The organism is Paenibacillus sp. FSL R5-192 (assembly GCF_000517845.1).
Lineage (GTDB): Bacteria > Bacillota > Bacilli > Paenibacillales > Paenibacillaceae > Paenibacillus > Paenibacillus amylolyticus.
The window spans coordinates 288358-383535 of sequence record NZ_ASPR01000049.1 but is presented as its reverse complement, the minus strand read 5'-3'; the positions used below and the strand labels follow the sequence as shown (position 1 = coordinate 383535).

The 95178-nt window shown below is 42.0% G+C and carries 91 protein-coding genes, 5 pseudogenes and 1 riboswitch (1 of these 97 only partly in view); of the genes and pseudogenes, 83 read left to right on the top strand and 13 right to left on the bottom strand.

Annotation, left to right across the window (positions count from 1 at the left end; genetic code table 11):
- The 16 genes and pseudogenes from C161_RS32625 to C161_RS26905 all read left to right on the top strand — a co-directional run.
- Positions 1–2401, top strand: a pseudogene (locus C161_RS32625) (transglycosylase); the annotation flags it as partial.
- Entirely contained in the window at positions 2401–2958 is a 558-nt protein-coding gene (locus C161_RS26970) for a phage tail domain-containing protein (RefSeq protein WP_036673924.1), read from the top strand. The pseudogene C161_RS32625 and the gene C161_RS26970, both read left to right, overlap by 1 nt.
- A gap of 4 nt (positions 2959–2962) precedes the next feature.
- Positions 2963–3403 carry a phage tail fiber protein gene (locus C161_RS26965; protein WP_036673923.1) on the top strand — a complete coding sequence of 147 codons (441 nt, stop codon included), beginning with the start codon at positions 2963–2965 and terminating at the stop codon, positions 3401–3403.
- 12 nt (positions 3404–3415) lie between these two features.
- Positions 3416–4735 carry a tail fiber protein gene (locus tag C161_RS31745; RefSeq protein ID WP_051449971.1) on the top strand — a complete coding sequence of 440 codons (1320 nt, stop codon included), beginning with the start codon at positions 3416–3418 and terminating at the stop codon, positions 4733–4735.
- A gap of 12 nt (positions 4736–4747) precedes the next feature.
- Positions 4748–5041 (top strand): hypothetical protein, encoded by a 294-nt coding sequence (locus C161_RS26955; RefSeq protein ID WP_036673921.1) that lies wholly within the window; start codon positions 4748–4750, stop codon positions 5039–5041.
- Positions 5041–5190, top strand: coding sequence for a hypothetical protein (locus C161_RS32835; RefSeq protein ID WP_200869438.1), 150 nt, complete (start codon positions 5041–5043; stop codon positions 5188–5190). The genes C161_RS26955 and C161_RS32835 overlap by 1 nt, the downstream gene beginning before the upstream one ends.
- A 108-nt stretch (positions 5191–5298) precedes the next feature.
- Positions 5299–6294, top strand: coding sequence for a tail fiber protein (locus C161_RS26950; protein ID WP_036673920.1), 996 nt, complete (start codon positions 5299–5301; stop codon positions 6292–6294).
- An 85-nt stretch (positions 6295–6379) separates the two neighbouring features.
- On the top strand, positions 6380–6901 hold the full coding sequence (locus C161_RS26945) for a phage distal tail protein (protein ID WP_036673918.1): 522 nt from the start codon (positions 6380–6382) through the stop codon (positions 6899–6901).
- A 12-nt stretch (positions 6902–6913) separates the two neighbouring features.
- Positions 6914–9115, top strand: a complete 2202-nt coding sequence (locus tag C161_RS26940) for a phage tail spike protein (RefSeq protein ID WP_036673916.1) — start codon at positions 6914–6916, stop codon at positions 9113–9115.
- 39 nt (positions 9116–9154) lie between these two features.
- The gene (locus C161_RS26935; RefSeq protein ID WP_036673914.1) at positions 9155–9724 is read left to right on the top strand and encodes a hypothetical protein; all 570 of its coding nucleotides are present in this window, start codon (positions 9155–9157) and stop codon (positions 9722–9724) included.
- A 65-nt stretch (positions 9725–9789) separates the two neighbouring features.
- Entirely contained in the window at positions 9790–11415 is a 1626-nt protein-coding gene (locus C161_RS26930) for a DUF4209 domain-containing protein (RefSeq protein ID WP_036673912.1), read from the top strand.
- A 140-nt stretch (positions 11416–11555) separates the two neighbouring features.
- Positions 11556–11759 (top strand): hypothetical protein, encoded by a 204-nt coding sequence (locus C161_RS26925; RefSeq protein ID WP_235193952.1) that lies wholly within the window; start codon positions 11556–11558, stop codon positions 11757–11759.
- A 29-nt stretch (positions 11760–11788) separates the two neighbouring features.
- Positions 11789–12259: a phage holin family protein gene (locus C161_RS26920; protein ID WP_036673908.1), complete on the top strand. Its 471-nt coding sequence runs from the start codon at positions 11789–11791 to the stop codon at positions 12257–12259.
- Complete coding sequence (locus tag C161_RS32830; RefSeq protein WP_051449969.1) at positions 12246–12941, top strand: lysozyme; 696 nt, start codon at positions 12246–12248, stop codon at positions 12939–12941. Before C161_RS26920 ends, C161_RS32830 begins: the two co-directional genes overlap by 14 nt.
- A gap of 92 nt (positions 12942–13033) precedes the next feature.
- Positions 13034–13564 carry a DUF6932 family protein gene (locus C161_RS31735; protein ID WP_051449968.1) on the top strand — a complete coding sequence of 177 codons (531 nt, stop codon included), beginning with the start codon at positions 13034–13036 and terminating at the stop codon, positions 13562–13564.
- Entirely contained in the window at positions 13561–14643 is a 1083-nt protein-coding gene (locus C161_RS26905; RefSeq protein WP_036673906.1) for a hypothetical protein, read from the top strand. The genes C161_RS31735 and C161_RS26905 overlap by 4 nt, the downstream gene beginning before the upstream one ends.
- Positions 14644–14727: 84 nt before the next feature.
- Here C161_RS26905 and C161_RS26900 read toward each other — a convergent pair whose 3' ends face one another.
- Positions 14728–15279 (bottom strand): hypothetical protein, encoded by a 552-nt coding sequence (locus tag C161_RS26900; protein ID WP_156946173.1) that lies wholly within the window; start codon positions 15277–15279, stop codon positions 14728–14730.
- A 26-nt stretch (positions 15280–15305) separates the two neighbouring features.
- The gene (locus tag C161_RS26895; protein WP_036673902.1) at positions 15306–15938 is read right to left on the bottom strand and encodes a hypothetical protein; all 633 of its coding nucleotides are present in this window, start codon (positions 15936–15938) and stop codon (positions 15306–15308) included.
- Between the two features lie 405 nt (positions 15939–16343).
- Here C161_RS26895 and C161_RS26890 point away from each other — a divergent pair, with 405 nt between their 5' ends.
- From C161_RS26890 to C161_RS26880, 3 genes and pseudogenes are all read left to right on the top strand, one after another.
- Positions 16344–18863, top strand: a complete 2520-nt coding sequence (locus C161_RS26890) for a DEAD/DEAH box helicase family protein (RefSeq protein WP_036673901.1) — start codon at positions 16344–16346, stop codon at positions 18861–18863.
- Positions 18864–19005: 142 nt separating this feature from the next.
- Positions 19006–19098: pseudogene (locus C161_RS33520) on the top strand (galactose oxidase); the annotation flags it as partial.
- A gap of 174 nt (positions 19099–19272) precedes the next feature.
- A complete protein-coding gene (locus tag C161_RS26880) occupies positions 19273–19479 on the top strand; it encodes a hypothetical protein (protein ID WP_036673898.1) in 207 nt (68 codons plus the stop codon).
- Positions 19480–19988: 509 nt separating this feature from the next.
- On the opposite strand, the gene C161_RS26875 is transcribed toward C161_RS26880, so the two are convergent.
- The gene (locus tag C161_RS26875) at positions 19989–20660 is read right to left on the bottom strand and encodes an SOS response-associated peptidase (protein ID WP_036673896.1); all 672 of its coding nucleotides are present in this window, start codon (positions 20658–20660) and stop codon (positions 19989–19991) included.
- Positions 20661–20869: 209 nt separating this feature from the next.
- On the opposite strand from C161_RS26875, the gene C161_RS26870 reads away from it, so the two are divergent.
- The 3 genes from C161_RS26870 to C161_RS26855 all read left to right on the top strand — a co-directional run bounded on the left by C161_RS26870 (position 20870) and on the right by C161_RS26855 (position 23849).
- Positions 20870–21910: a fibronectin type III domain-containing protein gene (locus tag C161_RS26870; protein ID WP_036673893.1), complete on the top strand. Its 1041-nt coding sequence runs from the start codon at positions 20870–20872 to the stop codon at positions 21908–21910.
- Between the two features lie 248 nt (positions 21911–22158).
- A complete protein-coding gene (locus C161_RS26865; protein WP_036673891.1) occupies positions 22159–22827 on the top strand; it encodes a hypothetical protein in 669 nt (222 codons plus the stop codon).
- A 365-nt stretch (positions 22828–23192) separates the two neighbouring features.
- The gene (locus C161_RS26855; RefSeq protein WP_036673888.1) at positions 23193–23849 is read left to right on the top strand and encodes a stalk domain-containing protein; all 657 of its coding nucleotides are present in this window, start codon (positions 23193–23195) and stop codon (positions 23847–23849) included.
- A 104-nt stretch (positions 23850–23953) separates the two neighbouring features.
- On the opposite strand, the gene C161_RS26850 is transcribed toward C161_RS26855, so the two are convergent.
- Entirely contained in the window at positions 23954–24580 is a 627-nt protein-coding gene (locus C161_RS26850) for a hypothetical protein (RefSeq protein WP_036673887.1), read from the bottom strand.
- Positions 24581–24983: 403 nt separating this feature from the next.
- Here C161_RS26850 and C161_RS26845 point away from each other — a divergent pair, with 403 nt between their 5' ends.
- The 3 genes from C161_RS26845 to C161_RS26835 are packed head-to-tail and all read left to right on the top strand — an operon-like array spanning position 24984 to position 25814.
- Positions 24984–25187, top strand: a complete 204-nt coding sequence (locus C161_RS26845) for a hypothetical protein (RefSeq protein WP_036673886.1) — start codon at positions 24984–24986, stop codon at positions 25185–25187.
- Entirely contained in the window at positions 25151–25474 is a 324-nt protein-coding gene (locus C161_RS26840; RefSeq protein WP_235193945.1) for a hypothetical protein, read from the top strand. The genes C161_RS26845 and C161_RS26840 overlap by 37 nt, the downstream gene beginning before the upstream one ends.
- A 10-nt stretch (positions 25475–25484) precedes the next feature.
- Positions 25485–25814 carry a YolD-like family protein gene (locus C161_RS26835; protein WP_036673884.1) on the top strand — a complete coding sequence of 110 codons (330 nt, stop codon included), beginning with the start codon at positions 25485–25487 and terminating at the stop codon, positions 25812–25814.
- A 416-nt stretch (positions 25815–26230) separates the two neighbouring features.
- On the opposite strand, the pseudogene C161_RS32165 reads toward C161_RS26835, so the two are convergent.
- Positions 26231–27416 (bottom strand): annotated as a pseudogene (locus C161_RS32165) (tyrosine-type recombinase/integrase).
- A 926-nt stretch (positions 27417–28342) separates the two neighbouring features.
- Here C161_RS32165 and C161_RS33370 point away from each other — a divergent pair.
- The 7 genes and pseudogenes from C161_RS33370 to C161_RS32150 all read left to right on the top strand — a co-directional run bounded on the left by C161_RS33370 (position 28343) and on the right by C161_RS32150 (position 33780).
- Positions 28343–28465 carry a hypothetical protein gene (locus C161_RS33370; RefSeq protein ID WP_268745234.1) on the top strand — a complete coding sequence of 41 codons (123 nt, stop codon included), beginning with the start codon at positions 28343–28345 and terminating at the stop codon, positions 28463–28465.
- 301 nt (positions 28466–28766) lie between these two features.
- Positions 28767–29786, top strand: coding sequence for a phosphotransferase enzyme family protein (locus C161_RS26815; protein ID WP_036673879.1), 1020 nt, complete (start codon positions 28767–28769; stop codon positions 29784–29786).
- Positions 29787–30568: 782 nt separating this feature from the next.
- Positions 30569–30757 (top strand): annotated as a pseudogene (locus tag C161_RS33515) (peptidase G2 autoproteolytic cleavage domain-containing protein); the annotation flags it as partial.
- Between the two features lie 638 nt (positions 30758–31395).
- The gene (locus C161_RS26810) at positions 31396–31599 is read left to right on the top strand and encodes a hypothetical protein (protein ID WP_017688028.1); all 204 of its coding nucleotides are present in this window, start codon (positions 31396–31398) and stop codon (positions 31597–31599) included.
- Between the two features lie 63 nt (positions 31600–31662).
- Positions 31663–31893 carry a hypothetical protein gene (locus tag C161_RS33220; protein ID WP_036673877.1) on the top strand — a complete coding sequence of 77 codons (231 nt, stop codon included), beginning with the start codon at positions 31663–31665 and terminating at the stop codon, positions 31891–31893.
- A 19-nt stretch (positions 31894–31912) separates the two neighbouring features.
- Entirely contained in the window at positions 31913–32332 is a 420-nt protein-coding gene (locus C161_RS33215) for a hypothetical protein (protein WP_036673876.1), read from the top strand.
- A gap of 147 nt (positions 32333–32479) precedes the next feature.
- Positions 32480–33780 (top strand): annotated as a pseudogene (locus C161_RS32150) (IS3 family transposase).
- Positions 33781–33884: 104 nt separating this feature from the next.
- Here the strand turns inward: C161_RS32150 and C161_RS26790 are convergent.
- Positions 33885–34196: a hypothetical protein gene (locus tag C161_RS26790; RefSeq protein WP_036673874.1), complete on the bottom strand. Its 312-nt coding sequence runs from the start codon at positions 34194–34196 to the stop codon at positions 33885–33887.
- A 731-nt stretch (positions 34197–34927) separates the two neighbouring features.
- Here C161_RS26790 and C161_RS26785 point away from each other — a divergent pair.
- Positions 34928–36229: an aldehyde dehydrogenase gene (locus C161_RS26785; protein WP_036673872.1), complete on the top strand. Its 1302-nt coding sequence runs from the start codon at positions 34928–34930 to the stop codon at positions 36227–36229.
- A 104-nt stretch (positions 36230–36333) separates the two neighbouring features.
- Here the strand turns inward: C161_RS26785 and lexA are convergent, their stop codons facing one another.
- The gene (gene lexA / locus C161_RS26780) at positions 36334–36960 is read right to left on the bottom strand and encodes a transcriptional repressor LexA (protein WP_017688034.1); all 627 of its coding nucleotides are present in this window, start codon (positions 36958–36960) and stop codon (positions 36334–36336) included.
- Positions 36961–37257: 297 nt separating this feature from the next.
- Here lexA and C161_RS26775 point away from each other — a divergent pair, with 297 nt between their 5' ends.
- From C161_RS26775 to C161_RS26740, 8 genes are all read left to right on the top strand, one after another.
- Complete coding sequence (locus tag C161_RS26775) at positions 37258–37635, top strand: LysM peptidoglycan-binding domain-containing protein (RefSeq protein WP_036673870.1); 378 nt, start codon at positions 37258–37260, stop codon at positions 37633–37635.
- Positions 37636–37730: 95 nt separating this feature from the next.
- Positions 37731–37940 (top strand): DUF896 domain-containing protein, encoded by a 210-nt coding sequence (locus C161_RS26770; protein WP_017688036.1) that lies wholly within the window; start codon positions 37731–37733, stop codon positions 37938–37940.
- A gap of 125 nt (positions 37941–38065) precedes the next feature.
- The gene (locus C161_RS26765) at positions 38066–38575 is read left to right on the top strand and encodes a hypothetical protein (protein ID WP_017688037.1); all 510 of its coding nucleotides are present in this window, start codon (positions 38066–38068) and stop codon (positions 38573–38575) included.
- Between the two features lie 28 nt (positions 38576–38603).
- Positions 38604–39395 carry an HAD family hydrolase gene (locus C161_RS26760; protein WP_036673868.1) on the top strand — a complete coding sequence of 264 codons (792 nt, stop codon included), beginning with the start codon at positions 38604–38606 and terminating at the stop codon, positions 39393–39395.
- A 589-nt stretch (positions 39396–39984) separates the two neighbouring features.
- Positions 39985–40914: an ABC transporter permease gene (locus tag C161_RS26755; RefSeq protein WP_339177159.1), complete on the top strand. Its 930-nt coding sequence runs from the start codon at positions 39985–39987 to the stop codon at positions 40912–40914.
- 12 nt (positions 40915–40926) lie between these two features.
- Positions 40927–41799, top strand: a complete 873-nt coding sequence (locus tag C161_RS26750) for a carbohydrate ABC transporter permease (RefSeq protein ID WP_036613592.1) — start codon at positions 40927–40929, stop codon at positions 41797–41799.
- Positions 41800–42046: 247 nt separating this feature from the next.
- The gene (locus C161_RS26745) at positions 42047–43681 is read left to right on the top strand and encodes an ABC transporter substrate-binding protein (RefSeq protein WP_036673867.1); all 1635 of its coding nucleotides are present in this window, start codon (positions 42047–42049) and stop codon (positions 43679–43681) included.
- A 102-nt stretch (positions 43682–43783) separates the two neighbouring features.
- A complete protein-coding gene (locus C161_RS26740) occupies positions 43784–44458 on the top strand; it encodes a GntR family transcriptional regulator (protein ID WP_036673866.1) in 675 nt (224 codons plus the stop codon).
- A gap of 96 nt (positions 44459–44554) precedes the next feature.
- On the opposite strand, the gene C161_RS26735 is transcribed toward C161_RS26740, so the two are convergent.
- The gene (locus tag C161_RS26735; RefSeq protein WP_036673865.1) at positions 44555–45100 is read right to left on the bottom strand and encodes a cupin domain-containing protein; all 546 of its coding nucleotides are present in this window, start codon (positions 45098–45100) and stop codon (positions 44555–44557) included.
- A 179-nt stretch (positions 45101–45279) separates the two neighbouring features.
- On the opposite strand from C161_RS26735, the gene metH reads away from it, so the two are divergent.
- The 26 genes from metH to C161_RS26605 all read left to right on the top strand — a co-directional run bounded on the left by metH (position 45280) and on the right by C161_RS26605 (position 72601).
- Positions 45280–48720, top strand: a complete 3441-nt coding sequence (gene metH / locus C161_RS26730) for a methionine synthase (protein ID WP_036673863.1) — start codon at positions 45280–45282, stop codon at positions 48718–48720.
- Between the two features lie 77 nt (positions 48721–48797).
- The gene (gene rnz, locus C161_RS26725) at positions 48798–49736 is read left to right on the top strand and encodes a ribonuclease Z (RefSeq protein ID WP_017688042.1); all 939 of its coding nucleotides are present in this window, start codon (positions 48798–48800) and stop codon (positions 49734–49736) included.
- A 356-nt stretch (positions 49737–50092) separates the two neighbouring features.
- Positions 50093–50902, top strand: coding sequence for a TIGR01457 family HAD-type hydrolase (locus C161_RS26720; RefSeq protein WP_051449967.1), 810 nt, complete (start codon positions 50093–50095; stop codon positions 50900–50902).
- A gap of 6 nt (positions 50903–50908) precedes the next feature.
- On the top strand, positions 50909–51730 hold the full coding sequence (locus C161_RS26715) for an Fpg/Nei family DNA glycosylase (RefSeq protein ID WP_036673861.1): 822 nt from the start codon (positions 50909–50911) through the stop codon (positions 51728–51730).
- Positions 51720–52568: a deoxyribonuclease IV gene (locus C161_RS26710; RefSeq protein ID WP_036673859.1), complete on the top strand. Its 849-nt coding sequence runs from the start codon at positions 51720–51722 to the stop codon at positions 52566–52568. The genes C161_RS26715 and C161_RS26710 overlap by 11 nt, the downstream gene beginning before the upstream one ends.
- A 19-nt stretch (positions 52569–52587) precedes the next feature.
- Positions 52588–52926, top strand: coding sequence for a cyclic-phosphate processing receiver domain-containing protein (locus tag C161_RS26705; protein WP_017688046.1), 339 nt, complete (start codon positions 52588–52590; stop codon positions 52924–52926).
- Positions 52926–53243: a thioredoxin family protein gene (locus C161_RS26700; protein WP_036673857.1), complete on the top strand. Its 318-nt coding sequence runs from the start codon at positions 52926–52928 to the stop codon at positions 53241–53243. Before C161_RS26705 ends, C161_RS26700 begins: the two co-directional genes overlap by 1 nt.
- 2 nt (positions 53244–53245) lie before the next feature.
- Positions 53246–54019 carry an ABC transporter ATP-binding protein gene (locus C161_RS26695; RefSeq protein ID WP_036674009.1) on the top strand — a complete coding sequence of 258 codons (774 nt, stop codon included), beginning with the start codon at positions 53246–53248 and terminating at the stop codon, positions 54017–54019.
- A gap of 6 nt (positions 54020–54025) precedes the next feature.
- Positions 54026–55075 carry an SAM-dependent methyltransferase gene (locus tag C161_RS26690; RefSeq protein ID WP_036673854.1) on the top strand — a complete coding sequence of 350 codons (1050 nt, stop codon included), beginning with the start codon at positions 54026–54028 and terminating at the stop codon, positions 55073–55075.
- Positions 55076–55301: 226 nt separating this feature from the next.
- Positions 55302–56780, top strand: a complete 1479-nt coding sequence (locus C161_RS26685) for a serine/threonine protein kinase (RefSeq protein ID WP_036673853.1) — start codon at positions 55302–55304, stop codon at positions 56778–56780.
- Positions 56781–56804: 24 nt separating this feature from the next.
- Positions 56805–57824 (top strand): SAF domain-containing protein, encoded by a 1020-nt coding sequence (locus C161_RS26680; RefSeq protein WP_036673852.1) that lies wholly within the window; start codon positions 56805–56807, stop codon positions 57822–57824.
- A 75-nt stretch (positions 57825–57899) separates the two neighbouring features.
- Entirely contained in the window at positions 57900–58613 is a 714-nt protein-coding gene (locus C161_RS26675; protein ID WP_017688052.1) for a hypothetical protein, read from the top strand.
- Positions 58610–59440 carry a hypothetical protein gene (locus tag C161_RS26670; protein WP_036673851.1) on the top strand — a complete coding sequence of 277 codons (831 nt, stop codon included), beginning with the start codon at positions 58610–58612 and terminating at the stop codon, positions 59438–59440. Before C161_RS26675 ends, C161_RS26670 begins: the two co-directional genes overlap by 4 nt.
- A gap of 7 nt (positions 59441–59447) precedes the next feature.
- On the top strand, positions 59448–61274 hold the full coding sequence (locus tag C161_RS26665) for an ATPase, T2SS/T4P/T4SS family (RefSeq protein WP_036673849.1): 1827 nt from the start codon (positions 59448–59450) through the stop codon (positions 61272–61274).
- Positions 61264–63330: a hypothetical protein gene (locus C161_RS26660; protein WP_036673847.1), complete on the top strand. Its 2067-nt coding sequence runs from the start codon at positions 61264–61266 to the stop codon at positions 63328–63330. Before C161_RS26665 ends, C161_RS26660 begins: the two co-directional genes overlap by 11 nt.
- Positions 63331–63392: 62 nt before the next feature.
- A complete protein-coding gene (locus tag C161_RS26655) occupies positions 63393–63878 on the top strand; it encodes a hypothetical protein (protein WP_036673846.1) in 486 nt (161 codons plus the stop codon).
- Between the two features lie 16 nt (positions 63879–63894).
- Positions 63895–64293 (top strand): hypothetical protein, encoded by a 399-nt coding sequence (locus C161_RS26650; RefSeq protein WP_036673845.1) that lies wholly within the window; start codon positions 63895–63897, stop codon positions 64291–64293.
- The gene (locus tag C161_RS26645; RefSeq protein ID WP_036673844.1) at positions 64290–64841 is read left to right on the top strand and encodes a hypothetical protein; all 552 of its coding nucleotides are present in this window, start codon (positions 64290–64292) and stop codon (positions 64839–64841) included. Before C161_RS26650 ends, C161_RS26645 begins: the two co-directional genes overlap by 4 nt.
- Entirely contained in the window at positions 64828–65811 is a 984-nt protein-coding gene (locus tag C161_RS26640; RefSeq protein WP_036673843.1) for a hypothetical protein, read from the top strand. Before C161_RS26645 ends, C161_RS26640 begins: the two co-directional genes overlap by 14 nt.
- A 138-nt stretch (positions 65812–65949) precedes the next feature.
- Positions 65950–67500, top strand: a complete 1551-nt coding sequence (locus tag C161_RS26635; protein WP_036673842.1) for an ABC-F family ATP-binding cassette domain-containing protein — start codon at positions 65950–65952, stop codon at positions 67498–67500.
- Between the two features lie 75 nt (positions 67501–67575).
- Positions 67576–67685, top strand: a riboswitch (TPP riboswitch).
- A 226-nt stretch (positions 67686–67911) separates the two neighbouring features.
- Positions 67912–68577, top strand: coding sequence for a thiamine phosphate synthase (locus C161_RS26630; RefSeq protein ID WP_156946172.1), 666 nt, complete (start codon positions 67912–67914; stop codon positions 68575–68577).
- Between the two features lie 17 nt (positions 68578–68594).
- Positions 68595–69761, top strand: coding sequence for a glycine oxidase ThiO (gene thiO / locus C161_RS26625; RefSeq protein ID WP_036673840.1), 1167 nt, complete (start codon positions 68595–68597; stop codon positions 69759–69761).
- Positions 69758–69961, top strand: a complete 204-nt coding sequence (thiS, locus tag C161_RS26620) for a sulfur carrier protein ThiS (protein WP_036613636.1) — start codon at positions 69758–69760, stop codon at positions 69959–69961. The genes thiO and thiS overlap by 4 nt, the downstream gene beginning before the upstream one ends.
- 2 nt (positions 69962–69963) lie before the next feature.
- A complete protein-coding gene (locus tag C161_RS26615; RefSeq protein WP_036674004.1) occupies positions 69964–70731 on the top strand; it encodes a thiazole synthase in 768 nt (255 codons plus the stop codon).
- On the top strand, positions 70728–71777 hold the full coding sequence (locus C161_RS26610; RefSeq protein WP_036673838.1) for a ThiF family adenylyltransferase: 1050 nt from the start codon (positions 70728–70730) through the stop codon (positions 71775–71777). The genes C161_RS26615 and C161_RS26610 overlap by 4 nt, the downstream gene beginning before the upstream one ends.
- Before the next feature lie 119 nt (positions 71778–71896).
- Positions 71897–72601: a response regulator transcription factor gene (locus C161_RS26605; RefSeq protein WP_051449965.1), complete on the top strand. Its 705-nt coding sequence runs from the start codon at positions 71897–71899 to the stop codon at positions 72599–72601.
- A gap of 109 nt (positions 72602–72710) precedes the next feature.
- On the opposite strand, the gene C161_RS26600 is transcribed toward C161_RS26605, so the two are convergent.
- Together C161_RS26600 and C161_RS26595 are read right to left on the bottom strand one after the other, a co-directional pair.
- Positions 72711–73211, bottom strand: a complete 501-nt coding sequence (locus tag C161_RS26600) for a C40 family peptidase (RefSeq protein ID WP_036613641.1) — start codon at positions 73209–73211, stop codon at positions 72711–72713.
- Positions 73212–73507: 296 nt separating this feature from the next.
- Positions 73508–74149: a thiamine diphosphokinase gene (locus C161_RS26595; protein WP_036673836.1), complete on the bottom strand. Its 642-nt coding sequence runs from the start codon at positions 74147–74149 to the stop codon at positions 73508–73510.
- A gap of 182 nt (positions 74150–74331) precedes the next feature.
- On the opposite strand from C161_RS26595, the gene C161_RS26590 reads away from it, so the two are divergent.
- Positions 74332–75033 (top strand): trimeric intracellular cation channel family protein, encoded by a 702-nt coding sequence (locus C161_RS26590; protein ID WP_036673834.1) that lies wholly within the window; start codon positions 74332–74334, stop codon positions 75031–75033.
- 1 nt (position 75034) lies between these two features.
- The gene (locus C161_RS26585; protein ID WP_036673832.1) at positions 75035–75505 is read left to right on the top strand and encodes a low molecular weight protein-tyrosine-phosphatase; all 471 of its coding nucleotides are present in this window, start codon (positions 75035–75037) and stop codon (positions 75503–75505) included.
- Between the two features lie 165 nt (positions 75506–75670).
- On the opposite strand, the gene C161_RS26580 is transcribed toward C161_RS26585, so the two are convergent.
- On the bottom strand, positions 75671–76405 hold the full coding sequence (locus tag C161_RS26580; RefSeq protein WP_036673831.1) for an alpha/beta hydrolase: 735 nt from the start codon (positions 76403–76405) through the stop codon (positions 75671–75673).
- Positions 76406–76661: 256 nt separating this feature from the next.
- Here C161_RS26580 and pdhA point away from each other — a divergent pair, with 256 nt between their 5' ends.
- From pdhA to C161_RS26535, 9 genes are all read left to right on the top strand, one after another.
- Complete coding sequence (pdhA, locus tag C161_RS26575; RefSeq protein WP_017688072.1) at positions 76662–77729, top strand: pyruvate dehydrogenase (acetyl-transferring) E1 component subunit alpha; 1068 nt, start codon at positions 76662–76664, stop codon at positions 77727–77729.
- A 101-nt stretch (positions 77730–77830) separates the two neighbouring features.
- A complete protein-coding gene (locus C161_RS26570; protein ID WP_036613653.1) occupies positions 77831–78808 on the top strand; it encodes an alpha-ketoacid dehydrogenase subunit beta in 978 nt (325 codons plus the stop codon).
- A 176-nt stretch (positions 78809–78984) separates the two neighbouring features.
- A complete protein-coding gene (locus C161_RS26565; protein ID WP_036673829.1) occupies positions 78985–80304 on the top strand; it encodes a dihydrolipoamide acetyltransferase family protein in 1320 nt (439 codons plus the stop codon).
- A 3-nt stretch (positions 80305–80307) separates the two neighbouring features.
- Positions 80308–81723: a dihydrolipoyl dehydrogenase gene (gene lpdA / locus C161_RS26560; RefSeq protein WP_036673827.1), complete on the top strand. Its 1416-nt coding sequence runs from the start codon at positions 80308–80310 to the stop codon at positions 81721–81723.
- Positions 81724–82002: 279 nt separating this feature from the next.
- On the top strand, positions 82003–82797 hold the full coding sequence (gene thyA / locus C161_RS26555; RefSeq protein ID WP_036613661.1) for a thymidylate synthase: 795 nt from the start codon (positions 82003–82005) through the stop codon (positions 82795–82797).
- A 50-nt stretch (positions 82798–82847) separates the two neighbouring features.
- Positions 82848–83336, top strand: coding sequence for a dihydrofolate reductase (locus C161_RS26550; protein ID WP_036613663.1), 489 nt, complete (start codon positions 82848–82850; stop codon positions 83334–83336).
- Positions 83337–83953: 617 nt separating this feature from the next.
- Positions 83954–85441 carry a glutamate synthase subunit beta gene (locus C161_RS26545; RefSeq protein ID WP_036673826.1) on the top strand — a complete coding sequence of 496 codons (1488 nt, stop codon included), beginning with the start codon at positions 83954–83956 and terminating at the stop codon, positions 85439–85441.
- A gap of 230 nt (positions 85442–85671) precedes the next feature.
- On the top strand, positions 85672–86163 hold the full coding sequence (gene fur, locus C161_RS26540) for a ferric iron uptake transcriptional regulator (RefSeq protein WP_036613667.1): 492 nt from the start codon (positions 85672–85674) through the stop codon (positions 86161–86163).
- A gap of 125 nt (positions 86164–86288) precedes the next feature.
- Entirely contained in the window at positions 86289–88628 is a 2340-nt protein-coding gene (locus tag C161_RS26535; protein WP_036673825.1) for a type IA DNA topoisomerase, read from the top strand.
- A 35-nt stretch (positions 88629–88663) separates the two neighbouring features.
- Here the strand turns inward: C161_RS26535 and C161_RS26530 are convergent, their stop codons facing one another.
- Complete coding sequence (locus C161_RS26530; RefSeq protein WP_036673824.1) at positions 88664–89428, bottom strand: HAD family hydrolase; 765 nt, start codon at positions 89426–89428, stop codon at positions 88664–88666.
- A 49-nt stretch (positions 89429–89477) separates the two neighbouring features.
- The gene (locus C161_RS26525) at positions 89478–90398 is read right to left on the bottom strand and encodes an ArsR/SmtB family transcription factor (RefSeq protein WP_036673823.1); all 921 of its coding nucleotides are present in this window, start codon (positions 90396–90398) and stop codon (positions 89478–89480) included.
- 391 nt (positions 90399–90789) lie between these two features.
- On the opposite strand from C161_RS26525, the gene C161_RS26520 reads away from it, so the two are divergent.
- The 5 genes from C161_RS26520 to C161_RS26500 form a co-directional block, all read left to right on the top strand.
- Positions 90790–91980 carry an MFS transporter gene (locus C161_RS26520; RefSeq protein WP_051449964.1) on the top strand — a complete coding sequence of 397 codons (1191 nt, stop codon included), beginning with the start codon at positions 90790–90792 and terminating at the stop codon, positions 91978–91980.
- A gap of 83 nt (positions 91981–92063) precedes the next feature.
- Positions 92064–92789, top strand: coding sequence for a phosphonate ABC transporter ATP-binding protein (locus C161_RS26515; RefSeq protein ID WP_036613671.1), 726 nt, complete (start codon positions 92064–92066; stop codon positions 92787–92789).
- A 127-nt stretch (positions 92790–92916) separates the two neighbouring features.
- Positions 92917–94131 carry a hypothetical protein gene (locus C161_RS26510; RefSeq protein WP_143780983.1) on the top strand — a complete coding sequence of 405 codons (1215 nt, stop codon included), beginning with the start codon at positions 92917–92919 and terminating at the stop codon, positions 94129–94131.
- Positions 94124–94822, top strand: coding sequence for a response regulator transcription factor (locus C161_RS26505; RefSeq protein WP_017688086.1), 699 nt, complete (start codon positions 94124–94126; stop codon positions 94820–94822). Before C161_RS26510 ends, C161_RS26505 begins: the two co-directional genes overlap by 8 nt.
- Positions 94819–95178, top strand: the beginning of a protein-coding gene (locus C161_RS26500; protein ID WP_036673821.1) for a sensor histidine kinase. It continues 1149 nt past the right edge of the window; the window shows 360 of its 1509 coding nt (coding positions 1–360); it begins with the start codon at positions 94819–94821; the stop codon falls past the right edge of the window. Before C161_RS26505 ends, C161_RS26500 begins: the two co-directional genes overlap by 4 nt.

The window sequence follows — 95178 nt, the reverse complement described above, 5'->3', positions numbered from 1 at the left end:
TTACTCTGCTAAGTATGACAAAGTTTATGCTGGTGACGGATACGGAGATGTAGGGTATGTAGATAAAGTATTGGCTGATTATTCTCCACAAAAGTCCAGTACAACACAACCTACACAGAAGCAATTGAAGGATGCAAAAAATACCGCTGATAGCGAACTGCTTCGGATTAGTGATGAACTTTATAATATTGATGTTTCAGAACTGGAGAGTAAACTCGGAATCAAAGATATGAAAATCTCTGACAAAGAGTTGTCTTTAAAACAATCCGAAGCACGGCAGAAGAACATGAAGAAAGACTCCCAAGAGTACAAAGCCGAATATGAGCTTCAATTAAAACTTAAAACAGAAATACAGAAACTGATGCAGGAGCAGCGTCAGATGATCGAACAATCCGGGCTGAAATCAGATGAGTTGACTAATAAGCGGCGAAGCCTGACTGAGAAAATCGGGGATGTGCAGTCCGAGAAAGAAGACATGAAGGATCAGTATGCCAGCGACCAATTTGATACCGCACAGGCCAATATGGAAGTTCGTGTTGAACGGATGCGTCAGCAGGGACGTTCTGATATGGAAATGACCAAGACGCAGCTTCAGTTTTATCAGGGACAACTCAAAAATACTGCCTTAACTGAGGAACAGCGCGTTGAATCTGCTAAACAAGTGTATGACCTGACGAACAAGGTTACGGATCTTAAATTTAAAAATTCGACTAGCTGGATTGAGAAGCAGACGGACGAAATGGAGCGACAAGGTAAATCCCAAGTCGAGATTAACCAAATGCAAGCTGAAGCTTACAATCGTATGCGCAATGATACGACATTAAAGGCAGAACAACGAGCAGAAGCGGAGAAGATGTATCAAGACACTTCAAAAAAACTGATTTCGTCTAGGTACGAGTATTCGGAAAAGTGGATTACCAAAGAAGCTACGAAGATGGAAATGTCCGGTGCTCAAAAAGTAGACATCATGAAGTGGGAGCTTCAAGAGTTTCTGAAGATGCAAGCTGATAAGACTATGTCCTCTGAACAGATCTGGGATCTAGAACAGAAAATATATAAGCAACGTAATGATCTGGATAAGGAGTACTATTCTGCTGCTGAGAAACGAATTAATCACTTGAAGGCGATCGGTGAAATGACTACCGAACAAGAACTTGCCGAGTATATGAAACTTCAAGCTTCTTACCTGGTAGGAAGCGATCAACGGATGGATGCCGATGAAAAGGTCTATGATCTAAAGAAAAAACTCATGGATGAAATGACCAAAGCCGTATCCGAATCGGTAACCAAGCAGAAAAAGCTACTGGACAATGCGAGAGATGAGGAGATTAAACGTATCCAGGCAGAGAAGGATGCTTTCACCTCGGCTCAAGAGGCCAAAATCAAAGCCATTGATGATCTGATTCAAGCCATGGAGCGAAGTAACGATCAGGATGACTATGAGAGATTGCGTGCGGAGAAAGTAGCACGTCTGGAAAAACTTCAGTCTGCTGTTGGACCAGAAGGTATTGAAGAGCGGAAACAGGTTCAGAAGGATATCGAGGATATGGATCGTGAACACGGACGCAAGCTTGCGAAACAAGCGCTTGAGGATCAGAAAACGGCATTGCAAGAGGAAAAAACAACTCGCGAAAAAGATTTTGACGATAAAATCCAAGATGCTAAATCACATTACGATAATCTGTCAGCAGCCTTTGATGAATTTTCTTCAAATACTGAACTATCTGCTGAAAACCTGAAAAATATTCAGGTACTGAAGGAGAGCGAGAAGAACGAAACGATCCTCGGAATGCTTGATGCATTTGTTTTGGAGTACCAGAGCCGTCTTGATCAGATTGCTGCGGCAAGTGCTTCACTTGGAGTTACTGATGTCTCTGGGGGAGCTTTGGCTCCAGGAACCGCTTCGAAGGACTCTTCATATCAAAAGGAAATTGATCTGTACACATATAACGCTAACAAGGATGCTTGGGGTGCAGCTAAAGCTCGTGGCGATGCTGAAACCATGCGACTCCTTCAAGAACAAAACGATGCCATTCGTAAGAAATATGGAATCGATAAAGATACAGGTAAACTCCAGCATTTTAGTGAAGGGGGAGTAGTCAAAGGTCCTCGCGGTGCGGCTGTACCAGTTATTGCGCACGCTGGAGAGGCTATCCTTAATGACCGCCAACAGGACTCATTGTTCAATCTCTTGAATCTACGAATGCACAGACTAGACTTCACAATGCCTGAATTCTCAGTTCCTCAAGCTTCAAATGGAGTAAATCCGGAGAGAACCAGCAATCAATTCGTAATTAAATCAGGAGATACTTATATCGCGGACGAATCGGCTGCGAAAGTCTTCTGGAGTGAACGTGATAATTTGATGCGGAGGATGCAGGCAAGGGGAGGTAAAGGCTGATGATTGATGCAACAGCGGATGGAAAGTCTTTCCGATCAATCGGGCTTGGGTTGAAGAAACATAACATACCAGTGTTGCCGCCAACGAGGGACTACAGTGTTGAGATTGCAGGGCGTGACGGAGAAATCGACTTTGGAAGCACCTACGGTCCGAGAGTAATTAATTTGGAGTGTATCGTCATGGCTGATGATCCCACCTTTGACTACCATAGAAGAGTCGCCCAAGTGGCGGCTCTTTTTAATGCTAAAAAAGGGGATATCGTATTTACATTCGACGATTTACCAGGCAGAAGATACATCGGAAGATATGCCGGTACTCTTGATATTGAAAAGATTCTATTCGATGGGGAACTGACAATTCCAATCAAAATGGGCGAACATCCTTTTCCGGAAAGCGATGAAAACATGCTGGAAGAAACTATTACTCATTCTCCAGAAAAGATCAAAGTAATTTCTTTGGGTGATGAACGCGCAAGTCCAGTGATTGTTTTAACCAACACAGGTTCCACAACAATTCAAAAGTTCAAGATTCAGAATGAATATTTATTAGAGGGGTGATCTGATGAATATCAGTAAGTTTTTAGCGACCAAACAACTTAATGTATCAGCAAGAGGTGAGAAATTCACATTCCCAGACAGGCTATATGTCGCTCTTTATAATTCCGATCCAACCTGGAACGATACGGGACAAGAAGTGTCCGGTGGAGGTTACGCCAGACAAGTACTTACCTTTGCTGATCCGACTCAGATTACTGTCCAAGAGTTTCACCCAGTTACGGGTGTAGTCATAAGTAATATGCAAAAGATGGCCATTAAATCTGCAGCAGATATAGCTTTTGCAGTAGCGACAGCCAATTGGGGCACAGTTACACACTTTGGACTGCGGGACGCTGTTACAGGCGGTAACCTTTATTATTTCGGGACGCTCGAAACACCACGGAGTATTTTGAACAATGACATTTTTAAATTTTTAACTGGGCAAGTGGAGATCCGGTTGAACTAAGGAGGTATAACGATGCTAGAAACCATGTATCCGGCTGCGGTCAACAGCAGGCAGACCGAGTTGGCTGAAGCCATTGACGATACTCAAACAAGCTTCACGGTACTTGATGGTTCTGTTTTACCTCCTGCGCCGAACCTACTAACGCTGGGAACGGATGAATCAGCCGAAACGGTACTTTATACAGGGAAAACTGACAACGAGATTACGGGAGTAACCAGAGGGTTTGAGAGTGGGGCAGTTTCATGGGCAGCAGGAACAAAGCTAGCAAGATTCTTCACTGCGCATGACCATGATACATTTCGAGAAAACATTGCTGATCTTGACCAACGACTGAGCGATATCGTGATACCTCCTGCATCTTTAACAGAACAGGGAATTGTCATGCTTTCGAAGTCTACAACAGGTAGCAGGGATGATGTAGCTGCTACGGAGTCGGCAGTAGCTGCGGCTTTTCAGTATGGGGTTGAACGTAAAGCGGAAGTGGTTGCCGCGCTTAACTCCATAGGCGTACCGGCATCCACAAGTGAATCATGGGACTCGCTCATCACCAAGACGGCAGATATATTAAGAGCGGTTGGTGATGCTGAACCATCAGATGTAAGGGCAGGGAAAAGTTTTTCAAATACGGAAAAAATTGATATTGTAGGCACGCTACCAGAACGCACAACAGACATATTGACAATTACACCAGGGGTGATTACCAAAACGAATCCTGCGGGGATTTACGGGGGTGACATCATCGTACCAGGTGAGCCGAATTTGGTTTCTGGAAACATTCTAGTTGGTAAGACGATTTATGACGTGTCGGGTAGTTTTAAACCAACCGAATTCAAAGAACTACCCAACATGCTAGATGTTACCTATATGGGTCCCTATACAAATGATAACCCCGTCTTCCAAGAGCTTATGAAGGTGAACGACTCTGGTAAAACCTTAATAAAGGCAACAAGTAGTTTGTCTTTATCGTCAACAGCGATTGTCAATACTAAAGTGACTACAAAACTACATCTTTGTGTCAAGGACACATCAGGAAAATGGGTATCCAAATGTGAACTATGGTGGTACACCGGGGTCGATTACCCGTCAGCTACTTACACAACCACGAGGTACCTCAATGACTTGTACATCGACGTGCAAGCAAAAACAATCACATACAAATACAGCAGCTACGGTGACATGACATCACCATCAACCAGAGTCGACTCTATATCTAGCGGTTCTTTAGAAGGCTTGACACTATGCATGGCAACAACAAGCACAATTTCAAGCAATACAAATGGTAGCATGTCAAGATTTCGGGCACCCTCTGGGACGCTCATCATTGGATACTAAGGAGGATTTACGGTGAAGAGAATAACGCATGATGGAGTATCGCCCAATGCCTTGGTACTTAGCATTGAACAAAATATAGTCAACCAGGTATCCATTCCCAACACTTTCATCACGGATCAGAGCATACCACAGATTGATGATGTACCCGGGATGCAACCAACCCTGTATGTCAAATTGAACACACAGGAGTTGTTCTTTAATTACAGTCGCCCTGAGACATTACAGGATCAGGTACAAAGGTTACAAAACCAACAAAGCATTATGAAAAACGCAATGGACGATCTGATTATGGGAGGCGGTTTGTAATGGGTGCATACATGGGATTGCGAATCATTGAAGGAGCCTACACATACGAGTATGTATGTGAAAGGCGGCCAGATTTAAAAGATGGAATCGATGCATATCTTTTGCAACAAGGAAAAGAAGAGTTGATTCAACAGGGTAGTGCTCACTAGAATGCGTCCCGAAATTGGAGCGCTATTTTTACGTCTTTTTGCAGACTGTTTAACAACTTATGAGCTAAATCGTATAGACCTAATAACAACAAAATGGAGGAATTAATCATGCCAATTGAAACGAAACGTTTAAAACTTCCCCTTCCTTTGGGGAATGAGAGTGTAAGCCGAGCAGGTATTAATGCCATTTTTGAGAAGATTGATGAGGGTATTGCAACACGAGAAGATGTGGAAGAGCTCCGCCAATTAGTTAACGAGATGGACATTCCGGACGCATCACTAATACAGAAAGGTAAAGTGCAGTTATCAAGCAAAACAAATGGTGATAGAGAAGACATCGCTGCCACAGAGAAAGCGGTAGGAATGGCTTTTCAAGCTGGAGTTGAGCGGAAAGCGGAAGTGGTTGCCGCGCTTAACTCCATAGGAGTATCGGCTTCCACAAGTGAAACTTGGCCTCAACTCATTTCAAAAACGGCTGAAGTAATTCGGGCGACAGGAACGGCTTCTGCAGCTCAAGTATTATCAGGAGCAACATTCTCAAATTCAACCGGCAATAATCGCACTGGTTCAATGCCAAATAACGGCTCAGGTGGCATAGTAACACCTGATGCAGAGAATCAGACTAAACTTGCTGGATATTATAGTTCTCCGATTACGGTTTTGGGAGATACGGACTTAGCACCGCCCAATATACGTAACGGAATTAATATTTTCGGTGTAGTTGGGACGTTCTCAGATGGTGTAAATCCAGGTGATGTAATTTCATTTGCTTACAATAACAATAGAGTAAGGGGTGCAAATACAACTCCGATCAAACTTTATGGAGTGAAACTCGGGGTCGGAGGTACTTTTCGAGTTAGTTTTAATCTAAATTCGGAAAGGGATGGACAAGAAGTATATGCTAGGATTTATGTAAACGGGAAAGCTACTGGTATAACGAGAGTAAGTAGCTCAATGAAAACAGCAACATACACAGAAGATATTGAGATAAAAAAAGGAGACGAGCTCCAAATTTATACTTGGGTTCAGTCATCAAATTACTATTGCTGGATAGGTTACATTAAATTAATGACAAGCATTCTTGTTTTTGAAGAGTCAATTTGATTTTGAATCCGAGGATTTAACTAAATATTATCTTGTGCCCTCTGGAGTGGTCAGGGGGCTTTTGTTTTTAAAAGGGGTGAAGGTCATGTTTAATAGAGGGGCTTTTAATCGCATGGCCTTTAACCGCCAAATATCCGTATTCGTCTTTGGCCGGGCAGTTGCTGACATATCAGGATCTGCTGTAGCTGCTGCAACGATGGAAATGACGGGTTCGGCGGTTATGGATGTCAGTGTGGGAGTGGTAGGAGATTTTGTCCGTGAAATCTCATTTGCGGCCGTTATGGATGTGACTGCCGGAGCTAAAGCTGATTTTGTTCGTGAGATTACCAAACGGGCGATTATGAATGTTGGTTTTGGAGCAGTCGCCAAAGGTAGTCGGTACCATGTTGAATTTTTGGAATTCACGGGACCATTTAAACCAGGTGATCAAATTATCATTGATGCCAACACATTTAAGATTACTCAAAATGGCGTGAACGCTTCACACCTACTTGAAGGTGATTTCTTTGACTTAAACCTTGGAGAAAACAATCTTACATGGACAGACCCTGAAACAGGTAGAAACGTACTGATCCGTGTTACACATAGAGACAAATTTCTGTATTAATTGAGGTGTGATATGCCTAATCCAACAATGAAAGTATTCGACAAGAACATCCGGCGTGTAGGTACGTTGATTGATAGTTCAGATATACAACGAAGAAGACGTATTAACAGTGACTACGAGATAACATTTATGGTCCCAATGACCTCAGAGGATTACCGCGAAAAAATAGCAATCAAAGGCCACGTTCAAGATGAGCGTGGCCAATTTTATGTCATTCAGTCAAGAAGCCGATCCCGTGAAGGTCGTAAGCTCATGGCTTCAATCTATTGCAATCACATTATGTTCAAACTGAATGATTTCAAGTTTCCGTACTCGTCATATATTGATGAAGCCTATGGCGTACATCTCAACGAACTAACGGAGTTAATTACAAAAGCTACAGGCGGGAGATTTACATTCGTTATCCACGATACGTTTGATCTACATGACGTTAAGGATTTTGGGCGGGGGACATGTCTTGAAGCTCTGAATAAGATCGTCGATATGTATGAATGTGAGGTTGAGCCTGATAATTTCGTGATTAACCTCAAGAAGAGAATAGGATCAGACCACGGATTGCAGTACCGGCTTAAAAAGAACATCGTATCCAGCTCATTCAAAGATAAAGGTGAATCTCTTGTTACACGGATGTTTGCTCAAATGAAGGATGGCCGGACATTCATCGGTATGGATGCTTCCTTGCTGACGGATCTGGAAAGAAGCCTATTGTCGAGCGTACCAGGAACAATTGTGAATGGAAAGCTGGCGGTCAATTATCTCATATCTCCCTTTGCACAGTACTGGGCGAGTGATTCGGTTCCATTTTATGACGGGGAGATCATCGAGCAGGATATTGAGGAAGCAGAGGACTTGCTGAAGGCTACACGTAAGGCTCTGCTTGAGCAGGAGGTTGTTTCTCTGGAGGCAACCATATCCACGGCAGACTTATTTAAAATCGACCACACAGAACCGAAACCTCATTTAGGTGATGATGTCATGTGTATCGATCCGGATATGGGTATGAACCGGCTCAAAGCCCGTATCACTGAACTGACAGAGTATCCATACAGTTTAGACAAGCATGCTGAACCGACGATCTCCAATATCAATTTAAGAGATTACGATGATATTATCAGTGACCTGGAGCGAAATAAGAATATCACCAACAACCTATTTTCAAACGGGAAGATCCGAACCGATGTCTTTGAATCATTTGCTAAGCAAGCGGTCATTGACATCAACAACAGCAAAACCGAGCTGATCTATCCACCAGAAGGTGGGATATTGGCTCAAGAGAAAAACAATCCCTTAGAACAAGTCAGATTGACTTCTAAAGGAATTGGGATATCCACTGATGGTTGGAAGTCAATAAGAGCAGCAATCACAGCGCGGGGTGTTGTAGCAGAACAAGTTATAGGACAACTCGGTAACTTTGTCTCCATGTTGATCGGTAATGGTGAGGACATTGTACAAATAAACACTAAGGGCATTGCAGCGGGAGCTACCTCGTTCAATAGCGCACCTTTCAGACTAAACATGAAAGGTGACTTGATAGCGAATAGTTTAACTGCGAATTACGCAAACATTGAGTACTCCAACTTTAAAAATGGAGCCATCGTTGGTTCCTCAATAAACGTAGGCAATGGGATGTTTACAGTTACTTCAGGTGGAATTATGTCTGCTGTAGGAGCCAACTTCTCTGGATCAATTACTGCTTCCACTGTAACAGGAACTAATATCAATGGTGGTACAATTACTGGTGTCTTAATTCGTACTGCCCAAACAGGAAGACGTGTAGAACTGGATTCGCAAGGATTGCGCTCTTATGATGCAGGAGGACGTACACGGATTCAGATAGCTACTACTGAGGATGCTACAGCAGCAGCGATTATTTGGAGAGACGCTAACGGGTCGTCAGTAGGAGAAATTAATTCTTATGATTCAAGCGGACAATTGACTATTTTCAGTAACAACCTGTTTCTTGGTTCAAATAATACGGGCAATCCCATAAGGCTATATGGTCGTGTGATTTTTAGTGGACAGACTAGTGGATTGACACTAACTATAGATGATGTAAGCGGATTGAGACAGAGATTAACAAATTTGCAATCAGATATAGATAATCTCACTCGCTTGTTCAATAATCATAGTCACAGTGTAACCTTGCCAACTCATAACCACGGACTTTCTAATGCTACAAATTGGGGCGGTACCTTCCCAACATCAACACCGTAATGTATCATAATAGGTAAATTGCACCAATACGGAGGTAAAATGATGAAGAGGTTCGCTCATAAAGTCGCGTATATCGCTGGTGGTATCATTATAGGAATAGTTTTTTCGACAACTGCAGGGGCGTTTGCGGATCAGGTCAAATCGCTTGTTGGGAAAAAGGTTACAGGAGAATATATAATTATCGTTGATGGAAAAAAATTATCTGACAAGGGAGCTGTAATTGACTCTAAAGCCAACGTTCCGGCTCGCGCCTTGTCTGAAGCATTAGGGGCTGATGTATCAGTGGAAGGTAAGACAATTAATATAACGTCAGTTTCTAGTACTGATCAAAATGTAGTGATCGATACAAAAGCGAATGTCAATAACAAGTACATTGGAGATACAAAAAGTAGTTTAGAACAACTTAAAGCAAGTATTTTAGCCAACATATTAAATCCAACAATTGAAGGTAAAAATAAAATCCAAGCTGATATCGAAGAGCTCAAAACTTTCGGTGCGAATGATGCAGTTGTTGCAAAAGAAAAACAACTTGCGCAGTATAAAGAGGACATTGAAAAATATGAGAAGGAATTAGTACTAATTGATGAAGCATTACTTACTGCTAAGTAATGCTTCAACCCTTTTATACTTTGTAAAGGAACAAATAACTAGAGTTAAAGTGAGGTGTCAAAAAAATGCTCTCAAGATACATTGATGGTTTGGAGCAAACAAAACTATTTTACAACTTCAGCGAATATATTGATGATCCTAATTATAAATATGAAAAGTTTGCCCTCAATCAAACTTTTGAGAGAGATGGGGAAATTAAACTATTTTCTCCGCCTTTTGAAAATATGAATGATTGTATTACATATATTGAATCTAGAGCACTGGCTACAGAAAATGAATTTGTTCGATCTAAATATAATGATCTCATCTGGAGCTATAAGAGATTTTATGATAAATCAATAATAACTACTGGAAATGTCCGAGATAAATGTGAACTGGCTATAAAAGATTACATATGGCTAGCGAAAAAACATATATTATTAAGAGATAATAATAGACGATTAATAGTATACTTAATCAATTTTCTATTTAGAGCATGGAATTTAACAAAACAAATAAAAAGTCCTCAAGAGGCAGAATTAATTCAGTTGATGATTGATATAGAAAATTCAATTGAAGAAAACGATAAAATTGGTTTATGGGGTTTTTCATATAGCAATCTTGTAGCAGCTGAAAAAACAGTGACACTAACCACAGAACAACAAGGCTCTATTATTAAGAAAATTGAATCTAGAATACAAAAATTAGATAAAAAAGACTATTATGCCTTGAAACACGGAACAGAATTACTTTTAGATTATTACAAAGACTGTAAACCTGAACAAGAGAAATTGTTAGAGTTATTAGAAAAGAATGCTCATATTAAAAGCGATCGTCCATTTGAAAATCAGAATCGTTTTAAAAACCTAATTGAATTATGCCATAAGTATCAATTTTTAACACACAAAGAGCGCGCGACAATAAATTATCATTCTTATGGAGGAGACATAAATAGGTTCATGTTTAGAATAGAACAAAAAGTTGAGATTACACCTGAAAAGGAGCAAGCAATAATAAATTTCCTGTCAGATGAATTGCCGGATAGACACTTTTTTAAAATTACAAAACATTTCATTTCTTCTAAAAGAAAATTCAAAGAAAGTACCGAAGAGTTTTTTTTGAATAAAATTTCCGAGACTGTGATTATTAATAAAGACGGCGTAACTACGAAAAAAGTAATAACAGAAGATGATAAGTTGTATCACGACAATAAAATTAGCTGGCAATATTTTTCTATATTTTTTAGTATAAGTATAAAAAACCTTATAAGTACACATACACTGTCAGATGAGAATTTTAAAGAATTAATATATAGTGAAGTATTGTTTAGAAATCAAGAAAAAACACTTCAAGCAGCTATTAGAGCATTTTATACCAAAGATTACTATTCAATGTGTTATATCTCAACTCCTCTAATTGAGAATGGACTTCGACAATTATTGTTTCTTTGCGATCATTCAATTTACGAACAAAATAAAGAGAACGGGTTCGAAAGTGTTACTCTTACAAGAGTTCTTTCTACTTTAGATCAGTATTTGGATGAAGATATTATTTTTCATTTGAAGTTCATTCTTAATGAAAAAGCTGGATTAAATTTGAGAAATGAAATTTCGCATGGCCTGCTAGATGATTCTCGAATTCATGAGAACACAGCCCTTTCATTACTTCACGTATTGATGATTTTAAAATTACTTATTGTCCGGATTAATTAACATTATGAATTATCAACTAACCTTTTTTATCCGTAGTACAAAAGCATTAATAATCAAATAAGATGAATATATAGAAAGCCCTATTTCTTAACTGGAAGGGGCTTATTTTCGTATAGAGAGGAGGAAAGGTCTTGGCAAAGATGACACATACACTCCAAGTTGAAATGGATTTGAATAAACCCGTAGAAGAATTGACACAGGTAATCTCTGCGGTTCTTAGCTCGCATCCACTTAATCAAAAAGAGATTCTGACAGCTTTAGATTTGGAGATCGGGAATGCACTGGCAGCGGTTGAGATTAAAGAACAAAAAGAAACCGTTGAACAAGTAATTAGCTCAGGATAATTTTCCTTAGCAGAAATGAGGAGAGCACATTGGATAAATGGAAAACATTTTTTGCTTCGGTAGGGGCGGTGGTAGTCCCAGTTTTCGAATATTTTTACGGACGTGATGAAGCGGTAATTGGCTTTATGACGGCCGTATTATTTTTTGTAATCCTTGATTGGATGTCAGGTGTTAGTGCGGCTAAGTTGGATAATTCTTATGGTAGTCGGTACGGGTTGCAGGGGATCTGGAGAACATTTTTCGTTTTATTACTTCCAGCCGGTGGGCATCTGTTAGATGTGGTGTTTAAAATGCCTGGTCTGATCTTTGGAGCCTTGTCTCTCGGTACTCTTTATCACGTAATTCAAAGCATGGTAGCTAACTCCATTAGGGCAGGATGGGGCCAATGGATTCCACTACCGGTCTTTAACTGGTTGATCAACTGGGTAAAGTCTGAACTGGATAAAAAGATGGAACGGGCCGAATCCAGGAAAGGAGCTGGCACAGATGACGCAACGTAAAATATCTCAAGCAGGAATTGAACTGATTAAATCATTTGAGGGTTGTAAACTTACGGCATACAAGCCTGTTCAGTCCGAGAATTATTGGACGATCGGCTGGGGGCATTACGGCTCTGATGTCAAACAAGGCCAGACGATCACGCAAGCTCAAGCTGATGCAATGCTTGTAGAGGACTTGGCTAAGTATGAGGCTTTCGTCAATAACAAGGCTTACGTGCCAGTACTTGATCAGCTCACAAAGAATCAATTTGATGCATTGGTGAGCTTCTGCTACAACTGTGGTGCTGGTAATCTCAAAACGTTGTGTAACGGCCGTACCGTGGCCCAGATCGGTCAAAACATCACCAAGTACAACAAGTCCAGTGGGATAGTATTGGCTGGACTGGTACGCCGCAGACAGGCTGAGCTTAACCTGTTTAACTCACCAGATAAAATTGTGCAGGAGGACAAGCCCGTGACATTAGAAGTAATGAAGCAGTTAGAGGAACTAAAGACTACTGTTGAATCTCAGGCCAAGTGGATTGCGGCTCAGAAGGCTAAGGAGAACATGGAATGTCCTAAATGGGCAGAGGAAGCTTATGGATACTATAAGGGATATATATCGGATAGAAATGGAAGTTATGACTTTTGGAGATACTTAACTATTAGTTATCGCAAAGAAAGAGGACTTAAGTCTAATTGACATATTATTGTTGACAGAATAGTGTTTCTCTAGGAAAATTGTGGAATGGATAATCGGATAATTCACAATGATCTAAAAGAAAGGCTTGTTTAATGATGAGTATACCTGACTTTTTTGATAATTATCATTTGCCTGATGGTGTTCACGAGTGTACAATTGAAGAAATAGAACAGAGGTTCTTGTTTTCTTCAAAAAGGATTGAGCAATGGAAGTTATTCAAACAGATGCTAAATCGCCTTATTGGTTTGGGGCTTAAACCTTCGGCTATATTGATTGACGGCAGTTTTGTTACGGGTAGATTAGAACCAGGAGATGTGGATTTTGCTGCGTTAATTCCGCCTGAAACTGTGCTAGAAGCCATGAGAACGATTGATGATCATGATAAAGCAGGTATTCAGCTTTTTATGAATCCCGAAAATCAATTAGCATTAAGGAATCTTTTTGGCGCTCATTTGCTCTTGGCTGACAATGAATATACACTTGATCTATGGGCGGATTTTTTTCGTACTGGTGGACAAAATGGAAAATTGAGAGAACGGGATGAAGAAAGGGACCCTGAATGGGTAATAGTCCCTTCTGCCAAGGGTATACTAAAAGTGTACTTAGATGGGGGTGAAGTATGATGGAGAAATTCGACATTTCAGAACAGGTTAAAAAGCTTAATCTTGCTAAAGATAATTTGGAACGTATTCAGAAGGAATATGCTGACCAACCTGAGTTGTTAAGTTTCTATGAGCCCTCTGCTTCCTTCATGGTGAAATCCTTAAAGAAACAACTAAGTGAGTCTTTAGTTCATGAAACTGGACATGGATTAGTTCTTGATGATGATATTGATCTTTGGGTTAGAATAGAAGGAGAAGAATTTCATGGAGGAAAAGGCCCAATTGGAGTAATTGGGTCATTCCTAAATAAATTGAACAACGCCAATAAATTTGCAGCTAGCGTTGTCTCCAGAATGAAAAATTTCACCGAGGAAATGCTTGAGATTGATGGTACCTTTGATCTTGCCGCTACAGCAAGTGGCAGCCTAAAATTAGGACTTAAACGTCATGAACTAAGTATTGTGAATGATGAGCAGATTAAATTTAATTTTTCTGAAGAACATGATTCCGAGCCTGACAATTGGGAGATCCTTAAACGAGGAGCTAAACGTGAAGAGGTTTTTAACGACTCAATAAATCTTGTTTTAGCTGCGATAGCATCTGCAGAAGATGAAGACACTTTTGAGAAATTATCTGAAAGTTATGATCGAAAAGACATCTTAAAAGTAATTCATTTTGCTAAAGATTTACTTCCAAGTTCACAATCGAATATTGAGGCAATATCATTTGAAATTGAACATCTACAATTTCCAAAAAAAATAATTCGTACTAATAAAGAAACAAGAAAATTGTTGTCTAGTCGTGCTAAAAAACTGATTCCGGATAAAGAGTTTATTAAAGGAAAAGGGATGATACGCGCTCTAGATCTTGATGAAAAGACCATAACTATTAGACCATTGAAATACGAAGACAACATCCATGAAGAAGTTAAATGTATCTTTACAAAAGGGATTGATCTGAACGATCTACAACTATTAATTGATAAACCGATTAATTTAGAAGGATTCTTGGTTTTCTCCTCAAATAATCATTTATTAAGATTAGAGATCGAAGAATTCGAACTAGTTAAAAGCTTCAACGAAGTAACAGATACCAACTAAGGAAAATGAAAAAAAGATAAGCAATGAAAAACTCTGTTTGCGTATTATCGCAAACAGAGTTTTTAGAAATGAGCGATTAAATTTTTAACGTGATAATTCACCAGAACCTACATATTTATCTTTCTTACTATTCCACTTGTAATAGGCTACCGAAGTATCCCATCCTCCTTCAGGGAAATAATTCTTCCACGCTTGTCTGATCTCACCTGATTTTGATATTTGAATACTTACATCACCGATAATGGAGAGTTTCTTTTTAAGCGTACCATCCTGGTACTTAAAAACAAATAGTTCAGTGTTTGAAGGTGGGTAGTCTAACGTTATAGCAACATGTTTTTCTTTTGGAGAGATATTAATTATATGGAAGGTAGGATCTTCTTCGTTGTAGTAATTCGTATCTATAAGTACTATTACACCTTTAGAGTTTATGAAATAAAAGTTGTTTGAGTCGGTGATCAATAAGTGTTCCTTTTTGTTATCGCCGTTCAGATCAATGGACTTACTGACGGTAACGCGTTCTCTGGGGTATTTCTTTTCCAACAGTTTCTTTGGATTGATTTCAGCAGCATCCATTGTAGACGCTAGTAGACTGAATATGATTGATAAGGAACATAACAGTGAAATTACTTTACGCAACACAAGTCATCCTCTTCTTTTAAGTATTATTGTACTTTTACAAACTCATCCACAAACTTTTGACGTTCATTTTTATTAAAATACTTACTACTTAATTGTGATTTCCAAGATTCAGGATCTGAATTTAAAGTGGTGAAATTTACATCGAAATAGGTTTCTGCAACGGATTTATCCAAATCGACAGAGTATGTCTTTCCATCGAAAGGAACGGCAATATTAATAGTATCGGCAGAGGTGAATTGCTTCAAGAGCCGCGAAGATTCTTCCATAAGGATCTTATTGATTTCATCACCGGTACTGAAGTAATTAGTATAATCTTCTTCTGAAACACTTGATTGAGGATTGGCAGAGATGTAGTTTTCATATGTATCATAGAACTCTACATTTATGTTGTGATCTCCGACTAATACTTCTTTTACAAAGGTACGTCCTCTAATATTTGCTGTATAGGTCAACACAGCTTCTTGATCTAGAATAGTAAGTTCCTTTTCTTCATCGCGTTCTATCAACTCATTCACATCCCCTTTATCACCTTGATCGTTACTTATAGCAGTTTGACTAGCTTCTGGTTCAGTTTTATCTCCCATGCTACCAATAGCGGCAACTAGTAGAACGATTAACAACCAAAACCACCATTTTTTATAAATAGGCTTTTTCAATCTTCTTCCTCCTGATATAGTAATAATTAACAATGTGAATAGTCTATCAGACCTAGGTATAATTTTCTATAAAAATGTATGGATGAGAGAGAATAATGGATCGAGTCTAAAGATCGGTTATTCTGTAGAAGAAGGGATATGTCAAGCTTTAGTCAATTATATTTACTGTGATAGGTCTCACTACGTTTAGACTATATAGTCGGGAAGTATCTGTGAAAAGGACATTTCTAGCATAATGACAATATGAAACTATTTTCATAAAAATATTTCTATAGAAAATAAAAATTAGGTAAGCTATTTGTCAAGTGATAAAATGTGAAACCCTTTGTTATTGATTTACTATTTTGTATAGTATAATATTACCATTAATACTTTTGAACTATATACAAAATGGAGGCTTTATCTATGGTTGATTTTGGAAAGCGACTAACAAGTAAAAAAATTGAAAAGAAAACGAATCCAATTGAAATTTATGAGGGTCTAGATAGGGAAAGTGATAAAGGTCCTTTGAGACCAGTTCAAATAAAAATATTAAACAAATGGATGAAAGATTATTCAGAGAAAAAAGATATAATTCTGAAGTTGCATACTGGCCAAGGGAAAACCATTACCGGTTTACTGATGCTGCAATCCAAACTAAACCAAGATAAGGGGCCAGCCTTGTACCTTTGTCATAATAATCAACTAGTTGAACAAACATGTAAGCAAGCTTCAAGTTTTGGTATTCGGTACTGCACTGTGGGAACAGAAGTGCCAGATGAATTTATTGACGGTAAAAAAATCTTAATAACATCAGTTCAAAAATTGTTTAATGGTGAGACAAAGTTTGGTATAGGTAGTAGATCCATATCTTGTTCAACGATTTTGATGGATGATGCTCATGCCTGCATAGAAGCTATAAAAAGTGCTTTTAGAATTAACCTTAAACAAGGAAGCAATGCTTATGCAGAGTTATTTGAGTTATTTACTCCTTCATTACAAAGTCAAGGAGTAGGTACATTTGCTGACATAAAGAGGAAAAATTATGATGCCCTTCTTGCAGTTCCTTATTGGGACTGGCAGGATAAACATACTGAAGTAGCAGAGATTCTTTCAAAATATAGCGCAGTAAAAGAGATAAGATTCCCATGGCCATTAATTAAAGATATCATTCGTGACTGCCAATGCTATATATCTGGGGCGAGTTTAGAAATAATTCCTTATGTTAATCCTCTTCATCTATTCGGAACATACAGCAAGGCTGAACATAGAATATTTATGTCAGCAACCATAACAGACGATTCATTCTTTATTAAGGGTTTAGGAGTTTCTTCTGAAGCTGTTAATAAGCCATTGGCTTTAGAAGATGAAGGATGGTCTGGGGAAAAGATGATTCTGATTCCAACTTTAATTGATTCTAATTTGGAACGATCTGAGATTGTTAATATGTTTGCTAAACCAGATAAAGCAAGGAAATACGGGATTGTAGCATTGTCTCCTAGCTTTAATTCAACGAAAGATTGGGAGAGCTACGGGGCTACCATAGCTAATAAAGCTACTTTGGAAGTAGAAATTCAGAATCTCAAAGATAAAAACTATTCCAATACACTCGTAATTGTGAATAGGTATGATGGTATTGATTTACCAGATAACGTTTGCAGAGTACTCGTCTTTGACTCTAGACCTCACTTTGAGTCGTTGTACGATCGTTATATTGAAGAGTGTCGACCAGCAAGTGAAGAGGTTTCAACGCGTTTAGCTCAAACGATCGAACAAGGTTTTGGACGAGGGGTACGTGGAGAAAGAGACTTTTGCTTAATTGTTGTAACAGGTACTGAACTTGTTAGAGCAATTAGATCTAAAAATTCACGTAAATATTTTTCTGAGCAAACTAGGACACAAATTGAAATAGGTCTTCGGGTTGCTGAATTTGCAAAAGAAGATTTAGGAGAGGATTCTCAACCTAGTGAAGCTATCAACGCTTTGGTACATCAATTAATTGACAGAGATGAAACTTGGAAAGAGTTTTACAAAGAAGAAATGGGTGAAATGGGTAATCCGGGAAATAGCAATAAAATGCTTGAGGTTTTCAAGATTGAAAAGCAAGCTGATGCTAAGTATTTACAAAGGGATTATCAGGGGGCAGCTCAGGAAATACAAAATCTAATTGATAAACATGTAAAAGATGACTCTGAAAAGGGTTGGTACTTCCAAGAAATGGCTCGATATTTACACCCTCACTCCAAGATTGAATCAGAAAAATATCAGATTATGGCACATAAAAAAAATACATTTCTTCTAAAACCTAAAGAAGGAGTTAAAGTTACTAAAATTCCACCACTAAGTTTGAAACGTATTGAGAATATCAAAGCATGGGTCCATAGATTTGACAATTATGATGATCTATACGTCGAACTAAGCGATACTCTTGATAAGTTAAGTATTGGTGTAAACTCAGATAAGTTTGAGCAAGCATTCGATGAGTTAGCAAAAATGTTAGGTTTTCTCAGTCAAAGACCTGACAAAGAGTGGAAAGAAGGGCCAGATAATTTGTGGAAATTGAGTGATAGTAAATATTTAATGGCTGAATGTAAGAATTCAGTTATCGCAGGAAGAACTGAAATTTATAAGGATGAGACTGGACAAATGAATAATGCTTGTGCATGGTTCTCTAAAAATTATGGGGAAGTAACTGTAAAGAGAATTATGATCATTCCTACAAAAAATATAGCCAAAGCAGCAGGGTTTAATGAATCAGTACAAATAATGCAAGAGAAACATTTAGGTGCTCTTAGAAGAAATGTTAAACAATTTTTTTATGAATTTAAAAGTTTAGACTTGAGTAGTTTATCTGATCAAAGATTACAAGATATGTTAGTCCAGTACAAGTTACAAGTTGACGATATTGTCTCAAGTATTTATTCAGATGAACCTAGACAAAAATAACAACCTTGGGATTTAAAAGAGTAACCTCTAAGTAATAGAACAATCTTAGTTTGTTTAACTATGATAACCTACTTGGGACGGTCTTAGTATGAAAGAAGCGGAAAACTCCATCGACTACACGAAGCAAAACAAGCATGAAGTTGACAAGCATGATAATAACAAAGGACCGTTCAAGAGCTGTAAAGATTACATCTTGTTTGATCGAGTCCTAATGTTTGAAGTGAGCGAATACTAATAATTTGTTACAAAGGCTACCGCAATTGTATTGCGGTAGCCTTTGTTTGTTCTTTTATATTACACTGAAATACCTTTTCATTTCCCTTTATCCTGATATAGTAATAATTAACAACAAAAATTAGTCTATCTGACCTAGGTATAATTTTCTGTAAAAATGTATGGATGTGGGAGAATGAATACATATCGAGTACTACAAACAGATATGGATTACCTCACGGCAGCCTTAATTCAGGTTCGGGTATCCGTCTGGCATGTTATAGACGATCGTGAGCACATCATTGACTATGGCGGACCAATAGAAGCGTATAGCACAGTATCCATTAAGATCATGGGAAAGAGATACTTTCGTGATACGTTTGAGTTTAGGGTACAAAAATAGGAGCCTTATACGGCTCCTTAGTTAAACATCTTTAGAATAAAAATATCATAACCGTATTCCTCCAAAAATAGGCTTAGGCAATATAGACCACCGAGTAAAAGAAAAAAGCCACTGAAGAAACAAACTAGTATAGAATTAAAAGCACTTGAACTACCATAATGTTAACCACAATGTGGGCATAAATAAGCTGTTGTAGATATTTCTCGTCTACACGATTCACAACTCATTAATTTACTAGTTGGTTTAAATTTTTCTTTGATATTAATGACCATTGTTTTAAAACTCAAATAAGATAAGTAAAACAACAAAAAAATCATTATAAACCCGATAGCATTTCCGAAAATATCACTTAAGTTATCCATTTACTCCTCCAAAAACTATGTAATAAATCTAGATCTATTGGACTCAGTTAGTCTATCAGACCTATAGGTCTATTTCCATATATTTCTGAGTTTCAGCAACGAAAAAAGAGTGACGTCCACTTGGGTATCACTCTTCAGTTCGAACATCTAATTTACTTCCTTCAATAATTCCTCATTGTTATTCCGCACATTGCCGACTTCCTTCGGCACCTCGTACGCTCGCATTTCTGAAGCTTGATATGGCTTAAGCAGACCAAGTAGTGACTGAACATCATCATTATCTCTTCCGAGCCACTCAGCCTCATCCTCAGATCGCAAGATGACCGGCATACGATTATGGATATCCTCCATAAGACTATTTGGTTCCGTTGTAATAATGGTGCACGTACTCAATTTGTTTCCATCCGGATCTGTCCAGGTATCGTACAGGCCAGCAAGTGAGAACAAGCGGTCATCCTTCATCAAAATGCGCATTGGACGCTTTGCCGATTCTTCTTTCTTCCACTCGTAAAATCCATTTGTCGGAATGATACAACGCTTTGAACTGATCAGACGTTTAAAGGAAGGCTTCTCAGCCAGCGTCTCGGCCCGGGCATTAATCATCTTGTTCCCGATCTTGTCATCCTTGGCCCAGACGGGAACTAGACCCCAACGGAGCGAACCCAATCGATTACCGGCCTTACTTCCAATAATCGTCGGGATGTATTGCATAGGTGCGGCATTGTAATTAGGCTTGTAGTCAAAGCCATCAGCTATTGATGCATAGTACCTGTCCATTATTGCATCTAAGGGATCAGTGATCGTAAATCTTCCGCACATGATAATGCCTCCTTTGAGACTCTATACTATGTAATTTTACTCAGATTTGTAAGAATAGAAACGGGTAATTTGTGGAGAAAAGCATCCAATATAAAATAAAAATGCAATAAATTAGATGATATTTATAGATCAGCAAGTTTATGTTTAGACAGTGAAAATAATTAATTTTATGATATGTGCATTAAAACTTTAATGAAAGGAATTAATTTATGAGCAGAAAAATATTGAAAACATGTTTGTTGGGATTTATTTTGTTTTTATTGAGCTTAAATGTAGCATTCGCAGATGAAGGAGAGTACTTAACAGTAGAGGGAATGCAGGGAGTATCCCCGCACAAGGATACAGTGATAACTGTAAGTGGTACATATAGTTCGAACTATGGAAAGAATTCTATTGATGGTAATTTAAATACTCTCTGGAATGCAGGGACTTATAAGGGGACTATTCAATATGTTTTTCCTGAGCCAATTAATTTAAGCTTTATTCAGATAGCCGCATATTCTAATCCTAAATCAAATAATTATTACACGATTTATGGTCTGAAAGATGGAAAATGGGCAGCGGTTAGTTCCAAGGTAAGTAGGTATGTGAATCTATCAGTTACAGTAACAGACCCGATTGAAATTACACCAGGTGAATATGATGGTATTAAAGTAGAAGTAGATGGTTCAGCTTCATGGGCTCATGTTAATGAACTTACCTTAGGCATAACTGAATCTACCAATCCTATTCAGTTTAATCTTCAAGCTACTGGGGGCAATACTCAGGTAGGTTTGAAGTGGGACGAAATTGCTTCTGCTGAAAGTTATACAATAAGATACGGCACTGAGTCAGGGAAGTATACAGAAACAGTAACAGCAACAAAAGATGAATATGGAAATTTCGTTATTCCCGGACTGACGAATGGGACTACGTACTACTTTGTTGTGAGTGCCGTTATTGATGGTGTTGAATCAGAATACTCCAATGAGGCATCTGCAACTCCTCAAGGGCCGGTCGTTGAACCAGAAGAGCCATCAGGTAACCGAGCGATTCTTGTCGTGACTATGACTACCGGTCTTGAGAAGGAATTCGACTTGAGCATGCAAGAGGTGAACAGCTTCATTGACTGGTATGAAACTAAACAAGCTGGAGTAGGAAAGGCATCTTACGCAATCGATAAGCACGAAAACAACAAAGGTCCATTCAAAAGTCGCAAGGACTACATTCTATTTGATCGAGTTCTAACGTTTGAGGTAAGTGAATACTAATAATTTGTTACAAAGGCTACCGCGACTGTATTGTGGTAGCCTTTGTTCATTCTTTTATATTACACTGAAATACCTTTTCTTTTTCCTTTATCCTGATATAGTAATAATTAACAACATGAAATAGTCTATCAGAACTAGGACGTTTATTCTAGATGGAATAGCTTATTTTATGAGATCTTAACAGAAAGAGGGTCTGATATGATTAAAACAATATAGACTCAAAATATGAAATAGAGAGGATAAGCAATTTGGTTAACAAAGATGAATTATTGAAACGGGTTATGGAATTCAGTGAGACAGCTTACGAGTATGAAGAAATTGGTGTTTTACTAATAAAGAGGTGTCAGAAACTCTATTTGAAAATAAATTCAACAGATCCACAAAATCATAAGAAATTAATAAAAATGAAGTTTGAAATAGATGAATTAGATTTAGTATTAAAGCAACATAAACTAAAAATAAATGATGCACATGGTAAACTTGTGTCTAATTATGCTTTCAATGTAGCTAACTACGGATTTATTATGCTCGTACTAATTTATTCCTTTTTGTATATTGTTGTAGCCAGTGTTGATCCTTCAGTTTCAGGAAATACAGAAAGTAGCCTATTGGACCGAAACATGTTTGTTTACATGAAATATCTTATTCTCAGTGTAATGGGAGTTATGTTTTATTACGTAACGAATTATCTTATAAAATTCGGTGAGATTCAGACAAGGCTTTTTGTGGCCTGTTTCATTCCTATCTTACTGACAGGAGTGGTTTTTACAATTGAAAATGGGAACCTTTCTTTCTCGGGAAGTCAGTCTTTTGTGTTTTTGCTAGGATATAACACTAACTTAGTAATTTCTATATTGAGAATAGGAAATGATAAAATCAAAGCCAGTATAGAAGGTAAGCAGACAGAAGGTGCTTAAAATAAAAAAGCCACTCAATTTTTAGAGTGACCTTAACATCCTATCTTTCTATTGCGGAGTTATTGGAATAGAGAGTGAACAGCTAGATATTTCATTCAATGGAACCCACTCAATTCCGTGTTGATGTTTTACTTTTACCCTTTTTTTGTCCTCAGACATTGAAATCTGTCCTATGTATTTCGATTCATCATTGAAAACTAGAAGTACGGAATATTGTTTTGATTCTGCAAGAAGTAGGTCTTTAATCATTTCAACCTCCACGTATAGGTGTATTTATCTACTTCATTATAATACTTATTTACTATATAGGGAAGTTTTGAGATAATGTTATAGTACGAAACTAAAATAGTACTTAGGAGGAAAAAATGAAATTTAAGAAAACTGGATTACTATTACTGGCATTCCTAATGATTGGAGGAACAGGGGCATATGCAGCAACCAAAAGTAAAACCGTTCAAGCTACAGTTAGTAATTTCAAGTATGCTCTAAATGGTAGCAACTGGACCCCTCAGTCAAAAACACAACCAGTAGTAATCAATGGACAAACGTACATACCAGTAAGCTTGGCTAAAGAAGCAACAAAGACTAATATCACTGTCGATTCAAAATCAGGAAAAATGAGTTTTGGAGAAAAGCTTACGAAAACACCATTAGATAAGGAGAAAATGGTATATCATACTGGGAATTATGCTGCACTAACAAGGGATTCTAAATATACCGAAGGTAAGAACAAAGAAGTATCATTGATAAATAATTTAGGTTATATCGAATACTTTCCAGAGGGGAAATATCAAACAATGATTCTTGATCTTAAACTGTTTGATGGATCAGGAAAGATCATTTTGAAAGATTTAGAAACAGGTAACCAAGTTCAAACTCTCTTTTTAGAGGAGGGAAAAATCGAGCAAGTAAAAATTAATGTTACAAATATAAGTGGAAAAGGTATTAGGTTGTCCATGGAAGCTGAAAGTTATAGTAAAGGTACTGCTCTTGTTGTACTTCCTACATCACACTATAAATAGAAGATACTTCCGAAATCAGTATAAATGCTAAGTGCAAAAAAAGAGCAGCGAGGGAAGACACACGCTGCTCTTTTTTTGTTACAAATGTATATAATATAGATCAATTATTCTATTATATTGATATTTAAATATTCTATAAAACTATCACTATTTAAAAAATCCGTATAGTTAGTATTCAATTTAAACATTTCATTTTTATAATCATCATCATCTATTTTATCTATATCTTCATTGTTTAGGTATGATAAGAATTCTATATGTTCCGATAAAATATTATTAATATTCTGAGATAAATCTTTATTAAAAAGTAGCTTTGACTCTCTAAGAAGTGATAATATTTTAAAACTCAACTCAGAAAATTCTTCATGATCTAGTTTGGGGTTTAACATAACTGTAGCAGTGGTTTGTTGAACACTTTCTAACTTTTGATAAAACTCGAATCTATATTCATATTGTGATAATTTATTCGCGTTGGATGCTATATTTGCTTGTCTGTTATATGTACTATATTGTGCGACACTTACAACTATCAACATTAAAGAAAAGAGTAAGGTTATAGCTGCATTATGTCTTTCTATAAAATTAAGCATATTTCGAAATGTATTCTTATATTTCTTTTCTTTAACTGTGGATACGTTCCCCATATCTTTTTGAGAGTCAATATCTGGGGTTGCCGTTGTGTTAACTTCAATTTCTTTGATCTCATTTTTTTCTTTATTGTCTTTATTCATGAAGTACCTCATTTTTTAAATTAATTTTCTTTGAAACGAATAAACATAAGATACTGCTTCTTTACTTAGCAGAAATTCGTATCTTTCTATGGTTACCTCCTAACTCTTTGAAGAAAATAATCTAAAAATATGACACTTATTCTTTGTTATCTCATTTTCTACAAAATCTTAATCCTACTATCTTTGTTTAATTTTAGTTTATAACAGCTTGTTAGTTGAAGTCAAACAATCTATTCACTCCGAGCTTCTTGTCATTTGTGATATGCTCTTCCTGTTCCATTATAGGTAAATCCAGATAATACTTAGTCAATTAACTGGGTATTTTTTTCTGTTGAATAACGAACATGCATTCGCATATACTGATGAAAAGCAAACAAACGTTCTGTTTTATGGAGGGATGAGCATGCCAGTCAAATACTTAGGTTGGTTAGTGGAAATCATTTATCAGGATCAATCAGGAAAGATCACGAAACGTCGCATCCAGGTCAAAAGCATTCGATCCGGACTGATCAAAGCAGATGATTTACTATCTGGCCAGCCACGCACATTTAAAGAGTCGGGGCTACTGGCATGGCATCCAATCAAGACGGCAGGGGAAGGGGCATAGGTATGTTGACGGATTATCAGCGTAAAGTGCTACGGATCTTGTACAACTATAAGAGCGGTCGACGGAGGTTGCCTACTGTACATGAGCTGACTGTTAAAACGGGTAAGCATAAGCCAGATGTCTTGACTGCTCTGGACGCTCTAGTGGCTGCGGAATACATACATTGGGAAGACAGGTCTAACACGGCTAACATAGTGATCTTGGAAGGATGGGAACGTGAGGGAGAACGTCCTAAGGTAGACCATACACGATCGTCTGGGAACATTGACTATTGGACTCAATATTAAGGGGCTTGTCATGCGTAGCAGACTGAAAGATAACGGGTTGTATGAGACATCCAGGATGATTATGCCTGAACACAGAGAGGCATGGTTGGCTCAGTGTGAGCAACAGAAGAGACGTGGTAAGCCGGAACTGGACGATCAGGAAATGCAACGGATCAGTGAAGTACTTGTTGACTCTTATAATAGAAGTAGTACGGTAGATTTGATATTATTTAACCCTTTCTTCGAAGAGCCGATATCAGGAGTAGTTGTGGGATTAAACTCCGCACGGTGCGAAATAAAGATGATGTTGGAGGATGAGTTCCGCTGGGTTTCTTTAGCGGAAATTGTCTCTGTTAATTAATGAGATTGTATCGCTTTGGAATTGCGAGCCTATACTTTATAATATCTGTATAAGCATATTATTTTAATTAGGAGATTTTTGATTTAACCAGCGTCATATGTCAGAGTAGTAATGCAATCAAAAACGAGTTTCTTCATTATAATAAGAAAAAAAGGGCGCCCACAAAAGCGCCCACAAAATGCCCACAAAAGTCTGAATAATTATGATTAGTTTTGAAATGCTGATCACTGATAATACTTGTTTTAAGCGGGTTTCATTTGTTGAATGATACACTTTGAAAGCATGGAACATAAACCGTACACAAGTCCACCAATGGGAACGCGATCAATATATTACTTTGTACTAATAGCTGAATTCCTTGTAACTACGGGGTTTTGAAGTATCTAGCCGGGGGACGTTTTGAGGAGATTGCACTTCTATTGAGGTTGCGTCCCCCAAACGTCCCCCGGTTTTTGATTCTCTGATCCAAAAATACGGGAAGTGTACTCTTCATATTTATCAATGTTACGCTTTTCTAGCTTTTTAGAAATATGAGCATACACATCGGATGTAATTTGCACACTGCCATGCCCAAGTTGCTCTTGTACAAATTTTATGTCAGCCCCAGCTTCAAGCATTACCACGGCATAGGTATGTCTCAAGGAGTGAATTGTTAATTCCTCACTCAAACCAGCCTTTCTCAAAATCCTCTTCGAAGCATTAAAGAGACTAGATTTAGGCATCGGACTACCATCCTTCCTGCACAAGACTAGGTTTAAATCGTGTCTGTACATTGACTCCCCTAAATTGATCTTATTTTGATTCTGCCATGAAGCATGATACCTTAAATCATTAATAATTCAGTTACTTACACTAATTGTACGGGTAGAATTTTCGGTTTTTGTATCTCCGAAAAGTTCGTCCTCGTCTTCAGCTTGGAAATCGAGTGTTTCATCCACGCGGATCGTCTTTTCTTTGAAATTGATATCCGACCACTTTAAAGCGGCAGCCTCACCTTTTCGTAAACCCGTTTCAATCAGCACTTTAAAGAAAATCCAATAAATGTACCCATCTCCTCGAGCAGTATGAAGAAATTTGGGAATGTCCTCTGAATCAATGAATTGAATCGACTTTTTTTTTGTGCTCTCCTTTAATAATTGAACCTTTACATGGATTGCGTAATATTTTCCCTTGAATCAATGAATGCTCCATGGCTGAGTATACAGTAGAATTAATGATCTCGACCGTACGTTTGCTGAGCCCCTTTTTAAATAGAGAGTCCAAAAAGACCTGATACATATCTGGTTTTAAATCTTTGAGCATCAGACGCTTAAAATAAGGTTTGATATGGGTGTTAAGGTTGTTTTCATGTAGTTTGATCGTATTCTTTCGTACAACTCCTTTTTTGTAGTTATTTATCCAATTTCGAATGTAATCGACCAAAGGAATGTCGGTCTGTTCGAACCCTTGCTTTAGCTGCCTTAAAAATTCAGCAGCAGCCAATTCAGCTTCTGGTTTAGTTCGAAAACCAGCCTCGGATTTCTCTTTTTGTTGTTGAGTGAACGGATCGGTGTATTTTAACCGATACCTCCAGCCACTTTTTAATTTCTTAAAACTTGCCAATTTCATTCCTCCCTACTAGAACGTTAGTTTTTTTTTGTATGTAAAACCGCCTCACAGCGATATAAGCGTAAGTTAATCAATTTTGAGCAGAGTAGTGAAATATTCTGGGTTAAAGATGAAAAAGGAGAAAGAGCTTCGAATTAAAGTCGGAAAAGATATTTTAAAAAAATCATCAAAAAACGAGCCTTCGGTAACTAAGGCTCGTTTGTGCAGGAGTCATATTTGGCTCCAATAACTATGTTTAAATTAGTGCAGAGGTTTCTTGCGGAAAAGTAACTAAAACAATTCTACCCTATTTCACAGAATTTGATCATACTTTAGCTTTAAAGTTCTTGTCCTTGGTTCGAGACCAGAACTTGTACCGATTGCCGAAAAGGAAATGATCTGATTACCGATTAGATAAGTATTTAACTACTTGTCACTGCTCTAATTCATTAAGCTGGCGGGCAGTTTAGTTTAAGATTAACTGCGGTGAACCATATCATCGCTAGTGATAAAGCAGAGAATTGAACTGGATATCGCATCGGCAACGCTGAGTTTGCAGGAAGGAGCTTAAAGTATTCACGTACTCGATACATGTGAAGTGTCTAATATTGATGGTCCGTAAGGAATAGATGAGATGTGACAGTTTAGCTCAAACGATTTAATTGTATAGTGTTGACACTTCGCCCACTTGGAGTAATATCTTACTATTGAGATAGCATTCTATTTCCGATGAAGACATATTTTAGTTTGAATGTTATTTAGGAAGGAGAGACACTATGACAATGTTCGAGATATGTTCTATGCAAAGTCTATTTTATGAACAACGGCGGTTGTTTGTATAGAGCTAATAATATAAGTAACAGCTTAAATCCGGATAGTGATAATTGTTATAGTGTAGACTTTGCTACCTTAAAATTCAACTATTTTAAGGAGCGGCTATCATGAGATATGTAAATGCCGACATCATCTTTCCAGAAGAATTACTAAATGAAATACAAAAGTATATTAACGGTGGATTGGTTTACGTCCCTAAATCAAAAGGTTTGCGTAAAAAATTGGAGTGAAAATTCAGGCAGTAGAAAAATTTTAATCTTAGAAATGATGAAATCCGGCGAAAGTTTCTCGATGGTGGCACTATCGAGAAACTTTCAGATCGATTTTTCTTTTCAAGCGATACTATTAAAAAGATCGTTTATACAAAATAATAGTTTAACAAAAGTCGCATTGGAAGAAATTCTAATGTGACTTTTTTGTGTATATTATGGTTTAAATTGTTTACTACATATTTTCAAGCTTTTACTATCGTTATAATAACATATAAGAGAAGTAGTTGGTTTACTTCATAAAACTGTAGGGGGATAACAAATGAATGATTTTTTTAGATTTGATACTGATGAAGAACGGCGGGCGTTATTAATCAGAGCAAGGAAAGTCGCTTTATCTGCAATTCGAAAGTATGACTTAGAATGGGATAACATCCAGTTTATTCAACTATCCGATACGATCACGTATAAAATTGAAACCAGTACAGATAACAATTATTTACTTCGCATTCATTCGGACCGATTAAGCAGAGAGGAAATTCGTTCGGAGCTCCTACTGTTACAAGCCCTGAACAAATCGAAAGATCTAAAAGTACCAGAAGGGATGGCAAATTGTGATAGTATTTATGTATTGGACATCGAAACAGAGATAGGATATAGGCGCCCTTATGTAACGATGATGCGGTGGATAGAAGGTGAAAAAGCAGTAGGTGAATTTACAGATAATCAAGCATATAATATGGGTGTATTGATGAGCAGGCTTCATGAAGCAGCAAAGGATTTCAATCCACCTTCTGATTTTGTAAGACCTACTTGGGGAGTAGAAAGTTTTAAACGTGAAATGGCTAAGTTAGAACGTTACTATGAGCGTTTTTTATCCGAAGAGGGATGGAAGCTGTATCAAGATGCAGCTGAGAAGGTTGTATCCCAACTTACCACGATGCATCCAAGTGAACATAACTATGGGCTCATTCATGCTGATTTACATACCGGTAATATGGTATTTGAGGATAATCAACCCTATCCGATTGATTTTGGAAGATGTGGGTACGGATATTATCTCTACGATATGGCAGGCACCATATTGGAGCTTTGGCCAAAGCATCGATGGATGCTTATCCAAGGTTATGAGAGTATTAGGAAGTTGGAAAAGGACTATATTCGGGATCTGGAATGTTTTTTTGTCATGTTCATGATCGAGAACTCCTGCCATCACTCCTCTGATCCAAGAGAAACAACCAGTTTAATCGATGAACAAAAGTATGCCCAAGCATACATAAGAGAATATTTAAATGGTAATCCATTTTTATTCGAAGTGATCGAGCCTGTAAATGTGGATTAATACTAACCGATACCGGGCTAAAATAATGGTATCTTATGGTGATGATTTACAATAGGTCGCTGTTTAGAGTGTTTGTTCGTATCATCAAGTTTTAAAAACGTGAGCTATGACTTCGAGTTTATATAAGATCTACTTGTGTACTTAGCGCTGAAACTTTTCTGTTTATTATGAAGATTTATGCTTATTCATGAAGTTTGTCCGATCCAATTGTTCTTCAGCTTCTCTAGTTCCCCTTCATTTTCGGGGTGTATTTTGACGGAGCTGTTTGGGTCGTTTCGTGATTTTTTAAACTGGCATTGAGTTGGAATGAAGGCGACTCGAATTGGTGGGTCGTCTTTTTTCTTTTCTAGGGGCTTGATGGTTTGCGCCGAATGTTCAGTTCAGCGAGATGCCAAAAACGGTTGAGGCATTATGGAAGATCGAGCTTTTATATGGAAAGCATCCGTCCTATACGGAGAGTAAGTATGCAGTAAAGTTAACAACGAAGCTGGAGGGGGAGCTTCGAAGTGCTCCTTGGTCATCGATTTGAGGGATAAGTTCGATGAGTTCCTCAGAGATTTTAATGTTTTTGGAAGTATGGAGAAGGCAGAGCTGCATCAAACCATTGATTATGTGAAGCTTTAAACTTCATATTCTGCAGAATTAGCATAATGTATTTATTAAGAACCCCTTTTATATCTTTAAAGCCTCCTAATCCAATTGGACACTCGAAGCCACCTCAGATACACTAAATGAAATGAGGTGAGCGTCCATGAAAAGATGGAAACGGGGAGGTTACAGTCCCATCACACGCGTTGAAAACAGCATTAATCAATTCTCAGTATGATCCTTTACAGACTTACGTTTCTCGGTTGGAGCGTCCAGAATGGGTAGCTGTAGGAATGATGGGAAAACTTCTGATAAGAGATGATGGCACATCTCGAGAGAACGGGTACTGTATAGAACGTTATTTCTTTTTTTTGTGTATGTAAAACCGCCTTACAGCGGTGTAAGCGCAAGTTAATCAAAGTATCGAACAGAGCAGTAAAATGTTGTTGTTGAAAGATGTAAAAAGGAAAATCTTCGAATTAGTAACAGAAAAGATATTTTACAAGATACATCAAAAAACGAGCCTTTGTATATAAGGCTCGTTTGTGCAGGAGTCATATTTGGCTCCGAAAGTTATGTTTAGTCTACTACATTTGTTTTATCGCTGAGAAAGTAACTATAACAATTCTACCCTATTTCAGAGAATTTGACCATACTTTAGCTTTATAGTTCTTGTCCTTAGTTCGAGACCAGAACTTGTATCTTGTACCAAGTGTCGGAATAGAGATGTGTCTAATCATTGTGCGTTTAACTGAAAATATCATTTAGTATCCTAGCGCATGAGAAGTTACATATTATTATATAGCAACTGAAACGCTGAGATAGGGAGTCAGATATTAAAAACGAAATATAGTACTGAAAATAGCTGTTGAGCAAAGGGAATTATACTGGTTAAAGCTATCATCATAAATATTATTTAAAAACTTTAAGGTATATAAGAGAAATTATACCAAATTTATGTCATAATATTTTGAGTTGGAAATACAATACTTGATTCTGTGAACAAGAGGTGAGAGCAACTATGAAAAATAGAAACATAACAGGTATTGTATTGGCTATAATCTATTGCATTGTTCTTTACTTTATTTTAACAGATTCTCCGCCTGGCGAAGCTCCAAATAATCCATTCTGGGTTTATTTGTTTATTCCAATTGGGGCTATTGTGATTACATCTTTGTTTGATTACGTAATCAAATTCGATTTTTTTAGAAAAAAGAAAGATTAGAATTGAATGGAGGACTAAAATGATACAAACAATGAAAATTGCTAAAACATTTTAGCCGGAGTCATGCTTTCTACATCTATCTCAATTCCAGCATTCGCTCAAGATCAGGCAAATTCTTTACCAGCACTACAAGTGGAAAATAGCCTTTTAGAACTAGTCGAAAGTACAACCGATAATTCCATCACTTTTAAAGACGGTTCTACATTAATTCAATATGACAGCTATTATATTGCAACAGATTTAAATGGTAAAGATGAGTTAAAAATTACAAAAGTTGATGAGACTAAAGTATGAAAATCTTTAAACTGGCGAAGTGAATTATGCTACAAACGAAATAAAACCTATTCACGAAGATCTCAGTTTCTCACCACAAGCATTAGCGGACGGTTATGTATATAAAGGCAAAGTGGAAAATTCCACAGAGATAATATATGCAACTGCTTCTGCAATAGCAGGTATACTTGCTTCCTTTATAGGAGGACCTGTAGGTGGTAGAATAGCGGGCATACTTGTAAGTATCGGTGGTTATTATCTTTATAAGGATGCACCCAGAGCCTATTGGGTAACAAAAACATATACTAGAGATGTTAAGCATAGTGATTTTAATGCGACTTTATTCATCAGGAAAGACCATCATTATTACAAATATCATGATTATACCGGTTTTATTGATACCGCTTCGACAATCCAGACTTGCCAACCTTTTGGTTGTGGTCCAGTAAACGAGTATTAATTCTTTTATGTTGTGGGAAAGAAAAGCCGATTAAAGTTAAAATGTACCCTATAAGATGGACACTTTGAAAAAAGCCCATCTTATAGGGTATTTTGTTTATAATGAAAAAAAAGAGGTTGGAGCGGAAATGTTACGACGAAAAAATTACTGACAAAGAAAGAACAAGAACTGCTAAAACGGAATCCAAATGTAATCGCTGTTAGCGAAAAGGCGATTACGTACACCGATGAATTTAAGCGCCATTTCATTGCACAAAATGAACAGGGGAAACTGCCACGAGACATTTTTGAAGAAGCAGGCTTAGATGTTGAATGTATTGGTTTGGAGCGTGTTCGTTCTTCCGGAAAACGTTGACGTGCTTCGTATCGTGAAGCGGGTGTAGAAGGCTTACAGGATACACGTAAAACAAATTCAGGTCGCCCATCGGAACGTGAATTAACATTAGAACAAAAGATTGAACGATTAGAAGCAAAAAATCAATTGTTACGAGCGGAAAATGAACTGCTAAAAAAACTCGATCTACTCGAAAGGCAGATGTTGAAAAAGAAATAAAAGTGGCACCAGAGCTGAAGTTTGAACTCATTTATCGGACGATCAGAACGTATAAAATGAAACGGTTAATCAGCTATCTATGCGATGTTATGGAAGTATCACGTTCTGGATATTACAATTGCTTCTCTGAAAAATCAGTGCAGAAGCGTGTAGCTAAAGCCAAAACAGATAAGATTGTAAAGGCGTATCATTTTCGTGGACGAAAAAAAGGAGCACACCAAATCAAAATGACGTTAGAAAATCAGTACAAAATGACGTGCAACTTGAAGCGGATTCGCCGGATCATGAAAAAATTTGAGATCATCTGTCCCATTCGAAAGTCTAATCCAGCCCGTAGAATGGCAAAAGCAACGAAAGAACATCGCACTTGTCCAAACGAATTACAGCGCAATTTTAAGCCAGGCGAGGCGGGAAAGGTGTTATTAAGCGATATCACATATTTAACGTAAAAAGTCAATAAACGTGCGTATTTATCGACGATTAAAGACGCACAGACGAATGAAATTTTAGCGTATGGAGTTTCTTCTTCGTTAAGTATAGGAACTGCGCTAAACACGCTTCGTAAATTACAGAAGCATCGCCATTTAACCAAAGATGCGTTGATCCATTCTGATCAAGGCTTTCATTATACGAAACCACAATTCCAATCCGTAGTGAAGAAAATGGGATTAAGACAATCCATGTCACGTCGAGGCAATTGTTGGGATAATGCTCCCCAAGAATCGTTCTTTGGGCATTTTAAGGATGAAACGAATATCAAAGATTGCGAAACATTAGAAGAAGTAAAACGAGAAATTAAGAGTTATATGACGTACTACAATCATTATCGAGGGCAATGGAATTTGAAAAAGCTGCCGCCTGTAAAATACAGACAGCAGCTTCAACAAGTTGCCTAGTTTTTTTTCAAAATGTCCTTTACAAAGGGTACACTTTAGAATTCAGAAGCCTTCTTTTAGTATTGTTATATTTAATATACGTGAATTTTATTGTGATGACAAAATTACTCCATTTTCGTTACGTAACCTTCATAGTTTCCGTAATATAATCCGTTTGAGTAGGTAGTAGATGCTAGATTGAGTACTCCATACCAAACTCCATCAGCATAAGTATATGTCTTTGGAACATACTTCGCATCTCCATACTTATTGTTAGCATCTGAATATCTCACATATTTTTGCGTCGCCTGAATCGTAACACTTTGTGCAGTTACAGAACCTTGAACAGAAGATGAGGCAGAAGCAAGTGATGCTGGAACAGCAATACTTGCTACTATAGCAGTGAGCGCTCCAATTGTGGCTAGTTTCTTTTTCATGTAAATACCTCCTAAATTTTTTTGAATGAATTATAAAACTTTACTTTCTAAAAATACCATATAATTCTATGTAAAATTATGATATATATTACATTGTGATTTGTATTTCACCCCCTACAGATCTACTAACGTAACTTCCAAAAATTCCTCCAACTGATTAAGTAGTATATCCAATCTAAACAGATTTGGACGATCATGAAATGCAGCGGATGAGTGAGATACTAGATGACTTTTTTTAATAGAAGTAGTACAAGTTGATTTGATATTATTTAACCCTTTCTTCGAAGACAGCTCTCAGGAGTAGTTGTTGGATTAAAATCTGCTCGTTGTGAAGTTGTGGCCGGGAATGGATAAATCATCTGAAAGCAAATTGCCAAAACATGTCCCCTGATTCTTCTTCACTTGCCCACGTAACATTTTTGTGTTTATCTGTGACCAAGGCTTACCTTTATAACAAACATATTCGTTCGTCGATTTAGATAATCGCAAAACTCACTTTTCATTAATATTAAACTGTCTGAAGCAAAAGATTTAAATCAAACTTCCTTAGAAATTCTGATAGCCATGAAATAGAAAGGAATACTAGCATTCACTCATTTAAAATTCCAACCATCGTTCAAATACATACAAATGGATGTTTCATTTGTATGTTGAAAGTTTCATATAGAAGAGGTATACTTTAATTAAATTTTGAACAATTTAATTTTAAATAATTAATTGGAGATGTTAATATGGATCAGGCTAAACAACTTGTGACAGAACAACGTACATTTTTTTATACAGGTCAAACTAAAAATATTGATTATCGGATTAATGCGCTTCAACAGCTTAGAAAAGGAATTGAAAAGTATCAACAACGGATTCAAGATGCACTTCAGGCAGATTTGAACAAATCAGAGGCGGAAGCTTACGGTTCCGAGATTCGCATTGTTTTGGGTGAACTGGATTTTGCATTAGAACACCTGCAGGAATGGGCTGCACCAAAACAAGTCCCAACCAATTCGGCTATGCCGGATGGTGTGAGCACCATTTACCCTGAACCATACGGAGTGGCTCTTATTATTGCACCTTGGAACTATCCTTTCCAACTGGCCTTTGGTCCACTGATTGGAGCAATTGCAGCCGGTAACTGTGCAGTTATCAAGCCTTCTGAATTAACACCAGCGGTATCTCGTCTGACATATGATCTGATTCAGGAGATCTTCCCTCAGGAGTATATCGCCGTTATGGAAGGGGAAGTTGAAGCAAGTACAGCATTGTTGAAAGAGAAGTTTGATTATATTTTCTTCACAGGAAGCACAGGTGTTGGTCGCATTGTTATGAAGGCAGCTGCGGAGCATTTGACTCCTGTAACCCTGGAGCTAGGGGGCAAGAGTCCTGCTATTGTCCATAACGATGCAGAACTGAAGCTGGTGGCCCAGCGTATTGTTCGTGGTAAGTTCCTGAATGCAGGCCAAACTTGCGTTGCTCCGGATTATTTGCTTGTACATGAACAAGTTCATGACGAATTGATCAATCTGATTGGCGCAGAGATCAAAGATAAATTTGGGGACGATGTGTTACAGAACGCTGATTTCCCGCATATTGTTAACTCGCGTAACTTTGATCGGTTGTCGAAATTCCTAACAGATGGCAAAACGCTGATTGGTGGACGTTCTGTACGAGAGCAGTTGCTCATTGAGCCGACTGTACTTGGAGATGTGAACTGGGAATCAGCTGTCATGCAAGAAGAGATCTTTGGTCCGATTCTTCCTGTATTTACGTACAGTGACCTGAATCCTATGCTAGATGAGATTGTTCGCCGGCCAAAACCATTGGCGCTATATCTCTTCACACAGGATGAGCAGCTGCAGGATCAGGTTCTGAATCAAGTATCCTTCGGTGGGGGATGTATTAATGACACACTTTCTCATATGACTTCACACTATCTCCCGTTTGGTGGTGTAGGAGAGAGCGGTATGGGCTCATATCACGGACAACAGAGCTTTGATGTGTTCTCGCATCACAAGAGTATTTTGAAACGAAGTAAATAATTAGCCGCTAAAATAACATAAACAAGAAAAAAGAGGTTGTCCTGTTGATCAGGACAACCTCTTTCGTATTTCATTACATCTAGTTTTGTTACTCAAGTTAAATATTAATGAATATCTCGGAAAAGGCCAATGACTTTACCCAGAATACTAACATGTTTCAAACGTAAAGGTTCGAAGGTCGCATTCTCCGGTTGAAGGCGAATATGATCTTTCTCTTTATAGAACGTTTTCACTGTAGCTTCATCGTCTTCAGTCATTGCAACGACGATATCACCGTTATCAGCAGTTTGCTGTTGACGGACAATAACGTAATCTCCGTTAACGATTCCAGCTTCCACCATACTATCTCCCACTACTGAAAGCATAAACACTTTCTGTTCGCCTACATAATGTGTAGGAAGAGGGAAGTAGTCTTCAATGTTCTCGGTTGCAGTGATTGGAACCCCGGCTGTAACCTTACCAACTACAGGGATACGTGCAACGCTATGAGCAAATTGATGAGAATGCTCAGATTCTTCCTGGCTCAAAAGCTCAATGGCTCTTGGCTTGGTAGGGTCGCGTCGGATCAAACCTTTTTTCTCCAAACGATCCAAATGTCCATGTACTGTTGAACTGGAAGCCAGTCCAACTGCTTCACCAATTTCCCGTACGGAAGGAGGATACCCCTTCAACCGGACTTCATTTCGTATAAACTCCAGAATAGCCTGCTGCCTGCTGGATATCTTCGACATACCGTATCAACCCCATTTTAGTAACGTTTGGGAAAATTATAACATAGAACCTCCGTTCGTACAAACATAAGTTCTAAATAAAATAGCATTAAATCAGTGTTTTTTAGCTTATAGAACAGAAATTGTCCAAAAGTCAGAGTATAATACTGCAAATGTTTTACAAAAGGACTTGAAATAAGATATTGCTCCTTCTAAAAAAGAAGCGAACAATTGTTCTAAAAATCTATTGAACAAAACAAGTGTTCGTGTTATATTGATTTCAACAGATAGGAACAAACGTTTGGAGGCGGGTATTTAATGAGATATTCTACTTATCAAAGCATCTATGAACCAATCAATTCGGAACTGGTGAAGTCTAACATAGGGAACTACAAGAAGGTTTTAGCGCGTTTCAAGATTTCTTCATGGATGTTAAAGGTAGCCATTACCTCTATGATTATATTTATTGGATGCAGCACCGTTTTAACTGTATTTGCCGGCAATGAGAATGATGTTCTGCCTGGAGGAAAGATCGCTGTTTCACAAGGGGAAACATTATGGAGTATTTCTTTGGAACATAAACCGACGAATATGGATACACGTATTTATATAGAAGCAATTAAGAAAGTGAATCAACTTCATACAACTTCCATCCAAGTGGGACAAGTACTAGCTCTACCGCAATTTGCAGAATAAAATGCACATCAATGAGTGTTAGCGCGTGTCAGCTTGACAAGCAGCCTTTATAATGGCAAAGTTAATATGACTTTGTATTTTTGGAGGGGACAAGCTTGGATATAGATAGTCTGGTAGCACGCATTAACGAATTGGCTCGTAAGCAAAAGTCCACTGGATTGTCGGAGGAAGAGCTTGCTGAACGTGCCGAGCTAAGAGAGATTTATTTGAGTAATATTCGCAGCAATTTCAGACAACAACTGGATACCATTGAGATTGTTGATGATGAGAATGACAAAGGCCACCAAGGCAAACTCAAACACTAACGAAACCTAATGATATCATTATGATATTTAGGTTTCTTCCTGTTATTTTGAGTGTGCAATTTATAGGGGGAAATGTTGGTTTGCAATTATGTAAGCCGATACAAAGACACATAAGGGGGATTCTCATGTCGCGTTCGTTCGAGAGAACGGTTAAGAAAAATTCCAAGCAGTTAAATCAGCAACGCAAAAAAAGTGGTCAACCAATCACAGGTACACCAGGTGAAGAAGTCTTTAAGGGACGCAGTCTTTTGTTCCCTATATTTTTGATTGGTCTCGCCTTTTTGTATCTGTTTATGAGCACGTTCCTTGTGCAAGCTCCAATGACAACTTGGGACTGGGTGACCATGCTGCTTTACGTATTTTTGGCAGTCATCTTCATGCTTCGACGTCCATACATCAAGATTAGCAGTAATCGGATTATAACGACGAAGGGTAATCGTGAACGTTCAATTGGGGTTGACGATATCGTCAAATTCAGAATTGAACCAGGTACAGTTGTTATCGAACATAACAGTCGCGGGAAAAGATGGGTGTTTACCAAGTTATTGAACCGTTACGATACAGATGCGATTGCAGAACGTTTGCTGAAATTTGCGAAAGCACACCAGATCACCGTGGAAACCGTCGAAAAGTAATTATTGCATAAAGGGGTAGATGATCGGAATGGCGTTAAAAGCGATTTTGTTCGACCTAGATGATACTTTATTATGGGATGAGCGTAGTGTTCGAGAAGCTTTTCATGAGACTTGTCTAATCGCAGCGCAAGAGACTGGGGTCATACCAGAAGAACTTGAAGAAGCTGTTCGTAATGAGGCACGTGGGCTGTATGAATCATATGAAACCTTTCCTTTTACCAAAATGATTGGAATCAATCCGTTTGAAGGCCTTTGGGCTAACTTTACTGGTGGGGATCAACCTGAGTTCCGTCAGTTGGAACAGCTTGCTCCAGTTTACCGTAAAGAATCCTGGCGTCGTGGCTTGTTGAAGTTGGGTATAGATCAGGAAGATCTTGCTGAACAACTCGCCGAGCAGTTTGGAGTAGAACGGAGATCCAGACCTCATGTATACGAAGAAACGATGGATACCTTGTGTCGGTTACAAGGAAAGTACAAACTGTTGCTGTTAACGAACGGTTGTCCTGCTTTGCAACAAGAAAAGTTGGATGGTGTACCTGAATTAACTCCTTTCTTTGATGAGATTATTATCTCGGGTAACTTCGGAAAAGGAAAACCAGATCCGTCGATATTTGAACATGCTTTGAGTAAACTGGGTGTTAAACCCGAAGAGAGCATGATGGTTGGAGACAAGTTAACGACTGATATTCGTGGTGCTTTATCATCTGGCATCCAATCCGTATGGATTAACCGTGAGCATAAGACCAACAATGAAGCGTATGCGCCAGACCATGAAATAACACATTTATCGGAATTAAATCAGCTTATTGCTAATTTCTAAGCGGAATCAGTTATAACATCTTTCCTCAGCACCCTGAAACATTGGAAGCTTCAATGAACGATGATGTCGTTCTTGAAGTTACCAATGTTTTTTTATTTGAGCTTGTTGAGTAAATTACCTTGTTAAAAGAGATCTCCATTTTTTTTGCTAAAAGTTATTGAAATTAGAGGGAAGCTGGATTAGAATGTAACTAACATACTAGTATGACTAGTATTTAGATTGTCATAAAGCAATATCTTTTTGACTTACTTCATTAAATGGAGGCAGGGAGTTATTGCTTATTATTTTCGATTGATTGTAAGCGCTTAATATTTTAGAGTATCTTCTTCCGATTTGGAAATCACACCACTTAGTAAGTGCTAAAGAATGATGTGAAGCACCTTGGATTGTGTGATTCTACATAATGCATCAAATTGATATCGCTTACATTTAGCAATTATCTATTTGGTAGTGGGGGTGAAGTTAAAGGAGTTGTTGTCTTCTACAAGAGGAGAAACGATGGGAAATGTACATGAATTACTCTTACTTATCAAGTCCTGGATCGGAGTGAAAACACATGGAGTCGGAAACCGCTAAAACAACGTTAACCATGACATCTTTACGTAAAGAGAGCAGATTACGAACGGCAGCAACTTTGTTCCGCAAAGACTGGCAGCTGTATTCACTATTAATCCTTCCCATCATTTATCTCCTTATTTTCAAATATGGACCGATGATTGGTAATGTGATTGCGTTCAGACGTTTTGTTCCCGGGGGAAGTATATTTGGAGAAACGTGGGTTGGATTAAGGTACTTCAAAATGTTCATTGAGGACCCTACCTTCTGGAGAGTATTCGGTAATACGCTGATGTTAGGCGGACTTGCGTTACTCTTTACATTCCCGGTTCCAATTATTTTTGCTTTGATGCTTAACGAAGTGAAAAGTAAACGATTCAAGAAGTTTGTACAGACCGCGTCTTATCTGCCTCATTTTCTGTCCATCGTTATCGTTGCGGGTATGATCCTGCAGCTGACAGCAGTGAATGGTTCCATTAATGGACTGGTGGCTTTCTTCACCGGAGACAATATTCCTTTTATGCAGCGGGCTGAATGGTTCAGAACAATCTATATCACTTCTGAGGTATGGCAGGGTATGGGTTGGGGGGCAATTCTGTATCTGGCTGCACTGACAACCATTGATGATTCTTTGTATGAAGCTGCACGTATCGATGGTGCCAATCGGTGGAAGCAAACGATTCATGTAACGTTACCAGGGATCTTGCCAACGATTGTGACGTTATTGATTTTGAACATGGGTAATTTCCTGGCAGTTGGATTTGAAAAAATCTTACTCTTGTACAATCCGCTGATCTACGAAACATCTGATGTGATCTCCACTTACCTGTATCGGGTTGGACTGGAATCCAGTAACTTCAGTTATGCTACCGCAATTGGCTTGTTCGAATCGCTGATCGGTCTGATTCTGGTGTTCTCCGTAAATGCCATTTCACGCAGACTGACACAAAGAAGCTTATGGTAAAGGAGGAGAACCATGCAGGAATCCAGATCTTACAAGGTATTTAAAGTATTCAATGTCATCTTTCTGCTGTTCGTGGTATTTATAACGCTCTATCCATTCTTAAATGTCGTGGCACAATCCTTCAGTAGTGAGTCCTACATTAATTCGGGTAAGGTTAGTTTGTTCCCAAGAGGATTCAATGTGGAGACATACAAGACCATCTCACGTGACAGCATGTTCTGGACGAATTATAAAAATACGATTATCTATACTGTAGTAGGTACGTTAATCTCCATGTTTATGACGACTATTTTCGCATATGCCCTGTCCAAAAAGAGATTGATGGGTCGCAAGTTTCTGACGATGTTCGCCGTATTTACCATGTTCTTCAGTGGTGGATTGATTCCAAACTATGTGTTGATTAATTCTCTTGGGTTCAACAACACTATGTGGGCACTTGTTGTTCCTGGCGCAATTAGCATATACAACATGCTGATCATGAAGTCATTTTTTGAAAATATGCCTGAAGAACTGGAGGAAGCTGCCTCCATTGACGGTTTGAACACCTACGGAATCTTGTTACGCATTATATTGCCGCTTAGTAAAGCAGTTATGGCAACCATGGTGCTGTTCTACGCAGTAGGTCATTGGAATTCCTGGTTCCCAGCTTTTCTGTATCTGGACAAAAAAGAACTGTTCCCGGTCACCATTTATTTGCGCAATATGATTGCAGGAGCGACAAGTGGGGCATCTGCCGGTGCAACTTCAGCTGATAACCTGACACAGATTGCTGCGAATATTAAGTCAGTAACGATGGTATTAACCATCTTGCCGATACTCACCATCTATCCATTTGTCCAAAGATACTTTGTAACCGGTATCATGTTAGGGTCTGTTAAACAGTAATACCTAGCAGCTATATAAATTGAGCTAAAGATGATTTACACGGAACACTCCGATGACAGAATAACCTTTCAATTGCTGTTATCCCCAGATTTTTTCGATTCCCTTTGTAAAAGGGAAAATCCGGTGATAGCATATGCTTCCGATGCAGCTTTCTTTCAGAAAGCTTGTAGGCGAGCGCTTCGCTTTTTATTGATTAAAAAGTTTTAAGTCAAGGTCAACCTAAACCAAATTCAGGGGGATAACCTAAATGAATCAAAAGCCACGTAAGTTTGTTGGTAAAATGGTGTTGGCATCAATGATGACCGTTGTTCTGGCAGCATGTAGCAGCGGTAATGGAGCTGGAGGTGACGTCACAGAAGTTCAAACCAAGGCAGCGATGGAGACGTACAATGTAGGTGACACATTCAAGGCAACTGAGCCGTTTAATCTATCCATACTATACAGTGATCATCCTATTTATCCTTTTAAAAAAGACTGGTTACTTTTCGATAAAATTACCGAACTGACGGGTGTTACGCTTGAGCCAACGATTGTTCCCATGAGTGACTACTCTCAGAAGAGATCCCTTCTAATCAGTTCAGGCGATGCACCGCTGATTATTCCCAAAACCTATCCTGGTGAAGAATCTGCATTTGTATCTTCCGGTGCGGTCTTGCCCATTAGTGATTACATTGATTTGATGCCGAACTTCAAGGATAAAGTGGAAAAATGGGGTTTGGAAGATGAACTGGAAGGACTTCGGCAAGAAGATGGAAAGTACTATGTGCTCCCGGGTCTGCATGAAGAAGTATGGCCGGATTATACATTACTGGTAAGAACGGATGTTTTTGAAGAAAATAACATCGCCATCCCGACGACATGGGACGAATTGTATGATGCAGCCAAAAAGCTGAAAGAAATCTACCCGGATTCCATTCCATTTTCGGATGGATTTAAATTCAATAGTACATTGAACATCGCTGCTACCGGCTTTGGTACCAAGGCTGGATGGGGTTTTGGTAACGGATTGACGTATAAGGAAGATCAGGATGGATTTGTGTACACGGCTACTACGCCGGAGTATAAGGAAATGCTAACGTACTTTAACAAGTTGGTATCCGAAGGATTGCTGGACAAAGAAAGTTTCACACAGGATGATGATCAGGCTGTACAGAAATTTGTATCCGGCAAATCATTCATGATTAATGGTAATTCCCAAACGGTGGTGCTGCACCGAAATGATATGAACAAAACGCTGGGAGAAGGTAAATACTCTGTTGCGAAGATTACAGTTCCTGGTGGGCCAAAAGGGCAATTAATGTCTGGCTCCAGACTTGAAAACGGTGTCATGATATCCGGAAAAATTCAAAAAAGCGAAAACTTCAAAGCTATTATGCAATTTGTGGATTGGTTATACTACAGTGATGAGGGTCAAGAGTTTGCCAAATGGGGCGTTGAAGGCGAAACATTTACCAAAGAGGGCGGAAAACGTAAATTGGTAGAAGATGTGAACTACAATGGCTTGAATCCTAAAGGCACGAAGGATCTGCGTATTGACTTTGGTTTCTCTGGTGGAGTATTTGCCTACGGTGGTACGACAGATCTGCTGCAATCGATGTTTAGTGAAGAAGAGTTGAAATTCCAACAAGACATGAAGGATACCAAGGAAGTGATCCCGGCAGAACCACCAATTCCTTACTCTTCAGAGGACCGTGAACGGGTGACACTTCTGAGTACACCATTGAAAGATTATTCGGATCAGAATACACTTAAATTTATCTTGGGTGAACGGGACTTGTCTGAATTCGATACATTTGCCAAAGAGCTGGAGAGTCAAGGATTATCCAATTATCTGAAGCTGGCAAATGATACGTACAAAGCCTATAAAGAAAACAAGCAATAATATAGTTGATGTTGGCCAGATTACCGTTTCACACCGATATATAAGTGGAACGGTAATTTGTGCTAAGATGAATGAATACGGCTGATAGAAAGAGGTCTAGGCATGTCACTTAATCAAAAAATTAGAGGCTCGACCCGGGCATATTCATATAACCTGTTAAAAGAACGAATTCTTCATCTGGAACTTAAGCCGGGTACCAAGATCTCAGAGAAAGAGATTGCAGATGAACTGCAGGTGAGCAGAACACCCGTGCGAGAAGCATTCATGAAGCTTGCTGAAGAAGAACTGCTGGACATTATTCCCCAGAGTGGAACGATCGTCTCTCATATTAATCTGGAGCATGTGGAAGAAGGCAGGTTTATGCGGGAGAAGATGGAGAAGGAAATCGTGACTTTGGCTTGTGTTTCTTTTCCTGAAGAGTACAGATTTCGACTTGAAACCAACATTGCAATGCAGGAAGTCTGTATAGGAAAAAACAATTTCTATCGACTTTTTGAACTGGATGAAGAGTTTCATCAGATTTTGTTCCAAGGCACGGGTAAGCTGAGAACATGGAAAATGTTGCAACAACTGAATATTCCGTTTAATCGGTTGCGTTTATTACGTCTAGCGGAGGACTCCAACCTGGAGGTCATTATCTCCCAGCACAAAGAGATTTATCGTCTTATCACAGAGCGTCAGACCGAGCAAGCAGTTCAGGTGATGGAAGCTCATCTTAGACTCGTTGTTATTGAACAGGAATCGATAAAGGCGAAATACCCGCATTATTTTATATAATGCACCGATGTTGTATACTAGTCCCATATGCAATATGCGAAAACCCCTGTTCAATTGAACAGGGGTTTTGGTTAAGCAAGTTGTAACACGAGAGTGTTAGGCTTGTTTGATAAATGTAGGATCAGGGTATGGATCTGCAATCCAGCCATCTTTTTCGATGAACAGACGTACAGCAATTATTTGTTTGTTCTCCATTAAAGTGAAGAAGTGCGGTGTATTCTCAGGAACAGAGATGACGTCTCCAGGAGACAGTTCTACATTAAAGTAGCCCACATCATCTGTAGCTTTGATAACAAAGATTCCTTTACCAGCGACAATTGCACGGATCTCATCTTCAGCGTGGGTGTGGATCTCTTCAAACTTGGCCAGCTTTTCTTCGATATCTGGTGTTTGTTCGGACAGCGTGATGACATCCCAGATCTGGTATCCGCGACGTGCAGCCAAATCTCTGATTTCATAATCGTAAGTTTCCAAAACTTCGGTTTTCTGTTCATCCGTTAATCCAAAGTTATCTTGCAGATCAGTGTTCAGTTTGGATGCGTCCCACTTCTCATATAATACATCGTATTTGTTTAAGAAATTTCGAACATTTTCGTCACCAGTGATGCGTTCGTTCGTATTTCGGATAACAATTTCAGCCATGTTCTTTCCCTCTTTTCCACTTGGTTTAATTGAATTATATCGGATTGCTTTGTTTTTGTCGATTCTCAAATTCCGTTCATATTCGTGCAAACCCGCCATCTTTCGGGACCAAACCCGATCTTTCACATTAAGTTAGTTTCTGTTAAACTAAGATCTAACGTTTTGCGGGGGTGAAGATATTGGATAAGATTAGTCTACACGAAGCATTAAAACAACGAATATTAATCCTCGACGGTGCAATGGGGACCATGATTCAACAAGTTGATCTGACTGGCGAAGATTTTGGCGGCGAAGATCTGGATGGATGTAATGAAATGTTAGTACTTACTCGTCCAGAACTGATCCAGCGCATTCATGAAGAATATCTGGAGGCGGGCGCCGATTTAATTGAAACCAATACATTTGGTGCCACATCCGTTGTGCTTGCTGAGTACGATATTCAGGATCGGGCACGCGAGATCAACCTGGAAGCAGCCAGAATTGCGAAAGCTGCGGTTGATCGTTTCTCTACACCTGAATCTCCACGTTATGTGGTAGGTGCGATGGGACCAACAACCAAAACACTGTCTGTAACTGGTGGAGTGACGTTCCAGGAACTTATCGACAGTTATTTGGAGCAAGCGCTTGCTTTAATAGAGGGAGGCGTTGATGCGCTACTGCTCGAAACCTCACAGGATACCCTCAATGTAAAAGCAGGCAGCATTGGAATTCAGCAGGCCTTCGAACAGAGTGGTGTTACACTGCCCCTGATGATATCAGGAACGATTGAACCGATGGGAACGACCCTTGCAGGTCAGAATATCGAATCCTTTTATATATCCTTAGAACACCTTAACCCAATTTCGGTAGGACTAAACTGTGCTACGGGTCCAGAGTTCATGCGTGATCACATTCGCTCACTTTCCGCTATGGCATCGGTTGCCGTTAGTTGTTACCCGAACGCGGGTCTTCCGGATGAGAATGGTAATTACCATGAGTCACCTGACTCGCTTGCTCAGAAGATTGGTGCTTTTGCCGAACAGGGCTGGTTGAATATCGCTGGTGGATGTTGCGGGACAACCCCTGCACATATTCGGGCGATGCGCGATACACTTGCCCAGTACCCCCCAAGAGAAATGAACGGAACACATCCACCGGCATTGTCTGGTATAGAACCGATCTACATCGAACAGGACAATCGCCCATATATGGTCGGAGAGCGTACAAATGTGCTGGGATCACGGAAATTCAAACGCCTCATTGTAGAAGGCAAATATGAAGAAGCTTCCGAAATTGCACGTGCTCAAGTGAAAAATGGAGCGCACATTGTCGATGTGTGTGTACAAGACCCAGACCGTGAAGAGTCTGAAGACATGGTGAAGTTCCTTGAATTGGTTGTAAAAAAAGTGAAGGTTCCTCTCATGATCGATACGACAGATGCTTCAGTAATTGATCTGGCCCTCCAGTACTCACAAGGTAAAGCGATAATTAACTCTATTAACCTTGAGGATGGCGAAGAGAAATTTGAGCTGATTACACCGTTGCTTCATAAATATGGTGGTGCAGTAGTTGTCGGAACGATTGACGAACGGGGTCAGGCGATTAGTCGGGAAGACAAGCTTGACGTAGCCAAGCGCTCTTACGATTTGCTGGTGAACAAATATGGACTCAAACCAGAAGACCTGATTTTTGATACTTTGGTGTTCCCTGTAGGTACGGGAGATGAACAGTACATCGGTTCAGCCAAAGAAACCATTGAAGGTATAAGAGTGATTAAGGAAGCGATGCCAGAATGTCATACGATCCTCGGGATCAGTAACATTTCATTCGGACTGCCTGAAGCGGGCCGTGAGGTGCTGAACTCAGTATTCTTATATGAATGTACCAAAGCAGGTCTTGACTATGCGATCGTGAACACAGAGAAATTGGAGCGTTATGCCTCCATTCCTGAAGAAGAACGCAGACTCTCCGAAGAGCTTTTATATAACACGAATGATGATACTCTGGCGGCGTTTGTAGCGGCGTTCCGTAACAAGAAGGTTGAGAAGAAGGAAAAAATCTCGAACCTTTCATTAGAAGAGCGTCTCGCTTCATATGTAGTAGAAGGAAGTAAAGAAGGATTGCTGCCAGATCTCGAACTGGCACTTGCCAAATATACAGCACTTCAAGTGATTAACGGTCCACTGATGCGGGGGATGGAGGAAGTAGGTCGTCTCTTTAACAACAATGAGTTGATTGTAGCTGAGGTGTTGCAGAGTGCAGAGGTTATGAAGGCTTCTGTAGCATATTTGGAGCAATTCATGGAGAAGAACGAAACTTCGGTTAAAGGCAAGATCATTCTGGCCACGGTCAAGGGCGATGTGCATGACATCGGTAAGAACCTGGTTGAGATCATCCTGTCCAATAACGGTTACCGGATCATTAATTTGGGTATAAAAGTACCACCAGAACGTATCATTGAGGCATACCGGGAAGAAAAAGTCGATGCGATCGGCCTCTCGGGTCTACTGGTAAAATCAGCGCAACAGATGATTCTTACCGCTCAGGATTTGCGAACAGCAGGTATTGATGTACCTATTATGGTTGGCGGAGCGGCGCTAACACGCAAATTCACCAAAAATCGTATCCGTCCTGAATATAACGGAATGGTTGTATATGCCAAAGATGCGATGGATGGTCTGGATCTGGCGAACAAATTGATGAATCCCGTTTCACGTGAAGTGATGCAACTGGAGATGGAAGCAGAAAAAGAAGCTGATGCTTCAGGTGCAGTAGCTGTTCAGGCTCTTCCAGAGCTTACCCGGGTAGAACGTTCGGATATTGCTGTAGATCATCCGGTTCTTGTACCGCCTGATCTGGAGCGGCATACGATGCGTAACTATCCTTTATCACATATCCTGCCATACGTGAACATGCAGATGTTGCTTGGACATCATCTGGGGTTGCGCGGTTCAGTAGAACAACTGCTTGCTTCAGGTGATAAGAAGGCTACCGACCTGAAAGCAGTCGTGGATGATATTATGCAAGAGGCTGTTCGTGACGGGATTATTCAGGCGCATGCCATGTATCGTTTCTTCCCGGCTCAGTCCAGTGGTAACAGCGTCATTATCTATGATCCAAAGGACACCAGTAATATTTTGCATACATTTACGTTCCCACGTCAAAAAGTCGAGCCGTTCCTATGCCTGTCCGACTTCCTGAAACCTGTTGAATCCGGTCAGATGGATTACGTTGGTTTCATGGTTGTTACTGCTGGACACGGGGTACGTGAACTATCCACGGCGTGGAAAGATCAAGGGGATTACCTTCGCTCGCATGCTCTGCAATCCGTAGCGCTCGAAGTAGCAGAGGGATTAGCTGAGCGTGTGCATCATATGATGAGAGATATCTGGGGATTCCCGGACTCTGCCCAGATGACCATGAAGCAACGTCATGGTGCACGCTATCAAGGGATAAGGGTATCTTTTGGATATCCGGCTTGTCCGGATCTGGAAGACCAAGGGCCGCTGTTCAAGTTACTACAGCCTGAGGATATCGGTGTGGAATTGACGGAAGGTTTCATGATGGAACCTGAAGCTTCCGTATCAGCGATGGTATTCAGCCACCCGCAAGCTAAGTATTTTAATGTAGAGAAGGCATAAATTCAGTAGAGTGTCAGGCAAAGCCCTCCGCATTGTCGGAGGTTTTTTGCTGGCAACAGAAAGAGGTGCGATCCAGAATGGAACTATATTTCCTGGGAACTAATGCTGGTGTACCTACGCTTCAACGGAATGTAACTTCCATTGGGCTACGCATGTTGGATGAGCGCAGAGCTTTGTGGTTGTTTGACTGCGGGGAAGGGACGCAGCACCAGATTTTAAGTTCTCCGCTTAAACTGAGCAAATTGGAGAAGATATTCATTACACATCTGCATGGTGATCATGTATTTGGACTTCCAGGACTGCTTTCGAGCAGAGCCTATCAAGGTGGCACCACACCATTAACCGTATATGGTCCGCCAGGTACGGAACGAATGATCAGTACAACAATGGAGCTGAGCCAATCCCGGGTTAACTATGATTTGAATATCGTGGAACATACGGGCGGCGTCCTGTTCGAGGATGACAGTTTTATCGTGGAAGCTGCTTTGCTTGAGCATCGGATTGACAGTTATGGATACCGGATTACGGAAAAAGATCGTCCAGGGAGCCTGGACCCAGCCAAACTGGCGGAATACGGTCTGAAACCAGGCCCATTGTTCGGCCGACTGAAACGTGGAGAAACCATTACGTTGGATAATGGTGATTCGCTTCGTCCAGAAGATGTATTAGGAGCGCCCAAGCGTGGTATGGTGATCACCATATTGGGCGATACACGTCCATGTGACAACGTACAGCCACTTTCCATAAATGCAGATGTACTTGTACATGAAGCTACATTCATGCATGATCTGGCCGATACAGCGCATGAGTACTATCATAGTACTTCTAAACAAGCGGCAGAAGCGGCTAGAGCAGCCAATGTAGGGCAACTAATCATGACTCACTTCAGTTCACGCTATAAGGATGAGGATCAACTTCAGCCACTTTTGGAAGAGGCGCAGTCCGTATTCCCGAATACCAGACTTGCAAACGAACACCAGCTTATTCCTGTCGTGCATCGCAAGCAAGAATCTTAACCCTGATTGCGAACCAGTGCACGGCTAAACACGTCATATAAAGATCCGGGTAATTGCACGGGACTGAGGGAGAGGAACTCCCGCGGTCCCTTTTGCAATCTGGTCAGAAAGCGTGTAGGATGGGCAATATGAAGAGGGAAATGATTCAAATTATTTTCCGGGAAAGCGCAGGAAATGACAAGCTTGTACAGAAGACGCGCGAGTTAAACCGTCGGTGTTCGATCCGGTTCGACTTGTTGCGTGCATATGCCAGCAAGCCATTATTTTTTGCCTGAATACATAGGTTCGCGGTCAAGTTCGAGGTAAATGATTAAGGACATGAAACGTTAATGGAATGAAGAAAGGAAGTGCTGTGTGTGATTAAGGCCTATCTGATTGACTTGGATGGTACGCTCTATCATGGCAGACATCGTATCGAAGGAGCCGATCAGCTTATTCGAACACTGCAAGAGCTAGGAAAGCCGTATTTATTCGTAACAAATAATTCTTCCCGTACACCACAAGGTGTGGCAGATCATCTGAACGGGATGGGCATACCTGCCGACGCGTCTCAAGTATGTACTTCTGCTGTGGCGGCTGCTGAATATGTTGCTGAAGAGTCCCCGGGTGCAAAAGTGGCATGTATTGGAGAAGCAGGACTGCTGGAAGCCATAGAAGAAGCAGGACTACAGCTGACGGAAGATGTACCAGATTACGTGATACAGGGGATTGATCGTGAATTTTCCTATCATAAACTGACCAAGGCGCTAAGGTGGATTAATGCGGGATCAAAATTCATCATGACCAACCCGGATCTGCAGCTTCCTTCCGATGATGGACTGACACCTGGGGCGGGAACTATTGGAGCAGCAATTGAAGCAGCAACCGGAGTTCATCCTACCGTTATTGGCAAGCCATCGAGTGTTATAATGAAGTCAGCCATTAGCCGGCTAAACCTGGCGTCTCATGAAGTGGCAGTAATCGGAGATAATATGCGAACCGATATTGCTGCTGGAGTGGCAGCAGGGTGTGAGACGCTGTTGGTACTTACCGGTGTGACAACACGGGATAATATGGATGGACACATTCAAGCAGCGAAGGCTCGACCTGATCATGTGTTTGAAGATTTGCATAAATTGATGGAGTGGCTGTCGCAAGAGGCAGACCAAGCTTCCAAAAAGGGGTAATGTACGATGCCGGAACTACCGGAAATGGAAAATTACCGGACCTTGCTGTCCGAGAAAATACTTGATCTACTGATTACAGGTGTTGTAATTAACCGCGATAAAACGATAAATACGGAGCCTGATCTGTTTATCAATGAACTTACAGGTAATCGCATCATATTTGTTGAGCGCCGAGCGAAGCATCTGATTTTCCACTTGGCTAATGGCAAACGCCTGGTGCTGCACCTCATGTTGGGCGGTATGATTTTCTGGGGCACGGAAGAAGAACGTCCTGATCGTTCCACACAAGTGGAAATTCAGTTTGGCGATCACATTTTATTCTTCATTGGACTGCGCTTGGGTTATTTACATCTGCTTACTTCGAAAGAAACCGAAGAGGCGATGTCTGATCTTGGACCTGAACCTTTGGATCGACGGATGAATGTGGAACGTTTTGCTTCTCTGTTGAAAGGTCGCCGGGGTACGCTCAAGACAACGTTGGTAAACCAGCATATCATTGCAGGGATTGGCAATTGTTATTCGGATGAGATTGCTTTTGCTGCCGGTCTGAGACCAAGCTCCAAAACGCAGAACATCGCGGCTTCACCTGAGCTGACGGAGCGTTTGTTCCATTCGATGCAGTCCGTGTTGCGTGAAGCAGCTTCTGAGGGCGGTTATATGGAAATGCCGCTGATGCAAGGGGATACGAAGACAGGAAGTTTTGACGAGCAATGTCGCGTGTACGATCGGGAAGGCGAGACTTGTCCGCGCTGCGGGGGAACGATTGAACGAGTGGAAATTACGGGCAAGAAGGCGTTCTTCTGTCCGAAATGCCAGCATGAGGCCTAAAACCGGTATCGGGGCACATGTCAGCACGAGAGGCGGATTTCTTCAGGCAGCCAAGAGAGCGTATGAGATGGGGGCAACGGCGTTTCAGTATTTTCCGAAGAACCCGCGTAGTCTCAGCCTAAAAAGTCTGGACCTCAAGGATGCTGAGCAGTGCAGGGATTGGTGTGAACAGCAGAGACTTGCTTCGATTGCACATTCACCCTATCCCACGAATCCGGCGTTGGGCATGACCCGTGGAGAGGCGGGGTTTCATGCTACAATAGCTTCTATTCGCAATGATCTTGAAATTTCGAATGCTTGCGGTTCTGTTGGGACGGTAGTCCATTTTGGACATATCAAAACAAACGATCCGCTGGAGGGTTATCAGAACCTCATTCATTGTCTGGATACCGCCTTGGAGAATTGGAATGGACATTCAAAGGTGCTGATTGAGAATCAGGCAGGTGATCATGGCCCGATGGGCACGACAATGGAAGAAATGATACAGATTCGCAAATTAAGCCGATATCCGGAGCATATTGCTTTTTGTTTTGACACATGCCATGCTTTTGCTTCAGGTTTGTGGTCGTCAGGCAACGAAGCGGCGATGCTCGAAAAGGGCAGGATGCTCCGCTATTGGGATAATGTTGCTGCTGTACATTTTAATGATTCCAAATATGCGTCTGGTTCTTGTAAGGATAGACATGCGAGGATCGGACAGGGATATATCGGCAATGAATCAATGAAAGCATTGTTAAAGGCGCCTGAGTTCCAAAATGCGGTTATTGTGCTCGAGACAGAAACGGGCGAAGATGGAACGCACCGTGATGATATAGCGCTCATGCGTTCCTGGTTATAATGGGGAGAGGAGCGATTGTATGCATGTTTTTTTGGATGACTATCGGGCATGTCCGAAAGGATTTGTTCTGGCAACGAATGCAGAAGAGTGCCTGATGCTACTAAGAGAAGGTGACGTGGACATTTTGTCTCTGGATTATGAGCTTGGTCCAGATTCGCCCAATGGCGGTGAGGTCGCGGCATCTATTGTACGAGAAGGTTTATTTCCGCGCGAGATCTATTTGCATACGTCCAGTATGTTTGGGAAACGCCAGATGTACGAGATGTTATATAGCAATAAACCCGATTCGGTAACCATTCATAATGGACCAATGACGGGTGAGGTCATGCTGCGTGTTGCCGCGGGAGAAGAAAGTTAATGAAGCCAATTACATCCAAAATGTTAATGCGCAGTGTATGGGAAGGCATGCCACAGGCTGTATTTATATATACCCCTTTATGTGGGACATGTGCGGCAGCACGGCGTATGTTAGAGGTCGTTGAGCACATGCTGCCAGAAGGTATTTTATTCGAAATGAACATTCATGACATTCCTGAACTTGTACAACAATTTCAAATTTCAAGCGTTCCAGCAGTGATGCTTTTTGACGGCCAGCAAGATGTTCCAAAAATGGTTTATCGGATGAGCTCTGTGGAGCATCTGCTCTCGGAGATCCGGAAGGCGGTGCTGAAATGAGTATAATCTCGATGGAACATGTCTCACTTAGACGAGAAGATAATCAGATTTTGGATAATGTACATTTGCGCATTGAACAAGGCGAACATTGGGTTGTTCTGGGTCGGAATGGTTCTGGCAAAACAACGTTGTTGGAAATGATGAACGGATATATGTTTCCAAGCCAGGGACGTATTGAAGTACTCGGTAATTTGTATGGACAATGTGACGTCAGGGAAGTACGTAAGGAAATCGGTTATATCAGCCAAACGTTGATTGAGAAACTCACACCCAGAGATCCGGTATGGGAGGTCGTCGCTACAGGAGCTTATGCTTTTTTGCGTTTTTATCAGACAATTCCGGATGAAGTAAAAGCAAAGGCAATGAGTTTGCTGGATGACATGGGTTTTGCCAACCTGGCTAACAACCCGCTTGGAACGTTATCCCAAGGGGAGCGCAAAAAAGTCATGCTCGCTCGTTCATTAATGGCCGAGCCAAAATTGCTGATTATGGACGAGCCTTGTGCCGGCCTAGATTTATATGAACGTGAGAAAATGCTGGCTGAGATTGATCGTCTGCGCCAGCGTAACATTACAGTTGTGTATGTAACACATCATGTTGAAGAGATCGTACCTTTATTTACACATGTGGCCTTGATCCGCGATGGACGTATTGCGGCAGCTGGCCCCAAACATGAAGTTTTGACACAAGATACAATTAAGCATACGTACGATGTTCCGGTCGATATCCAGTGGGATAATGGTCGTCCGTGGATACGCGTACGTTCTGGAGGGTAACACAATTTGAGTACACAATCGTCTTGGGAAGAAGGCAACTTCTCCCGTTTTATCTGCACAGCCAATCATGGCTTTGCCCCTTATGCTCAGGAAGAGTTGCGCCGTACGTTTGGTGCGGTGAAGAGCACGGTACTCGTACCAGGAGAAATACTGCTTGCGGGTCTGCCTGTAGCTGAGGAAGAAGTTGCAGATAAGCTGTGGGCAGAGTATCCAACGTTTTTACGTCATATTCAACCTGTTCAGTTTCAGGAGAATACAGAAGATTCGGAGCAGTCTATTGAGAAATTGATTGCATTTGTGTTGAATCATAAGGAATTGAACGGTGCCTCTGTCGTGCTACAGGTACGGAAGACAGAAGGGGCCTTTTGGCAAGAAAATGCAGCCTCATTGAAGCAACTGTTAACTGAAAAGCTGGATGAGTTAGGCAGTGAATGGGTTGTACGTGATGCTGAATATGTCATTTCCGTATTTGCTGCGAATGATATGTTGTATGCTGGCGTATCCAGACCTGAACAGAACCTGTCAGACTGGAGCGGGGGGGCCGTACGTTTTCAAAAAGAAGATGGGCAGATCTCGCGTGCTAAGTTCAAATTGCTTGAAGCCGAGCAAACGTTTGGCATTGACTTTACTTCATTTCATAAAGCACTTGATATCGGGGCTGCACCAGGTGGATGGACCTCGTTCCTGCTTGAACGCGGGCTTGAAGTAACGGCGGTAGATCCGGCGAAGATGGATGCAACGCTGCTGGCATCACCCAAACTGACCTTCTTGAAAAAGAATGCAGGGGATGTGCGCTTCCGCGAAGGAGAATTCGACCTGCTCGTATGTGATATGAGTTGGAGTCCGAAGCTGATGAGCCGACTTGTATCGGATCTTCTATATAGCCTGCAACCCGGAGGAACAGCGATCGTTACCGTGAAGTTATTGCATAAAAAACCGTTGGCAATGATTAAAGATGTCATCGATACGTTTGAGCGTTCACGTATGCAAATTCAACGTTCCAAGCAGCTGTTTCACAACCGGGAAGAGATTACACTTTATATGGTCAAATATTAAGAGATATAGCCTTGATTAAAGCAGCTTAAGGTATTATGAAATTGATTCGATAAGCTCATCAAATTTTGTGCTTTACAATCTGTTCCTGCCTGTACTATAATGATACCAATATTAACCATAACAAACCTGAGGGAAAGCATCCCGAAGCGAACAAAACCGGATATCCGGTCTGTTCTTCTTCGGTGAAGCTTTCCCTTTTTTGTTGTGTATTGAAGGAGGAATTGGTATGAGACATCCGGCCAGGCTGGAACGCGGAAGCCTGCTGGGAGGTAGATATCGTATCGTATCCATTCTGGGAACAGGCGGAATGAGCCATGTATACGAGGCGGAGGATCTGAAGTTGCCGGGCAAGATATGGGCAATTAAAGAGAGTGTAACGATTATGCCATATGAAGGCAGTATGGAGACGGAAGCCGCTCTTCTGACATCACTTCGTCATCCAAGATTGCCGCAAATTGTTGATTTTTTTGTCCCGGATGAAGACGGGTACACGTACTTGGTGATGGAATACATCGACGGGTTAACGCTCAGTGAGTATTTCAAGCAGTGTCGTGGGAAGATCCCGATGGAGCAGTTGACGGAGCTTGTACTTCAATTGCTGGATGTGTTGAGTTATCTGCATAATCTGAATCCACCTGTGATCTATAGGGATCTGAAACCATCAAATATCATGATCACGCCGGAACATGAAGTAAGATTAATTGATTTTGGCATCGCCAGAAGTTACAAACCGCAAAGTGCTGAAGATACCGTTAAGTTGGGAACCGCTGGTTTCGCCGCTCCAGAACAATATGGCTCGGGTCAGACCGATGCGCGTTCAGATCTATATGGACTCGGAGCATTGCTGCTGTATCTTATGACAAGTGGTGCGTATACGGAATGGACTCAGGGTGTAGAAAGCTCTATCCGGAGTGATGTTCCGCGGACATACATCCCTGTGGCGAGAAGACTGTTAAGGTATAATGCCGAAGAGCGATTCCAATCTGCCGATGAGGTGCGGAAGGAACTGCTCCGAATACCCGGCGGAACAACGCCTGGTGGAGATACAACGATGACCTTGAATGGGGGAACAAGAGTTATTGCCCTGACTGGTGCTTCATCTGGTGTAGGGGTTACCCATACGGCTATAGCTATCAGTCATTATCTCGAAAGGCAAAACTTCAAAGTAGCTGTGATTGAAATGTCACCTCGCTCTCAATCCTTTGCAAGGATTCAACAAATCGCTCAAGCGGGTAAACCGGTGCCAGCAGGCAGACAGTTTGCAGTCGATGGTGTGCATTATTGGAAACAATCCGGGCGAGCGGATATTTTGTCTTTGCTTGGGGGGAGTTATCAGTTCATCGTGATGGATCTCGGTAGTGGTCAGGATCAGAACCGGCTGGAAGAATTCCTGCGTGCAGATCTACCTATTGTTATAGGCTCAGGTGCCGAATGGAGACAGGCGGAGATTGGCGCTTTTGTTCGATCACATCATCGGTATCCACGAGAGAAATGGATATATTGTCTGCCCCTGGCAGCAAGTGAAGCTGTTCAGCGCATTCGTAAAGCTCTGGATACATCGAGTGTATATGGTCTGCCGTTACATATTGATCCTTTTGACAAGGACGCACAGATGGATAAAGTGTTTTCACATATTTTAACGCATATGATGGCACAGCAGCCCAAGAAACGTTCATTCTTTTCAAGAAGGAAAGTACATGATTAGAAGATTACGAAAGGAGAGCCTCTTTTGTCTAAATTAAGAAAACAAAGCCGTCAACTGATCTATGCCGGACTTATCGGAGCAGGAGCTGTAGGGTTGGTGTTCGGAGGATATGTTATTTACAATGTCAAAACGATGGGGGAGGTCAGGTCAGCTGTAGAAGCCCGTTATTTATCGGCATATGAGGAAAAGGAAGCTGAATTAAAGCAACAATGGGATTCGGGAGCACAAGGATGGGTTACGATTCGGGATATTGAAGCAGGTGAACCGATATTACCGGAGGATCTGAAGCTCATTGCTGTTCCGGATGCACAAGCACCGCGAAACCTCTGGTCCAGTACGAAGCAGATGGAAGGCCAAGTGGCCAAAATAGAGTTGAAAAAAGGAACAGCCATTACCACCGAGATGGTGTATGAGGATGTACCGGCTCCGCCTGATTTAAGAAATCGAGAGCTGCAAGTTGTATTACTGCCGTCCTCACTTGTTAAGGGAGATATTATTGATGTTCGTATCCAATTCCCTACTGGACAAGACTATGTTCTCTTATCGAAGAAGAAAGTGGAACGACTCAATGCAGCTACCTTATGGATTACGATGACGGAGGAAGAGATTCTGTCACTCTCAAGTGCAATTGTAGATGCCTATTTACATAAAGCTTCAATCTATGCCTTAACCTATGTAGAACCACAGTTTCAGACACCTGCAATCGCGACGTATCCTGCCAATTCAGAAGTGTTAAAACTGCTGGAGAGTGATCCGAATATTGTTCGACGAGCCGAGCAGGAGTTATCCAGACAGGTGCGAAGTTCGCTTGAAAGTTCACTGGCCGCCTCCATGACAGCACCGTCAAAAGGGGTTGAACAGGATGTGGCACAATCCTCAGTTACATATAACAGTCGTCCATCATCAAATAATCCGGCAACCTCGGATGGAGTGATGTGGAATGATGGTTCAGGAAACGGAGCAGGAGCTAATTCTGGAAGCGTAAATGATCCTGCTGATGCTTCACAAACAGAACAACAGAGCTTGCTAACGGGTGGAGAATAGAGCGAAATCCGAGGTTTAATTTAGAATAATTCAGATAACAGGGAGTTTAAGAAAAAGAAAGGAGTTGTAACATCTATGCATACATGGATCTTTGCGGGTTTATGTGAGAAGAATGATCTGATGTTATATCTTTGCAAGATACTGGCTTCGACAGGCAACAAGGTTTTGCTCGTAGATGGAACCTTACAGCAGAAGTATGGGTACGGTGTAGGTGACAGTCAGCAGTCTTTGCGAATTACGGAATTTGAAGGATTTGATATCGCTTGTCATTTTGTTACTTCAGCAGCAGTAGAGAATCATCTTGAAGTAAATGGCGAGCGATTGGATAGTTATGACTATGTGTTATATGACATGGAGACCTCGCATTTTGCATCACGTAATCTCTGGCTAACCGCTGATGTAAGAGTCTGGGTGAGTGATTATGAGCGTTACAATCTGGAACGTGGCAAGGGCTGGTTGAAGCGGTTGCTTGAAGAACAGTCATTGCCTGGTGAGCTGTCATTTCAGCGGCTCTTAATTAACGGGGTTGACTGCAAGCTTGAAGCTCGTTATCTGTGGGCGTATCTGGAGGGCAGTCCGTTTGTGTGGACTGGAGAATCCTTAGTGCTTCCGTGGGATGAATTAACAGCTGCAGTTAAGCTTGAGAATGAGCATCATCGCCGAGTTCATCTTGGACCTTTGTCACGAAATTACAAAAAATCATTGTGTCGCGTGGTCGAGCAGTTAACAGGTTGGGAAAGTGTTCGCAGTCGCCGTGCGATGAAAGAAGCAGAGAGGATGAGAGCATGAGCACCATTACCTTTTGGAGTCCTTTTGCAGGAACAGGTTGCACTTCGAGCACATTAATTAGTGCTTATGCGATGGCACTTCACTATAGGACAAGAGTGTTACTTGTTAATGCAGGCCTTGCAGGAACTGGCACAGAAGCTGCTCTACCATCCAAAGATACGGAATCAGCGGATTTTATGTTCTCCTTTGAAGAGGGTGGCTGGGATGCGATTGAACGGCTGCATTCGAGCGGCAGTCTGAATAAGCACAATCTCAGGGATTATACCAAGCCACTTCTGAAGGAAAGACTTGATTTCCTAACCGGAAGAATTGATGAGATGGAACGTTCCCCGCAGGAACATGGTGAGACAGTGAAAAAGCTGCTAAATGTAGCTAACGAGTATTATGATCTGGTTCTTCTGGATGCGGATCATGCTGGTGTTGATTCACAGCTCAAGCTGCAACAGGCGGACTATGTTGTAATTAATCTCGATCAAAATATGCGAAATCTGGAGTTGTTCTTTGAAGAGATCCTGCCAGAACGAATGAACAATAAGAATATACATGTCGTCATTAACAAATACGATTTGCATTCCCGTGCAACGCTTTCCAATATTAAGCGACAGTTCAGATATAAAGGCACGATATCTGCGATACCGTACACAACCGGATACCTGGATGCAATGAATCGGCGAGATGTCGCTAGATACTTGCAGTTGGAAAGTTTGACTGAGGATAAGGATATTCGTAAAGGGAGTTTTGCTGCAAGCATGAGCGAACTCGCTCGCCTGATTATGGACGGTGCAGGTATGCGCACAGTTCTGAAGAAGCTGGAAAGGGGAGCCTGAACCTCCGATGCTCTGGAATACCATATGGATAAGTTTGATTTTGATTCTGTGCCTGACTTATATCTGGTTCAAGTATAGAACGTTTCTTCGTGAAAAGAATGCTCGTGTTCCTGAACAGGAATCATTCACGATTGACATGTTGATTGAGAAGGTGAAGAACTCACTTCATGAGCTTAGTCATAGTCAGCTCGCGGATGCGGGTCTGCATGAAGAAGAATATCGTCGAAGAATTAATCAGCGTGCCGAGATGAGAAAAGCACTGAAGGGCTGTGTCTCAGGCAGTATCAGCGACAAAACGTATGTCAAAAATCTGATAGGGGATCTGCTGACCCGAAGCATAGGGCTGAACAAATCAAATGTAGATGAAGTTATTTTGTTTGCAGAACCAGATTTGTTGACGATCCAGGACCGATTCGAAATTGTGTTTTATCTGTACCGACAGCAATTCGGTGTGGATGCACTCTCCCGAATGATTGATACCTACGATCTTGGCAGACTGAGAATGGAGGAAGGTACGGACGATGGAGGAAGTTATTATATTTCTGAGGAGGATATTCAGTATGTGTTCGAGTGCGAATATCGAGAGCTTGGATTCAGAGAAAAGACGGATATCATCGTGCAACGTATCTACCAACATTATAAAGGATTCTCGGTTGTTGATGAGATAAGGGACCAACGTATTGACGGTGTTAGTGGTGGTGTCAGCGGTATGCTTGATGCTGTTCATAATATGGGACTTCGAAAACCGGCATCATGGAATGATTTGCTGGATCAAGGACTGGAGGATAATGCACATGAAGAACCGCTTAGCGGCATGGAAAGTGTCTGGATTTTCTATAAAGGTAAGTCCATTCATCTATCCTTTCTGTCCTTCGGCAGTATTCGTGAACTGAAAAGGGTATGCCAGAATATATACAAATACAATTATCCCGGACAGTTGTCGGAAGCAAGTGGATACAAGGTGAACGAGATGAAAGACGGCTCCCGTGTCGTTGTTGTTAGACCTCCTTTTGCAGAATCGTGGGCGTTCTTCGTCCGGAAGTTCGATATTCCGAATGCTTCACTTGAACAGTTAATTACGGGTAACAACGCAGATCTGCCAATTACATTGCTTCAATACCTGATGAAAGGAAGCCGGATCACAGCTGTGACCGGGGCACAGGGTTCTGGTAAAACAACGTTGCTTATGGCTATGGTCAAACACATCTATGCATCGTACACCCTTCGGGTGCAGGAAATGGCGTTTGAACTTCAATTAAGACGGATCTATAGTCGGCGTAATATTTTGAGTTTCCGAGAAACCGAACACATTTCAGGTCAACAAGGGCTTGATTTGCAGAAAAAAACGGATGGTACCGTCAATATTCTCGGTGAGGTTGCGAGTGATGAGGTGGCCGCATGGATGATTCAAATGTCTCAGGTTGCCAGTCTGTTCACCCTGTTTACCCACCATGCCAAAACGTTTCGTGATCTGGTCTTCTCCCTCCGTAATTCCTTGCTCAAGACAGGTATGTTCCAGCATGAGCATATTGCTGAGGAGCAGGTTGTGAGTGTAATCAACTTCGATGTTCATATGAAGAAAGATGCTGAAGGACGAAGATATATCGAACGAATTACGGAGTGTCTTCCTCGTGCGAATCAAGGTGATAGCGTGGAAGAGAGGGCAGGTTTTACATTTCATAATGTTGTGGAGTACAGAGATGGAGCGTATGTTGCAACAGCTCCAATCTCTTCTGGAAGCATGGTGGATATGCGAGAACAGATGACATTACAGGATGCCGAGAAATTTGAACTGTTTATGAAGCAACACTGGGGTGATCAGCATGACAATTAAATGGATTCTGCTCCTCGTATTAAGTATTTGTGCAGGGGGTTTGCTGATTACACTTCTGGTTTTAAGCATGTTACGTCACAGAGGAGGTGGTTCAACAAGTCAATCCGGCGTGATTTTTGTTCCTAGCGGGAAGGGATTCAAAGGACTGGGATCAATCTTGTTGCAGTCCTACCGTCTTGGAATGAAAGTGCCATTGCTATCAGCTTATATTCTACAGGTGCAGAAACGTATTTCCTTCCGCCATGTTGGGGATGAGCCCTCACTTCGCAGGCTGACGATGACAGTGGTTCTGATTATTCTTGGAGGTTATGGCGGCATAAGTGTCATTCTTTTTCTTCTGCAGCCGGGTATCGCTTTTGTAATACTGTCCGTGCTCTGTGCTGTGGTACTAAACAGCCTGGTATTGGATATGTGCCTTAGTCGTATGGAGAAAAGGTTGCTGGTGCAGATGTTGGATCTCTTTGCAGATGTAAGGCATCGGTATCATCAGCATGGCATGGTTGAGGAAGCGCTCTATGAAGCCGCTGAAGCAGGTACAGGAGAAGCAGCAGAACAGGTAAGACTGATCTACGAAGCTCTAACTTCTCCAGATCCGAATGAAGCACTTGAGCGTTATTATGAAGTGGCTCCCAACCGTTTTCTCAAAGGATTCGCCGGCGTTTCCTACATGGTTATGGAGTTTGGGGATAAGGACAGAGCACAAGGCTCTATTTATCTTAATGGACTTGGTAACCTGACTCAGGAGATCCATCTGGAGATTTTACGGCGTGATAAATTGGATTACCTGCTCAAAGGACTTAATATCATCGCGCTCGCTCCGGTATTATTCACCGCTCCGATCGAACGCTGGGCTAGAGTCAGTTTCCCAACGATGGATGAATTTTATCGCAGCAAAATCGGTTTTGTTACCAAAATATCGATCTATGTGATCATCATCCTTGCTTATTTGCTTCTGCAAAGACTCCAGCAATACGATGAGACCCGTTATCGGTCAGGGCATAAGCATTCATGGTTGGATCAGTTTCTGTACAAGCAAATCTTCATACGGAAATTGGCGATGTTGTTTGCGGCGAAACCTGGCAGTACACAGTACAGTCAAACGATACGGCTCATGAGGGAGAGCAGTTCAGAGTTGAAATACGAATGGCTTGCCATTCGACGAGTGTTGTTATTCGCAGGTTGTTTGGTCCTTACAATGGGTTGCATCTTGCTGTTGCACCAGGTTGAACGTAACCACATCTTGTATGATCCAATCCGCGATGATCGAATGTTTGGTGCAATGGCTGAAGCGGATCTCAGGAAAGCTGAGGAAAAAACAGCGTTGGATCAATCCGTGCTGGAAAGTGTAGAAATGAACCGAGGAGCTACATACGAAGAAGTCTCCAAAGCGTTACAGCAGTTATCTCCAGTTCAGTTAGACCATGATACCCAGAATGAGACCATCACGCGCATTATGCAGAAACTTGAGGTATATAACAAACAATATGTACGCTGGTGGGAAATGATTATAGCCATTCTCATGGGTGCAGCGGGGTACTACATGCCCGTATGGCTCATGTTATTTCAGCGGAAAATGCGAAGGTTGGATATGCGACATGAAATCTATCAATTCCAGACAGTGATTTCCATTTTGCGTGAGATGGACCGGATGTCAGTCGAGGAGATATTGGAGTGGCTTAATCGATTTGCCGTCATTTTCAAGCGCCCGCTGCAAAAATGTTTGTTGCATTTTGAACATGGACCAGAGCTTGCACTTGAACAATTAAAGGAAGAGGCGGGCTTGCCCGAGTTCCAGCGACTGGTTGATAAATTACAGCTTGCCCTTGGCAAAATCTCAATACGTGAAGCCTTCGATGATCTCGAGAGCATGATGGCATTTTATTTTGAACAACGCAAGCAGGAGTACAGCAAAATGATAGATGTCAAAGCATCATGGGGCAGAACCATCGGATTTACACCTATGTACGCCCTTATCTTTTTGTATCTGGTCATTCCATTGGTCGGTATGAGTTTCTTACAGATGAGCATTTATTATGAGCAAATTCAGAAACTGTAGCACAATTCATCTGTGTGACAGTCTGAAATAGTTTAATAACTTATAACTTGGGAGGATTTATCATGAACAATGCATCAAGCGCTTTAAAGGTGGCAGCAGGGATATTCTTAACCATCGCTTTGATCACAATTGTAGTTCTGTTGTTTATTTCGGCTCAGGAGGCAACCAAGACGGCCCAGAACAATTTTGCTGATATCCAAACCGAGTTGTCCCAGGCTGCATTTACGGTATATGACGGAACAACCATCAGTGGATCACAGGTAACGAATGCGCTGCGTAAATATGCGGACAAGGACCAGTTCGGTATTCAAGTTATTACAGGTAAAAATAAAGCGGGTCAATGGTACGGCAATCAATTAAACATTTCACAGGATCTCAATAATGCGGACTACGGCTCGGTTATTGCACCCGACGATAAAGTGGGGATTATTAACCAGACCATGAGTGAAAAAGAAAATCAATATGTCAATCCAAGTGGTAAATTCAAAGCCATTATCGTAAAAGACCGTTCGAACGTGGTAAGAGGGCTGATCTTCCAGCAATCCTGACAGGAGTTGGTTTAACATGTCCCGGAATACACAGCATCTCATGTTGTTTTGTACGGCGGTTGTCCTGTTTGTGACAGCCTGCCTGTACGGGCAACAGAATGTTAAGATTTTATCAGCGGCCTTGAACGACAGAGTACAGACAACAGCAGGCATGGAAGGTCGGCTGACAACAACACTGCATACCACCAATCCGTATCAGTATAGTGGTGCGGAAGTGTTGCATACCGTTAGACAGATGACAGGCACAGGCATTCCTGTGGAGGTAGATGGAACTTCGTATGTGATCGATCCACTTGTCAGCAAAACAGCGACAATTCCTGTCCAGCTCGATTCCACATACAGACCAGAGTTTATACGAAATGCAACTGGAGAACTGCTCAAGATTGTTTTTTGGAAGGAGACCAGTGTGAATTGATTAATGCCGCATCCAAGCTGCTTGCCGTATTGCTCGCAGTCCTTTTGCTCTATGTGTACCCAGCTGCTGAAACAGCCGATCGGCAGGATGATATAGCACGTATGACGGCTGTTCAGAATGTAACACGTTTTGTTGATGCTGTCCGAACGAAAGGATATGTTTCACCTCGAATGTTGGCTGAGTTTGAGGAGCAACTGGCCCAGACGGGCAATGTGTATGAGGTGTCGATGGAACATTTACATAAGAAATATGTGCCTCACTATACAGACCCAATGGACAATAACAGTTTTAACGGGACCTATGAGGTAGTGCAGGATGGATATTATGCAGCTCAGATTCGAGAAAGACTATTCCCATCTTCAGGAGTGATACCGGTTGATGATGCTGGCCGAAGATATACGTTGACGACAGGGGATTTTTTCACTGTGACGCTCCAAAATACAAATCGTACACCTTCCATGCTCATTCGTGAGTGGTTGAGTGGTACGGCTCAGGCTTCAGCAGTATTTGTAACATACGGAGGTATGGTCCTCAATGAAGATTACTGAGCTTTCCATTGTATTTGTGCTGATCTTTTTCCCGCTCTTCTGGATCATCTCACTCCATACCCAAGATGCCGAAGAGGCTCAATATCTTGGCCAACGATACAGAGCTGCACTTCAAACCGCAGTCATGGATGCAGGTGCAGTGATGCATCAGAATGAGAAACAAAATGATGAAGCAGGTTATGATTCAACCAAGTTTGTTAAAGCGGACAAAGAGCTTGCCTTGTTAACATTTACGCAGACGATGGCTTTGAATATGGGGATTCAGGATGATCCCGCAGCTATTCGAAACATGTTTAATTACATTCCTGCCTTAGTTATTCTGGATTATGACGGCTATTATATGTTGTCCACAGAAACAGAGTTGACAGGTAACCGTGAAGATTCTTTAAGGCAAGTGTGGAGCCCCAAGAAACCTTATACATATTCAGATTCAAATGGTAGCAGTATTAACTTTACACTGGACGACTACGTATATGCCTACGACGCAAATGCAGGGAAATGGATTGAGGGATTCCAAAAAGAACTCGCTGCTAGCTCTCAGATTCCTTTACTTCAGAATACCAGCGTATTTGAGCAAGTTAGACAAAGCCGGATTGTGACTACTGTGCAGGATGATCTGGCTGATGTGATTAACCGCCATAATGAGTTTGCCAGAAAGAACGGTATTTCCTATACGTTTACGATGCCCCTGATTGCGCAGGAAGATTGGTACAACTCCATTAACGATACAGGGATTATGGCCTTTATCCAAGGTATAGGTGTGGGTGACCAAAAGATCAACAATTATGCGATCGGTGGAGGCAGACTTGTGAAGAAAACGGCCATCGTAGGTGGGGTAGATCCTTTAACGGGTATCAAGTACTACTATCCCTCCACATGTGGTAATGGTTACCGTGCTGAAGAGGTGTTTACAGACGCAAGACAAGCAGCTGCACAAGGCTATTTCGAATATAAATGCTCTAATCGTTAGGGTAGCCTGTATGACAAAATCATGTAAGAGGTTCCTGAACTGTTTACATTACTTTCAGAAAAGACGGGACCTGTGCTAGAATAGGGTTTCGGAACAATAATAAAAGTAATGTCTAATAGATAGGAGCAACCTCATCTTATGAGTTTATTGTCAGTAGAGAACGTAAGTCACAATTTTGGAGATCGCACGTTATTTAAAAATGTATCGTTTCGTTTACTTGCCGGAGAGCGTGTAGGACTTGTTGGTGCCAATGGTGTGGGTAAATCCACATTAATGAACATCCTTACCGGTAAATTGCTTAAAGATAGTGGAAAAGTGGAATGGACACCTAAGGTCCGTTACGGATATCTGGATCAGCACACGAAGCTTACCCCAGGCAAAACCATTCGTGACGTTCTTAAAGATGCTTTCCTTCCGTTGCTTGAATTAGAAAAAGAAATGATGAATATAACGGACCAGATGGCAGATGCAGATCCAGATAAGCTAGAGCAGTTGCTGGAAGAGATGGGCGATATTCAGGAACAACTGGAACAGGGCGACTTTTATCTGATTGACGTAAAAGTGGAAGAGATGGCCAATGGACTTGGTTTGTCCGCAATTGGTCTTGATCGGGATGTCGCAGCTCTAAGTGGTGGACAACGTACAAAGGTGCTTCTTGCCAAGCTTCTGCTTGAGAAGCCTACAGCCCTTTTGCTGGATGAGCCGACCAACTACCTGGATGTAGAGCACATTGAATGGTTGTCACGTTACCTGAAGGACTACCCTCATGCGTTCCTCTTAATCTCCCATGACACGGAATTCATGAATGAAGTAGTAAATGTCATTTATCATTTGGAATTTGCCAAATTAACGAGATATGCAGCGAACTATAACAAGTTCCTCGAGATGGCTGATATGAATAAAGCCCAGCATATTGATGCGTACGAGAAGCAGCAAGAGTACATCAAGAAACAGGAAGATTTCATTCAGCGTAACAAGGCACGTGCTTCAACTTCTGGTCGAGCGAAGAGCCGGGAGAAGCAACTGGACAGAATTGAACGTATTGATCGTCCAGATGAAGCGGCCAAACCAACGTTCAAATTCAAGGATGCCCGCGCGAGCAGCAAAACGGTCTTTGAGGGCATTGATTTTGAAATTGGATATACGTATCCTTTGCTGCCTAAAATGACAATGACAATTGAACGTGGTGAAAAGATTGCCATCGTAGGTTGTAATGGTGTGGGTAAATCGACACTGCTGAAGACGATCTTGGGAAGAATATCTCCACTCAGTGGAAAAACCTTTTTGGGAGATTATCTCGAAACGGCATATTTTGAGCAGGAAGTTCGTGCTGGGAATATCACGCCGATTGAGGATGTCTGGAATGAGTTTTCACATTTGACCCAGAATGAAGTCCGGGGTCATCTCGCTCGTTGCGGGTTGAAAAATGAGCACATTACCCGTCCGCTTAACATGCTGAGTGGTGGAGAACAAGCGAAGGTTCGTTTATGCAAACTCTTGATGCGTGAAAGCAACTGGATTCTATTCGATGAGCCGACGAACCATCTGGATGTAACAGCCAAAGCGGAGTTGCAACGTGCCTTGCAAGAATTTAAGGGAACGGTGTTGCTGGTATCTCATGAACCTGATTTTTACGAGGGTTGGGTCACCAAAACATGGAATGTCGAAGAATGGTCTGAGAAAAACTAGACAATTCAAGCAACGTTTAACAGAAATGAACAGTGACAAAAAAATCCTTCTATGGTAACATAGGCTACAACTTCATATGAACACTAGGGGGGCCGCACGATGTGGCTGAGATGGAAGAATGCGATTCCGGACCCTTTGCACCTGATCTGGATCATACCAGCGTAGGGAAGTGGCGAGCGCGTTTCAGTGAATGACGTGAGCAAACGGCAATTCGAAAGAATTCAACCGTCTTGCTTAGTAAATTGAAACATGCAGTTGCGTGTATAACGTTATGGCTATAAGGTCTATAGCTTTATTGCACGAAATGAACTGTATGTATCAGTCAGTCATCTGGTCCTATAATTAATACGCAGCCACTCCCCTACGGGAGTGGCTTTTTTGTGTTTTCATAGCATTCACGCATGGAAGGAGATGAAAAGTACGGTAATTTATCATGAACGTGTACACGGATCATTTGAACTGCATGTTGTATCTACGGGTGCAGGGGATCAAGCATCTTTTGTAAAAGCTGCAAAGGACGTTTGGCCATGGGTGGACTACATCCATATACGAGAGAAACAACTCTCGTGGCAACAAAAGATCGGTTGGGCTAAAAGTCTGCGTGGTGTTGGCGTTCCGTCTTGTCGCATCGTTATCAATGGTTCAGAACTGCCACCACAGAATGACATCTATGGCGGTGTACATTGGGGGCAAGAGGCTATACGTAACTACAACCCTGCTGTTATAAGCAATGTCCAGCGAATTCGTCTGGGTGTATCTGTTCATTCAATCGATGAGGCAAAAATCGCTGAAGAACGGGGAGCCGATTACCTTTTCTTCGGGCATGTCTACTCAACCAACAGTAAGCCTGATCTTGAACCAAGAGGATTATATGCTCTGGCTGAAGTGTGCTCTGCTGTCTCCATTCCTGTCATGGCGATTGGGGGCATCGAACCGGGGAACATTCACGCTATTCGCTCTGCAGGCGCACAGGGAGTCGCTGTGATCTCGAATGTGTGGGCGAGCGATTCCCCGGATCGGGCCGCTGCATCGTTAAGGCAGGCTATCGTTGTTGCTACAGAAAGTCTGAGTCGCTGAATCAAGGAGATGAGAGGATGAAAAAGATCATTACTGATAGACCGGATAAGATTCATGCAGAAACGATTATTGTAGGCGGAGGTATTGTTGGATGTGCCATTGCGTATGAGCTTGCTTCCCGTGGACAGGATGTGCTGTTGCTGGAGCGTTCGGCGATTGCAGGAGGCACTTCTTGCGCGGCGGCTGGAATGCTAGCGGCAGATAGTGAGGATTTTGCTCATCCTTTGATGGCTAAGCTTGCCAGGCTGAGTAGACAGTTACTTATCGAGCAACAGGTGCTAATGGCTACACTCAGTGAGGTAGAGACTGGCCTGCAACGCCAAGGATTCCTAACTCCTTTTCGTTCATACAGTGAATCAAGTAGCTATAAGGACAATCGGAAGTCTGCGTTGTCTGCTGATGAGGTGTGGTGGGACCGTTCCGTTGTGCAACAGGAGGCATCATGGCTTAACAGAGATACGTATGGAGCCTACTACAGACCTTACGAGAGTGAGATTCTTCCAGTCCATCTAACGAAGGCATATGCTGAATCCGCTCAAGCATTGGGAGCACGGGTTATGGAGGACATACAGGATATACGTGTGCAAGCAAACGAACACGGCGTGCAGGGGATCACCACATCGATCGGTGAGATGAAATGCAAACATGTCATTATAGCGGCTGGATTACAGAGTGAAGAGTTGATGAGACATGTGAATCTGAGCTTGCCTGTGTGGTCGGTAAAAGGTGAAATAGCCGCCGTTCAGTTCTCAGATGAACATGCAGGGTACAGACCTGATAGAACGGTGTATGCAGAGGATATCTATATTGTTCCCAAAGCCAATGGAGAGGTTTGGCTCGGGGCAACCAGTCTGCCAGGCAGAACGGATTTGAACGTTTCTGTACAGGGTGTTCAGAAGCTATTAACAGCGGCTACCCACTGGGTGCCTGGGATGAAGGAAGCACAATTTATACGAGCGTGGGCAGGCGTAAGACCGGCAACTCCCGATGGACTGCCTTATATAGGTGCTTGCAAGAGTATTCCCGGGTTGTTCGCCGCCTTTGGACATTACCGCAACGGTATCTTGCTTAGTACGATAACAGGCAGGCTTATCGCTGAGTTGCTCGCTGGCAAAAGCTCAGAAGAACTCGGAATTGAGGCGCTGAGCCCTGAGCGATTGAACAGAAAGGGAGTGGTGCAGTGAATATCATCGTTAATGGTCAACGGATGGAGATTGAAGACAGATTGAATCGTGTGGATAAATTACTCCAATCTTTTGATTTGCAAGTCAAGACTGTAGTTGTAGAGCTGAACAAGCATATTTTAACCCGTGAGTATCATGAAACGACGGCATTAAGAGAAGGCGATCGAATCGAGATTGTACATTTTGTAGGAGGCGGTTGATGATGTTTAACATTGGTAAATATACGTTTGAGTCCAGATTGTTGCTTGGAACAGGCAAGTTTTCGGATCTGGAAGTGCAAAGTCAGGCTGTGGAAGCATCTGAAACGGAAGTTTTGACCTTTGCTGTTCGTCGTCTGAATCTGGAAGAGCGTAACCAGAAGCATTTCCTGGATACGTTGGATCTGGATAAATACACACTTCTTCCGAATACGGCAGGGGCTTCCACTGCGGAAGAGGCGGTGCGGATTGCCGAGCTTGCGCGGGCTTCAGGACTTTGTGATATGATAAAAGTCGAAGTCATCGGAGATGGAATGACGTTACTCCCAGATCCGATTGAAACGTACAAGGCTTGCGAAATTTTGCTGGAAAAGGGCTTCACGGTATTGCCTTATATTTCGGATGATGTCATTCTGGCCAAAAGGCTACAATTACTTGGCGTACATGCTGTAATGCCTGGCGCTTCTCCCATCGGAGCTGGTAGAGGTATCATCAATCCATATAACCTTGAGATCATCATTGAGCAGGCCGTTGTACCTGTAATTGTTGATGCAGGATTACGCTCCCCAAAAGATGCTGCTTATGCGATGGAACTTGGGGCCGATGGCGTATTGTTAAATACAGCCGTATCCGGATCAGGGGATCCAGTGAGCATGGCTAAAGCGATGCGATTGGGGGTAGAAGCGGGTAGATTGGCATATGAGGCAGGCATGATTCCCGTAAAGCGTTATGCAGCAGCCAGTAGTCCGGTGGAAGGAATGGTTCATACATGACAGATCAATTAACATCTTCCGAGCAGGCCGATCGTTATTCCAGACAGGAACGGTACGCGCCACTTGGTAAGGAAGGCCAGGCCAGATTAAAGGGCAGCAGAGTTTTAATTGTAGGCGCTGGCGCACTTGGAACAGGAATTGCAGAAACGTTAGTTCGTTCAGGAGTCGGACACTTAACGATTGTGGATCGTGATTATGTGGAGTGGAGTAACCTGCAGCGGCAGCAATTATATGTAGAACAGGACGCGCTTGAGCGGATACCGAAGGCAATGGCGGCGGAAAAACGTTTATCTGCCATTAATTCCACGGTTCATGTGGAAGGGAAAGTGTTGGACGTCAGAGTAGATGAGTTGGAAGAACTCGTTCAGCATACAGACTTGATCATGGATGCAACGGATAATTTTGATACCCGACTACTCATTAACGATATGGCACAGAAGCACGGTATTCCCTGGATTTATGGTGGATGCGTAGGTAGTTATGGTATTACCTATACGTTTATGCCCGGAGATACGCCATGTTTAAATTGTTTGCTGGGTGAAGTCCCTCTGGGTGGAGATACCTGTGATACGTCTGGTATCATACCTCAAGCGGTACAGATGGTAACGGCGAATCAGACCGCAGAGGCGATGAAGTTACTTAGTGGCAATGCAAATGCATTGAGACGTAAGTTATTGTCATTTGACGTGTGGAGGAACGAATACATATCCATCAATGTGGATGGTGCGAAAAAGAAAGACTGTCCTTCCTGCGGTACTTCGGCAACGTATCCATATCTTTCTGCGTCCAATCTGGAGAAAACCGATGTGTTGTGTGGCAGGGACACCGTTCAGATCCGACCTGCACGGCGCATGAATCTGGATCTTCAACAAACAGCGGAACGTCTGGATAGACTTCAAGAAGGAAAAGTGGAATCCAATCCGTTTCTGGTTTCTTTTACAACAGGAGTCCATAGAATGGTTATTTTCCAAGATGGACGTGTCCTCGTACACGGAACAAAAGACACAGCTGAAGCACGTACGCTCGTCCATCGCTACTTTGGTTAAAGCAAGAAAGAAGCAAAGTCTGTTCCCTTAAGGGAATGGACTTTTTCATTTTACGGCATGCTATCTGTACCAACCATTGCTGCGAGCAGTGGGGATAGAGACAGGCCGGGTGAAAAAGAGTGAAAACAGCCATTTTACTGATTGGAGCAGGAGAGCAGGTCAGCCTTATTCAGGATGTTTTATGTAGCGAAGGGTATGAGGTGCAACGAATGGAGTGGTCCGAACTAAACCAATCCGTCGAGCCTTCGTTGTTGCATATTAACCTGATCATCCTGGTAGACCGGGAAGAGGGGACGAAACATTGTGGCCAGGATCAGAAATTAGAATTAAAACGATGGTTAGATAAAGGTCAGGTTATACCTCTACTGGTTATTACTTCAATTGCATCTCCTCAGTTCATCGTGGAATGGCTGGATTATGGAGCTAATGACGTGATGGAGGAACCTATCCACATGACCGTAATGCTTGCCAGAATACGAAACTTATTGCGTGTTTTTGCGAATGCAACACCAGAGGGCGAAGAAGTAATTGTAGTTCATGATCTTAAAGTGAATTTGCGTTCAAGACGGGTAAATCGTGCGGGTGAATACCTGACATTAACACCAAAAGAGTACGAATTGCTGGAATTTCTGGCCCTGCATGTGAATGAAGCATGTACCCGGAGTGATATTTTGCGGGAAGTATGGGGCTATGAATATGCGATGGATACCAACGTAGTGGATGTGTATATCAAACATCTGAGGGTTAAGGTGGATAAGGGAAGAAGTGTGAAACTGATTCATACTGTGCGTGGGATCGGTTATATGTTGCATGATAAAAATTAGATTACTAGGTTAGTTCCATGAATCACCAGTTTAAAGTGTGGCAAAAAGAGGGTAAAAATAAAAGACCGGAACATATCCTCCGGCCTTTACTTATTAGCAATATATAATTCTAAAGTACACGACGAGCTTTAACATACGTTCTCTTCCAAGTACCAGAGTCCAGATCAGAGAGGGTTACGCCTGGAGATCCGTACGTATGCAGAATCTTACCATTTCCCGCATAAACGCCTACGTGCGTGACATTGGAACCGGTAGAACGGCTACCACTGGAGAAGAATACCAGGTCGCCGACACGCAGATTAGCTTTAGACACAGCTTTACCTTCTTTGGATTGTTTCACGGAAGTGCGCGGCAAATCTACACCATACTTTTTGAAAATATATTTCATAAAAGAAGAGCAGTCAAAAACTTTGGTTGTTGTAGTTGAAGCACCAAATTTATATGGAGTTCCAGTAAATTGTTTACCATAGTTAACAATCTGTTGACCTGTGGATACAGAAGCAGTTGCTGCCTGTGCAACAGGTGCGTTAGTCATTAATACAGCTCCAAAACCTAGTGTAGCGCACAACCCGACGGTTACGGCCTTTTGGACAAAGATGTTTGTTTTCATGTTAGTTAGTACCTCCAAAATTCGTTTTCGTTAAGTTGCTAGAGCGAGTATAACAGCTTTGTAACAGCCTAGAAATTGGATAGGGGAGTGTAATCCCTTGCGCCACAATGGTTTGGGTATGTTTATTAAAATATGATTAAAAATGTCAAAAAATTAATCATTGACGGATGGAGAATAATGATGAAACAACAAAGACCCTTGAATATCAAGGGTCTTTATTATGTGTGAACCTATTTTCTTCATTGAATCACTGGTTACAAAAACGTAATAAATAACTATAAAGCATACGAGTAGATTCAATCTTTGCTCTGAATAATCAGTAATAAGCCGCTATCGATAGTGACTGTGCCGGAGGAGCCTAAGAGCTGGTTGCTTACACCCAAGGATTGTCCCATGCGTATGGTAGCTTGATCTAACGGATACATAAAACCATCTAGAGATATTCCTGTAACTTCATGAGTCAAGGGGAGCAGAGAAACATATTTATAGTCACGGTCCTCAACCACAGCTTTGGATGTGGTCAGTGTCATGTAATTGTGCTTGTCCTGAATGGCACAGGAGATATGATGCTGCATCGCGCGAACCATGATATGTACATTGGCGAGTGTGTGATCCATACGTGTACCTGTAGCACCTAACATTAAGATGTGAGAAGGTTCGTAATCTAGCGCTGTCTCAAAAGCCATTTCTGTATCAGTAAGATCTTTATGAACAGGGTCACATGTAATGAATCGAATGCTATTGTTACTTACAATAATACGTTCCTCTTCATTAATGGAGTCGAAGTCACCAACTGAAATGTGTGGCTGAATGCCGTGTTCAATTAAAAATAATGCACCGCGATCGGCCGCGATGATCATATCATCTTCTCGTATTTCCTGAAGTAATTCTACAGATAAGTTTCCGCCTGTAAAAATAATAATCCGTTTCGCCGTCATTTTATTTCATCCTTCCTAATTCAGAGAAAAATAGTTCATAGTCCAAATATAATGTTGGAACCTGTACAAATATATTCACCAAACCAGTATAATCCACAAAATGAGGTTGCACAATTTAAGTGCTCGCGGATACAATGGGTAGAGCGACATGGAGATGACTTGAAAAGTGAGGTTTGAACAGGTTGGACTTACACATTTTTGAAGTATTCAGCATTATAGGCACTATCGCATTTGCAATGTCCGGCGCTTTCGTGGCAATGGAAGAGGAGTATGACATTCTGGGTGTACTAGTGCTTGGACTTGTCACGGCATTCGGAGGCGGGATTATCCGGAATGTACTTATAGGTATACCTGTAACGACACTGTGGAGTCAGGGATCACTTATTATGTTAGCCCTAGTATCTGTAGCGATTGCGTTTATATTGCCTCTCAAGTGGATTAGTCACTGGAAGCGAACAGAGGCGCTGTTTGATGCAATCGGACTCGCAGCATTTGCAATTCAAGGGGCTCTCTACGCGGCGAACATGGGACATCCTATTAGCGCAGTTATCGTTGCAGCAGTAATGACCGGTATTGGTGGAGGCGTTATTCGTGATGTGCTTGCAGGACGTAAACCGCTTGTATTGCGTGACGAAATTTATGCTGTATGGGCAATGACAGCCGGTTTTGTTATAGGTATGGGCTGGTTAACAACGAATGCTGGATTATTATTTTGTTTTGCGGCCGTTGTGTTCTTCCGGATGTGTTCTGTACATTATAAATGGAAACTGCCACGTCGTTCGTTGGTACCATCTAAGACGGGGAACGTCAGTCCTCAGCCGGAGAGCATTGTGACACAGTCAACATCGTCGGTACTTCAAGGTACGTTAAGCAAGGGGGATTAATATGATTAATGTTTTGTTTGTATGTCTGGGCAATATATGTAGATCACCAATGGCTGAAGCCGTTTTGCGTCACAAAGTCCTAGAGAAGGGGCTTGAACACCAGATTCGTGTGGACTCAGCGGGTACAGGGGACTGGCATGTTGGTAAACCTCCGCATGAAGGGACTCGAAAATTGCTGGATTCGTACCAGATTTCTTATGCCAACATGGCAGCAAGACAGTTCGCCAGCGAAGACTTTACTCAATTTGATTACATTGTGTGTATGGATAATTCCAATGCAGATAATGTGCGCAACGTTCCAGGCGGAGCTGAGGCGGACATCATCAAGTTCATGGACATGCTTCCCGAGGAAAAACTCAGAGAAGTACCTGACCCATATTACACAGGCAATTTTGAAGAGGTGTACGAGCTGGTTAACTCAGGCTGCGATGTTCTGTTGAGTAAGATTGAAGCGGAACATTCCTTAGCCTAAAAAGCAAACGAAATTCATGCTTAATTTGTAATTCGACAAAGAAGCAGGATTAGAGGACTTAAAGTAAGCAGGATATCCTGCTTCTTTTTCAGGTTACAATTGTAAGCGGTATCATTAAAATGAAAAACAATAGCGGCATTTCAGCCGCCTGTTAAAGTGGTCCTTTTATCTTTCCTGGAGAAAATAAAGTAATGCTTCGGGCAATTCCTTCTGCCAAAAACCCCATTGGTGTTTTCCGTCTTTCTCCTGGTAGGAGACGAGGGCACCTCGTTTTTCCAACAATTCTCGAGTATCCCTGTTTAATTGAACGAAATTATACGTGCCCGTGTCTGCCTCGAAATCAGTCTCCTGCAAACCAACGATCATCCAGATCGAGAGCCAAGACAGATCTTCAGCTGCGGCATAGATTTCCTGTGAAGCAGAGTAGAAGGCGCCAGACATGCTGATCACACGTGTGAACAGATCCGGATATAACAGAGCAAGATGAAGCGAAACACTGCCACCGAGCGAGTCTCCGGCAAGAATGCGTTCCTGCGGAGATGGACGCACAGGATATTTCTCTTCTATATAGGGAATAATCTCTTCAGCGAAGCAAGCGGTATATGCCTTGAACCGATCTCCAAATGGAGCATATTCCTGCGTTCTCACAGACACATCGACCTGAACCCCTACAATAATGAAAGGTTCGGCTCCTTCGTCCAGAATAATTTGGTTAGCTGTTGTAGCAATTCGTCCGAAATTAAAAAATTCTTCGCCATCCTGACAATAAACGACAGGGTAGCTAAGCAATTCGTTATAGCCCGGAGGAAGGTAAATACGGAGCGTTCGCTTCTCTCCGAGATAGCGACTTTCAATCTCTTCCTTCACAATCGTGCGTTTCAAATAGCGGGAATCCGTCATAAAACGTCACCTTTCTCGGTTAATTTTTTGCATTCGACCGCGCAATACGGTAAGATTACCCTTGTGCGGGGTTAGGTCAAACACGCAATCATGTATTATGCTGTTATACCAATATTAAGACCCTGTTATACATACAATCCGGCAGGAAACATAAAAAAATTACGGATTTCTTTGACGTATGGAGTGAAACAGGTGTATAATAATATTATAACAGCGGAACTTGATATTCAAATTTTTTGTTGAGGTGAAGAAAAAAATGAGCAAGGTTCCTTATGAAGTGTATACAGAGGATGTAGAAGCTCTGTCCGTGCTGTCTCCTGACGGCGAAATTGTTAACAAAGACATGATGCCTACACTTTCCGATGATCAATTAAAAGAAATTATGTACCGCATGGTATTTACCCGTACTTGGGATGACCGTGCAGTAAACCTGGGCCGTCAAGGTCGTCTTGGTTTCTATGCTCCAGTATCTGGTCAAGAAGCGACAATGGTTGGTAGTGAATTTGCAATTGAAAAAGAAGACTTTGTATGTCCTGGCTATCGTGACATTCCGCAACTCGTATGGCACGGACTTCCTCTTTATCAAGCATTCTTGTACTCCCGTGGACACCAACATGGTGGACAAATTCCAGATGGCGTTAATGTATTGATGCCACAAATCATCATTGGTGCACAAATTCTGCATGCAATGGGTATCGCTATGGGTTACAAATTGAAGAAACAAAAACAAGTTGTTATCACGTACACAGGTGATGGCGGTTCTTCTGAAGGTGACTTCTATGAAGGTCTGAACTACGCTGGTGTATACAAACTGCCTGTTATCTTCTTTGTACAAAACAATGGTTATGCCATCACTACTCCTTTTGCTAAACAAACTGCAGCTCTTTCCATCGCTCACAAAGCGGTAGCAGCAGGTATCAAAGGTGTTAAAGTTGACGGTATGGACATCTTCGCTGTTATCAAAGCTGTTCAGGAAGCTGCTGAGCGTGGACGTAACGGAGAAGGCGCAACATTGATCGAAGCAGTAACTTACCGTTTCCGTCCTCACTCCCTTTCGGATGATGCTTCCAAGTATCGTACAAAAGAAGAAGAGGCAGAATGGTCTGCTAAAGATCCTATCGCACGTTTCGCTAAATATCTGGAGAAAAAAGGTCTTTGGACTGAAGAAGATACAGCACGTGTGAAAGAAGAAGCAAAAGCTAAAGTAAATGAAGAGATCAAAAAAGCGGAAAAAACCGAGAAAATGACGATTTCAGGCTTGATCGACAGCATGTTCGAACAAACGCCTAAGCACTTGGAAGAGCAAAAAGCTGATTTCCAATAAGTTTTTTCCGATAAAGCATAAACATCCGCGACTTTAATGTCCCGGTATACATGTACGAATTCAAATGTGAACTGTCAATGTTTAAGGAGGAAATGAAGCAAATGGCACAAATGAACATGAAAGAAGCAATCCGTGATGCGCTTCGCGTGGAGTTGAAACGTGATCCTAACGTTCTGCTTTTCGGTGAAGACGTAGGTAATGTAGGCGGCGTTTTCCGTGTAACGGAAGGTCTGCAAAAAGAGTTTGGCGAAGAGCGTGTATTTGATACACCACTGGCTGAGTCCGCTATTGGTGGTCTGGCTGTAGGTCTGGGTGTACAAGGCTTCCGTCCGGTTGCTGAGATCCAATTCGTTGGTTTTATCTTCGAAGCCCTTGACCAAATGGTAGTGCAAGCTGCACGTATGCGTTTCCGCTCCGGTGGAAAATACAATTCTCCAATCGTATTCCGTACACCATTCGGTGGCGGCGTAAAAGCGGCAGAATTGCATACAGATTCCCTGGAAGGTCTGCTCACGCAAACACCAGGTATCAAAGTCGTAATTCCTTCTAACCCTTACGATGCAAAAGGTCTGATGATCGCTTCTATTCGCGATAACGATCCTGTATTCTTCATGGAGCACTTGAACTTGTACCATGCTTTCCGTGCAGAAGTGCCTGAAGAAGATTACGTTGTTGAATTGGGCAAAGCGAACGTTGTTCGTGAAGGTTCCGATGTAACGATTATTACTTACGGTATGATGGTTCACACTTCTGTGAAAGCAGCAGATGAACTCGAAAAACAAGGAATCAAAGTTGAAGTTATCGACCTTCGTACGGTTAGCCCGATCGACATCGATACTATCGTTGCTTCCGTTAAGAAAACAAACCGTGCAATTGTTGTACAGGAAGCTCAAAAGAGCGCAGGTGTTGCAGCTGAAGTCATTGCCCAAATCAATGAAAAAGCAATCCTGCACTTGGAAGCACCGGTTCTGCGTGTAGCTGGTCCGGACACTGTATATCCATTTGCACAAATCGAAGATACATGGCTGCCTAACCCGGCGCGTATCATTGCTGCGGTTAACAAAGTCGTAAATTTCTAATTTAATCATCTGACATGCCGCAAGGCGCAGTATGGTGATTCACACCGCAGCGCAAGCTGCACTGTAAACAGCCATTAGCCCCTTGAGTAACAGTTATTTGCATTAGCAGTAACAGTTGTTTCTTGGAGTTAAGGGTTGTTTTCAGGATTGAGCACATAATCAAGGAGGTTTTTCAGTTGGCTAAATTTGAATATAAATTCCCTGAATTGGGCGAAGGCCTGCACGAAGGCGAAATCATCAAGATGCACATCAAAGTCGGTGACAAAGTAACTGACGACGACATCATCATGGAAGTACAGAATGACAAAGCGGTTGTAGAGGTACCTTGTCCGGTTAACGGAACAGTTACAGAAGTATTCGCTAAAGACGGTCAAGTCTGCCACGTTGGTGAAGTTGTAGCGATCATCGATGCAGAAGGCGAACTTCCTGAGCAAGATGACGCTCCTGCTGGCGATCAAGGCGAGCAAGAGAAAGATGCAGCTCAAGGCGGAGCTGACACAAGCGGTTCTTCTGCAGCAGCTTCCAGCTCGGATGCAGCTAAAGAAGGCGGCAACAACAGCGTTCCGGCAGTACCTGCCAAAGACGTTCTGGCAACACCAAGCGTGCGTAAATTTGCTCGCGAACAAGGTGTAGACATCGCTCAGGTTAACGGCACTGGCAACAACGGTAAAGTAACCAAAGAAGATGTTGAATCCTTCAAAAACGGTGGCGGTTCTTCCGCAGCGGTATCTTCCGAAGCTCCGGCTCAAGAAGAGAAAAAATCCGCAGCACCAGCAGCTGCAGCTGATCAACACGTTGAAGAAGAGCGCGTACCATTCAAAGGTATCCGTAAAGCGATCTCTAATGCAATGGTTAAATCGGCTTACACAGCACCTCACGTTACAATCATGGACGAAGTGGACGTAACTGAATTGGTTGCTTTCCGTACTCGCATGAAACCAATTGCAGAGAAAAAAGGAACAAAAGTTACTTATCTGCCATTCATCGTTAAAGCACTGGTTGCGGCTTCCCGCCAATTCCCGGCTCTGAACGCTATGATTGATGAAGAAGCTAACGAAATTGTTTACAAAAAATACTACAACATCGGTATCGCTACAGATACAGACAACGGCTTGATCGTTCCTGTTATCAAAGATGCTGATCGTAAATCCATCTGGATGATTGCTGATTCTATCCGTGATCTGGCTGCTCGTGGTCGTGAGGGCAAATTGAGCGCGAATGAAATGAGAGGAAGCACAATCTCCATCAGTAACATCGGTTCTGCTGGCGGTATGTTCTTCACTCCAATCATCAACTTCCCTGAAGTTGCTATTCTCGGAACAGGACGCATCAGCGAAAAAGCAGTGATCAAAAACGGCGAAGTAGTTGCAGCACCTGTAATGGCTCTTTCCCTGAGCTTTGACCACCGTATCATCGATGGCGCAACAGCACAAAACTTTATGAATTACATTAAACAGCTGCTCGCTAACCCTGAGCTGCTTGTTATGGAGGTGTAAGATATGGTAGTAGGCGACGCTTCTCTCAATATCGACACATTAGTAATTGGTGCGGGTCCTGGCGGCTATGTAGCTGCCATCCGCGCTGCTCAACTAGGCCAAAGCGTATTGATCGTAGACAAATCCGAACTGGGCGGTGTTTGTTTGAACCGTGGATGTATTCCATCCAAAGCCCTGATCTCTGCTGCACACCAATATGAGTCTGCACTTCACGGTGAAGCGTTTGGTATCTCTGCTGAGAACGTAAAAGTGGACTTCAGCAAAACTCAAGAGTTCAAAAACGGCGTTGTTAAGAAAATGACTGGCGGCGTAGCTGGTTTGCTCAAAGGCAACAAAGTTGAAGTTTTCAACGGTGAGTGCATGTTCATCAACGAAAACGAAGCTCGTGTATTCAATGACCACGAGTCTCCGCGTTACAAATTTAAAAATGCAATTATTGCAACAGGTTCCCGTCCAATCGAACTGAAACCTTTCCCATTTGGTGGACGCATTCTGTCTTCGACAGAAGCTCTGAACTTGCCTGAAGTACCAAAAAGCATGATCGTTATCGGTGGCGGATATATCGGTGCTGAGCTTGGTCAAATGTACTCCAAATTCAGTGCAAAAGTAACAATCATCGAAGGTTTGGATACAGTACTGCCAGGTTTCGATAAAGACATGACTAGCCTCGTGGCTAAAAACATGAAGAAAACAGGCATCGAAATCGTAACGGGTGCAAAAGCTGAAAGTGCTGAGCAAACGGATAAAGATGTAACTGTTAAGTACTCTGTAAATGGTGAGTCCAAAGAAGTAACTGCAGATTACCTGCTGGTAACTGTTGGACGTCGTCCAAACACAGATGGAGAACTGGGTCTCGACATGATTGGTGTTGACGTTGACGAGCGTGGATTTGTCAAAGTTGACCACCAAGGTCGTACCAGCATTCCTCACATCTTTGCTATCGGTGACATCGTATCTGGCTTGGCTCTGGCACACAAAGCTTCTTATGAAGGTAAAGTGGCTGCTGAAGCAATCGCAGGACAACCATCTGTAGTTGACTACAAATGTATGCCAGCTGTTGTGTTCACAGATCCAGAATGTTCCAGCGTAGGTTTCACTGAAAAAGAAGCTAAAGAAAAAGGTTACAAAGTAAAAGCAGGCAAGTTCCCTTATGCGGGTAACGGCCGTGCTGTATCTTTGAACCACGCTGAAGGCTTCGTGAAAATCGTAGCTGACGAAGAAAGCGGCCTTGTATTGGGTTGCCAAATCGTAGGTCTGGAAGCTTCCAACTTGATTGCTGAGCTTGGTTTGGCAATTGAGATGGGCGCTACTTTGGAAGATCTGGCTCTCACAATTCACGCTCACCCAACTTTGGGCGAAATCGTGATGGAAGCTGCGGAATTGGTTATGGGTCACCCGATCCACATCATCTCCCGTTAAGATCATCTAAGTTTTGGATCCGTCCGGCATTATACGTATATCAGAAGAGACGAATGACGTTAACGCGTTATTCGTCTCTTTTTTTGTTTTAAAAAAATCGGAGAGATCATGTGAAGGTTTACATGTTATACTATAATGTCACACATAGCATAATGTTTGAGGAAGCCCTTTTTATCCAGAGGCTCAAATGATACAATATTAAAATGATCGGACGTGATGTGGTGTATGCCAGTCTTAGTCTGAATAGGTAACAAATAAGAAGTGCGAGGGGATAACAACATGAAAAACTATCTTGATTTATTGCAGGATATTCTGAACAACGGCGTGCATAAAGGAGACCGTACAGGAACGGGGACACAATCTGTATTTGGCAGACAACTCCGTTATGATCTCTCCGAAGGATTTCCGCTGGTAACAACCAAACGAATTCATCTCAAATCGGTTATTCATGAACTGTTATGGTTTTTGAGTGGCGATACCAATATATCTTATTTGAAAGAAAACGGTGTGAAGATCTGGGACGACTGGGCGGACGAAAATGGGGATCTCGGTCCGGTATACGGCTCGCAGTGGCGTACATGGGAAGCGCCAAACGGAGAAAAAATTGATCAGATCGCTGCAGTCATTGATTCGATCAAAAATAATCCGGATTCGCGTCGTCACCTTGTCAGTGCATGGAATGTGGCTGAGATCAACAATATGAAACTTCCACCTTGTCATTTTGCGTTTCAGTTTTACGTTGCAGAGGGTAAATTATCATGTATGCTTACGATGCGTTCCGTAGATACGTTCCTCGGATTGCCGTTTAACATCGCGAGTTATGCGCTCTTGACTCATATGATCGCCCAGCAATGTGATCTTGAGGTGGGTGATTTCATCTGGTCTGGAGGGGATGTTCATATCTACTCTAACCATGTTGATCAGGTTAAGACTCAGCTGGAGCGTGAACCTTATGCTTTACCTAAGCTGGTAATCAAACGTAAACCGGATTCTATTTTTGATTATAAGTTTGAAGATTTCGAGTTTGAGAACTATCAGCATCATCCGGGCATTAAAGCTCCAATTGCAGTCTAATTATGTGTTCAATCTCGACAAGAAACTTGGATTGAAGGAGTGTATTACCCTTGAGTATTGAATTGGTATGGGCAATGGGGGAGAACGGTGTGATTGGATTAAATAATTCGATTCCATGGCGTTTACCCAAGGATATGGCCTTTTTCAAACAACGTACGCTGAACAAAACCATTATCATGGGACGTAATACGTGGGAATCTTTTGGTGGTAAGCCGCTTCCTCAGCGTCGTAATATCGTAGTGACAAGAGATCTGAACTACAAGGTGGAACAGGCTGAAATCGTACATACGATTGAAGAGGGGCTGAGTGTAACCAAAGGTGAGGAACTGTGCGTAATTGGGGGTTCCCAAGTGTATCGTGAGTTCCTGCCACTTGCAGATCGTCTTGTGGTGACCAAAATTCATGAGAATTTTGAGGGAGATACGTTTTTCCCTGAAGTGGATTGGTCCGAATGGGAACTGATTGAACAGATTGAAGGCGAACAGGATGAAAAAAATGTTCATGCGTATACATTTGAATTTTACGAACGTAAACGGTAAATGTGGCATAAGAAATTCCTGACTTCGGTCGTATTTGTATGATGAGAGGCGCTGATTGCGAAATATTCGTGAACAGCGTCTTTTCTTTATAAAAAAAATGAGTCACTTGTTTAAACTGGAATACATATAACATTAATATAACATAAGTAATTGGTATTTATGTATATTATACATACGGCCAAGCATTAAACAGTAAAAAAAGTGTAAAAGTTTTGAGGTTTTAACGTTGTGAAGCCCTAAAACAGGCCTAATATTCGGAATTTAGAACGATTTATAGCAAAATATGTTGAATTTGATGACAAATTATCTGACATTCACTTAATGTTTCGACCTTTTGTTTCTTTAACACACACCAGATTTCGCAGTTCAAAACCACATTTAACACCAAAATAAGGGTATTGACCATGGGTAGACTTGAAAGATATGATGTATAAAATACAAATAATTATGCGGATAATCCATTTAATATTCAGCACAGTAAATGCTACTATAATTGAAATATCTTCGAGAAGATTTTGTGATACAATAGACAAAAACTCAAGTAATGAGTAATCCATTTCATATAGAACCATGCACATGAAGGGATTAAGACAAGAACGGATGGGGGAAAACGTAAGATGTCTACACCTACTGGATTTATGGAATACAAACGTCAACTGCCAACAGATCGTGAGCCAGCGGAGCGGATTAAGGATTGGGAAGAGTTTCATAAACACATGGCTGAAGAAGAGCTCAGAACACAAGGTGCACGATGCATGGATTGTGGTACCCCGTATTGCCATACAGGTATAGATATGATTGGTGGCACGTCAGGTTGCCCCGTGCATAACCTGATTCCAGAATGGAATAATCTTGTATATCGCGGACTGTGGAGAGAAGCACTTGAGCGCCTTCACAAAACGAATAATTTCCCAGAGTTTACAGGTCGTGTCTGTCCAGCTCCTTGCGAAGGATCATGTACAGTTGGCTTAATTGGTCAGCCTGTAACCATCAAAACGATTGAAGAAGCAATTATTGAAAAAGGTTTCGAAGAAGGATGGGTGGTTCCCCAACCTCCTGAAAAACGTACGGGTAAACGTGTAGCTGTGGTAGGCTCAGGTCCAGCGGGATTAGCTACTGCGGCTCAGTTAAATAAAGCAGGACACTCGGTAACCGTATATGAGCGTTCGGACCGTGTCGGCGGATTGCTGATGTACGGTATCCCAACGATGAAATTGGATAAAAACGTAGTTCAACGTCGTGTTGATCTGCTCGAAGCAGAAGGCATTCAATTCATTACGAACACCGAGATTGGTAAAGATATTGCAGCACAACAACTGGTGGATGAATATGACGCTGTTGTATTGTGCGGTGGTGCAACGAAGCCGCGTGAATTCAATATTGAAGGCAGCGACTTAAAAGGCGTTCATTACGCAATGGATTTCCTGAATGGCAGTATTAAGAGTTATCTGGACTCCAATCTGGAAGATGGTCAATATCTGTCCGCTAAAGATAAAGATATTATCGTCATTGGTGGCGGTGATACAGGATCTGACTGTGTGGCTACATCGCTGCGCCATGGTTGTCGTACGATCACTCAATTCGGTACGCATACACAAGCGCCTATGGAACGTGATCGCATTAATAATCCTTGGCCACAATTCCCGAACGTATACACACTTGATTATGCGCAAGAGGAAGCCAAAGCGTTGTTTGGTCAAGATCCGCGTGAATTCTCCATCATGACAACGAAATTTGTCGGAGATGATGAGGGGAACCTCAAAGAATTGCATACAGTACAGATCGAGCGTATTGTGGATGAAACTGGTCGCAAGATTTATCAGCCGATTCCAGGTACAGAGCGTGTATTCCCGGCTCAGATGGCCATGATTGCCATTGGTTTTGATGGACCGGAACAAACGTTGGTAGAGCAACTGGGACTTGCAACAGATCGTCGCACAAACGTTAAGGCACGTTACGGCAAATACAACACCAATGTGGATAAAGTATTTGCAGCAGGTGACATGCGTCGTGGTCAAAGCTTGGTTGTATGGGCGATTAATGAAGGCCGTGAGGCTGCTCGTGAAGTGGACAAATACTTGATGGGTGCTTCGGTTCTGGTGTAAAGTATAGAACAAGATATCAATGACAACCTTCGCGATCAGCGAGGGTTGTTTGCTGTTATTTTAACCAATTTGACTACATATTTCATGTAAGTGTGAGCAATATCATTGCTTTTTAAGTGATAAAGATTTATTATTATATTATAATGATTATAAATAAGGATTAACTGAAACCATGAATCCGTACGATAAAAGTAAATTTCAATGAATATAAATCGGAGGTGCGACCTGCTATGGCAAGTAACCGGGACAAGTCCATTTCAGAACAGATCTTTCACATTAAAAATCAATTGGTTGAAAAAGGATATAAGTTAACACAACAACGGGAAGTTACTGTACGTGTATTGCTTGAACATGAAAAGGATCATTTTAGCGCAGAGGAAGTATTTCTGCTGGTTAAGGAGCAGTTCCCTGAGATTGGATTGGCTACCGTATACCGCACTCTCGAACTGCTGAGTGACCTTCAGGTCGTTGAAAAGATTAACTTTGGTGACGGCGCTGCGCGCTTTGATCTGCGAAGTACAGACGGTTCCCATCACCACCATCATTTGATCTGTACAGAATGTGGTAAAGTGGAAGAGATTATGGAAGATGGTCTGCTTCGTTTGGAACAACAAATCGAGCGTCAGTATGGCTTTGCTGTTACGGATCATCGTCTGGATTTCCAAGGAGTATGCAAAGAGTGCAGACAAAAGCATGTATTAAAGGAACAGGCAGCAGGATAATTCATTTCGGGAAGGTGCTCCCGAATCCAAAATCTGATATAATGAGTTTCAGAAGCAAGGGGCTTCCGTCGGCGGAATGCCCCTTTTTGCCGTCATGCGGACGGTGAAGGAGGAGAGATGGACGGATGAAGACACTGGTTATAGCGGAAAAACCCGACATGGGTCGAACCATTGCCGCCGTCATAGAACCAAAGGCCAAGAACAATCGCACGTATCTGGAGGGTGAACATTACATCATCACTTGGGCGATAGGGCATTTGCTTGGACTGGCTGAACCGGATGCCTATGATACAAAGTACAAACGCTGGAATATAGCGGACCTGCCGATCATACCCGATCAGTTCAAGATTGTACCCAATCCGAGGACTAAAGATCAGCTTAAAATGATTGGAGAACTGGCAAAACGGGCTTCAGCGATCGTTAATGCTTGCGATGCAGGGAGAGAAGGTCAGTACATCTTCGCCCTCATACAACAGCAATTGAAGCTGCGTCAGCCTGTAAAGCGTTTATGGATATCGGATTTGACGGCAGAGAGCATTAGACGTGGTTTTGATGGTCTGAAGGATGCCTCTGAATTTGAAAATCTGACCCATGCTGCTCGCGCCAGAAGTGAAGCCGATTGGCTGATCGGGATGAATGCCTCACGGGCGTTTACAACCCGCCATAATGCATTGTTGTCTGTAGGCCGTGTGCAGACGCCGGTACTCGCGCTAATCTACGATCGTGAAATCGAGATTGAAGCGTTCCAGTCACAGACCTTTTATGAAGTAGCCGCCTGGTTTCGGCAGGAAGGTGTTGAGTACCGGGGACTGCGTCAGGGAGATAAGTTGACCGATGCGGAGGCAGCAGAGGCCATTGCAGCCAGTGTGAAGGGCAAGACAGGGCAGATTACCAAATACGAAGCGAAGCAGACGAAGGAGTATCCGTATCGTTTGTATGACCTGACCCTTTTACAGCGTGAAGCCAATGCCAAGTTTGGATATGGTGCCAAAAAAACACTGGATATCGCGCAGGCCTTGTATGAAAAACACAAGGTGATTTCGTATCCGCGGACAAACTCCAACTATGTTACAGAACAGAATATTGAAGGTATGCACAAAACACTAAACCTGCTTAAAAATGGTACCTATAGTGAGCTTGCGCAGGGGGCCAAGCCGGAGCTTGTTCATAAGAATAATAAAGGGGTATGTAATCCGAGCAGGGTTGAGGATCACCATGCGATCCTACCTACTTTGAAGCGACCAGGTACCTTATCCAAGGATGAGCAGAACATCTATGATTTGATTGTCCGACGTTTCTTGTCTCACTTTTATCCTCCGGCAGAGTATAAGCAACATACCGTGCTCACCGAAGTGGAGAAACATCAGTTTAAGACATCTGTCAAAGAGCTGTTGTCCCTCGGATGGAAAGTGGTTCTCGGTTCTGGAGATCAGGAACAGGGCGGTGCAGGCAAGAAGAAGACCAAGAAAAACGGCAATGAGGAAGAGGAAGCTGAAGAGTGGACGGACAAGGCTTTTAGTGTGCAACCTGAATTGCCTGTTCAATGCACGAAGAGTGAGTTCAAGGAGAAGGCGACTCAACCTCCCAAAAGTTATACCGAGGGAACATTGCTGAAAGCGATGGAGAGTGCAGGCAAGCAGATCGAGAATGAAGAGCTGCGAGACGCGATGAAAGATAGTGGCCTGGGTACCCCGGCTACACGTGCGGCTACAATTGAGCGTCTCAAAAACGTAGGTTACATTACGCTACAAGGGAAGAAAATGCAGTTAACGCTCAAAGGCAGAACGGCTATTGAGTTGATTCGTCGCGCGGGTGTAGATCTGTTAACTTCACCTGAGATGACCGGGCAATGGGAAAGAAGGTTATATCAGATTTCCAAAGGTGAGGCGGGTCAGGACAAGTTCATGGAGAACGTCAAGAAATTCACCTTGTCCATCATTGAGAAAGTGCGTGTACAAGCTCCTGCTCCAGCAGATGCTTTTGGAGAAGATTCACGGGCAGGCAGGGGGAAAGGCAAGGGAGCCAGAACCCAGGCAGGCAATACAAGGACATCTGCCAAGACGGCTAGTGGCGGTTCAACTGTAAAAATGTCCCGTCAGGCTACGGTATCTTCGTCCAGAGCTGGCACTGGGAAAAGCACGACCACCAAGGCGCCGTCCTCAAGTGCGAGCCCATCTGGAGTGAGAGAGTTACTGGCACCTTGCCCTTCTCCCGGCTGCTCGGGTCAGATTATAGAGGGCAAGAAGGGTTATGGATGCTCACGTTTCAAGGAAGGCTGTTCATTTGTGGTCTGGAAAGAGTATGCAGGCAAGAAAATCACCAGTAAGATGTTAAAATCGCTGATTGAGAAGGGCAGTACACAAGTACTATCGTTCAAACGAAAAGACGGGAGTACGGTGAAAGCGCGTATTATTTTGCAGGACGTAGTAACAGGCAAATTATCTGGTGAGAAGCAGGATGCTTGATCTTAGTTAACAGTTAACATACAGCAAAAGGACCCTTATCCAAGGGTCCTTTTCTGTTGCTGCTGTTGTATATTTTCGTGTATGACTTTTGGTACCTCTTCCAGTGCAGTGATGGTATACATCGACGTTTCCGGATTAGGCTGAAGTTCTACGATATTGTATTGCCATTCATTCGGTTGTTTGATATAAATGCTGTGAATTCCGGCTTTTACCGCAGGCATAATATCTGTGCGTAGTGAGTTGCCAATCATCCATGTTGCACGACGATCAAACGGACCATTAGACAGAATGCCTTCCAGTGCCTCGACGTTTTTGTGTTGTCGGATATAGATCCGATCATCAAAATAAGCCGAGAGTTTCATCTGATCAATCTTGCGCTGCTGAATCACGGTTTCGCCGCCGGTATATAAGTAGAGGGAGTGTCCAGCACCCTTGAGGTTCTCAAGCGTTTCAACCATATGAGGGTAGGGTTCAACCTCCTGATCGTACACACTCATACCCAACTTGCTCAGATAAGATTCTTCTCTGGGAGAGGTTAATCTGGTGAACTTGCCGGAGAAATAACGATAGGTATCAATCAGGGATTGCGGGAAATGATGACTCGCAAAACCAAGCTTGTTCACTCCGGTTACATCGATCTCCAGCTGTTTTTCCCGAATCTCTTGTGTTGTCAGAGAATGTCCATCAAACCACTCTTGCATATTCTCAAAGAATTCTCCCAAAATCAGGTTGAAGTATTTGTTGCAATATACGAGTGTATCATCAAGGTCAAACAAAATATGTTGTTTCATTATTTTCATGATCTAACTCACTCCTTGTAGCCAGTAAATCCACAATGGTTCAACTAAATTAAATGCGAATATAGGATTCCAGGAACATATTCAATTCAGATACGCCATCCGGCCGAATACTGTATTTCTCTTTACGGTTACTTCCGAGCAGATGGGTCCGTAGCAGACCTGCGATGCGTAGCGCCATAACCTGGTCTTTGACCGTGTCTTCGTCTTTACCCAATTCTTCACACATCTCAGCGAGGGATTTGGGTTCATCCGATACGTAACGAAGCAGGCGAAGTCTTTCGGGATCAGCCAGCGCATGGGTAAAACGTAAAAGGCATGTTGGTGGCTGGTCTTCGTTCTCTTCAGGTGCATCTACGGGATACTGCATGATCATCATCCCCTCATAGAAGCAGTACATATTAATAGGACGATTGTGCACCGTTGGGAAAAGGATGACTTCGTTCAATCCAGGCATCGGTTCAACAAGAACACCGGCTGTAGCATATTCAATAAGCAGTTCAGGTCCCATTTTATCAAGCAAAATGCGTTTTTCTTCTGCATCTTCTTCCAGCCACACACGCTGATCTTCGCTCATATTCTGACAGTAGTGTTCATCCCATAGTCGCAATAATGGGACATAACTGTTCCGAATGCGCGTAGATTCTTCTATTGTAAGAGCGGGTAGAAGAGGAGACACACGTGCAAACAGGTCTTCCGCTGTCATTGCGGCAAGCATGTCCAGGAAATCACGATTCTCCGATGTATCATTTTGATAGGCTGCCCATGCAAACAAAACATCAAAATCATCAAAAGGCCAAGTGGCAGCAGGTGCGAGCGCAGCTCGTACATTGGAACTTAGTTTGCCTTCCACTTCCAGAATCCATTCAGGACCAATATCCAGATGCTGAATCCATTTTTTCGTGACATAAACCAGAAAGCTGTTGAGCATTTCATATATCGGTGAAACATCAATTTTCACATGATAAGCCATATTGTTGCAGAATCCTCCCGTCACATCTAAATGTACGCAGCGACTTAAGTACGATTAGTGCGTGTTCAAAAAGTCTGGTTTTCAGTACCAAGAAGATGGAATGAAGATAGAAATGGAGTAGCGGAGCGTAGGAAAACTACGTGAGCAACGGACATTTCGGCTGAAATTCATCTTCGAAGCTGATGATGCCACTAGGCATGATTCGTAATCAAAAGTGAACTTTTTGAACAACCTCTATTATGGCTTGTTTTGCAGGGCGTTGTCCACTATAATGTTCAAGTCCGGGGCAAAGCCCTGATCTTTGAATAGCAGTTTAAAACCATATGTATACCATACAAAAGTCGTCAGCGATGGCGATTTTTCTTTGTGTGCTCGCAGGAGGAATGAATTCGTGTCATCGATTACTCGTCCCAAACTATCACACTCGACAGCCAACTATCTCATTTTGATTACGGTTATTGTGGTGGCGGGAATAAGTCAGGGGCTTTTGCTACCTGTGCTTTCGATTTTTTTGGAGCAAAAAGGGGTTTCACCAGGTTTAAACGGATTAAACGCCGCCGCGTTGTACATTGGTTCTTTTGCCATGACTCTCGTTGCGGAGAGACTACTGGGTGCATTCGGTTTCAAAAAGTTGATTGTAGGTGGCCTGATATTAGTCATGGTCCCTTTAATATTGTTTCCGTACTTACCAGATATTAAAATATGGTTCATTTTGCGTCTGGTGGTTGGAATAGGAGACAGTGCACTTCATTATGCGGCTCAGCTCTGGGTGTTGCTCGTTACTGCACCTGAAAAGCGTGGGCGCTACATATCACTATATGGCATGTCCTACGGGCTGGGATTCAGTATTGGACCGCTGGGAATTAAGCTGCTTGGCTTCGGTGATGCTGTCCCTTTCTGGGTCTTGTTCATCTGTATAGCAGCAGTGCTTATACTGGTATTAATGAAGCTTCCGGATACGAAGCCAGAAAAAGCAGAGCATGGCCAACTGCCGGAACGTCGATTCCGTCGTAGTCTGGCATGGGCTTGGTATGCACTTTTACCAGCACTCTTATACGGATATATGGAAGCAGGTATGAATAGTAACTTCCCCGTGTATGGGCTGCGTATTGGATTCGATACCAATCAGATTTCGTCGTTGCTTCCTTTTATCGGGATTGGAGGTTTGTTCCTTCAATTGCCACTCGGGATGATGAGTGACCGATATGGGCGTAAGAAGATATTGATGTTTGCGGGCATCAGTGGAGGAATCATCTTCATGCTGGTTCCAGTCGCAGGTACACATTTTTGGTGGACGCTTGTATTGTTAACAATCGCAGGTGGTCTGGTCGGCTCCTTTTTCTCACTGGGCCTGGCCTATGCCGCAGACATTTTGCCTAAGGTGTTGCTGCCTGCAGCCAACGTTGTGGCATCCTTTCATTTCACGATAGGAAGCATTATTGGACCGAATCTAGGTGGTCAGATGATCAACTGGATTTCACCTGGAAGTATGTTCACGTTGCTGGGAATCATGTACCTTCTTTTCGGCTTGGCAGGTATATTATTTCGTCGTAAACCTGAGTTCGAATCTGTGTTAAAATAGAAGCTGGTGTTCGCATGGAAATTGATGTCCATTTCCGAGTACACTAGTGGTAGGGAAAAACATGGACAAGAGGAGACATCGCGATGATCAGAGTAGAGAACTTGAGTAAATCCGTTGGCGTGGACCGCGTTCCCGTTCTACGGGATATTCGATTTGATATGCAACAGGGTGAAATGATAGCTGTAGTTGGCTCAAGCGGTAGCGGTAAAAGCATGTTGCTTAAATGTTTGGCCATGATGGAAAAATGGGATTCCGGCCGGTTTACGGTGGATGGCGCCGAGATTTTGAAAGAAGGCTGGTCTGGAAAACGGAAAATCAAACGGGAATGGGCATACTTGGAACAAAATCCAGAATTATTTCCTAGACGTACGGCCCTTAAAAATGTGTTAATCGGACGATCGGGTCAGACTCCCGTATGGAGAATGGTAACCGGTATGGTACGTTCCGATGATTATATGGGTGCTATGGATTATCTCGAAGGATTGGGATTACTTGATAAAGCACATCAAATAGCAGAGAAGCTCAGTGGTGGCGAGAAGCAGCGTGTTGCTATTGCAAGAGCACTTGCTCACGGTGCCAAAGTCGTTTTGGCGGATGAACCAGTCATTGGTCTTGACCCTCACACAGCAGATTCGGTGCTGGAAACGCTGCGCAAATTATGTGAAGAAGAACGTGCAACAGTCATTGCAGTACTGCCTATTGAGCTTGCTGAGAAACATGCCACACGGATCTGGGGATTGGCAGAAGGCAAGATTGCTTTTGATATTCGTGGACGAAGACTGACACAGCAAGAAAAAAACCAGATTTAAACTATTGAAAAGAGTGATGAGATTGTTTAATTCACGGTGGGGACGCTTTGTAGCAGCAGGAACTATGGCGATTATGCTTGGTTCTGTTCTAAGCGGATGCACAGTCATAAGTGACCCCAAGGGTTTGATGAGAAAACCAATGATGTCCACCGATAAGGAGAAACTGTACAACGTGGTTCAGGTTAAACTGCCGCCAGAGAGCACATTGATCCGTCCCAAGGATATGAATAATACCAGTATGATTCGGGTGGAAGACCTGAACGGGGATGGAACTCGGGAAGCGATTGTTTTTTATGAGACACCAAATGAGAATGTGCGAATCCATGGCATGATTTTGGAAGAGCAGGGAGGCACATGGGTTAAAAAACTTACATTTGATGTGCCGGGAAATGAGTTGCAATCCTTTAAAGTATTGGATATTACGAATGACGGAAATCCGGATATTATTCTTGGTGTAAGCCTGCAGGAGCAGAAAGCCCTGACTGCATATTCCTACAAGGGCGGGGCACTGGAGCAGGTCTTGGGTGGAGTTCCGTATAATCAATATATCATTGATGATGCGCAGGGGAACACGCTGGATTTGAGCGGAGATGGTAAAAGTGATTTTGTTATCATTTCGCTGAACAACAGCGGTTTTGCAACGATTGCGTTATACCAGTACGAAGATGGCAGCTTCAAGGAAGTTGATCGGGTGCAGACCGATTATACCGTTAAAGAAGTTTATAATGCTCTGGGCGGAGAGATTGCCAAAGGACAGATGGGCATTGTACTGGATGCCGAGCTGGATGATCGGAGTTCCTTCTCGCAAATTATGTATGTTAAAGATAACAAGTTAGTCAATGCTTTCAAATCACCGGATCAAACGTATAGAGATGACAAAATTTTAAGCGGTGATGTTGATAATGATGGTATTATTGAGTTTGGGCTCAAAGAGACTCCAAAAGGTTGGGAGCATTACGTATTTGACTCTCGGTTGTGGTTTTACACCTATTATCAGTGGGATGGCAAAGATAGCAAAAAATTTGTCTCATTCCAATTCCGAGATGATGCTGATTTATTCCATCTAAATCTCAAGCCAGAGTGGTACGGTAAGATCACTATTGATACCAAATCGGAGAAGGAAAAATATATTCGATTTAAAATGATTGATACGGACGAAACCGTAGCAGAGATCAAATATTTCACCCTTTCCAAGTGGGAACAGGAGAAGGGTAAAAGCTGGAAGGAAATTACGCGTACCAAAGATCGGGTTATTGCTTCACGGGTAGCACAATCAGAGGCGGGTAAAGATGCACTGAGCAATACTTCTCAGCTGAATAGAAAGGGAGAACTTAATGAGTAAAGTACTTATTCTTGAGGATGAAGAATCCATCCGCAGTTTTATAGTGATTAATTTAAAGAGAAACGGATTCGAAGTGCTTGAAGCGGGTGACGGTCATGAAGCGCTTCGCATACTGCAGACAGTACCGGATATTGATCTGGCTCTGCTGGATGTCATGGTACCAGGTATTGATGGATTTGAGGTGTGTCGACGGATCCGTGAAACCAATGAACGTCTGGGCATCATCTTTCTGACCGCCAAAGTTCAGGAACAGGATAAAGTGTACGCACTCTCCGTTGGTGCAGATGATCACGTCAGCAAGCCTTTCAGCCCAACAGAGTTGATTGCACGTATTCAGTCATTGTTACGCCGCGTGAATGTGCATCGGGAAACTGCGGCAAAGGTTACGTTCCAGTCCGGGCCATTTTCACTGGACCTGATCTCGAAGCAATTCAAAAAACAGAATGAAGCCATTGAGTTGACTCCAACGGAGTTTTCCTTGATTCAGTTTTTCCTGGAAAAAGAAAATACACCGCTCAGCCGCGATGTATTGTTAGATCACGTATGGGGAAAAGAGTACATGGGTGATCCCAAAATTGTGGATGTCAACATTCGTCGTTTGCGTCAAAAAATTGAGAACAATCCTTCCGAGCCCGAATACCTGCAGACTGTATGGGGTCACGGGTACAAATGGAAGGGCCGGGAGCAATGATTAAAAAAGGCATTACTCGGCAGATCGTACTACATTATTTCTTTGTAGTTTTTCTCGCTCTGCTGTTGGTCGAATTCGTATTTATGTTGGCAGTTCAAAGGTATTATTATGAGAGTATCTACAATACGATTAGTACCCACATTTCTAATTCAAAGGACTTTTTCGAGCCGATCGCTCGTGAGAATACTACGGAGGATGGCAATAATCTGTCTAGACTCCTTGTGAACTTGGCATTGTCCAATACTGAATTGGAAATTTTGGATCTGAACGGGCGCGTATTGGCGAGTTCTACTGCTTTTGAATCTGACCGTGCTGTGCTGCAAACCAGTGATATTATGCAGGCTCTGAATGGGGAT

What these genes read in the sequence shown, in the direction of transcription:
- C161_RS26515 (WP_036613671.1), top strand. Translation starts at nt 92,064, where the DNA reads ATGATCAGAGTAGAGAACTTGAGTAAATCCGTTGGCGTGGACCGCGTT.
- C161_RS33370 (WP_268745234.1), top strand. Translation starts at nt 28,343, where the DNA reads ATGAGATATGTAAATGCCGACATCATCTTTCCAGAAGAATTACTAAAT.
- C161_RS26615 (WP_036674004.1), top strand. Translation starts at nt 69,964, where the DNA reads ATGTTTAACATTGGTAAATATACGTTTGAGTCCAGATTGTTGCTTGGA.
- C161_RS26950 (WP_036673920.1), top strand. Translation starts at nt 5,299, where the DNA reads ATGCCAATTGAAACGAAACGTTTAAAACTTCCCCTTCCTTTGGGGAAT.
- C161_RS26655 (WP_036673846.1), top strand. Translation starts at nt 63,393, where the DNA reads ATGAACAATGCATCAAGCGCTTTAAAGGTGGCAGCAGGGATATTCTTA.
- C161_RS26530 (WP_036673824.1), bottom strand. Translation starts at nt 89,428, where the DNA reads ATGAAAATAATGAAACAACATATTTTGTTTGACCTTGATGATACACTC.
- C161_RS26930 (WP_036673912.1), top strand. Translation starts at nt 9,790, where the DNA reads ATGCTCTCAAGATACATTGATGGTTTGGAGCAAACAAAACTATTTTAC.
- C161_RS26810 (WP_017688028.1), top strand. Translation starts at nt 31,396, where the DNA reads ATGAAAAATAGAAACATAACAGGTATTGTATTGGCTATAATCTATTGC.
- C161_RS26845 (WP_036673886.1), top strand. Translation starts at nt 24,984, where the DNA reads ATGCCAGTCAAATACTTAGGTTGGTTAGTGGAAATCATTTATCAGGAT.
- C161_RS26745 (WP_036673867.1), top strand. Translation starts at nt 42,047, where the DNA reads ATGAATCAAAAGCCACGTAAGTTTGTTGGTAAAATGGTGTTGGCATCA.
- C161_RS26790 (WP_036673874.1), bottom strand. Translation starts at nt 34,196, where the DNA reads ATGAAAAAGAAACTAGCCACAATTGGAGCGCTCACTGCTATAGTAGCA.
- C161_RS26505 (WP_017688086.1), top strand. Translation starts at nt 94,124, where the DNA reads ATGAGTAAAGTACTTATTCTTGAGGATGAAGAATCCATCCGCAGTTTT.
- C161_RS31745 (WP_051449971.1), top strand. Translation starts at nt 3,416, where the DNA reads ATGCTAGAAACCATGTATCCGGCTGCGGTCAACAGCAGGCAGACCGAG.
- C161_RS26610 (WP_036673838.1), top strand. Translation starts at nt 70,728, where the DNA reads ATGACAGATCAATTAACATCTTCCGAGCAGGCCGATCGTTATTCCAGA.
- C161_RS26580 (WP_036673831.1), bottom strand. Translation starts at nt 76,405, where the DNA reads ATGACGGATTCCCGCTATTTGAAACGCACGATTGTGAAGGAAGAGATT.
- rnz (WP_017688042.1), top strand. Translation starts at nt 48,798, where the DNA reads ATGGAACTATATTTCCTGGGAACTAATGCTGGTGTACCTACGCTTCAA.
- C161_RS26660 (WP_036673847.1), top strand. Translation starts at nt 61,264, where the DNA reads ATGACAATTAAATGGATTCTGCTCCTCGTATTAAGTATTTGTGCAGGG.
- thiO (WP_036673840.1), top strand. Translation starts at nt 68,595, where the DNA reads ATGAAAAAGATCATTACTGATAGACCGGATAAGATTCATGCAGAAACG.
- C161_RS26740 (WP_036673866.1), top strand. Translation starts at nt 43,784, where the DNA reads ATGTCACTTAATCAAAAAATTAGAGGCTCGACCCGGGCATATTCATAT.
- C161_RS26650 (WP_036673845.1), top strand. Translation starts at nt 63,895, where the DNA reads ATGTCCCGGAATACACAGCATCTCATGTTGTTTTGTACGGCGGTTGTC.
- C161_RS26630 (WP_156946172.1), top strand. Translation starts at nt 67,912, where the DNA reads ATGAAAAGTACGGTAATTTATCATGAACGTGTACACGGATCATTTGAA.
- C161_RS26735 (WP_036673865.1), bottom strand. Translation starts at nt 45,100, where the DNA reads ATGGCTGAAATTGTTATCCGAAATACGAACGAACGCATCACTGGTGAC.
- C161_RS26535 (WP_036673825.1), top strand. Translation starts at nt 86,289, where the DNA reads ATGAAGACACTGGTTATAGCGGAAAAACCCGACATGGGTCGAACCATT.
- C161_RS32835 (WP_200869438.1), top strand. Translation starts at nt 5,041, where the DNA reads ATGGGTGCATACATGGGATTGCGAATCATTGAAGGAGCCTACACATAC.
- C161_RS26925 (WP_235193952.1), top strand. Translation starts at nt 11,556, where the DNA reads ATGACACATACACTCCAAGTTGAAATGGATTTGAATAAACCCGTAGAA.
- C161_RS26760 (WP_036673868.1), top strand. Translation starts at nt 38,604, where the DNA reads ATGGCGTTAAAAGCGATTTTGTTCGACCTAGATGATACTTTATTATGG.
- C161_RS26785 (WP_036673872.1), top strand. Translation starts at nt 34,928, where the DNA reads ATGGATCAGGCTAAACAACTTGTGACAGAACAACGTACATTTTTTTAT.
- C161_RS26670 (WP_036673851.1), top strand. Translation starts at nt 58,610, where the DNA reads ATGAGCACCATTACCTTTTGGAGTCCTTTTGCAGGAACAGGTTGCACT.
- thyA (WP_036613661.1), top strand. Translation starts at nt 82,003, where the DNA reads ATGAAAAACTATCTTGATTTATTGCAGGATATTCTGAACAACGGCGTG.
- C161_RS26675 (WP_017688052.1), top strand. Translation starts at nt 57,900, where the DNA reads ATGCATACATGGATCTTTGCGGGTTTATGTGAGAAGAATGATCTGATG.
- C161_RS26855 (WP_036673888.1), top strand. Translation starts at nt 23,193, where the DNA reads ATGAAATTTAAGAAAACTGGATTACTATTACTGGCATTCCTAATGATT.
- C161_RS33220 (WP_036673877.1), top strand. Translation starts at nt 31,663, where the DNA reads ATGCTTTCTACATCTATCTCAATTCCAGCATTCGCTCAAGATCAGGCA.
- C161_RS26815 (WP_036673879.1), top strand. Translation starts at nt 28,767, where the DNA reads ATGAATGATTTTTTTAGATTTGATACTGATGAAGAACGGCGGGCGTTA.
- C161_RS26880 (WP_036673898.1), top strand. Translation starts at nt 19,273, where the DNA reads ATGAATACATATCGAGTACTACAAACAGATATGGATTACCTCACGGCA.
- C161_RS26940 (WP_036673916.1), top strand. Translation starts at nt 6,914, where the DNA reads ATGCCTAATCCAACAATGAAAGTATTCGACAAGAACATCCGGCGTGTA.
- C161_RS26640 (WP_036673843.1), top strand. Translation starts at nt 64,828, where the DNA reads ATGAAGATTACTGAGCTTTCCATTGTATTTGTGCTGATCTTTTTCCCG.
- C161_RS26635 (WP_036673842.1), top strand. Translation starts at nt 65,950, where the DNA reads ATGAGTTTATTGTCAGTAGAGAACGTAAGTCACAATTTTGGAGATCGC.
- C161_RS26700 (WP_036673857.1), top strand. Translation starts at nt 52,926, where the DNA reads ATGAAGCCAATTACATCCAAAATGTTAATGCGCAGTGTATGGGAAGGC.
- C161_RS26585 (WP_036673832.1), top strand. Translation starts at nt 75,035, where the DNA reads ATGATTAATGTTTTGTTTGTATGTCTGGGCAATATATGTAGATCACCA.
- C161_RS26875 (WP_036673896.1), bottom strand. Translation starts at nt 20,660, where the DNA reads ATGTGCGGAAGATTTACGATCACTGATCCCTTAGATGCAATAATGGAC.
- C161_RS26595 (WP_036673836.1), bottom strand. Translation starts at nt 74,149, where the DNA reads ATGACGGCGAAACGGATTATTATTTTTACAGGCGGAAACTTATCTGTA.
- C161_RS26510 (WP_143780983.1), top strand. Translation starts at nt 92,917, where the DNA reads ATGAGAAAACCAATGATGTCCACCGATAAGGAGAAACTGTACAACGTG.
- C161_RS26665 (WP_036673849.1), top strand. Translation starts at nt 59,448, where the DNA reads ATGCTCTGGAATACCATATGGATAAGTTTGATTTTGATTCTGTGCCTG.
- pdhA (WP_017688072.1), top strand. Translation starts at nt 76,662, where the DNA reads ATGAGCAAGGTTCCTTATGAAGTGTATACAGAGGATGTAGAAGCTCTG.
- C161_RS26945 (WP_036673918.1), top strand. Translation starts at nt 6,380, where the DNA reads ATGTTTAATAGAGGGGCTTTTAATCGCATGGCCTTTAACCGCCAAATA.
- C161_RS26775 (WP_036673870.1), top strand. Translation starts at nt 37,258, where the DNA reads ATGAGATATTCTACTTATCAAAGCATCTATGAACCAATCAATTCGGAA.
- C161_RS26965 (WP_036673923.1), top strand. Translation starts at nt 2,963, where the DNA reads ATGAATATCAGTAAGTTTTTAGCGACCAAACAACTTAATGTATCAGCA.
- C161_RS26905 (WP_036673906.1), top strand. Translation starts at nt 13,561, where the DNA reads ATGATGGAGAAATTCGACATTTCAGAACAGGTTAAAAAGCTTAATCTT.
- lpdA (WP_036673827.1), top strand. Translation starts at nt 80,308, where the DNA reads ATGGTAGTAGGCGACGCTTCTCTCAATATCGACACATTAGTAATTGGT.
- C161_RS26890 (WP_036673901.1), top strand. Translation starts at nt 16,344, where the DNA reads ATGGTTGATTTTGGAAAGCGACTAACAAGTAAAAAAATTGAAAAGAAA.
- C161_RS26765 (WP_017688037.1), top strand. Translation starts at nt 38,066, where the DNA reads ATGTCGCGTTCGTTCGAGAGAACGGTTAAGAAAAATTCCAAGCAGTTA.
- C161_RS26705 (WP_017688046.1), top strand. Translation starts at nt 52,588, where the DNA reads ATGCATGTTTTTTTGGATGACTATCGGGCATGTCCGAAAGGATTTGTT.
- C161_RS26840 (WP_235193945.1), top strand. Translation starts at nt 25,151, where the DNA reads ATGGCATCCAATCAAGACGGCAGGGGAAGGGGCATAGGTATGTTGACG.
- C161_RS26970 (WP_036673924.1), top strand. Translation starts at nt 2,401, where the DNA reads ATGATTGATGCAACAGCGGATGGAAAGTCTTTCCGATCAATCGGGCTT.
- C161_RS26715 (WP_036673861.1), top strand. Translation starts at nt 50,909, where the DNA reads ATGCCGGAACTACCGGAAATGGAAAATTACCGGACCTTGCTGTCCGAG.
- C161_RS26525 (WP_036673823.1), bottom strand. Translation starts at nt 90,398, where the DNA reads ATGGCTTATCATGTGAAAATTGATGTTTCACCGATATATGAAATGCTC.
- C161_RS31735 (WP_051449968.1), top strand. Translation starts at nt 13,034, where the DNA reads ATGATGAGTATACCTGACTTTTTTGATAATTATCATTTGCCTGATGGT.
- fur (WP_036613667.1), top strand. Translation starts at nt 85,672, where the DNA reads ATGGCAAGTAACCGGGACAAGTCCATTTCAGAACAGATCTTTCACATT.
- C161_RS26870 (WP_036673893.1), top strand. Translation starts at nt 20,870, where the DNA reads ATGAGCAGAAAAATATTGAAAACATGTTTGTTGGGATTTATTTTGTTT.
- C161_RS26750 (WP_036613592.1), top strand. Translation starts at nt 40,927, where the DNA reads ATGCAGGAATCCAGATCTTACAAGGTATTTAAAGTATTCAATGTCATC.
- lexA (WP_017688034.1), bottom strand. Translation starts at nt 36,960, where the DNA reads ATGTCGAAGATATCCAGCAGGCAGCAGGCTATTCTGGAGTTTATACGA.
- C161_RS26685 (WP_036673853.1), top strand. Translation starts at nt 55,302, where the DNA reads ATGAGACATCCGGCCAGGCTGGAACGCGGAAGCCTGCTGGGAGGTAGA.
- C161_RS26545 (WP_036673826.1), top strand. Translation starts at nt 83,954, where the DNA reads ATGTCTACACCTACTGGATTTATGGAATACAAACGTCAACTGCCAACA.
- C161_RS32830 (WP_051449969.1), top strand. Translation starts at nt 12,246, where the DNA reads ATGACGCAACGTAAAATATCTCAAGCAGGAATTGAACTGATTAAATCA.
- C161_RS26710 (WP_036673859.1), top strand. Translation starts at nt 51,720, where the DNA reads ATGAGGCCTAAAACCGGTATCGGGGCACATGTCAGCACGAGAGGCGGA.
- C161_RS26600 (WP_036613641.1), bottom strand. Translation starts at nt 73,211, where the DNA reads ATGAAAACAAACATCTTTGTCCAAAAGGCCGTAACCGTCGGGTTGTGC.
- C161_RS26850 (WP_036673887.1), bottom strand. Translation starts at nt 24,580, where the DNA reads ATGAATAAAGACAATAAAGAAAAAAATGAGATCAAAGAAATTGAAGTT.
- C161_RS26935 (WP_036673914.1), top strand. Translation starts at nt 9,155, where the DNA reads ATGATGAAGAGGTTCGCTCATAAAGTCGCGTATATCGCTGGTGGTATC.
- C161_RS26570 (WP_036613653.1), top strand. Translation starts at nt 77,831, where the DNA reads ATGGCACAAATGAACATGAAAGAAGCAATCCGTGATGCGCTTCGCGTG.
- C161_RS26755 (WP_339177159.1), top strand. Translation starts at nt 39,985, where the DNA reads ATGACATCTTTACGTAAAGAGAGCAGATTACGAACGGCAGCAACTTTG.
- C161_RS26835 (WP_036673884.1), top strand. Translation starts at nt 25,485, where the DNA reads ATGCGTAGCAGACTGAAAGATAACGGGTTGTATGAGACATCCAGGATG.